At 42.0% G+C, this 115,343-nt stretch carries 103 protein-coding genes, 1 tRNA gene, 1 other RNA gene and 2 pseudogenes (2 of these 107 only partly in view); 26 read left to right on the top strand and 81 right to left on the bottom strand.

Translation table 11 applies throughout. From position 1 onward, the window contains the following. From GGQ95_RS11800 to GGQ95_RS11710, 19 genes are all read right to left on the bottom strand, one after another. On the bottom strand, positions 1-231 hold the start of the coding sequence (locus GGQ95_RS11800) for a DMT family transporter (protein ID WP_183186839.1). 663 nt of this gene lie to the left of the window's left edge; the window shows 231 of its 894 coding nt (coding positions 1-231); the start codon lies at positions 229-231; the stop codon falls past the left edge of the window. Between the two features lie 674 nt (positions 232-905). Continuing rightward, on the bottom strand, positions 906-1,898 hold the full coding sequence (locus GGQ95_RS11795; protein ID WP_183186838.1) for a zinc-dependent alcohol dehydrogenase family protein: 993 nt from the start codon (positions 1,896-1,898) through the stop codon (positions 906-908). Positions 1,899-2,090: 192 nt separating this feature from the next. Beyond that, entirely contained in the window at positions 2,091-2,945 is an 855-nt protein-coding gene (locus GGQ95_RS11790; protein ID WP_183186837.1) for a 5'-nucleotidase, lipoprotein e(P4) family, read from the bottom strand. A 105-nt stretch (positions 2,946-3,050) separates the two neighbouring features. Continuing rightward, a complete protein-coding gene (locus tag GGQ95_RS11785; RefSeq protein WP_044742519.1) occupies positions 3,051-3,872 on the bottom strand; it encodes an ABC transporter ATP-binding protein in 822 nt (273 codons plus the stop codon). A 554-nt stretch (positions 3,873-4,426) separates the two neighbouring features. Then, on the bottom strand, positions 4,427-4,654 hold the full coding sequence (locus GGQ95_RS11780) for an alpha/beta-type small acid-soluble spore protein (protein WP_044742520.1): 228 nt from the start codon (positions 4,652-4,654) through the stop codon (positions 4,427-4,429). 148 nt (positions 4,655-4,802) lie between these two features. Next, positions 4,803-5,606 (bottom strand): DUF2935 domain-containing protein, encoded by an 804-nt coding sequence (locus tag GGQ95_RS11775; protein WP_066149832.1) that lies wholly within the window; start codon positions 5,604-5,606, stop codon positions 4,803-4,805. Positions 5,607-5,712: 106 nt separating this feature from the next. Then, positions 5,713-6,591, bottom strand: coding sequence for a GNAT family N-acetyltransferase (locus GGQ95_RS11770; RefSeq protein ID WP_183186836.1), 879 nt, complete (start codon positions 6,589-6,591; stop codon positions 5,713-5,715). Between the two features lie 431 nt (positions 6,592-7,022). Further along, complete coding sequence (locus GGQ95_RS11765) at positions 7,023-8,756, bottom strand: methyl-accepting chemotaxis protein (protein WP_183186835.1); 1,734 nt, start codon at positions 8,754-8,756, stop codon at positions 7,023-7,025. Positions 8,757-9,107: 351 nt separating this feature from the next. Continuing rightward, entirely contained in the window at positions 9,108-10,343 is a 1,236-nt protein-coding gene (locus GGQ95_RS11760) for an EAL and HDOD domain-containing protein (RefSeq protein ID WP_159719832.1), read from the bottom strand. 748 nt (positions 10,344-11,091) lie between these two features. Next, on the bottom strand, positions 11,092-11,823 hold the full coding sequence (locus GGQ95_RS11755) for an SIS domain-containing protein (protein ID WP_183186834.1): 732 nt from the start codon (positions 11,821-11,823) through the stop codon (positions 11,092-11,094). 77 nt (positions 11,824-11,900) lie between these two features. After that, positions 11,901-13,277 (bottom strand): N-acetylglucosamine-specific PTS transporter subunit IIBC, encoded by a 1,377-nt coding sequence (gene nagE / locus GGQ95_RS11750; RefSeq protein ID WP_159719835.1) that lies wholly within the window; start codon positions 13,275-13,277, stop codon positions 11,901-11,903. Between the two features lie 58 nt (positions 13,278-13,335). After that, the gene (locus tag GGQ95_RS11745; protein ID WP_044742512.1) at positions 13,336-14,058 is read right to left on the bottom strand and encodes a GntR family transcriptional regulator; all 723 of its coding nucleotides are present in this window, start codon (positions 14,056-14,058) and stop codon (positions 13,336-13,338) included. Then, positions 14,055-14,810 (bottom strand): glucosamine-6-phosphate deaminase, encoded by a 756-nt coding sequence (gene nagB, locus GGQ95_RS11740; RefSeq protein WP_183186833.1) that lies wholly within the window; start codon positions 14,808-14,810, stop codon positions 14,055-14,057. Before nagB ends, GGQ95_RS11745 begins: the two co-directional genes overlap by 4 nt. Beyond that, the gene (nagA, locus tag GGQ95_RS11735) at positions 14,797-15,987 is read right to left on the bottom strand and encodes an N-acetylglucosamine-6-phosphate deacetylase (protein WP_159719837.1); all 1,191 of its coding nucleotides are present in this window, start codon (positions 15,985-15,987) and stop codon (positions 14,797-14,799) included. Before nagA ends, nagB begins: the two co-directional genes overlap by 14 nt. 349 nt (positions 15,988-16,336) lie before the next feature. Further along, complete coding sequence (locus tag GGQ95_RS11730; protein WP_159719838.1) at positions 16,337-18,358, bottom strand: ABC transporter ATP-binding protein; 2,022 nt, start codon at positions 18,356-18,358, stop codon at positions 16,337-16,339. Beyond that, positions 18,355-20,115, bottom strand: coding sequence for an ABC transporter ATP-binding protein (locus GGQ95_RS11725; RefSeq protein WP_159719839.1), 1,761 nt, complete (start codon positions 20,113-20,115; stop codon positions 18,355-18,357). The genes GGQ95_RS11730 and GGQ95_RS11725 overlap by 4 nt, the downstream gene beginning before the upstream one ends. Positions 20,116-20,251: 136 nt before the next feature. Beyond that, positions 20,252-20,392 carry a YrzI family small protein gene (locus GGQ95_RS11720; RefSeq protein WP_080861200.1) on the bottom strand — a complete coding sequence of 47 codons (141 nt, stop codon included), beginning with the start codon at positions 20,390-20,392 and terminating at the stop codon, positions 20,252-20,254. Between the two features lie 527 nt (positions 20,393-20,919). Further along, complete coding sequence (locus tag GGQ95_RS11715) at positions 20,920-21,084, bottom strand: hypothetical protein (protein ID WP_183186832.1); 165 nt, start codon at positions 21,082-21,084, stop codon at positions 20,920-20,922. A 125-nt stretch (positions 21,085-21,209) separates the two neighbouring features. Continuing rightward, on the bottom strand, positions 21,210-22,136 hold the full coding sequence (locus GGQ95_RS11710) for a DMT family transporter (RefSeq protein ID WP_244963711.1): 927 nt from the start codon (positions 22,134-22,136) through the stop codon (positions 21,210-21,212). Between the two features lie 128 nt (positions 22,137-22,264). Here GGQ95_RS11710 and GGQ95_RS11705 point away from each other — a divergent pair, with 128 nt between their 5' ends. Then, positions 22,265-23,140: a LysR family transcriptional regulator gene (locus GGQ95_RS11705; RefSeq protein WP_183186830.1), complete on the top strand. Its 876-nt coding sequence runs from the start codon at positions 22,265-22,267 to the stop codon at positions 23,138-23,140. A gap of 215 nt (positions 23,141-23,355) precedes the next feature. On the opposite strand, the gene GGQ95_RS11700 is transcribed toward GGQ95_RS11705, so the two are convergent. Then, the gene (locus GGQ95_RS11700) at positions 23,356-24,090 is read right to left on the bottom strand and encodes an N-acetylmuramoyl-L-alanine amidase (protein ID WP_183186829.1); all 735 of its coding nucleotides are present in this window, start codon (positions 24,088-24,090) and stop codon (positions 23,356-23,358) included. 319 nt (positions 24,091-24,409) lie between these two features. On the opposite strand from GGQ95_RS11700, the gene maa reads away from it, so the two are divergent. Further along, entirely contained in the window at positions 24,410-24,979 is a 570-nt protein-coding gene (maa, locus tag GGQ95_RS11695; protein WP_183186828.1) for a maltose O-acetyltransferase, read from the top strand. Positions 24,980-25,187: 208 nt separating this feature from the next. Here maa and GGQ95_RS11690 read toward each other — a convergent pair whose 3' ends face one another. After that, a complete protein-coding gene (locus GGQ95_RS11690; RefSeq protein ID WP_183186827.1) occupies positions 25,188-25,940 on the bottom strand; it encodes an NAD-dependent protein deacylase in 753 nt (250 codons plus the stop codon). Positions 25,941-26,153: 213 nt separating this feature from the next. On the opposite strand from GGQ95_RS11690, the gene GGQ95_RS11685 reads away from it, so the two are divergent. Next, the gene (locus GGQ95_RS11685; protein WP_183186826.1) at positions 26,154-26,645 is read left to right on the top strand and encodes a QueT transporter family protein; all 492 of its coding nucleotides are present in this window, start codon (positions 26,154-26,156) and stop codon (positions 26,643-26,645) included. A gap of 254 nt (positions 26,646-26,899) precedes the next feature. Beyond that, positions 26,900-28,318: an amino acid permease gene (locus GGQ95_RS11680; RefSeq protein ID WP_183186825.1), complete on the top strand. Its 1,419-nt coding sequence runs from the start codon at positions 26,900-26,902 to the stop codon at positions 28,316-28,318. A gap of 218 nt (positions 28,319-28,536) precedes the next feature. Here GGQ95_RS11680 and GGQ95_RS11675 read toward each other — a convergent pair whose 3' ends face one another. The 6 genes from GGQ95_RS11675 to GGQ95_RS11655 form a co-directional block, all read right to left on the bottom strand. Continuing rightward, positions 28,537-29,139, bottom strand: a complete 603-nt coding sequence (locus GGQ95_RS11675) for a GNAT family N-acetyltransferase (RefSeq protein WP_183186824.1) — start codon at positions 29,137-29,139, stop codon at positions 28,537-28,539. Positions 29,140-29,203: 64 nt separating this feature from the next. Further along, the gene (locus GGQ95_RS18730) at positions 29,204-29,341 is read right to left on the bottom strand and encodes a hypothetical protein (protein ID WP_311975591.1); all 138 of its coding nucleotides are present in this window, start codon (positions 29,339-29,341) and stop codon (positions 29,204-29,206) included. Then, the gene (locus GGQ95_RS11670; protein WP_311975590.1) at positions 29,341-29,889 is read right to left on the bottom strand and encodes a nucleotidyltransferase domain-containing protein; all 549 of its coding nucleotides are present in this window, start codon (positions 29,887-29,889) and stop codon (positions 29,341-29,343) included. Before GGQ95_RS11670 ends, GGQ95_RS18730 begins: the two co-directional genes overlap by 1 nt. 427 nt (positions 29,890-30,316) lie before the next feature. Further along, positions 30,317-31,582, bottom strand: a complete 1,266-nt coding sequence (odhB, locus tag GGQ95_RS11665; protein WP_183186823.1) for a 2-oxoglutarate dehydrogenase complex dihydrolipoyllysine-residue succinyltransferase — start codon at positions 31,580-31,582, stop codon at positions 30,317-30,319. A 43-nt stretch (positions 31,583-31,625) separates the two neighbouring features. Further along, positions 31,626-34,484 carry a 2-oxoglutarate dehydrogenase E1 component gene (locus GGQ95_RS11660; protein WP_183186822.1) on the bottom strand — a complete coding sequence of 953 codons (2,859 nt, stop codon included), beginning with the start codon at positions 34,482-34,484 and terminating at the stop codon, positions 31,626-31,628. Positions 34,485-34,786: 302 nt separating this feature from the next. Continuing rightward, positions 34,787-34,858: transfer RNA gene (locus GGQ95_RS11655), tRNA-Gln, on the bottom strand. Positions 34,859-35,387: 529 nt separating this feature from the next. Between GGQ95_RS11655 and GGQ95_RS11650 the strand changes: the two genes are divergently transcribed. The 5 genes from GGQ95_RS11650 (at position 35,388) to GGQ95_RS11630 (ending at position 40,037) form a co-directional block, all read left to right on the top strand. Next, positions 35,388-36,392, top strand: a complete 1,005-nt coding sequence (locus GGQ95_RS11650; protein ID WP_183186821.1) for an LLM class flavin-dependent oxidoreductase — start codon at positions 35,388-35,390, stop codon at positions 36,390-36,392. Positions 36,393-36,662: 270 nt separating this feature from the next. After that, positions 36,663-37,103: a MerR family transcriptional regulator gene (locus GGQ95_RS11645; RefSeq protein WP_066149766.1), complete on the top strand. Its 441-nt coding sequence runs from the start codon at positions 36,663-36,665 to the stop codon at positions 37,101-37,103. Between the two features lie 24 nt (positions 37,104-37,127). Beyond that, positions 37,128-38,345: an MFS transporter gene (locus tag GGQ95_RS11640; protein ID WP_066149763.1), complete on the top strand. Its 1,218-nt coding sequence runs from the start codon at positions 37,128-37,130 to the stop codon at positions 38,343-38,345. Between the two features lie 109 nt (positions 38,346-38,454). Then, positions 38,455-38,952, top strand: coding sequence for a DinB family protein (locus GGQ95_RS11635; RefSeq protein WP_159719847.1), 498 nt, complete (start codon positions 38,455-38,457; stop codon positions 38,950-38,952). Positions 38,953-39,128: 176 nt separating this feature from the next. Next, positions 39,129-40,037 carry a DMT family transporter gene (locus GGQ95_RS11630; RefSeq protein ID WP_183186876.1) on the top strand — a complete coding sequence of 303 codons (909 nt, stop codon included), beginning with the start codon at positions 39,129-39,131 and terminating at the stop codon, positions 40,035-40,037. Positions 40,038-40,261: 224 nt separating this feature from the next. Here GGQ95_RS11630 and GGQ95_RS11625 read toward each other — a convergent pair whose 3' ends face one another. From GGQ95_RS11625 to GGQ95_RS11590, 8 genes are all read right to left on the bottom strand, one after another. Then, positions 40,262-40,813, bottom strand: a complete 552-nt coding sequence (locus GGQ95_RS11625; RefSeq protein WP_066149757.1) for a DJ-1/PfpI family protein — start codon at positions 40,811-40,813, stop codon at positions 40,262-40,264. Between the two features lie 128 nt (positions 40,814-40,941). Further along, a complete protein-coding gene (gene copZ / locus GGQ95_RS11620; RefSeq protein ID WP_066149004.1) occupies positions 40,942-41,148 on the bottom strand; it encodes a copper chaperone CopZ in 207 nt (68 codons plus the stop codon). Between the two features lie 22 nt (positions 41,149-41,170). Beyond that, on the bottom strand, positions 41,171-43,555 hold the full coding sequence (locus GGQ95_RS11615) for a heavy metal translocating P-type ATPase (RefSeq protein WP_183186820.1): 2,385 nt from the start codon (positions 43,553-43,555) through the stop codon (positions 41,171-41,173). 13 nt (positions 43,556-43,568) lie between these two features. Beyond that, on the bottom strand, positions 43,569-43,871 hold the full coding sequence (locus tag GGQ95_RS11610; RefSeq protein ID WP_066149121.1) for a metal-sensing transcriptional repressor: 303 nt from the start codon (positions 43,869-43,871) through the stop codon (positions 43,569-43,571). Positions 43,872-44,269: 398 nt separating this feature from the next. After that, a complete protein-coding gene (locus tag GGQ95_RS11605) occupies positions 44,270-45,478 on the bottom strand; it encodes a DNA polymerase IV (protein ID WP_183186819.1) in 1,209 nt (402 codons plus the stop codon). Positions 45,479-45,722: 244 nt separating this feature from the next. Further along, positions 45,723-46,058 (bottom strand): ArsR/SmtB family transcription factor, encoded by a 336-nt coding sequence (locus GGQ95_RS11600; RefSeq protein ID WP_066149007.1) that lies wholly within the window; start codon positions 46,056-46,058, stop codon positions 45,723-45,725. A gap of 1 nt (position 46,059) precedes the next feature. After that, positions 46,060-46,485 (bottom strand): SRPBCC family protein, encoded by a 426-nt coding sequence (locus GGQ95_RS11595; protein ID WP_066149008.1) that lies wholly within the window; start codon positions 46,483-46,485, stop codon positions 46,060-46,062. Between the two features lie 83 nt (positions 46,486-46,568). After that, positions 46,569-47,456 carry a LysR family transcriptional regulator gene (locus GGQ95_RS11590; RefSeq protein WP_159719851.1) on the bottom strand — a complete coding sequence of 296 codons (888 nt, stop codon included), beginning with the start codon at positions 47,454-47,456 and terminating at the stop codon, positions 46,569-46,571. 129 nt (positions 47,457-47,585) lie between these two features. Between GGQ95_RS11590 and GGQ95_RS11585 the strand changes: the two genes are divergently transcribed. Beyond that, on the top strand, positions 47,586-48,479 hold the full coding sequence (locus GGQ95_RS11585; protein WP_183186818.1) for a DMT family transporter: 894 nt from the start codon (positions 47,586-47,588) through the stop codon (positions 48,477-48,479). A 42-nt stretch (positions 48,480-48,521) separates the two neighbouring features. Here the strand turns inward: GGQ95_RS11585 and GGQ95_RS11580 are convergent, their stop codons facing one another. The 14 genes from GGQ95_RS11580 to GGQ95_RS11510 form a co-directional block, all read right to left on the bottom strand. Continuing rightward, positions 48,522-49,145 carry an NUDIX hydrolase gene (locus tag GGQ95_RS11580; RefSeq protein WP_369815536.1) on the bottom strand — a complete coding sequence of 208 codons (624 nt, stop codon included), beginning with the start codon at positions 49,143-49,145 and terminating at the stop codon, positions 48,522-48,524. 115 nt (positions 49,146-49,260) lie between these two features. After that, positions 49,261-50,241, bottom strand: coding sequence for an ABC transporter permease (locus tag GGQ95_RS11575; protein ID WP_066149012.1), 981 nt, complete (start codon positions 50,239-50,241; stop codon positions 49,261-49,263). Then, entirely contained in the window at positions 50,234-51,142 is a 909-nt protein-coding gene (locus tag GGQ95_RS11570) for an ABC transporter ATP-binding protein (protein WP_183186817.1), read from the bottom strand. Before GGQ95_RS11570 ends, GGQ95_RS11575 begins: the two co-directional genes overlap by 8 nt. Then, the gene (locus tag GGQ95_RS11565; RefSeq protein WP_183186816.1) at positions 51,139-51,927 is read right to left on the bottom strand and encodes an SGNH/GDSL hydrolase family protein; all 789 of its coding nucleotides are present in this window, start codon (positions 51,925-51,927) and stop codon (positions 51,139-51,141) included. Before GGQ95_RS11565 ends, GGQ95_RS11570 begins: the two co-directional genes overlap by 4 nt. Before the next feature lie 98 nt (positions 51,928-52,025). Next, on the bottom strand, positions 52,026-52,988 hold the full coding sequence (locus tag GGQ95_RS11560) for an MBL fold metallo-hydrolase (protein ID WP_066149015.1): 963 nt from the start codon (positions 52,986-52,988) through the stop codon (positions 52,026-52,028). A gap of 158 nt (positions 52,989-53,146) precedes the next feature. Continuing rightward, entirely contained in the window at positions 53,147-53,698 is a 552-nt protein-coding gene (gene hxlB, locus GGQ95_RS11555; protein WP_066149016.1) for a 6-phospho-3-hexuloisomerase, read from the bottom strand. Continuing rightward, positions 53,695-54,333 carry a 3-hexulose-6-phosphate synthase gene (gene hxlA / locus GGQ95_RS11550; RefSeq protein WP_066149017.1) on the bottom strand — a complete coding sequence of 213 codons (639 nt, stop codon included), beginning with the start codon at positions 54,331-54,333 and terminating at the stop codon, positions 53,695-53,697. Before hxlA ends, hxlB begins: the two co-directional genes overlap by 4 nt. Positions 54,334-54,396: 63 nt before the next feature. Then, entirely contained in the window at positions 54,397-55,410 is a 1,014-nt protein-coding gene (locus GGQ95_RS11545) for a LacI family DNA-binding transcriptional regulator (protein ID WP_159719856.1), read from the bottom strand. Between the two features lie 193 nt (positions 55,411-55,603). Then, positions 55,604-56,902, bottom strand: a complete 1,299-nt coding sequence (locus tag GGQ95_RS11540) for an MFS transporter (protein ID WP_044741615.1) — start codon at positions 56,900-56,902, stop codon at positions 55,604-55,606. Next, positions 56,887-57,852 carry a sugar kinase gene (locus GGQ95_RS11535; RefSeq protein ID WP_066149020.1) on the bottom strand — a complete coding sequence of 322 codons (966 nt, stop codon included), beginning with the start codon at positions 57,850-57,852 and terminating at the stop codon, positions 56,887-56,889. Before GGQ95_RS11535 ends, GGQ95_RS11540 begins: the two co-directional genes overlap by 16 nt. Positions 57,853-58,601: 749 nt before the next feature. Beyond that, positions 58,602-59,966: a type I glutamate--ammonia ligase gene (gene glnA, locus GGQ95_RS11530; protein WP_159719858.1), complete on the bottom strand. Its 1,365-nt coding sequence runs from the start codon at positions 59,964-59,966 to the stop codon at positions 58,602-58,604. A gap of 544 nt (positions 59,967-60,510) precedes the next feature. Next, complete coding sequence (locus tag GGQ95_RS11520; RefSeq protein WP_066149023.1) at positions 60,511-61,395, bottom strand: sulfite exporter TauE/SafE family protein; 885 nt, start codon at positions 61,393-61,395, stop codon at positions 60,511-60,513. A gap of 665 nt (positions 61,396-62,060) precedes the next feature. Beyond that, positions 62,061-62,459, bottom strand: coding sequence for a gamma-glutamylcyclotransferase family protein (locus GGQ95_RS11515; protein WP_183186814.1), 399 nt, complete (start codon positions 62,457-62,459; stop codon positions 62,061-62,063). Positions 62,460-62,528: 69 nt separating this feature from the next. After that, the gene (locus GGQ95_RS11510) at positions 62,529-63,086 is read right to left on the bottom strand and encodes a thioredoxin family protein (protein WP_066149025.1); all 558 of its coding nucleotides are present in this window, start codon (positions 63,084-63,086) and stop codon (positions 62,529-62,531) included. Positions 63,087-63,400: 314 nt separating this feature from the next. On the opposite strand from GGQ95_RS11510, the gene GGQ95_RS11505 reads away from it, so the two are divergent. After that, the gene (locus GGQ95_RS11505; RefSeq protein ID WP_066149026.1) at positions 63,401-64,018 is read left to right on the top strand and encodes a hypothetical protein; all 618 of its coding nucleotides are present in this window, start codon (positions 63,401-63,403) and stop codon (positions 64,016-64,018) included. A 487-nt stretch (positions 64,019-64,505) separates the two neighbouring features. Continuing rightward, entirely contained in the window at positions 64,506-65,141 is a 636-nt protein-coding gene (locus GGQ95_RS11500) for an MOSC domain-containing protein (protein ID WP_183186813.1), read from the top strand. 34 nt (positions 65,142-65,175) lie between these two features. Here GGQ95_RS11500 and GGQ95_RS11495 read toward each other — a convergent pair whose 3' ends face one another. The 8 genes from GGQ95_RS11495 to GGQ95_RS11460 form a co-directional block, all read right to left on the bottom strand. After that, on the bottom strand, positions 65,176-66,948 hold the full coding sequence (locus GGQ95_RS11495; protein WP_244963709.1) for an ABC transporter ATP-binding protein: 1,773 nt from the start codon (positions 66,946-66,948) through the stop codon (positions 65,176-65,178). A gap of 1 nt (position 66,949) precedes the next feature. Continuing rightward, complete coding sequence (locus GGQ95_RS11490; protein WP_183186811.1) at positions 66,950-68,689, bottom strand: ABC transporter ATP-binding protein; 1,740 nt, start codon at positions 68,687-68,689, stop codon at positions 66,950-66,952. 575 nt (positions 68,690-69,264) lie between these two features. Next, positions 69,265-70,725, bottom strand: coding sequence for a SpoIIE family protein phosphatase (locus tag GGQ95_RS11485; protein ID WP_183186810.1), 1,461 nt, complete (start codon positions 70,723-70,725; stop codon positions 69,265-69,267). Positions 70,726-70,932: 207 nt separating this feature from the next. After that, positions 70,933-73,038, bottom strand: a complete 2,106-nt coding sequence (locus GGQ95_RS11480; protein WP_183186809.1) for a heavy metal translocating P-type ATPase — start codon at positions 73,036-73,038, stop codon at positions 70,933-70,935. Then, positions 73,028-73,390, bottom strand: a complete 363-nt coding sequence (locus GGQ95_RS11475) for an ArsR/SmtB family transcription factor (protein WP_183186808.1) — start codon at positions 73,388-73,390, stop codon at positions 73,028-73,030. The genes GGQ95_RS11480 and GGQ95_RS11475 overlap by 11 nt, the downstream gene beginning before the upstream one ends. A 444-nt stretch (positions 73,391-73,834) precedes the next feature. Beyond that, complete coding sequence (locus GGQ95_RS11470) at positions 73,835-75,547, bottom strand: DUF6449 domain-containing protein (RefSeq protein WP_183186807.1); 1,713 nt, start codon at positions 75,545-75,547, stop codon at positions 73,835-73,837. Continuing rightward, entirely contained in the window at positions 75,522-76,421 is a 900-nt protein-coding gene (locus GGQ95_RS11465) for an ABC transporter ATP-binding protein (protein WP_183186806.1), read from the bottom strand. Before GGQ95_RS11465 ends, GGQ95_RS11470 begins: the two co-directional genes overlap by 26 nt. Continuing rightward, positions 76,418-76,804 (bottom strand): GntR family transcriptional regulator, encoded by a 387-nt coding sequence (locus tag GGQ95_RS11460; protein ID WP_183186805.1) that lies wholly within the window; start codon positions 76,802-76,804, stop codon positions 76,418-76,420. Before GGQ95_RS11460 ends, GGQ95_RS11465 begins: the two co-directional genes overlap by 4 nt. Before the next feature lie 813 nt (positions 76,805-77,617). On the opposite strand from GGQ95_RS11460, the gene GGQ95_RS11455 reads away from it, so the two are divergent. After that, on the top strand, positions 77,618-78,868 hold the full coding sequence (locus tag GGQ95_RS11455) for a sensor histidine kinase (protein ID WP_080861107.1): 1,251 nt from the start codon (positions 77,618-77,620) through the stop codon (positions 78,866-78,868). Positions 78,869-79,185: 317 nt separating this feature from the next. Here GGQ95_RS11455 and GGQ95_RS11450 read toward each other — a convergent pair whose 3' ends face one another. Both GGQ95_RS11450 and GGQ95_RS11445 read right to left on the bottom strand, forming a co-directional pair. Beyond that, positions 79,186-80,091, bottom strand: a complete 906-nt coding sequence (locus GGQ95_RS11450) for a DMT family transporter (RefSeq protein ID WP_183186804.1) — start codon at positions 80,089-80,091, stop codon at positions 79,186-79,188. A 25-nt stretch (positions 80,092-80,116) separates the two neighbouring features. Then, positions 80,117-80,992: a DMT family transporter gene (locus tag GGQ95_RS11445; RefSeq protein ID WP_066149034.1), complete on the bottom strand. Its 876-nt coding sequence runs from the start codon at positions 80,990-80,992 to the stop codon at positions 80,117-80,119. Positions 80,993-81,273: 281 nt separating this feature from the next. On the opposite strand from GGQ95_RS11445, the gene GGQ95_RS11440 reads away from it, so the two are divergent. From GGQ95_RS11440 to GGQ95_RS11430, 3 genes are read left to right on the top strand one after another with little or no spacing between them, the layout of a single operon-like run. Then, a complete protein-coding gene (locus GGQ95_RS11440) occupies positions 81,274-82,362 on the top strand; it encodes an endospore germination permease (RefSeq protein ID WP_183186803.1) in 1,089 nt (362 codons plus the stop codon). Then, complete coding sequence (locus tag GGQ95_RS11435) at positions 82,362-83,888, top strand: spore germination protein (protein ID WP_183186802.1); 1,527 nt, start codon at positions 82,362-82,364, stop codon at positions 83,886-83,888. The genes GGQ95_RS11440 and GGQ95_RS11435 overlap by 1 nt, the downstream gene beginning before the upstream one ends. Beyond that, positions 83,888-85,027 carry a Ger(x)C family spore germination protein gene (locus tag GGQ95_RS11430; protein WP_183186801.1) on the top strand — a complete coding sequence of 380 codons (1,140 nt, stop codon included), beginning with the start codon at positions 83,888-83,890 and terminating at the stop codon, positions 85,025-85,027. Before GGQ95_RS11435 ends, GGQ95_RS11430 begins: the two co-directional genes overlap by 1 nt. Before the next feature lie 213 nt (positions 85,028-85,240). On the opposite strand, the gene GGQ95_RS11425 is transcribed toward GGQ95_RS11430, so the two are convergent. The 14 genes from GGQ95_RS11425 to GGQ95_RS11360 all read right to left on the bottom strand — a co-directional run bounded on the left by GGQ95_RS11425 (position 85,241) and on the right by GGQ95_RS11360 (position 97,698). Continuing rightward, entirely contained in the window at positions 85,241-85,447 is a 207-nt protein-coding gene (locus tag GGQ95_RS11425) for a DUF6501 family protein (protein WP_066149038.1), read from the bottom strand. 44 nt (positions 85,448-85,491) lie between these two features. Further along, positions 85,492-85,662, bottom strand: coding sequence for a YflJ family protein (locus GGQ95_RS11420; RefSeq protein WP_183186800.1), 171 nt, complete (start codon positions 85,660-85,662; stop codon positions 85,492-85,494). 173 nt (positions 85,663-85,835) lie between these two features. Next, positions 85,836-87,386 carry a DHA2 family efflux MFS transporter permease subunit gene (locus tag GGQ95_RS11415; protein WP_370514203.1) on the bottom strand — a complete coding sequence of 517 codons (1,551 nt, stop codon included), beginning with the start codon at positions 87,384-87,386 and terminating at the stop codon, positions 85,836-85,838. A 145-nt stretch (positions 87,387-87,531) separates the two neighbouring features. Continuing rightward, positions 87,532-88,170, bottom strand: a complete 639-nt coding sequence (locus GGQ95_RS11410) for an HlyD family secretion protein (RefSeq protein WP_044741643.1) — start codon at positions 88,168-88,170, stop codon at positions 87,532-87,534. Between the two features lie 4 nt (positions 88,171-88,174). Further along, entirely contained in the window at positions 88,175-88,618 is a 444-nt protein-coding gene (locus GGQ95_RS11405; RefSeq protein ID WP_066149040.1) for a MarR family winged helix-turn-helix transcriptional regulator, read from the bottom strand. Between the two features lie 272 nt (positions 88,619-88,890). Next, positions 88,891-89,081, bottom strand: a non-coding RNA gene (gene ssrS / locus GGQ95_RS11400) — 6S RNA. Between the two features lie 56 nt (positions 89,082-89,137). Next, positions 89,138-90,685, bottom strand: coding sequence for an acyl-CoA carboxylase subunit beta (locus GGQ95_RS11395; protein ID WP_183186798.1), 1,548 nt, complete (start codon positions 90,683-90,685; stop codon positions 89,138-89,140). Between the two features lie 14 nt (positions 90,686-90,699). Continuing rightward, complete coding sequence (locus GGQ95_RS11390) at positions 90,700-91,479, bottom strand: enoyl-CoA hydratase (RefSeq protein ID WP_183186797.1); 780 nt, start codon at positions 91,477-91,479, stop codon at positions 90,700-90,702. 17 nt (positions 91,480-91,496) lie between these two features. Then, complete coding sequence (locus GGQ95_RS11385; protein ID WP_066149043.1) at positions 91,497-92,405, bottom strand: hydroxymethylglutaryl-CoA lyase; 909 nt, start codon at positions 92,403-92,405, stop codon at positions 91,497-91,499. Between the two features lie 12 nt (positions 92,406-92,417). Then, positions 92,418-92,630, bottom strand: coding sequence for an acetyl-CoA carboxylase biotin carboxyl carrier protein subunit (locus GGQ95_RS11380; protein WP_066149044.1), 213 nt, complete (start codon positions 92,628-92,630; stop codon positions 92,418-92,420). Between the two features lie 85 nt (positions 92,631-92,715). After that, positions 92,716-94,071 (bottom strand): acetyl-CoA carboxylase biotin carboxylase subunit, encoded by a 1,356-nt coding sequence (locus GGQ95_RS11375; RefSeq protein WP_183186796.1) that lies wholly within the window; start codon positions 94,069-94,071, stop codon positions 92,716-92,718. Between the two features lie 10 nt (positions 94,072-94,081). After that, entirely contained in the window at positions 94,082-95,734 is a 1,653-nt protein-coding gene (locus GGQ95_RS11370) for an AMP-binding protein (protein ID WP_280528793.1), read from the bottom strand. A gap of 54 nt (positions 95,735-95,788) precedes the next feature. Then, complete coding sequence (locus GGQ95_RS11365; RefSeq protein ID WP_044741650.1) at positions 95,789-96,931, bottom strand: acyl-CoA dehydrogenase; 1,143 nt, start codon at positions 96,929-96,931, stop codon at positions 95,789-95,791. 119 nt (positions 96,932-97,050) lie between these two features. Next, positions 97,051-97,698, bottom strand: coding sequence for a TetR/AcrR family transcriptional regulator (locus tag GGQ95_RS11360; protein ID WP_066149047.1), 648 nt, complete (start codon positions 97,696-97,698; stop codon positions 97,051-97,053). A gap of 159 nt (positions 97,699-97,857) precedes the next feature. On the opposite strand from GGQ95_RS11360, the gene GGQ95_RS11355 reads away from it, so the two are divergent. Next, positions 97,858-98,394, top strand: coding sequence for a flavodoxin family protein (locus tag GGQ95_RS11355; protein WP_183186874.1), 537 nt, complete (start codon positions 97,858-97,860; stop codon positions 98,392-98,394). 312 nt (positions 98,395-98,706) lie between these two features. On the opposite strand, the gene GGQ95_RS11350 is transcribed toward GGQ95_RS11355, so the two are convergent. Further along, positions 98,707-99,471, bottom strand: coding sequence for an alpha/beta hydrolase family protein (locus GGQ95_RS11350; RefSeq protein WP_159719880.1), 765 nt, complete (start codon positions 99,469-99,471; stop codon positions 98,707-98,709). Between the two features lie 123 nt (positions 99,472-99,594). Here GGQ95_RS11350 and GGQ95_RS11345 point away from each other — a divergent pair, with 123 nt between their 5' ends. Together GGQ95_RS11345 and GGQ95_RS11340 are read left to right on the top strand one after the other, a co-directional pair. Further along, positions 99,595-99,846, top strand: coding sequence for a hypothetical protein (locus GGQ95_RS11345; protein WP_044745992.1), 252 nt, complete (start codon positions 99,595-99,597; stop codon positions 99,844-99,846). A gap of 148 nt (positions 99,847-99,994) precedes the next feature. Continuing rightward, positions 99,995-100,246, top strand: a complete 252-nt coding sequence (locus tag GGQ95_RS11340; RefSeq protein WP_159719881.1) for a DUF6154 family protein — start codon at positions 99,995-99,997, stop codon at positions 100,244-100,246. A 30-nt stretch (positions 100,247-100,276) separates the two neighbouring features. Here GGQ95_RS11340 and ilvA read toward each other — a convergent pair whose 3' ends face one another. Beyond that, on the bottom strand, positions 100,277-101,485 hold the full coding sequence (ilvA, locus tag GGQ95_RS11335; RefSeq protein WP_066149051.1) for a threonine ammonia-lyase: 1,209 nt from the start codon (positions 101,483-101,485) through the stop codon (positions 100,277-100,279). 483 nt (positions 101,486-101,968) lie between these two features. On the opposite strand from ilvA, the pseudogene GGQ95_RS11330 reads away from it, so the two are divergent. From GGQ95_RS11330 to GGQ95_RS11320, 3 genes and pseudogenes are all read left to right on the top strand, one after another. After that, positions 101,969-102,561 (top strand): annotated as a pseudogene (locus tag GGQ95_RS11330) (IS607 family transposase). 41 nt (positions 102,562-102,602) lie between these two features. Beyond that, positions 102,603-103,587 (top strand): annotated as a pseudogene (locus GGQ95_RS11325) (RNA-guided endonuclease InsQ/TnpB family protein). 156 nt (positions 103,588-103,743) lie between these two features. Then, positions 103,744-104,880 carry an MFS transporter gene (locus GGQ95_RS11320; RefSeq protein ID WP_183186873.1) on the top strand — a complete coding sequence of 379 codons (1,137 nt, stop codon included), beginning with the start codon at positions 103,744-103,746 and terminating at the stop codon, positions 104,878-104,880. 115 nt (positions 104,881-104,995) lie between these two features. On the opposite strand, the gene GGQ95_RS11315 is transcribed toward GGQ95_RS11320, so the two are convergent. Next, complete coding sequence (locus GGQ95_RS11315; protein WP_183186795.1) at positions 104,996-106,198, bottom strand: MFS transporter; 1,203 nt, start codon at positions 106,196-106,198, stop codon at positions 104,996-104,998. Between the two features lie 609 nt (positions 106,199-106,807). Here GGQ95_RS11315 and GGQ95_RS11310 point away from each other — a divergent pair. From GGQ95_RS11310 to GGQ95_RS11300, 3 genes are all read left to right on the top strand, one after another. Then, positions 106,808-107,989, top strand: coding sequence for an alanyl-tRNA editing protein (locus tag GGQ95_RS11310; RefSeq protein WP_183186794.1), 1,182 nt, complete (start codon positions 106,808-106,810; stop codon positions 107,987-107,989). A 154-nt stretch (positions 107,990-108,143) separates the two neighbouring features. Beyond that, complete coding sequence (locus tag GGQ95_RS11305) at positions 108,144-109,409, top strand: two-component system sensor histidine kinase NtrB (protein WP_080861075.1); 1,266 nt, start codon at positions 108,144-108,146, stop codon at positions 109,407-109,409. A 277-nt stretch (positions 109,410-109,686) separates the two neighbouring features. Then, positions 109,687-111,057, top strand: coding sequence for an MATE family efflux transporter (locus GGQ95_RS11300; protein WP_183186793.1), 1,371 nt, complete (start codon positions 109,687-109,689; stop codon positions 111,055-111,057). 52 nt (positions 111,058-111,109) lie between these two features. Here the strand turns inward: GGQ95_RS11300 and GGQ95_RS11295 are convergent, their stop codons facing one another. The 5 genes from GGQ95_RS11295 to GGQ95_RS11275 all read right to left on the bottom strand — a co-directional run bounded on the left by GGQ95_RS11295 (position 111,110) and on the right by GGQ95_RS11275 (position 114,903). Then, positions 111,110-111,265, bottom strand: a complete 156-nt coding sequence (locus GGQ95_RS11295) for a YjcZ family sporulation protein (protein ID WP_063504935.1) — start codon at positions 111,263-111,265, stop codon at positions 111,110-111,112. A gap of 44 nt (positions 111,266-111,309) precedes the next feature. Continuing rightward, positions 111,310-111,408 (bottom strand): YjcZ family sporulation protein, encoded by a 99-nt coding sequence (locus GGQ95_RS11290; protein WP_080861071.1) that lies wholly within the window; start codon positions 111,406-111,408, stop codon positions 111,310-111,312. 330 nt (positions 111,409-111,738) lie between these two features. Continuing rightward, positions 111,739-112,653, bottom strand: a complete 915-nt coding sequence (rarD, locus tag GGQ95_RS11285; protein ID WP_183186792.1) for an EamA family transporter RarD — start codon at positions 112,651-112,653, stop codon at positions 111,739-111,741. Positions 112,654-113,070: 417 nt separating this feature from the next. Next, positions 113,071-113,979: a magnesium/cobalt transporter CorA gene (gene corA, locus GGQ95_RS11280; protein ID WP_080861067.1), complete on the bottom strand. Its 909-nt coding sequence runs from the start codon at positions 113,977-113,979 to the stop codon at positions 113,071-113,073. A 60-nt stretch (positions 113,980-114,039) separates the two neighbouring features. Then, entirely contained in the window at positions 114,040-114,903 is an 864-nt protein-coding gene (locus GGQ95_RS11275) for a cation diffusion facilitator family transporter (protein ID WP_183186791.1), read from the bottom strand. A gap of 198 nt (positions 114,904-115,101) precedes the next feature. Between GGQ95_RS11275 and GGQ95_RS11270 the strand changes: the two genes are divergently transcribed. Beyond that, positions 115,102-115,343 carry the start of a class I SAM-dependent methyltransferase gene (locus tag GGQ95_RS11270; RefSeq protein WP_183186790.1) on the top strand. Its footprint extends 457 nt past the window's final position, so the window shows 242 of its 699 coding nt (coding positions 1-242); its start codon is at positions 115,102-115,104; its stop codon lies off the right edge, out of view.

The raw sequence follows: 115,343 nt of genomic DNA, 5'->3' as shown, positions 1-115,343 counted from the left end.
AGTATAACAAATGCCGCCTAGCAAAAACAGATAAAAAAGATGGGACCATGACACTTTCCAATGCTTTTCTTTGATAAGTAAATACATAAAAAAGAAAAGTGCAGCAAACGCAAAACGCAAAAACAGCAAAGTTGTGACTGTTACACCGCTATCGTATGCATATAATGCAAAGATGGGAATGAAGGCAAATCCCGTTGCTGATAAAAATACGAGCACATATCCTTTCCACATATTGCTTGCACCTCAAATCATTAAAATCTAAAACGAAATGCTGCGATCCTTTAAAACCTCTTCCCCATCTTTACTTTTTTTTGGGTGAACGGGTTATCGCAAAATCATATAGCATCCTAGATACAATTATAATCACTTTGAAATCTTAAACAATCTAATTTTCCGTACACGATTCATTTTTTCGCTTGAAGGAGACGCGGTCCATTTATCCTGTTGCTATCTTTCAGAACGATGAACCTGTTCGTTTTCTTTTTCAACAAAGATAGTTCCTTCATGAAGATGTTGAAGATCGTTGATCGTTCGCTTTTCCAGCTTCATTTTTGCAAAATAAATCGCTTGATGATGTGCCGTATTCTCTTCAAATCACTCGTATTTAGAAAAAGGAGCCATTCGGCCTCGCAAAAACTTTCGGATCCCCATGTATACTAGACGCCCTTCAATCATTCAAGCGTTTGGACGAATCATGTGCGAAAAATACTTATCTCCTTCCTTTTCACTTCTTCTTTTGGATCTTTTCCAGACAATGTTGTCTCATTCATAGAACAGAATATGAAACTAGGCTGATAACGTTCTTGCTAGCGTCGTTTTTCCGCTGATGATATGGATTTTTTGAGAGATTCTTTCGCAATCACCCCAAATTGAGTTTTAAGTAAAAAACACTCCATAAGCCGTTTTTAGGGACTCGTCAAAAAAATTTTTCCTTTGTTAAACGGTGTGGCTTCGACCGCGCGGATCGCTTCCTTTATATCGCCTAATGAATAATAGGCAGCAGGCGTCATCAACTGTAGCTTCTTTTCATGGATAAGTTCGAGCAAATGGTCAAAAGTTTCTTGCCAAGCTTGTACAGACACTTGTTGATTCCAGTGGCGAAGATGAAACAGTTTTATATGAACTTTCGCCTTTTCTGACACTTTCATCCAATTGACAGGAGTTCCTGATAAAAGGCCAATTGTTAGTAACACTCCTTCAGGACGAACGCAAAAGGCTAGCTCAGTCCCGTCCGCTCCGCCGATGGAATCAACAGCCGCAGTCGCACCCAATCCATTCGTAAGTTCCATAACAGTCCGATATAACAAGGTATTTGATGTATTAATCACATAGGAAGCGCCAAGGTCAAGCAGTTCTTTTGTGTGATGATCGTTTCTTGTCACGGCGATTAGGCGAAATCCGAGAATTTTTGAAAGCTGGGCAAAAATTCGGCCAATCGAGGAACCGCAAGCATTGACTAATAAAATCTCATTTGGTCGCAGCTTTAATACTTCGGTGCAGATAACCCACGCGGTAACCGGGTTGATATATAGTTGTGCAGCAGTAACATCATTGATAGAATGAGGGATTACGACCGCAAATTCCGCCGATGTTTTGACAAACTCCTGCCACGTACCTTCCCCCCGCAAAGGAAGGACACGCTTGCCAACCCAATCTCGTGAAACCAAAGGGCCGACATCTTCAACAATTCCTACTCCTTCATATCCGGGAATCGCAGGTAAGGAAATGCGGTGGGAGTAAACTCCTTGGATTGACAGCAGATCAGAAGGATTGATCGGGCGTGCTTTCATACGAACAAGCACTTCTCCGTTTTTAGGTCGATGAATAGGTTTATTTTCCAATTTCAATACATTTTCAGGGTTTCCGAATTCATCAAACCGGATACATCTTGCTTGCAAATGCTCCCCTCCTTTTTCTAGTAGAAATAATCAGACGTTATTTTCAGTATATATATAATAGAGAATTGTTCAAGACTATCTATAAAGTTGGGGGCATCGTGTTACAGAAAAAGGTCGTTCTTGGTGAAAATCACTGCCACCACGAACAACCTTTCGAAGCAAATGAAAAAGGGGAAGATAGCTGATCAACGGCTACTTCAAGGGATATGCGTTCAATGCTTGTTTTCTTACTTTCGCTTTTTCAGCAAACGTTTGGTCAAGGTCGTAGCCATAAATAGCATTCTCCCAGTCGCCGTACATCGGATTCGGGAGAACAATAAATTTGCGGCCGAACTCTTCACGGAAGCGATCCACGTTAGCATTGCGCTCTTCTAATGGCTTTTGGTCAAACTCTTTTGTAAAATCGCTTAAATTATCTCCAAACAATGCTACAATTTCGTGGGTTTGCTGGATTTTTTGCCGGCGAGGTTCTTTGCTATTTTCTTTGGCGCGAAACAGCATATGGTCCGCTGTTGCTTGTGGAAATCCTTTTTCCTTCAAGTTTTTAATCGTTGCCTTTCCCTCGTTTTCATCGCGGTTGGACACGTAGAAAATATCGATTCCTTTTGAATCAACGTATGTAAGGAATTCAACAGCACCTGGAAGAGCTTCTGCTTGTGCTTGCATCACCCATTTATGCCAGTCGGTAAAGTTCGGCACTCCTTTTTGAATAATATAAGCTTCATAGGGGCTATTATTTAAAATGGTTTCATCAATGTCGAGCACGATGGCCAGTTTCTTCCTTGAATGACTATTGCGCTTCTGTTTAAGAGCGTCGTCAACCACCATTTTCCCCAGGTTGTATGCTTGATAATAAAGTGCTTGCATCTCTCCTGATTTCTGATACCAAAGGGTAGCCATCAGCATATGTTCGTTGTTGGATGTGGATGGCACCGTTTGTTCTACTGACTGCGGCGCTATGGCCGTCTCAGCGTTCACTGCAAAGACGGAAAAAGAAAAAATGCTTGCAGCAATCAGACCGCTTAATGTGTTGCTCCATTTGTTCATGCTGTTTACCTCCTAAGCTGCCTTGTGTTTTGAAGCATGTCCTCTTGTATTTTTTACACTTTTTTTGCTGATCATGCATCTTTCTTTTTCAACCGCATCGCACCATCAGCTTTTATCATAGCTGGAATGAAGTGTCTCTGCTTTGTGGTGAATAGAAACCCATGGCCGCTTATTTTCCCAACGAACGCTGATGTCTAGCTGAAAGGCTTCAGATAAATGTTGATCGATCAGCACTTCCTCTTTTTTTCCCGAAGCAATGATTTTCCCTTCCTTTAATACTAAAACATGTGTCATTTCTTCAATAATCTCCTCGATATAGTGAGTGACATAGAGAATATGGCAGCGTTGACTAGCGATAATCTCTTTAATAGACCATAGCAATTCCTCCCGCGTTAAAATGTCTAATCCAACAGAAGGCTCGTCTAATATGAGCAGCTTAGGCTGGGCCATCAAGGCTCTGGCAATCAGCGTCTTCCGCTTTTCTCCCTGCGATAATGTATCATACGCTTTTCCTTGCAGGTGGTTCATTCGAAACATATGCATCAGCTGTTCTGCCTGCTTCCTATCTTCATCCGTCGTTTTTTCATATAAACCAATGCTGGCGAATTTGCCGCTGATAATAATATCCTCTACTGATTCAGAGGCAAGCGTTGATTGAAAAGCGTCTAAAGCGCTGCTCACAAAACCGATTTGCTTTCGAAGATTCGGCAAATTCGTTTTGCCAAATACATTTCCTAAAACCGTTACCTCTCCTTTTGTTGGATATTGATAGCCTGTCACAATATTCAATAAAGAGGTTTTTCCTGAACCGTTCAAACCTAAAATAACCCAATGCTCTTTCTCATTAACTTCCCAGTTCAGCTCTTTCAAAATGACCCGATTTCCTTTAATCAGTGATACATTGTTCATCTGGATAATTGCTTCCATTCTATTGTACACCTCTATTCTAAAATCTTTCCACACCGCAAAACATGCCAACATCGCGACATTTACAAGCCCATCGCTCTAAACATGTATCGGGTTCATAGGGAACGGCGCTGTAAGTTGTATGAATGTTCTTTGGATAACAGCAGTCCGAACAACTCAATTAAAAAATTCTGAATATTACATTTTATTATAATTCCCTTTCTATTTTTTGTAAATGATCGTTTGGAAAATGAACAGAGCAGCATCCGATAAGGAAAGAGATAGATGTTTTTCGAAGGTTCAAGGTAGGTTATAGACTTCTCTTCATCATGTAACCATCGAAAAATAGGAAGAAATCAAAATGTTTATAGAAATGTGGTCCGATGATTTGACCACAGTTAAAAAATAAAAGCATCCTAATCATTCATGATGAAGATTAAGATGCTTTTTTTCCATTACGAAAAGATACGACTTTAGGAATGTCGATGATCCATTTAATACATTTAATAAATGAAACTGTGATTAGGGTCGAATTATAACCCTTCCTGGATGTAAACCTTGTGTCTATATAGCGATTAATGGATCGTTGGACGAAAAGCTGATTGTAATTTTTCTTGAGCCATTAAGACAAGACGTTTTGTAATTTCTCCTCCGACAGAGCCATTTGCTCGAGAGCTTGTATCAGGACCAAGCTCGACACCAAACTCACGAGCGATTTCATATTTCATTTGTTCAATCGCAGCCGCGGCATGAGGAATTAAAATCTCATTTGATTGGCTGCTTCTTCCGTGTTGTTGTGACATTGGCAATATCATCATCTCCTTTAATAGTTTGTTATTAATATTTATTAAAAAAAGTGTTTTATTCATCATTAATTCAGGTAATTTATGGAATGATGAAAATTGCGAATCAAACATTCAAAAAAAGCAGCACGCATACCGCATAAAGAAATTAGGTTCGTTCTTCTATTCGAGGTTTGGCCGGATCGCAATGCGGACTTTCTAAGTCAGCGGATTCAGCCAGTTTCATTAAATAATAACACTCTTCGCGAAACATATGATCCGCCATAAGCGCGGTGAACGTGCCAAGAGCTTGGGCGCTAAGTTCAAGCTCCTCTAATTCTTGAAGAAATTGCTGGAACAGTTTAATCTCTAATGCGGCATCCGAATTCATCTTTTTTAATGCAGGAAAGCTAGATAAATTCGTACGCAAATATCCGGTAAGTTCAACCGCTTTTAAATAAAAAGCTTCAAAGTTCTTTTGATATTTTTTGCTTTTTTTCTTTAATGACTTTTCGACGTCATCTAAATTAGAAGATATGATACCGGCATGCCCCGCAGCGTCTAACAGCCAAATTAAATGATGGTGAAGCTCATGAGAAACAGGCGGCACTTGGTTAGCTTTAAAATAACTCAATAGTCGCAAATATTCCTCCAGCTCATTCACCATATGATTAAGAAAGGTTGGTGAAAGATGTATTTTGATTTGTCCCAATAAATGCTTTCTGATCAGATGCAGCTTAAATTCGCGCAGTCGCAGCGCTTCCGCTTCTGCCGCTAAAGTTAATTGAGACCAATTTTCCGAATCCGTTTTGCCAAGAAGACGGTCAAATGCTTGGATAAACTGGTAGGCAGTCGCAATATCCTCTTTTTCTACTGGAGCCAAAGCCTCATAAATAAATCGGGCATGATCACCTAAAACCTGAAGCCAAAATCGATGTTCAAATCTCGCTTTCTCTTCCAGCGTACTGCTCATGAATGCCCTCTCCTTCTAAAAAAATCGAAACCACTTCAATATGTATTCCCAAATGGCATGGCCTATGCCCCAATCCGTTCATAAAGGAGAGATTCTAATTTTTTCTTTATTTCAGCTCTTTCACCATAAATACTTGCTGGACGATAGTCTGAAACCCAATTTCCTTTAAAATGGAATAGGTTTGTTTAGATTGATTGACAGGCAGATTGGGAATGATCGTAACGACCAAATCGTCAGCGAAGGCGAGCACTTGATCAATCATAAAACGAACGAGATCTCCTGCATCGTTTCTCTCAGGATGAGCCTCACATTGAAATAAGATCGTTTTTTCATGTTTTCCATGTCCATGAAAACTTCTGCGATAATAAGCATATCCGATGGGAAGTCCTTGTTCGTCTTTTACGATGATCGCCTCTCCATCTTTTGCACTTTGCCACTGTGTTTGCCAAGGGTTTAATCCTTTATAAAAGGACAAATCACTCACTTGTTGCGGAATAGTCTTTTCCACTAGATAAGGATAGGAAGCTGACTTTGCATGTAGATAAGCTCCCTTCCATTCCAAATGCTCCAGCTCATCGACCATTTGATATCCCATTTGTTCATAAAGAGAAATTGCTCTTTGATTGGCACGGATCGCCTCTAATGTGGCTAGCTGGACACCTTCTTCTTGATAGATAGAAAGGGCAGCTTCCATCATCGCTTTTCCAATGCCTTTTTTTCTAAATGCAGACGCCACCCCCGTTCCGCCATTCCAAGCAATTTTCATCCCATTGAACAGACGAATGCCATTTTTGATGATGCCAATTGGCTTCTCATCCTGAAAAGCAACGATTGATAGCGTTGGAGATAATCCTTCAAGTACGAGCCTCTCTAAAAATCGTTCAACGGTCATCGTAGCATCAAAATAGTATCCTTCAAAACCCGTATTCCAAGCCGTGACTGCTTCCTCTAACGTGCATTGTGATAATCGTTTAATATGTAGCATACATCTGTCTCCTCTCTGCTTTCTTCTCAATTATTCAATGTTTTGTGGCTTCTGTCACTCTGTTCAGCGAAGAAGAAAGGGCAATTGCTGCTGTCTGAGACCGTGTTGGGTTTTGCCTCTTCTTTTATGATATGAACCGCCATGGAACCGAGATGAGCATTTTTTGCTTATGGATACAGATTGAACGAATAATGTCTGGAAAAAAGCATGGATGGAAAACTTTTAAAAATCGCCCTTTTTTCACCTATCCGCCTTCCATCCATAAGCTCTTTCCGTTCTATTCATTAAAAGCAATAAATAACATGATCATTTTTAATCAAATTTTTCTTCATTCTATATGTATTTTTACACATGAATGTAACTTCACAAATAGTATACGCTATTTAGATAGGAAAAAGTTTTTCAATCAATCTATAAAAAACCCGCTCTGTCTAGAGACGGGTTTCAAAAGTGCGCTCTTGTTCGATTTTATGAATCAGCTCATCGAGCCATTCGATGACTTGAGCAGAGGCTTTCTCCAATCGGCGTAAACTTGCTTCTGCTTGTTCGAGGCGTCCTTGGGCATAAAATTCTGCTGCCTCCTTTGCCGCGATATGAACACGCTGATGAGGCTCATCCAGCTGATCGAAGGCCGGGACTCCCTTTAATTGGGCTTGTATTTCGGGATCAAAATACCATTTTCCAAGACGACAGTGGCGATGAGAGGCCACATCTTCGGCACGAATATGCTCAAAGCCGATCATCATATTATAAATTCGCCATTTCCAAAGAAGGTGATCTGTTTTGGCCAAATAAAGAAGTGCTTTTGAAGAAAGATGAACACCACTATCTTGAACGAGCTGCAATCGAAATTGGTCAATGGCTTTACTTAACTGATGCACCGTTTTTCCTGTTGTTTGGCCAATTTCACGCACAGATTCTGTTAGCGAAGCAATCGAGGACATGCGTTGAGCAATTTCATCGACAGCTGCCGATTGCTCCTCAGCAACAGCTGCATTCGTACTGGTGTGATCTTGAATGTCATTCATTGCCTGCGTGATTTCATTTAACAATGGCATCGCTTCCTGAGCTTGTGTAACAGCTTGGCGAATAACAGAAGAGGTGGAATGAATAGCTGAAGAGACTTCAGCCGAAATATTTCGCAGCTCTCCTACGTTTTTATGTACTTCGCTAAGCGACTGAACGGTGTGATCCGCTAGTTTACGGATCTCTTCAGCTACAACGGCAAACCCTCTGCCATGTTCTCCAGCACGCGCCGCCTCAATGGAGGCATTCAGCGCTAAAAGGTTGGTTTGGTCCGCGATGCCGTTGACAAGCTGCATCACTTTTTCAATAGCACTCAAATGCTGCTGTAAATGCTCAAAGCGCTCTACCATGTTGTTAAACATTTCATCTGTTTCAATGATTTCGTTAAATGCAGAAGTCATCATGTGCTGGCCCTTTTCCGCTCGTTCAACCGATGAGGTAGTTTTTTTAGCAATCGCCATTGCTGCATTAGCCACTTCGGAAACGGATGTGTTTATTTCTTCGGTTGCAGCTGTTACCATTTGGACATCTGCATTTTGTTCATCAAGAGAGCGCAGTAAATCTTTAATAAACATAATTTCTGCGTTTTTCTCCATTAATTGGGCCGTGCCGTCGGCAATTTGCTCAAGCATCGCTTCCGTATAGGCTTCAACCAGCACTTCCAATTCGATATTAAAAGCACGCTGTAGCGACCTCGTTAGTGTTAAATGTCGTTTAGGGGACAAAAACCCTTTTGACAGTAGAAGGGTACCCATATAAAAGTTAAATTGATTAAAAGCGACAATCAATTTGCCAATATTCACTTTTTCTCTGCGCAGCAAATGGAAAAAGGACAGAATTTCATTGACATATGCGCGATTGCGCTCCATCGTAAAAAATGCATGGACGTACTGCGTAATGCGAGCTTGAGTAATGGATTGCGCTGCTTTTGTATGAGTTTGTTGGAGCATTTCATAAAAAAACTGCACAAGTTCATCCTGATGAGAAGCGAGTAGTTGATAAACGTCCTGCAATTGACGGAAATCTTCCTTAGTAAAATGATTAAATGATAGTGTGTCAGCAAAACGACCTTCAAAAGAATAGTCTGTTCCTTGTTCAAGGAGTTCTTGCACATTTGGTTGTAGCCATTTTAACAGCATATAATCCCCCCTTCACCTTTTGTCACAATATATAAGGTAGTTCTATTATACTGCGAATTTAGTCCTTTTTTCTTATTTTTATCATTCGTTTTAAAAAATATGTAAATAAGATCCCAGTCACAACAGTGACAGAGCGCTAAGCAACAAGCCGCCTATCGACAAATCCACTTGTCGATAGGCGGTATTATTCGTCCGACCGCCAAAATCGGGAATCATCTGCCCATTTGATGACAAATCGTGGCGCATCAAGTTGGATGTCGCTTTTTCTATCCGAATCTATATATTCATTGCGCGTAAGATCCAACTAGCGTCAAGAGCTGAAATTAGATTTCTTCAAGATTCCCATCCAAATTACCTTTGCTCACTGTTGACACTGTTTCTTTGCAATTGAACTACCCATTCAATACATTGTTGATACCATAATAATGCTTCTGACAAAGAAAGGCCCAATTCTTCCGCCAATTGTTTCGCTTTCATCAAATCATTGAGCTCAATGGCCAACACAAATTGATATAAACCAAAAAACAAGTGTTTTTCTTTGAATAGTCCATCTTTAATCGCCTCATCTACGTTTAATTCATCTAAAATATCGGCTAAAGGACGTTCAAGCAAAATGTGCAAGGAAGAACAAATCCCCATAAAAAACAAGCTGTCTTTTTCCTCATGCATATTTAAACGAACCGCAACTTGTTCCAACATTTTTGCCCGAATTAAAGAGTTGACAATCACCTCATTTTCAAATGGATTGCTGGCTTCTTGGAACGTTAATATCGTTAGCCAGCTGCGTAAATAGCTGGCACCAAGCAAAATAGCTGCATGACGAATGGATTTAATTTTAGGAGAGGAGTATAAGAAAAATGAGTTCACCACTTTTAGCAAACGATACGCAAGCGCTGGATCATTTTCAATTGTTTTGACAATTTTATCAAAATTGAACTCCGCTTGGTTCATTTGTTTTAGCAACGTTAAACGGGAAGTATTCGTTATTTTTGGTAAAGATTTTTCTTTTAAAACGACTGGTTTATTGAAGAAATATCCTTGAAAATAGGAAAATCCATGATGAGTCGCCAATTGTAATTGATCGTGCGTTTCAATTTTTTCTGCAATAAACTGAATGTTGTATTGCTTGATGATGTTTTGAATATAACGAGCTTGTTCGATATTTAAATCAAAAAAATCAATCTTAATGAAATCGATGTAAGGAAAAAGAGGACGATAATCTGCTTGAAAAACAAAATCATCCAAAGCGATGATATATCCTTTTTCTTTAAGATTTTTACATATATGAAGCAACTTCTCGGAATATGGAATAGTTTCAAGAATTTCAACGACAATCAATTTATTTGGAAAATAGAGAGGAATGTTTTTTTCTAGCAGTTTTTCCGTAAAGTTAATAAAGCAGCGCGCGCCATTTGTCAATTTTTCAATTCCAATATTCATAAAACTATTAATAAGGACGTCTATTGTGGCATGGTCTCCATCAATGGAGTCATAAAAATTTTGCTCGCCGCTTCGATATAACAATTCGTAACCAAACAATTCGTATTTTTTGTTGAGAATAGGCTGCCGTCCCACATAAATGTCCATCACTGATCCCCCATTAACATCATAATGATATAACAATATAAAGTTCGCCATGAGACATATTTGATCTCTACAGATCAAATATGTCGATAATCTAAGAAAAATCTATTGACATTTCTTGATTTCCCCGCTTTTCTGCCACAGTAGGCAAAGCTGGTTGCTCTTAGCATACGCTTTTTTTTTAAGTAAAATAATTAGATCGTCAATAGTGGTATTTACAGATAGATGAATGAAGCTCATTTTATATAATGATGATTTTACAACAGCCAAGTGCCAGAATTGAGGCATGATCTTACTTACATGTGGACAAATGTTGAGGCATTCATCTAGTTGTGCACTATGCTTAACTAGCACCACAGGTTCATAATATAGTCCTATTTTACCATATATCTGTACAAAACACATAAATTTTTACAAAAAATAACCATAGATTGCAGGCAGATGATATCTTTCCATAAAAACTTAAAAAGATTGCTTCATCACGGGGAACTGAGGCTCACTGCTTCCGGCTCAATCGAATGCTTTTCATTGTATGATGGGGGTGTTGATGATCCAATAACACCCCATTGACATGGCTTGATTCCTCACCTTTCTGCCGTAGTCGGCAAACCATTCACTTCGTTTAGACGTGGGAGACTTCTCGATGGATGGTTAAATGATGTAGTGATCGCTACGCCTCCTAGAGAATTAAAAACCCCCTCTCTTTTTATTAGAGATGGGGGCGGGCTGTTCATTGCCGTTGGATTTGTATCTACAAGTGTCTTATACGGGAACGGTATTGCTGAATGTATGATTGATTATATTCAAATCCACCTTCCACATTTCCGCTCACAAAAACCGGTGGGATGATGCCTAAATGAAGCAGCTCTTCGATAACTTCTGCAATGAGCATATTTAAGATAAACGCTCCCACCACAGTAGAACTTGGGGCTATGTTGACTTTTAACTGTGGAATCGCAATCAGCGCATCGCCATAGGGGACATGGGTGTCAATCATAATATGCGCCAATTCATACAGTTTTTGGCCTGAAGAATGGCGGGAAGGTACTTGCGAATAAGCAGACGATGTAATGGCGATGACCTTTAGTCCTTTTTTTACTGCTTCCATCGCCATTTCTATTGGTACAGCATTCACTCCAGAATGGGAAACGATAATCATCACTTCATTAGGCTGGGGCTGATAACGTTCCAGGATCATCGAAGCATAGCCTTCCGTTTTTTCAAGCATCGAGCTTTTAACAGCCCCTTCATGAAGCATGAGACTTGTTTCGAATATGGGATTAACCGGAACAAGCCCTCCAGCACGATAAAAAATCTCCTCTGCCAGCATGTGAGAATGGCCGCAACCAAAAATATGCACAAGTCCTCCTTCTTTAATGGAATGAGCAATAAGCCGCGTTGCTTTCTCCACCTCTTTCCATTGAGTTTCTTCTACAAGCTGAAGCTGTTCTTTGATGCGTTGTGCATATCTTTTGCCAAGCATATTCCCATCTCCCATCTTTACGGTACTTTCCGAACATAACGGACCATTCTTTTGCAGCAATGGTCCGTTCGCTTTCTCTATCCCTGCTTTTTCATTTCATTCGCAATAAACTCTACATCGGTGCCAATGACGACTTGAAGATCGGTTTGATTGAGACGGATGACCCCTTTAGCCCCAAGTTGTTTTAACTGGTTATCTTGTACCTTTGACATATCCTTTACTTTTAGACGCAAGCGCGTCACACAATGATCAATCGTTGTTAAATTCTCTTTTCCGCCAAGCGCTTCCATATATTTCTCTGCTAATGCCTCATATTTGGTGGCTGCGGAGGTGGTTGGTTCATCATGGAATGCTAAATTTTCTTCATCGTCGTCTTCACGTCCTGGTGTTTTTAAATCAAGCTTTTTGATAAGAAAATAGAAGACGATAAAATAAACTCCGCCATAGATCATTCCTTGTAGTAGCAATAAGAGCGGTTTTTGCGCAATTCCCCAGTTTAAGAAAAAGTCGATCGCGCCAGCTGAAAAACCAAAACCGTGATGGATGCCAAGCATCGTTGCAATCGCAAGCGAAAGGCCTGTCAACACAGCGTGAACAACATAAAGCAGCGGAGATAAAAACATAAATAAAAATTCAATAGGTTCCGTCACACCTGTTAAAAAGGAAGTAAACGCAACTCCAAGCAACGCGCCTGCTACCATTTTGCGGCGTTCTTTTTTGGCGGTAGCGATCATAGCCAGCGCTGCCGCCGGAAGACCAAACATCATCACCGGGAAAAACCCGGCCATAAAAATTCCTGCACTTGGATCCCCCGCAAAAAAGCGATTAAGATCGCCCGTTTTTCCAGCAAATTCTCCAAACACAAACCATACTAAACTATTTAAGACGTGATGTAAACCAACCGGGATTAATAGACGGTTTAAAAAGCCGAAAATACCGACTCCAACCGCACCGAGACCAACAATCCATTCGCCGACCGCATTAATGCCGTCTTGGATCGGCGGCCAAACATAGCCAGCAACAAGCGCTGCGATTAGCATTGTCAGCGAAGTGATAATCGGCACAAACCGTTTGCCGCCGAAAAAACCAAGCCAATCCGGTAATTTGATATTATGATAGCGATTATACAGCAAACCGGCTGCAATCCCGGAAATAAACCCGCCTAACACAGACATATCAATATCCTTGTTAATGGAAACGGCTCCTTTGGTTAAGATGAAATATCCGATGGCCCCAGCTAAAGCAGCAGCACCGTTGTTATCTTTTGCTAGTCCTACTGCAATCCCGATCGCAAATAGCAAAGGCAAATTGGCGAACACAGCATTTCCTGTCTCGGCGACAAAAGGAATATCGAGTAAGTCGGGCTGACCTAAACGAAGCAGCAAGGCCGCTGCCGGCAAAACAGCGATCGGCAGCATTAACGCTTTGCCAAGCCTTTGTAAAAAACCTAACATAAGCATCCTCTCTCCTTTTCCCATCTATCATTTCATAACGTACACTTCACGAAATCGATTATCGTTCCATTTCAATCATAAATTTATAGCGGTCGGCTCGATACACCGACTTCACGACCTCAAGCGGCTGACCGTTTTCTAAATAGCTGTTGCGCTGGATCAGTAGCACGGGGGCCCCTTCTTTAATTTGCAAAAGATCGGCCTCAACTTTTCGAGCCACAGATGCTTCTAATATTTGTGTAGCGGATCGAATCGTCAGTAACTGTTTCTGTTCAATAAATTCATAAAAGGAACCGCTTACAATTTCTTCTGTTAAATGAGGAACGAGCGAACATGGAACATAGGCGATCTCCAAGGCAATCGGCAGCTGATCAGCAAGGCGAAGGCGTCTGATTTCGTAGACTTCTTCTCCTTCCGAAACATGAAGCTGTCCTGCTAATGAAGAGCTCGCCGGAATGGTACTAAAGCTTAATACCTTTGTGCCCGGTTCCATTCCTCTTGCCCGCATATCCTCTGAAAAGCTGGTAAGTCCTTTTAGCGGCTGCTCAATTTTTTTCGTCGCCACAAACGTTCCTTTGCCGCGTTGTCTCACTAAATAGCCATCATTCACTAGATTGTTGATTGCCTGCCGAACTGTCATTCGGCTAATGTCATATCGTTCTGACCATTCCCGTTCAGAGGGAATCATTTCTCCTGGTTGCAGTTGTCCTTTTTCAATCATTTCTTTAATTCCCTGTTCAAGCTGATAGTAAATCGGAAGCGGCGAATGTTTATTAATCATTGTGCATACACCTTTCTCTGTTCTTCACTAACTAAAGCGAGCGCTTTTTGATCAGCCATGATGGTGACATTGTCATGTGTTTTCAAAATGGAGGCCGGGATCGCTGGTGTTACTTCTGTTTCTAATAAATGAGATAAGATCGTGGCTTTTTCCTCTCCTGATGCTAATAAAAGAATTTGCTTGCTCTTCATAATGGTCGCTATTCCCATTGTAATCGCATGGGTTGGCACTTCTTCTATGGAAGAGAAAAAGCGCGCATTGGCTTTTCGGGTTGATTCAGCTAGCCTCACTACATGAGTAGTAGAATCAAATGAAGTGCCGGGTTCATTAAAGCCGATATGACCGTTTTGGCCAATCCCCACGATTTGTAAATCTATTCCTCCTACTGCTTGGATCATCTCCTCATAACGCTGGCATTCTGCTTCGACATCCTCCGCAAGCCCATTCGGAATATGCGTCTGCGATGACGGGATGTCAATGAAATGGAAAAAATGATGATTCATATAGTACCGGTAGCTGTTAGGATGATCGCCATCCAGTCCGATATATTCATCTAAATTCACCGTATGAACATGGCGATAGGTTGTTTGGTGATTTCGATAATCTTCCACAAGCGCTGCATAAGTTCCAAGCATCGTTCCTCCAGTGGCTAGTCCGAGCACTGAATGCGGATTGATTCGCACTTGATGGATGATCCACTCCGCTGCTTTTTGGCTCATCTCTTTGTAGTCGCGTACTTCAATGATTTTCACTGCGCAACACCTCCTGTTTGGCATAGGCTAGCCTTCCCCGGCAAAAAGTCAGGATAACCTCCCGTTCTTGATTCAGCACGACTATATCAGCATCTTTACCGGGGAGAATGCTTCCTTTTCGATCAAGAATGCCTAATTGTCTAGCAGGGTTCCAGCTCGCCATGCGGATCGCTTCTTCAAGCGAACACCGGGTAAATTCCATTATATTTTTCACAGCATCCTTTAATTTGAGTATGCTTCCTGCAAGCGTCCCGTCTTTTAATGTAGCTTGTTTTCCCCGAACGGTGACTTGCTGACCTCCCAGATCATACTGCCCTTCACCGAGACATTTGGCGCGCATTGCATCGGTAATCGCAATCAATCCCTCGCTTCCTTTGTTGCGATAAGCAAAGCGAACCATTTCAGGTGCTACATGAATGCCGTCTGCGATAATTTCACATAATACTTCCTCATGCATCAACACCGCGCCGACCACCCCAGGTTCTCGATGATGCAGTCCGCGCATACCGTTAAATAAATGCGTAGCCTGTGTCACCCCGGCTTGAATGGCTTCTTTCACTTCGGCATAAACCGCATCAGAATGGCCAATGGAGGCAATCACTCCTGTCTCCTTTAAATATGCAGTAAGAGACAGCCCGTTTTCTTCCTCTGGCGCCAGTGTGACAAGACGGATATGTCCATTGGCTTCCTTCTGCCATTTTTTGAAGAGTTCAATATCCGGCTTGATGATATTGCGGGGATGCTGGGCACCCGCCCGCTTTGGCGAAAGAAAAGGCCCCTCTAAGTGAATTCCGAGCACCTCTGCTTCTCCGGGCCGATTGTCATGTGCCATATAGTTCGCTACATTTTTCACCGCTTTTTCAATCTCGCTGGAAGCTGCGGTCATCGTGGTTGCTAGAAAGCTAGTGGTTCCCTCCTTTGGCAATACGGAGGCCATTGTTTGTAAAGCTTTTACTGTGGCATCCATCACATCAGCACCAGCAGCACCGTGAATATGAAGATCGATAAAACCAGGAAGCACACAATCATGAATGCTTAATTCAATTTCCTTAGCATTGGATGGCGGAGGGGTTGGGCCGACGTAGGCTATTTTGCCATTTTCAATTAATAAATATCCTCGTTGAATCTGTTCGTTTTCCGCATAGATCGTCGCATTTTTTAGTAAAAACTGATCCATTCTCGCACCCCTTCTTTCCTTAAGGTCATCTTAACATTATATTATATAGTTGTCTATACCAATTTGATATTTTTATAGATATGTATGAGGACATTGATTCGCTATCAACAAACGAATCTGGCCGTCTTCATAGGCATGGAAATAGCGCAAATAAAATAAAAAGGCTAATATGTTAACCATCCTTCATTGTTTGTGATGGGTTTCGCATCAGATGGGCTTAAACTTGGTGAACAAGGAACATAGCCGAGTGCGGACGAGAATCGAACAAGGGACGTTCTGAGCGGACGAACGAGATCCATTGACGTTTGTCAATAATCTAGAAGGAGGCTAATGCTAGCCCCCTTTACCTTTAACCCGCTTTCGTTGTTTCTTTGTTCCCTTGCTGCAGCTGATACATATGATAATAGATTCCCTCTTTTTTCATTAGCTCTTCATGCGTTCCGCGTTCAACAATCATCCCGCGATCTAGCACGAGAATTTGATCCGCATTTTTAATGGTTGACAAACGGTGAGCAATAATAAATGTTGTCCGTCCTTGTTTTAAAACTTCCAGCGCTTTTTGAATCGTCGCCTCCGTTTCTGTATCGATGTTGGCCGTCGCTTCGTCCAGTACTAGAATAGCCGGATCAAACGCCAACGCCCGTGCAAACGAAATCAGCTGTCTCTGTCCCGATGACAAGGTGCTGCCTCTTTCCACGACTGGTTCATCAAATCCATTTGGCAAATTTTCCAATAGTTGATCGGCTCCAATCTCTCGAAGGGCCTGTTCTATTTTCTGTCGGGAAATAGCAGGATCATTTAAACCGACATTTGAAGCAATCGTTCCTGTAAATAAAAACGCATCCTGCAACACGATCGCCATATGTTTTCGAAGCAGCTGTTTCGGGATGGTTTTTATATCCTTCCCATCAATGAAAATCTGTCCCTTTTCGATGTCATAAAAACGGAACAGCAAATTCATGATCGAGCTTTTTCCTGACCCAGTGTGGCCGACAAGTGCAATAGTTTCGCCCGGCTTAGCAGAAAAAGAAATGTCTTTTAGCACATATTCCCCTTCTTTATATCCAAAAAACACATGTTCAAATACGACATTTCCCTGATAGCGAGGCATCTCTCCATCATATACCTCTTCCCCTTCTTCATCAAGAAGCGTAAAAATACGATGAGCTGCTACTCTTGACTGCTCTAGGTTGGCCAATTGATTGACCATTTCTGTAATGGGCTGGAATAAGCGATTCAAATAATCAACAAACGCATAGAGAAGGCCGAGTGAAATCGCTTGGTGATTGAATGAATCGTGGCCAAAATGCCAAATTAATGCGACAAAGGCAAGATTGCGCAGCACCCCTACTAAATTGTGGGAGGTGAGCGAATTTAAGTTTAGAAGCTTGTTTTGATACACAAAATATTCGCGATTGAGTGTTTCAAATTCCCGTTCAGTTTCTTTTTGTCTGCGAAACGCTTGAATAATCGGCATGCCTTGAATAGACTCATTGACCATTGCATTAATGTCACTTAGCCGTGAACGAATAATATGGTTATAGCGAGACGCATATTGGCGGTAAATTTTCATCCAGACGGCTAAAATCGGAATAAGAATGAGGCATAGAAGCGCTAAGCGCACATCTAACAGAAACAAGGCAATAAAAATTCCTGTCATGTAAATAGTGCTTGTAAAAAAAGTAGCCAGCACCGTCACATACAATTCACGAATGGCTTCGGTATCATTCGTGATGCGGGCAACAACTTTTCCGACAGGCAGGCGGTCGAAATAGCGAATTGGCAGGCGTTGGATATGAGCGAACAAATCCTTGCGCATCGTTTGAATAATGCGATTAGCCGCCATTTGCAGACAGTAGCGCTGTCCATACTGAAACACTGTTGCCGCCAATAACAAAGAAAAATAAAGTGCCAAAAGATAAATAATCGACCGAATTTCCGGCTGATAAAAACGGAACAGCTCGCTGTTCGACAGTTTTTCAATCGGATATACGGCTTTTTGCTCACCATGTTGAATCATTAACATCCCATTTTGAATCGATCGTTTGCCATCAAATGTGATCGCGCGGTCTACAAAATAATAATCGCGGCCAATTTGTAGCAAACGCACTTCTTTGCCTTTTGCTTCTCCTTGAGCGAAATCGTCGCTTCGTTTATACCATTTTCCATTATAAAAAACCGCTTGATCGTCATTTTTATCAGCCTCATACCATGGAGATTCAATTCCTAAAATGTGTTGATCAATAATTTTTTTAGCAATCAACGGACCCGTTAATTCGGCGGCCACTGAAATCGCCAGCATGAACAAGGCCGCCACAATGATTTTTTTGTACCGAAACGCATAGGCGATTAGCCGTTTACCTGTATTCATAAAAACACCCCGCTGTTTTCTGGATCCTTTGCTGCTTGCTGACGAATAAATTGTTCTTTATACCAGCCATTTTGTTCTAATAGCTGCTCATGTGTGCCTTCCTCGATGATTCTTCCATTTTCCAAAACAAGAATCCAATCCGCGTGCTGAATGGCTGATAAGCGATGGGTTACAATGATATTTGTTTTGCCGGTGCGCTCGCGCCGAATATTTTCAATAATAGCTGCTTCTGTTTTGGCATCGACGGCTGAAAGTGCATCATCCAAAATTAAAATCTCCGGATTGAGTAACAGCGCACGAGCGATGGAAATCCGCTGCTTTTGTCCTCCAGATAGCGCGATTCCCTTCTCTCCTACTAATGTATCAAGCCCCTGCGGCAGCAGCTGAATATCATTATGGAGTGCAGCCAATTCAATCACACGCTGCAATTCTTCACTGTCCGCATCCTTTCGGCCAAATAAAATATTTTCTTTTACTGTTTTCGAAAATAAAATATGGTCTTGTGGAACATATCCGATCCAGCTTTGAATGACTTCCATTGGAATACGTTCAATCGGCACACCGGAAATCGTTATGCTTCCTGCTCCCAATGGATATTGCCGCAGCAGCTGTTTCATAAGCGTCGTTTTTCCGCTTCCTGTTCGCCCGACGATTCCCAGCGTTTGCCCTCGTTGGAGCGAAAAAGATATATGTTGTAAATGCGGAATGGTTGCTGACGGATAACGGAACGTTACTTGTTGAAATTCAATTGTTTCTGGCTTTTCGAGTAAGACCGGCTGCGGGTGGTTTTGAACATCTGGAAGATAGGCAAGCGTTTCATTGACGCGATCAAGCGAAGCATTGCCTCGCTGCATAATGTTAATGAGTTCGCCAATGGCAAACATCGGCCAAATCAGCATTCCTAGATATACATTAAAGGAAACTAATTCTCCTAACGTCATTTCTTTATGAAAGACTAAATACGATCCATATCCGATGCCGATTAAATAGCTCAGGCCGACCAGCACTTTAATGGTAGGATCAAATAATGAATCAATACGGGCAACCTCCATATTTTTTTGATATACCTCTTCGGTTAGTCGCTTAAATCGTGCCTCATCTTCTTTTTCCTGCACATAAGCGCGAATGACACGAACACCGGAAATGGATTCGAGTACATAGTCGTTCATATCGCCAAAAGCATCTTGAGCTTTTGTAAAGCGTTCGTGGATTTTTTTTCCGTATACGTTCATCGCCACTGCCATCACTGGAAGCGGCAACAAAGCCGCCAAAGTCAGCTTCCAGCTAATGAGCCCCCCCATTGTCAATAAAATAACAAGCATAAATACACTTGAATCCACGAGAGTTAAGATGCCGAATCCGGCTGTCATCGATATCGCTCTTAGATCATTTGTCGCTCTTGCCATTAAGTCTCCTGTACGGTTTTTCTCGTAAAAGGTCGGTGTCATGGAAAGCAAGTGCTTCATAAATCGGGAACGCAAGCTTCTTTCAAGCAAAAACGCACCGCCAAACAGCTGATACATCCATATATAGTTGATGCTGTAAATCACGCCTGCTAACCCTAACAATAAAGCTAGGTACTTGAGCAGCTGGCTTTTATCTAAACCGTTCACATACATATCATCAATCGCGATTCCGATGATCCTGGGCGGAATCATTTCTAACATTCCGCCCACTACTAAAAGCACAATCGCAATCGTGTATCGTTTCCAATGCTGTTTAAAAAACGCTTGAAGTTTCCATAATACTGAAAACACTCCAAATCATCCCCTTTCACTGTTTGTTTACATCTAACCGCTGTTGATCTCTCTCGCTTGTAATGCCAGCATCATCCATTTCATTTCCATTTTTGTATTCCTCCTTTAAGTCACTTAGTTGATGATCAAACAAATATTAAAATCTCGGATATATACCGCATTTACGATCCATCATTTCTTCTTCAATCTTCTTGACTAATTGCTCATGTTCAATCTCTTCGATTGTCCACTTTCTTCGTTGAATCGTAATGGTTACAAACAACAGATGAACCATCATTCTTTCCCACCTCCTTTCATAAAAAAGCCGCATGGAAAAAGAGTATCCAGCGGCTTCAAAAAAGCAAAAAAGCCGCGGGAATAGCGTCATCCCACGGCTTTATATCTACATAAAAAGCCGCAGGAAAAAACGATCTCCTTCCCTGCGGCATTCCTTCTTCAGTTAAAAAATGATAGCCATAACAGAATCGGAAGGTTGAATCGTTCGCACATATTCATTTTTAGATGCTACAGCTTTCATCATGTTAGTCATTGTGTTCATCCTCCTTCCGAAATCATGTTACAAAGTAAATTATATCCAAAGATAACTAAGTTGTAAACCTTTTTCTGCAAAATCATTCGTAAGAAAAATAAGCTCTACGTTTTCTATACATATCCAACCAGCGAAAGATGCCCGCCATACCATGTGCCTGAAGACTGAAACGCTCCCCATGATCCTCTCCCACCCACACTCTGTTAATAGGTGGGAGACGGATCATGTTGAAAACTTTCAATCTATAGCCTTCGTTGTTGATGATTCCGCCCTAACTATTGCTCATTCGGCAGTTTTGACATTTCCGCCAATTTTTCCTCAATTCGATTTAATTGCGCTTTGCGTTTTTTGACGGAATAAACAAACAAAGCCACTCCTGCGATAAGCAAAGCCGGCATCACGATCACGAACAATTGAAAAATGCTATCACCAATATGCATGATTCCCATCCTTTTTTCATTTTTTATCATTATACCTTCATTTGGATGGATAAATAAAGGTAGTCCTCCATTCATTCTACTCTAAAGTAGTTGAAAACGAAGGATGACGCTATCGATCACGCTAGTTACATCACTTTCCCTTCTCTGGATACTAGCACGCTCTTTTTTTCTTTCTTACTATAAATATTAAACAAAATGCCACCAAATACGAATAACGCTCCAATTATATGGGTCCATGTCAAGCGTTCATGGAACACGATTGTTCCCATCACAGCTGCCGATATAGGCATCACGTTAATAAAAATGGAGGCGGTTGACGCGCCTACCTTTTGGATACCGTTATACCACCAAACAAAGCTAATAGCAGAAACAATGACCGCAACATATAACACACTAATCCATACTTCCCAATTGCTCGCTTTTATCGCGGTGAAAGAAGTATAGTACAAAGCGAAAGGAAATAAGAAAAGCGTTCCGAATCCCGTTGCATACGTCGTTGCCGCTAAAGGGCTATATTTTTTCATCACCACCTTCCCGATCACAGAATATATGCTCCAACTGAGACAGGCGCCTACTAAAACAAAATCAATCGGAGAGAGCCCAAGCTTTACAATAACGGATAGCTGCCCGTTTGTGATAATATATAAAGCTCCGATGAGCGCCATAACCATACCTAATATGCTTTTAGCGTTGATTTTTTCCTTTAAAAACAGGCCCGAAAAGAGCGTAATCAACGGAGCATTCACCGCAATAACGAGAGAGCTTTTGACAATCGGCGCATATTTAGTCGCAATAAAAAAACAAACGTTATATAGAAAAATACCTGTAAGGCCAAGCAGTGCAAACATCCCCCAGTCTTTTTTGGTAGGAACCTTTGCTTGCTGTTCCCTCCAACGCATGAGCGGAAAAAGAATCAGGCTGGCCCCAAAAAAGCGGAAAAAAGCAACTGAAACAGGATGCAGGCTGACCGTCGCTATTTTCCCCGCAATGAAAGCGCCTCCCCAAATAGCGGCTGTCAGGAAAAGCAAAATATACGTTTTTATATGATTCATTTGCACAAAAAATCCTCCCATAATCGATAAAATTTCTGATATAATCAATTCTACAAATATTTGGTCATAGGTGTTATTGATAATAATTGATGCTATTCATCAAGATTTTTGATAGGAGTTTGATTGCAATGAATATCAATTATTTGCAAACGTTTCGCGAAGCCGCAAAGTGGAACAGTTTTACCAAAGCTGGGGAAGTGCTAGGTTATGCTCAATCAAGCGTCACCACACAAATCAAAAAATTGGAAGAAGAATTTGGGGTCATTTTGTTTGAACGTTGGAGCGGCAGAATCAAATTGACACCCGCTGGAAAGGAATTGTTAGAATATGCTAATAAAATGATCCATCTGCTTGATGAAGCAAGACAAAGCCTTTCTGAGCAAGCAGAACTGGCTGGAAGCTTATCGATTGGCACTATTGAATCCATTGCAGGCTTTTATCTTCCTCCATATTTGCAAGCATTTAAAAATAAGTATCCGCGAGTGAATTTACTCCTCCAGCAAGGAGTATGCCAATATTTAGTTAAAGGTATAAAAGAAGGAAAATACGATTTAGCTATTATTCTTGATCAAAAACAAGAAGATCCAGATTTACATTTTATTATTATCAAAGAAGAACCATTAGTGCTAGTCGCAAAGCCTGATCATCCTTTCGTCCAACGGGATCATATCTATATGAGAGATTTGGAAAATGAAAAGCTCATTGTGACAGAGCAAGGCTGCAGCTACCGTGAAATGATTGAAAATTTATATCGTCGCCATGCAGTACGGCTTGAATTAACCATTGAATTAGGGAGTATTGAAGCAATTAAACGATGTGTGGCTTATGGGCTTGGAATCGCGTTTTTACCGCTCATGGCGGTAAAGGAAGAAATCGCAAACGGAAAATTAATGCTCCTTCCCCTTTCCGACATAAAGCCTAAACTTTATTTGCAGTTGGTGTATCACCAAAAGAAGTGGCTATCGCAATCAATGAAACAATTAATCCATCTTCTTTTAGAATAGAAGAAAAAATGCCGTGAGATTGATTGGTTCCTTTTTGTGAATTCAATTAGGCATCAGCCCATGCCAGGCTAGTGGCTTCCTTTAGCCAAAGAAATTTCTAGACTGGATCTTTCACACATTCGCCGAGAAGTCGCTTACCGCTAATCGAAGTGGAGGCGGGGAGGTTCATTCACTCACAGAAAAAGTCCCTGCTATTTGGGCAGGGACTACTTTTGCTATTTCTGCAACATATTTTGTGCCAATCGATGCAACATCAAAAAAACTTGTGCTCGTGTCACGGGTTCCTCTCGTCGATCCTGTGTCACCACTCCGTGTTGCTTCAAAAATTCAAACGCTGCATCGACCGCTTTGTCATACGCTGTTTTTTCAGGTGCTGGCTTTGGCTCCTCCTGTTTTTGCTGTGTTGCTTTCCTTTTCAAGCCAAATGCTTTCGCAATCCCTTCGACATGGCCATGTGCCACTTGTAAAAGGAATGGTTCTGATTTCAATTTGGCCGCATCGTTCGCATTATCAATGAACAGGTTTTCTGTGAGCAATGCCGGCATCTTCGTTTCGCGCAGTACCGCGTAGTTCGCTCGCTTTTTACCGCGATCCTGCACGCCGGCGATCGCTTTCATGATCTCGCTGTGGATCGTGTTCTGATACGCAATGGTCGACGGGCTCACATTGCCATTGTAAATGTAGGACTCAAATCCTGTTCCACTGCCGGCATTGATGTGAACGGATAAGAAAAAATCGGCATCCGCCCTGTTCGCGATGGCCGCACGCTCCGACAACTCCACGAAACGGTCATCCGTCCGCGTGTAGATGATGCTGACCCCTTCGTATTCAGCGAGTAAATCCCCGATCTTTTTGACAATATTTAACGTCAGATTTTTTTCCTGTAGACCGTTCCCTACAGCCCCGCTATCCGTTCCACCATGCCCTGCATCAAGTACGATTTTCACCATTATTGATCATCCCCTTTCTCGAGAGTATATGGATCGACACCATTGATGTAACACCGTACCTTATATACTCGATTCTTTGCATGAATACACCTGCATCAAAAATTTCCGTTTCAAAAGTAACATATGCAACACCCAGGACAAGGGCAACGGCGGATATGCATCTATTCGATAATTTGGGTGCTTGCGAAATACAGATCCCCCCATATCACCTAAAATATAATTCCTGTCGATAGAATCGGTCGTGATGCTCATCATTTTATAGTATTATAAATTTAGGTTAAATTAGAAATCATTTTCAGTGTCTATGAGGAGGAGCCATATGAAAACGGAAAAAGAGAAAATGTTAAGCGGTGAATTATATATGGCGGCTGATCCCGAACTAACGGCGGAGCGGGAGCGCGCCCGTCGATTGACCAGATTGTTTAATCAAACATTGGAAACCGAGCATCAAAAACGGACTTCCTTATTGAAAGAACTTTTTGGTTCAACAGGAAAAAATCTCTTCATTGAACCTCCTTTTCGTTGTGATTATGGGTATAACATTCATGTCGGTGAAAATTTTTTCGCCAATTTTGATTGTGTTTTTTTGGATGTATGTGAGATAAAAATTGGCGATAACTGCCTAATCGCTCCAGGTGTCCATATTTATACTGCTACCCATCCGTTAGACCCTTTGGAAAGAAACTCCGGTGCCGAATACGGAAAGCCCGTCAGCATTGGCCATAATGTGTGGATCGGCGGCAGAGCAGTCATTAATCCTGGCGTAACAATAGGAAACAATGTTGTCATCGCTTCTGGAGCCGTCGTCACAAAGGATATCCCGGACAATGTTGTAGTAGGAGGAAATCCGGCTCGAATCATCAAAACAATCAGTCATTTAAAAGCATAAAACAGTCTAATTGATATTTATTGAATGAGACGGCTCTATAGGGGATTGAGCGTTATATCGATCCCCTATTGACGTGCGTCCGTGACAAATGACTGTCGATCAATGCGTTTTTTCGCTTAAAAGGCCAGCTTGATCTTTGGTATCATGCTAGTTTTGAGTATCTGCTTCATGATGGTTCACCCTTCAAAGTTGTATTTTTTGCCATCACTCACCACAGCTCTGCCATATACGCCCGCAATTGTGAAACGGTATCCCCAATAGAATGGTGAATGACAAGATCGAAAAGATGGTCCATTCTCGTTGCTGTTTTATTAATTATAGCCTTATATGTACGAGGAGATTCGGAAGTGACATAAAACGGAATGTGATTGACAGGCGTTACTTCAAGACTTGTGCCCATCGCCAGCAAGACGTCGCTTTCTGCTGCTGCGGCAAATGCTTCATCGATTCTTGGTACGATTCCGCCAAATAGAACCACATCAGGCTTTAGAATTTCACCACATCCCTTTTGTTGGCAACCAGGAACGTCTTGTGAATTTATAAACGATAAATCGTACTTTTGGCTACAGATAGGACATGTGGCCGTTTGCAAGGTTCCGTGCAATTCGATCACATTCGTGCTTCCTGCTTTTGTGTGGAGCCCATCGATGTTCTGCGTTAAAATCGTCACTTTTTTCCCAGCAGCTTCTAACGCTTGAAGAAAGATATGCCCTTTATTAGGCAAGAACGTGCCCATCATTTTTAATGAAAACATTCGTTTAAAGCGATGCCAAAAATCAACAGGGTGGGAAGTGAAATAGTGCTCCGACAAGTAATATTCGACATTGTCTTCTTGCGCATAAATTCCATTTTGGCCGCGAAAATCTGGAATGCCTGACTCCGTGCTCATTCCTGCTCCTGTCAAAACCGCGATTGTTTTCGCGCGTGCTAGTTGTTCAGCTAATTCTTTATATTCCTCCATTGATTTCTCCCCTTTCAACAAAATAGCCCCTCAAAAATCGAGGAGCTTGGATATCTTCATTCTATGCTCTTTCTCGCACGCCCGCAACTCATCATGAGCGGTCAACAAACTTAACGCAAAACCATCATGGCGTTTTCCACCGTTTATGTTAGAATATAAATTGCTGCGTTTTCTTTCAGCTGCACGATATGTTGTAAAAGGAGAAGGAGAGAAATGAATGTACGAACAATGGCCATTAACGGTATTTTAGCTGCCGTGTATATTATCGTTACAATGCTGATTCAGCCATTTGGCTTTACAAATGTGCAATTTCGCGTATCAGAAATCTTAAATCACTTCATTGTGTTTCATAAGAAATATTTCTTTGGAATTATATTAGGTGTCTTTTTGGCGAATTTCTTTTTTTCCCCTTTAGGCATGTATGATCTTGTTTTTGGAGTTGGACAATCGGTCATCGCTTTATTAATAACCATTGTGATCACGCGTTACGTCGAAAATCTATGGGCTCGTATGGCTGTTAATACTCTCATTTTTACGTTGACTATGTTTATCATTGCTTGGGAGCTGAAGCTGGCATTAGACTTACCGTTTCTTTTGACGTGGCTGACAACGGCCGCTGGCGAGCTGGTTACGATGGCGATTGGCGCTCCGATTATGTACGGCATTCATCGCCGAGTTCGATTGGATCGATTAATGGAAAAATGAGGCGGCAATCTTGCCGCTATTTTTTATTTTTTCTTATTTATTATTGATTATTTAGAACATAGTTTTATTTAAATTTAGTTGATGTAAAATGATTAGAAAATGAGCGGTCGAAAATACATACTTTTCAAAATTAAACAACTTTACTTCTTTATCATATTATCACTTTACTAAACTAAAAAGATCGGTTATGATGAAAAATGAAATCCTTTACTTTATTGATTCATCTAGACGTTGCACATAAGGAGGCAATATAAATGGCAGCAAAAAAATGGGGATTATGGGTGTTGACCGCCTTTGTTATCGGAAACATGATCGGCGGCGGTATTTTTATGATCCCAGCGAATCTTGCGCAAGTATCTAGCCCTGTCGGATCCGTATTGGCATGGATCACAACAGGGCTTGGAGTTTGGATGATCACGCTCGTATTTGGCAATTTAATCACAAGAAAACCGGAGCTAAAAGCTGGACCACAGAGCTATGCGCAGGCCTTGTTTTCTTCCCTGCAAATGGGGAAAGTAGCCGGCTACAGCATGGCTTGGGGATATTGGGCAGCAAACTGGGCAGCAACGGCATCCGTCATTATTTCGTTTGCTGGTTATTTGAGCACTTTTTTTCCAATCATGCAAAGCAAGCAAACTTTATTAACCATCGGTTCCTTTTCCTTGGAAACAGGAAAAGGACTTACATTTATGATTTGCACTGGTGTATTGTGGGGAATTCATTGGATTCTCGCAGGAGATTTTCAAAAGGCTGGAAAAATAAACATCTTCACAACCGGAGCGAAAGTGATTGGTTTCCTCCTTTATATTATCGGTACGCTATGGGTGTTTCATGCAGCAAATGTAGACAGCCTTTCTTTTATAAATGAAAAAGGACAGACGGTTTCTGTGCCGTCCCAACTTAATGGAGCGGCTATTACCATGCTTTGGGCTTTTATCGGCATTGAATCAGCCGTTATGCTCTCAAACCGCGCCCAATCTCCAAAGGATGTTAAGAAAGCGACATTCCTTGGCCTGATCATTTCCGTCTTGATTTATATTGGAATTACATTACTAACAATGGGAGTTCTTTCCCAAGAGGAATTAAGAGAATCGCAAAAGCCGCTTGTTGATGCCCTTTATTCCGTTCTTGGAAACAGCGGTGCTTATATGATGGCGATTTTAGCGCTGATTTCCCTTTTCGGATCGACAGTCGGCTGGATTGTAGTAAGTTCAGAAGTTCCATATCAAGCAGCAAAAGAAGCGCTATTCCCTCGCTTTTTTGGGAAAACCAATCAAAACGGAAGCCCTGTGCGTTCGTTGCTCATAACTAATGTAATGACACAAATTTTTCTATTTTCCACTATCTCAGGAACGATGAACGAAGCGTACAATTTTGCGATTGTCGTAGCGACCTTAGCTTATCTCGTTCCGTATCTTGTCTCTGCTTTATATCAATTGAAGCTCATTATCACAGGGGAAACATATCAAAATGAAACAGCACAACGCGTACGTGACGGTTTGATTACATTGGCAGCTCTTTTCTATTCGCTTTGGGTTATTAAAACAGGAACAGCAGACTGGCACACCTTTTTCTTAGGAATCGGTTTATTTGTGGCAGGAATACTTCTATATCCGCTATTGATGAAACCAAAAAACGATCATCAAGAACGGGCAAAATTAAAAGGAGCGTAAAAGAGAATCAATATGAATGGCCCTCTTCGTGTTGTAGACGAAGTCAACATTGACTTTGTTCTACAACCATTTTAACGTCCTTCATTGGTTGTGATGTTCGGCTTGAAAACGCTTGGCAAACAAGGAACGCAGCCGAGTGAAGACGTTAATCGAACAAGAGACATTCATGAGTGGACGAACGAGGCCCGTGATGCCGGATGAAAGCGTTTGTCAATCGTCTAAGGGGGCTCAATATGAATGGCCCCCTTTTTGCTTTCGTTCCACTCTTCCCTCAGGATACCCATGCGGATGGAATCATAATAACGGCCATTATACAAACGGCACTTGCGCAGTCGCCCTTCCATTTTCATTCCTAGCTTTTCTGCACATCGGACCATGCGTTCATTTCCAGACCAAGTGGTCAAGCCGACACGCACAAGAGGCAGGGAAGCAAATAAATAATCAATCCAGATTTTTAGCGCTTCTGTCCCATAGCCACCACCCCAATAATCAGAGTCATAAATAACGATTCCTACTTCAAGCCAAAGCGATTCCCTATGCTCCCAATAGTACGATACAATACCAACGATCTTTTCACGCACTTCAATAACCATTCGTGAAGGGACCTCTTCTTTGCTCGATAGCCATGCTGTCATTCGGTTGATGTATTCTTCCTTCGTTTCAAATGAAAGTGGGAAATACGGCGCATCCCATTTTTTCCACTCGGGGTCTGCTTCACCGTAAATATAGTGCCAAAGAATGGGCAGGTCGTCTGGAAAAACGGAACGAATAACCACTTTATTTCCAGCTAGATAAACCGGAGCTTTTCGCACACCGGACATTCCTTTCCTCCTCTTCATCCTATCGCTTCGTTTCTAGCAATGCATATGATTGGTCAAGATTTTCTCAATCCACTTTGATTTTTCCTATTGAAAACCCTGTGAATAATCTCCCTCCATACGGCTCTAAGACACGATCAACTAATTCAATAACTGCTTCTTTTTGTTCGGTAAAACGCATCGAATGCATTGACAAACGCTTCATCATATTGACGCACCGATCCAATGACCGTTCACGCGCAAAACAAATTCATGAATTAGCTCAGCGAGAGTATTAGCAATGCACAACTCCTCTCCACGTTCATCGGCTCCAATAAAATCCTCCAGCGCATCAGTGATAAAATAGCGCTTTTGTTTGATTATTTCTTCAGACCACGGTTCTGGGCCATTTTGCAGTAGCTTTTGTGCTTCTTCTCTAATGACTGAAATACGGCCTCTATCGATTAGGACCACTCCTTCCGTCACCATCTTCAGTAAGCTGGGCTTCGCGTTTTTTCGATCACTTTCAAAATAATGCTGATAAGACATAAAATTGTAGGCAAATACTTCAATCGGCCATCCAAAAGCGGTGACGGATTCGCGAAAAGCAGCCGGAAGCTTCTCATCAAAGATCACAATATCCAGATCAGACGTATTAGTCGCCTCTCCTCGAACAACACTACCGCTCAAGAGCGCTCCTTGACAATCGGGAAAATATCGATGCACAAATTGCATTGCCGCTTCAAACGGAGGCAAACGTCCTTCATGTTTCATGTAGTCGAATTTCCTCCTTTCCCTATCGATTCAAATAAAATTCAGCGCCATTTTATCCAATTCTTTACGGACGTCAAGATTTCCTTCTTCTATTGCTGGAAAGACCACTCTACTTTCTATCAGCAGAACATTCCCTTGTCATCAAACATCCTTCATTTTTGCAACAAACTAGCTAATGGACATAGATGATAGAGTTCATGGCGTTTTCAGAACTTTATCCAGACGGTAGATTATGTTGCTCCATACAAAACAAACACGGCTATTGCTTTTATCCCTCATCCTTCTTAATGAAAAATCATAAACCTCCTCCGCTTACACTTAAGAGGTGGGAGATTCTCGGCGGACGATGTAAAAAGATGAAAGAAAGGGGGCGCCTATCAGCAGAAAAATCGACTGATTAGACACCCCATCCATCGTGGCTTTTTTCTTATGATTCTAATAAAAGCTGCTCTGGATCTTCAAGAAGTTCTTTCACTTTTACTAGGAAACCGACGGCTTCTTTTCCGTCGATAATGCGATGATCATATGAGAGTGCAACATACATCATCGGACGGTTTTCCATGCGCTCTTCATCAATCGCTACAGGACGAAGTTGGATTTTGTGCATTCCTAAAATACCAACTTGCGGACCATTTAAAATTGGCGTCGACATTAACGAACCGAACACACCGCCATTTGTGATGGTAAACGTGCCGCCTTGTAAGTCTTTAAGACTTAATTTGTTTTCACGCGCTTTTGTCGCTAAATGTAAAATTTCACGTTCAATCTCCGCAAAATTTTTCTTATCGGCATCACGCACCACAGGCACGACTAACCCTTCTTCGGTAGATACCGCTACCCCGATATCATAATACTTTTTCACAATGATGTCATCGCCTTGAATTTCCGCATTGAGCAGCGGATATTTTTTCAATGCGGCCACAACCGCTTTCGTGAAAAATGACATAAAGCCAAGACGCACATCGTGTTCCTGATAAAAAGCATCTTTCCGACGCTTGCGCAAATTCATGACAGCCGTCATGTCAATTTCGTTAAAGGTTGTCAGCATAGCTGCTGTATGCTGAACTTCGACAAGCCGCTTTGCAATCGTTTGGCGGCGGCGAGACATTCTCATTCGCTCGACTGGTTTCTCTGGATCCATTGCCGCACTAGGCTGCGACGGCTTGACAGCTTCAACGGCTGGCGCTGGCTGAATCGTTGGAACCGGCTGGCTTGCGTAAGCTTCTACATCTTGCTTACGTATACGGCCAAGCGGATCAACTGGCGTTACTTGAGTCAAATCGATTCCTTTTTCACGAGCCAGTTTTCTTGCCGCCGGTGAAGCAATTGGACGCTGAACAGATTTTGCTTCTCCTTCCTCAACAGAAGCAGGGGCCGATTGGGCTGCTCCCGGTTGAACAGGCTCTGCCGCTTCTGGCTGCGGCGCTGGTTCCACTGCTTGTGGCGCAGCGGCCTCTGCTCCTTCTGATACAATCGCAATCGTATCTCCTACTCTTACCGTGTCCCCTTCGTTAAACAACAATTGCGTGATGACTCCCGATTCCTCAGACATTAATTCTACGTTCACTTTATCTGTTTCTAATTCGGCAAGCGGTTCTCCTTTTTGAACGAAATCGCCTGGTTTTTTTAACCATTGAAAAATCGTTCCTTCTGTTATTGATTCTGCTAATTCTGGTACTTTGATTTCTGCCACCGTGATTATCTCCTTTCGCCCTTCTCACTTTAATATTTTTAATTTAAATATGATGAACGTATGAACGCACAAAAGCTTGATTGATAATTCTTGCTTGTTCCTTCTTATGAACGACCGGATCCCCTTCTGCTGTGCTTGAACGACGTCTCCGGCCAATATAAGAAACATGTACACCATTTGGAGCTAATGTAAGCAATCTTGGTTCAACAAAGTTCCAAGCGCCCATATTTTTTGGCTCTTCCTGTACCCATACTAGTTCTTTTAAATTCGGGAACTGCTGAATGTAAGAAGCAATTTCCTTCATTGGGAACGGATATAATTCTTCCACTCTTAAAATATGGAACCATTCCCGATCTGCAACTTCCGCCAATTTTTCTTCTAAATCGATTGCGATTTTACCTGAGCATAAAATTAATCGTTCCACTTTCGCTGGATTTTGTCCTAATCCCGGTTGTGGCAACACTGGCTGGAAGCTTCCTTCGCTCAAATCCGCTGCTCCGGATACGACCAATGGATGACGTAACAAACTTTTTGGCGACATAATTACAAGCGGACGCACTTCTTCTTTTTGTAAAACAAGTGCTTGTCGCCGCAAAATATGAAAGTATTGCGATGATTTCGTCATATTGGCAACTGTCCAGTTATTTTCTGCTGCCAATGTAAGGAAACGCTCTAACCGAGCACTTGAATGCTCAGGCCCTTGTCCTTCATACCCGTGCGGAAGAAGCATGACAAGCCCCGATTTTTGTCCCCATTTCGCTCTTCCAGACGAGATAAACTGATCGATAATGACTTGTGCTGAGTTGGAGAAGTCTCCAAATTGAGCCTCCCATATCACTAACGTTTCTGGGGCAATAACGTTATAGCCGTATTCAAAGCCAAGAACGCTCGTCTCAGATAGCGGGCTGTTATGCACCGCAAAAGAGGCCTTGCTTTCAGACAATTGATGCAATGGCGAGAATCTCTCTCCTGTTTTTTCATCATGTAAAATTAAATGGCGTTGGGCAAACGTTCCTCTTTCTGAATCTTGTCCTGATAGTCGAATCGGAATGCCTTCCTGAAGAATGGTTGCAAACGCAAGCGCCTCCGCATGAGCCCAATCGATTTTATTCTCTTGAAAAGCATGAATGCGACGTTGCAAAATCCGTTCAAGCTTATTAAATACACGAAAACCCTTTGGCCATTGTACAAGCTCGCGATTCACTTGTTCCAAAACCTCAGCTGGTACGCTTGTATGAATTTTTGGAATGCCTTTTTCCGCTACTTCCGGCGGATTCATTTCATAGTCCAGCTCTTCTTTCACATTGGCCACTTTTTGATAAGCGGATTGCAGTTTTGTTTCTACTTCTTTTCTAAAACGATTTACTTCTTCTGCCGAACAGATAATTCCAAGCTGTTCCAGACGATCTGCATAAAGCTTGCGAGCCGTCGGGTGCTTGCGAATGATTTGATACATTAATGGATTGGTCGCAGCTGGCTCATCCATCTCGTTATGACCGTGACGGCGATAGCCGATTAAATCAATCAAGAAATCTTTTTTGAATTTTTGCCGATAAATGACGGCTAAATGCGCAGCGGCCAGCACGGCTTCCGGATCATCCGCATTCACATGAACAATCGGAATTTCAAAGCCTTTTGCTAAATCGCTCGCGTATTTGGTAGAGCGAGAATCTTCGCTTTCTGTCGTAAATCCAATCATATTATTAGCGATGATATGAATCGTTCCACCTGTCTTATAGCCTCTTAATCGGCTTAAATTTAACGTTTCTGCGACGACCCCCTGACCTGGGAATGCGGCATCGCCATGAATTAAAATAGCAAGCGCTTTATTTTCATCCTGTTCAGGAAAGCCAGGCTTATTTCGAGTCTCTTGTGCAGCTCTCGTATAACCAGCCACCACTGGATTGACAAACTCTAAATGGCTTGGGTTATTGGCTAAAGTGATAACGGCACGAACCGTATTTTCTTTTTTAATTTTTCGATCAAGCCCTAAATGGTATTTCACATCTCCTGTCCATCCATATGTAATTCCGATCGATCCTTCAGATGGGATCAATTCTTTATTTGGCGCATGCTGGAATTCAGCAAAAATCATCTCATACGGCTTTCCTAGCACATGTGCCAAAACATTTAAACGACCGCGGTGGGCCATTCCAATATTAATCGATTGGATGCCTTTTTGTACAGACTCAGAAATGATTTCATCGAGCAATGGAACAAGCGTATCAACCCCTTCAATGGAGAAACGCTTTTGTCCTACAAATGTCCGATGCAAAAATTGCTCAAAAATTTCCACCTCTGTCAAACGTTTAAGAACTTCGACTCTTTTTTCGTTGGAAACGACCGGACGATACTCCCCTGATTCTACCATCCGCAAAAGCCAGTTCTTCTCTTCCTCATCCTGAACATGGCCAAATTCAAACGTAAGTTTAGATGTGTAAACTTCTTTTAAATATTCAATGGCTTCAAACGCATTTTTTATATGAGTAGGCAAATATGGACTTATAATGGAAGCTGGGATTGATAAAAGATCCTTTTTCGTCAACCCAAACTTTTGCAGATCTATTTGTGCCTTTGAACGTTGCTCTTCCGTTTCTAACGGATTGATTTTTCCATCCAAATGGCCGAAAACGCGAATATGCTCCGCCAGCTTAACAGCCTGGACGCATTTTTCCAATGCACTTGGCGAAACATAAGAGTCAACCGTTATGCTTTTTTGGTTGTCATAACGACCTGCGTCCGCCAACTCAGGCGGTCCCCAACGGTCGAACAGGCTCCTTAGCTCTTCGTCAACCAAGTTAGGATCCTGCACATACTGCTCATACATCTCCATGACGTATCCGAGATTTGGACCGTGAAATTTTTTCCATGGACTTCTGCTACTGTCACTAAGCGTGTTCATTTTTAGATAACCCTCCAGCACTGATTACGAATTCTTCCATCAACAAGCGAGACACAAAACCATTTCTTGAATTCAAATATCTACACACTTGAAATGGAAGATAAACCGATTTCATTTCCATTTTACTACGATTTAGACGAAAATCCAAATAACTTGATTTTTATTACTTTTCTAACTTTTCGTCCGTACTCATTATATAAAAAAAACATAAAAAGAGCCATGCTTATTTCTTCTTTAGAAACAAAATTTACAAACAAAATGTAATGTAAAGAAGAAAATCGCAATGGCTCCAATTGAGATAGCTGGGCTAGCTGGATTCGAACCAGCGCATCACGGAGTCAAAGTCCGTTGCCTTACCGCTTGGCTATAGCCCATTGATATAAAGGAGAACAAATTTTTATGATGATGCTATGTAATGATATGCTGGAGTGCCACTGGCATATCCACCGTGCTCAATTGTAGTATAACCAAGTTAGAATAACCGTATACAATAAAACGGGGAAGTAACAAATTGACTCCTATCGTTTTTGCTAAACTACCTATGAGTGCGCCACTATACAGATTCAGATTGACAAGTCCCTATCAATGAAAAAGCAGCAACATTTCGAGTCATCAGAAGAAATAGGGCACAAATGTTAGAAATCCGTTGTCATTTATAGCGATCAATTGATGCACGAACTTTGTCTCTAAAATGAACAGATCATGACCAATTTGGACGCCATATGGATAATGGAAAAGCCAATCACTCAACTCTCCTCTTCCTTTCGTTTATGAATGTTTGCCACTCCTATTCGTTCATGATATATACAGTAAAGACGTCCGCTTGCTAAGCAGATCAATAGACATATTCTTATAGCCGCTTAATAATAGTAAATACCAGCTTTTAAGGGAGGAAACTATTCGATGCGTTTAAAATTAAGTGTGTTAGATCAATCACCCATTTCACAAGGAATGACAGCAGAAGAGGCTCTTTCGAATACAGCAAAGCTTGCTGAGTTTGTTGAAAAACTGGGTTATGTTCGTTTTTGGGTCTCAGAACATCACGATACACAAAGTTTGGCCGGCTCCTCTCCAGAAGTTTTAATTGCTCACATCGCAGCAAAAACCAATCGCATTCGCGTCGGCTCCGGCGGCGTGATGCTGCCGCATTACAGCGCCTATAAGGTAGCGGAAAATTTTAAGGTATTAGCAGGTCTTTATCCAGACCGCATCGATTTAGGTCTAGGAAGAGCCCCAGGAGGCATGCCCCTGGCTACCATGGCTTTGCATAATGGAAGACCAAGAAATGTCGATCGCTACCCTGAGCAAATTGATGACTTACTCGGCTACTTGCATGATGATCTTGATAGCGCTCACCCCTTTTATGGGTTAAAGGCTACTCCTCATATTCAAGAATCTCCAAGCGTCTGGCTGCTAGGATCCAGTTCTGCAAGTGCCATCTTAGCCGCCCAAAAAGGATTACCGTTTGTCTTTGCACGGTTCATTAATGGAGAAGAAGGAGAGTACTATACCCAGCTTTATCATGAGCGGTTTATTCCCTCCCGCCATTTATCACAGCCATTAAGCATGGTCGCTACTTTTGTGATTTGTGGCGAAACAGAACAAGAAGCGGAACGGATCGCGTCTAGCTTAGACCTTTCTCTTTTAATGATTGAACAAGGCATGAAAGCAACAGGCACTCCAAGCCCAGAAACGGCTGCCGCCTATTCTTATAGCCCGTTCGAAATCAAACGCATAAAAGAAAACCGTAAGCGAATGATTGTTGGAACGCCAAGTCAAGTGAAGCAGCAATTAATCGATTTAAGCAAAGCATATAAGACTGATGAAATTATGCTTGTTACCATTACTTATGATTTTCAAGACAAGCTTCGATCGTTTGAGCTTATCGCCAAAGAAATGATGTCATAGCTTATGCCCGCTATTTTCTAGATGATTCATTCCCCTCGCCTTTGTTCCTGTTAACGGCGAGGGGTTTCTATTCATCATGACGGTTTGTTTGGGCGCAATCATTCACTATGGGCATTCTCTCATACTTCTCATCATACTATATAAAATATAACGTTAACATTATATTTTAATATCTATCCATCTTAATTTATCTATGAATATTTATGTATAAATTTGACGTTAACGTTAAATTTATATATAATGGCTAATTGACAGGAGGTCTATGTTCAAATGGAGGAATTATTAAAAATTGACGAAGTGGCCAAATTAAGCGGGCTTAGCAAACGAACGATTCGCTATTACGAAGAAATTGGGCTGCTGCCCCCTCCTCCCCGCAGCCAAGGAGGTACGAGACTTTATACACAGGATCATGTCGAGTTTTTGAAAAAGATCACGATAGCGAAAGAAGTGCTCGGATTTTCATTGCAGGAGTTGCACCACTTCCTTTCTCTCAGAGACACACTAGAAAATCAGCGAGCGGATTACAAAAAAGTAACCGAGCCGCGAGAGCGAAAAGAAAAATTAATAGAAATTATCCATCTTCTTGACGACCAGCTCCAAATGATCGAGGAGAAAATTCATAAAATCATGTCTGTTCAAACGGAATTAGTTACGCTTCGCGAACGGGCGCGAGCAGCGATCGTAAAGATTGATGAAGAATTATCAAAATAGTCATTTCATAAAGGGGGATCCAGTATGAAATCCGCATCTACGCCAATCGAAACAGAGGTTCAATCCCGAAGCGGCAGACTGCTCGACCAGCCAAAGGCCGTATGGGCTGTCGCCTTTGCCTGTGTCATCTCATTTATGGGATTAGGTCTTGTCGACCCGATTCTACCAGCCATTGCCAGTAAGTTGCATGCTTCTCCCAGCCAGGTTTCATTATTGTTTTCCAGCTATACATTGATTACCGGACTGGCTATGCTGATTACTGGGTTCGTTTCAAGCCGCTTAGGAACAAAATGGACATTGCTATCAGGAACTCTCTTGATTGTCATTTTTGCTGTTTGCGGCGGGCTGTCAAGTACGATTGAACAGCTTGTCGGATTCCGAGCAGGATGGGGACTTGGAAATGCCCTATTTATCGCAACGGCTTTATCAGCGATTGTTGGCTTATCTAGCGGCGGACCAGCTAAAGCCATTATTTTATATGAAGCAGCCCTTGGCCTCGGCATTTCGGTCGGACCGCTATTAGGCGGCGAATTAGGTTCGATCTCATGGAGAGGTCCTTTTTTAGGCGTTGGTGTTTTAATGGCATTGGCATTTCTGTCCATTCTCATCTTATTGCCAAAGTTGCCGAAGCCTAAAACACGCACCTCTCTAGCCGATCCCTTTAAAGCGCTGCGATATCGTTCGTTATTCACATTAGGAATTGCCGCACTCTGCTATAATTTTGGTTTTTTCACTTTAATGGCTTATACACCATTTGTTATGAATTTAAATGAGCATGGTCTCGGCTTCGTCTTCTTTGGCTGGGGACTGCTGCTCGCCATTACTTCTGTCTTCGTTGCCCCAAAGCTCCAAAACCGCTTTGGCACTGTGGGCTCTATGAGTGCGATGCTACTATGTTTCGCGCTGACGCTTTTGGTTATGGGGATTTGGACATCCTCGCAAATGACCGTAATCAGCGCTGTGGTTATCGCAGGTGCGTTTTTAGGTGTCAATAACACGCTGATGACAACGGCCGTTATGCTGGCGGCTCCAGTGGAACGATCTACTGCTTCTGCTGCCTACAGCTTTATTCGCTTTGTCTTTGGCGCAATCGGTCCATGGCTTGCTAGCAAGCTAGCGGAATGGTATAATCCGCACGTTCCTTTTTATGTTGGAGCATTGGCGGTCGCTTGTGGGGTCGCCGCTATTTTGTCAGGGCGCAGACATCTTCAGCATATCGACACAGCATCAGCTGCCCATTAAATCTAACTCCGCTTCCCCATCGCGAAGCGGGGTTTTACATTTTCATAACGAAGTGAAAAAGGAACATCGCTTATGCAAAGAGAATAAAAATAACCAAGGAGGCGAGCCTATGAACGTTGCTCAAGAATATTTGCGAGTAGTTAAGGACCGATTTATGGATATGAAAAAAACAGCTGAGAAAGCGATGGAACAGCTGTCTGACGATCAGCTTTTCCACACCTTTAATGAAGAAACCAATAGTGTAGCTGTCATTGTCAAGCATATGAGCGGAAACATGATTTCCCGCTGGACGAATTTTTTTCATTCTGACGGTGAAAAACCTAATAGAAACCGGGACGACGAATTTATAAATGAGTTCACAACCAGAGATGAGGTTTTAATATGTTGGGAAAAAGGATGGCATACTTTTTTGACTACATTAAACACCATTAGCGAAAGCGATCTGCTGCGCACGGTTACGATTCGCCATGAACCGCATTCAGTGATAGAAGCCATTGAACGGCAAATGTATCATTATTCGTACCATATCGGCCAGATTGTTTATATCGCTAAGCAATTAACATCTACAGAATGGAAAACATTAACGATTCCAAGAAAAAAAGGCTAGCACCAAAATGTCTCACTGAACAAAAAAATCATTGGAATGTGAACAGACGATGATCCCTTTTCCTGACGATCGGTCGACTCTATCTATTAAGTAAGCCATTCTAACTTATATATGCAAACATATGTAAAACAAGAAAAATACAGGATATAAGACAGATAGTAAAGGAGGAAAATCCGCTGAGGGAAAAATTATTTTTGCTGCTTGCTAATTTGTTTTGGGCGGGCAATTATGTCGTCGGAAAACAGGTGATTAAAGAAACGGGACCTTTATGGCTGACATTTATTCGCTGGGGCATTGCCTTGATCTTCCTTCTTCCGCTTACTTATCTGTTGGAGCGTCCACGTTACACCGAGGTGTTGAAACGCTGGTGGCTACCGCTGCTTGTCAACGGCATTCTCGGAATTATTGGCTATAACTTGCTCTTATATGGGGCGCTTAAATACACGTCTCCAATGAATGCGGCCATTGTCAATGCCCTTAATCCAGCCATTATCGTGATGTTCGCCTATTTTTTATTGAAGGAACGAATCACCCTAATGAACATATTTGGTTTTGCTGTTTCACTGATCGGTGTCCTCTTTATTTTAACAAAAGGACATTTACTGTTCATTTTTCAAGCAAACTACAACCTTGGTGATTTAATGATGCTGTTAGCTGGCGTGGTTTGGGCGCTTTATTCGATTATGGGAAGAAAATTAGCTGTACCGCCGATTACAGCCACAGCTTTCTCAGTGTTTTTTAGCATTGTTACGCTTCTTCCTTTTATGTTCTTTCATCCTTTTTCATTACACGAACTAAGCAAGGGCGGCAGCATCGGGATTCTTTATATTAGTCTATTTCCATCCGTCTTGTCATTTTTGTTTTGGAATGTATCGGTGAAAAAAGTAGGACCAAGCTATGCTGGCATCTACTTAAATTTTATTGCCGTTTTTACCGCACTGATCACTTTTTTATTAGGCGATTCACTTTCCATGCCACAGCTTGTCGGCGGCGGGCTTGTGCTAACAGGCGTATATTTAGCAACCGCTATTCCTAAGACAAAAGCTTCTCGTTCAACAGACGCAACCGTCTCATCTGGACATTAACAAAAGGAAAGTTCTCACGCCGCCCGGCATCAAGCTCTGTTTCGCAATCACCATGCAAAGCAGACGAATTGGATGTTACGATATGGGTTTCCCATAACAATCCCCCTTTAAGATAAGGGGGATTCAGACTTCTGACAAACGCTTTTATGCGGGATGCTGAATATGTATAATTGTAGACAAAGCCTGTCTTTTGGCTTTGTCTACAATCTAGAATCCTGCTTTTTCTATTGAAGTAAACGGATAAATTCGCGCATAAAAATTGGTAAGTCTGGCCAAGCATGAGCAGAAACAAGGTTTTGATCAACATGAATCGTACGGTCGGATACATAGGTTGCCCCTAATGCCTCCATCCCTGGCTTGCAGGCAATATAAGCTGTCAAACTGCGACCTTTGACCACATCTGGCATCGTTTCAAAAATAAGCGAAGCGTGACAAATAGCAGCAATGGGCTTGTTTGCTTCAAAAAAGTGGCGAACAATTCGCTGAAGATCCGCATCAAGCCGAATATATTCAGGAGCACGTCCGCCTGGAATCACTAATCCATCATAATCGTTTGGGTCAATATCAGCAAAGGCAGCTTGCGCTTCGATCAAATATCCTTGCTTTTCCACATACGTATCCCAATTAGCAAAATCGTGGACAACGGTGTGCAATTTCTTTTTCTTAGGAGCCGCAATCGTTACTTGATATCCTTCTTCCAGCAACCGGTAGTACGGATAGTATATTTCTAGCGCCTCCACCGCATCACCTGCGACAATTAATACGTTTTTGCTCATGATCCTTCCTCCTTACCATTTTTTTCTTTACATCTCTATCATAATAGAAAAACAAAAAAAGAAAAAGAAAAATGTCCTAATAATAGCATAAAAAAGCATCTTCTCAAATGAGAAGATGCCGCGCAAAATTATGATTCTACATCATATCCTTGTTCTTCAATCACTTCTTTTAACGCTTCAAGCTTCACTGTTGCTTCATCATATTCAACATCCACTGTTCCTTTCTCAAGGTGTACCTCCACGCGCTGCACGCCCTCAAGCTCGCGCAAAGCATTCGTCACAGCGGCTTTGCAATGTGCGCATGTCATTCCCTTTACTTGCAATGTAACGGTCATGATGAATTCCTCCCTTTTATTTTTATATGTTCACACGCTTCAAGCGAAGCGCGTTCGCCACAACTGAAACGGAGCTGAATGCCATGGCGGCGCCGGCAATCCATGGCTCCAATAGACCGGACGCCGCAATCGGAATGCCGATTGAATTGTAGAATAAAGCCCAAAATAAGTTTTGACGAATATTTTTCATTGTTTTGCGGCTCAGCTGGATCATTTTCGGAATATGGCGCAAATCTCCACCAACTAATGTGATATCCGCTGTTTCAATGGCAACATCGGTACCGGTGCCAATCGCTATGCCAATATCCGCTCTCGCCAGAGCCGGCGCATCATTGATGCCGTCACCGACCATCGCCACCTGCTTCCCTTGTTTTTGCAGTTTCGCGACAAGATCCGCCTTCTCTTCTGGAAGCACTTCTGCGTATACATGATCGATCTGCACTTGGTGAGCAATGAATTCTGCTGTCCGTTGATTATCTCCTGTCACCATGCATACTTCCAGACCGAGCTGCTTTAGTGCTTGAATCGCTTCATTTGAGCTTGCTTTTACAGTATCAGCGACGGCAATTACACCAGCCAACTGTCCCTCGATGGCAACCATCACTGTTGTTTTTCCATGCTTTTCAAATTCAACTAGCTTTTCTTCATACATGGAAAACGCAATTCCGTATTCCTTCATCAGTTTGCGCGTTCCGACGATTACCTCTTTCCCCTCGACCAACGCCTTCAGACCATGGGCGACAATAGCGGAAAAAGAGTCCACAGACTTCAGCGGAATCTGTTGCTGCTTCGCATATTCGACAATAGCATGCGCTAATGGATGCTCAGAAACACCTTCAGCAGAAGCGGCATAGCTGAGCATTTCGTTTTGCAGCACAAGGATATCGGTTACCTCCGGTTTTCCCTTTGTCACGGTTCCTGTTTTGTCCAACAAAATGGTATGGATCTTATGAGCCATTTCTAATGATTTTCCCGCTCTAAAAAGAATGCCTTGCTCTGCTCCCTTACCTGTCCCGACCATGATGGACGTCGGAGTAGCAAGACCGAGAGCGCATGGACACGCAATGACAAGTACAGAAATCGCTACTTCAAGCGCTTTTGGCAAATCTCCCGGCATCACCCAAGCATACCAGATGACAAACGCTACTAAAGCAATGCCGACCACAATGGGAACAAAGATTCCCGAAATCACATCCGCAAGGCGCTGGATGGGTGCTTTGGAGCCTTGCGCTTCTTCAACAATTCGTATAATATTGGCAAGTGCCGTATCTTTTCCGACCTTTTCTGCCCGAATCGTTAGTGCCCCTTGTTGATTAATAGTAGCTCCGATGACAACATCTCCTTCTTTTTTATCAACAGGAATCGATTCTCCGGTAATCATTGACTCATCGACAGACGATGATCCAGAAACGACAAGTCCATCCACGGGAATTTTCTCTCCAGGCTTAACAAGGAGAAGATCACCAACCTGCACCTTCTCAATCGGCACTCTCTTTTCTTGACCATCTTGGAGCACAATTGCTTCCTTTGCCTGCAAGCTCAATAGTTTAGTAATCGCTTCTGTCGTTCTTCCTTTTGCCAACGCTTCAAAGTATTTGCCGACAAGTACAAGCGTAATTAATACCGCGCTTGTTTCAAAATAGAGACTTGGCACGTACCCAGGATGTATAAAGGCTTGTACCGCTTCATACAAGCTATAAAAGTAGGCCGCTGACGTGCCGAGAGCGACCAGTACATCCATATTCGCACTCTTGTTGCGCAGCGCCCGATACGCCCCCATATAGAAAGGAGCTCCGATATAAAATTGCACTGGAGTAGCTAAAAAAAGTTGAAACCATGGGTTCATCAATAATGATGGCATCGGCAAGCCTGTGCTGATCGGCAGATGCGCCATCATCGTATAAAGAAGCGGCAACGATAAGGCAATAGAGACAAAAAGCAGCGGTTGTTTTTGGTGCTGCTTTTGCTTAGACTTGTGCTTGCTATCTTGAATTTGCGCTTTATAGCCAAGCTTGTTCATCTTCTCTACGATATGTTCGATTGTCACCATTCCTTCATAATACTCGACAACAGCACGATTCGTCGCCAAGTTGACCGCGACATCAGCGATGCCATCCATTCGCTGCAATCCTTTTTCAATTCTTGCTGCACAAGCGGCACATGTCATTCCTTCAATATCGAATGTCGCTTTTTTGGAAGCAATACCGTATCCAAGCTTCTGAATTTGGCCGGAAATATCTGCAAGGGTTTGCTTGGAGGAATCATATTGAACCGCTGCCGTTTCCATCGCCAAATTCACCGTAGCTTGTACCCCATCCATCTTATTTAGCCTTTTCTCAATTCGATTAGAGCAAGCGGCACATGTCATCCCTGTAATTTTCATTGTTACATGCTTTTGTTGACTCATGGCCCTTCCTCCCTTATTTCGCAAATTGCTTAAAAACATCCATGAGCTCTCGGATTGATTCTTCTCCGTTGCCATCGCGAATCGCTTTGGCCACGCAATGGCTGACATGTCTTTCTAACAGGTTCAATCCCACTTTGTTTAGCGCAGCCGTAATAGCGGAAATTTGCACTAAAATATCCACGCAATAGCGATGGTCTTCAATCATTTTTTGTACCCCGCGCACTTGTCCTTCGATGCGCCTGAGCCGCTTTAGCAAATCGTCTATTTCCTGCTCGGTGCGCATCGTCTTTTTATGATCATGATGCTCCATTGTCATCCCTTCTTTCATATTCAGCAACTTCTTCAATTACATTATACCCGTAATGGGTATAAGATGCAAAAGAAGAGTTCTATTTTTTCTCCAAGGTGAAAATGTGATGACCCCCGCTTCCTTTGCTCGCTCCTTTTAACATCATCCACCGAAAAGCCTCCCCCTCTTATACGGAGGGTAGGTGAGAGAGACTCATCCCATGTGTCTACTTGTTATTCATTAACGAAATAAATGATTATGGCTTGACCCAAAATGAAAGAAGATGCATCTCTGCTCCTCTCATACTTACTTTGATCAATGCCTTCGCCCTGCATGAAAGATGCTGAAAATGATGGTAGACAAAGCCAAAATGGACTTTGCCTACGATGTGAAAGGAGACGCATCTCCTCTTCTCTAACCCGTTTCTATTTGTCAGGCTTATGAAACAGCTCAGAGCCTCGAAGAATAATGTTTTGACCAAACTTCTTCTGAAGATGCTTCACTGTATTCAACAACGCTTCGTCCCTCGCATCCTCTTCAAAATGGAACAAATCCAGCTGCTTAACCGCCTCTTTTTGATCAAATACATCCAACGCCGTAACTCCAAGGAGTCTTACAGCGCTTCCATTCCAATGCTTTTTGAACAGATATGCGGCATATTGAAAAATTTCATCTGCCTCTTGAAACGGGCGTTCCCATGTTTTGCTGCGTGTAATCGTCTGAAAATCGCGGTAACGGACCATAATTTGAACAGTCACAGAAACCACACCTTTTTGCTTCATCCGCTGACTAACCGATTGTGCTAAACGGCGCAGAACATCGCAAAGGACTCGTTCCTCCGTCACATCTTGCGAAAGAGTGGTAGAATTTCCAACTGATTTCCCTTTCGTCCGCGCTTCGGGATCCACCGGACGATCATCGATTCCGTTCGCCCGCTCCTTAAGGCGAATACCGTTTACTCCGAAGGACTGCTGAAGGAGAGGCATCTCTGCTTTTGCCAGCTCGCCAATTGTAAAAATGCCCATTTGGCTCAGTCTTTGCGCCGTTCGTGCACCGATTCCATGCATCGCTTGAACCGGAAGAGGCCAAAGCCTCACCGGGACCTCCCGCTTCCGCAGCACAGTAATTCCCAGTGGCTTTTTCATTTCACTCGCCATTTTAGCTAAAAATTTATTAGGCGCAATCCCAATGCTGACAGGAATTTGCAGCGTCTGCAGCAATCCTTTTTGAATCCGTTCCGCTATTTCGAGCGGCGGCCTAGGCCAGTCACATGCTGTCATATCCAAATAACCTTCATCGATCGAAGCAGGTTCTAGAACGGAAGAAAAAGAGGCTAAAAAGCGAAATACTTCCTGGCTCATTTTGCGATAGAAACTAAAATCAGGGGACAAGACAACCAGCTCCGGACACTTTTTTCTCGCTTCCCAAAGCGTCATTGTCGTATAAATGCCATAACGCTGCTTAGCAACGTAATTAGCAGCCAGAACAATTCCTTTCCGTTCTTTCGGATCTCCAGCCACCACGACTGCTTTTTCTTTTAATGAGGGTTGGCGAGCGATTTCACAACTGGCAAAAAACGAGTTACAGTCAACGTGAAAAATGATCCTTCCTTTTTTCTGATTCATTGAACTCACGTCCTGTCATTTTTCCATGTAAAAAATGATTGAACATATGCACATCAGACGCGCCTTAAACCAGCAGCAGTAAATTCAAAAACCACAAACGTCACGACACCGGATGGATGTCCACCAATTAGTACACTAAATGTGCGGCTAAAAGGTAGCGGTCAGGAAAAAGTCGCCATCGCGAGTTTTTTGCTTTCCTGAAAATAGAGCTAGTGTGGTTCGACTTGGCTCTATTTTCGCTCTTTTTCTACTATTATACATCTGTTTTTCGATCGTGTTCTATATAATGTTGAAGCATTACAAGTTTGTTATCCCAAAATCGTTCGTAAAAAGCAAGCCAGTTCTTCAGTTCAAGAAGCGGAGTCGGTTCTAAACGATACCGCGTTTCCCGCCCGACTTTCCTCTTTTGAACAAGACCTGCTTCCGCCAAAATACGCAAATGCTTCGAAACAGCGGTACGGCTAATCGGAAAATGTTTGCTGATAAGGGTAACAGATAATTCCTCATCCGCCAGCAAGTTTAATAGCTTTCGCCGAGTAGGATCAGCGATGGCTTGGAACACATCATGCTTTTTTGATAAAGCTGACATTTTATACCTCTAAATAGTCCTTTAATGATGCAAGCAGCTTCCCCCAGCCCTGATCCATTCGGTCGCGTACGATGGTGTGACGTTCTCCAAATTCTGTCTCCTTGTCCATATCCCATCCAGAATGGATCAATGTAAGGTCTGTCTGGTTGGCTATCTCCTTTAATTCAAACGTCAAAACCCAGTCCTTTCCCCAGCGAAATGAAAGTCGGTGCGACGGATTTATTTCGGTTACTTCGCACGGTGACATTCCAAACGGACCAGCGTTGAGATGAAATCGATGGCCGACAATCGGTTGAAAATCATTCGGCATAAACCAAGCTGCAAGACCTTCGGAGGTAGCTACCGCTTTCCATGCTTGATCAATAGGGGCATTTAATCTCACTGTTCGGCGAATATCCGTTGACGAAGAACGATTTCCAATGTTCATTTTCATGTCCTCCAGCTTTATTTTTCGAAACCAAATAGTTTCATTTTGATTATACGAAACCATTTAGTTTCATGTCAATTTTTCTAAAAATCTAGCAAGCTTTGTGAACGAAGCCATGATTGAACGCAATGAATGAATGTTTTGGCGGCAGGAGAAAGGTGATAGAAAGATGACGCTGCGATGCCAATCGTCCGGTAATAATCTCCCTCTAAATGGATGGTACAAAGATCATCTGGCATTCGAAAAAGCGCCATTTCTGGCAAAATACTGATGCCAAGCCCATGCTGTACCATAGCTATAATCGCTTGATCCTCTACCACCTCATACTTCACTTTCGGAAACACGCGATTTTCCTTTAATATAGTTCTCACATCATGGTCGTATCCCCATTTTGGCATAATAAACTCCTCTTCTTCGAGCTGCTCGAGTGGAATCGATGTTTTTCCAGATAAATGGTGTTGCCGTGGAACCATGCACACCATTCGATCCTTCTTTAAAGGGATCGTTTCTAAAGATTTCGCAGCTGTTAAAGATAAAAAACCAAAATCTACCTCTCCACTGGAAATCCAATGGCGAATCTCGTCATAATCCCCTTCTAACAGTTTAATCTCGATCAAAGGATGGTGCATATGAAACATGCGAATGACCCCGGGAAGCCATCGCGCTGAAACACTAGTAAAAGTGCCGATTCGCACCATACCAACCTCTAATCCGTTAATAGCAGCGACCTGCTGTTTTAATTTTTCATTCCAGTTTAGTATTTCTCGCACTAATTTCAATACTTGCTCTCCATTGCTTGTTAAACGCACACCCGATCGGTCTCGCTGTAAAAGCAAAAATCCCCACTCCGCTTCCAAGCTCGCGATGGCATGGCTTATGGCCGATTGAGTTAAACGAAGAGCCTCCGCTGCTTTCGAAAGACTGCCAAACTCTACCACTGCATGGAATATTTCAAACTTAGTCAACGACATCCATTTTGCTCCTTTTTCATGAATTTTTTTCATAAAAAATATGATAAAGATTCAATTTTCTTATATTCATTGTACATGTATACTATTCACCAAACAATCCATTCAACAATTTAGGGAGAGGGTCAACCAATGAGTCAAACGAAAGCAAATGTCATGCTATTTTTAATTACGATATTTTGGGGTTCTTCTTACTTATTTATGAAGATGGGACTAAATTCCATTCAACCATTTAGCTTGATTGCTTGGAGATTCGGCATTGCTTTTTGCTTATCGTCCCTTATTTTTTATCGACGGCTGCTTCAGCTTGACCGAAAAATTGTAAAAAGAGCAGCCCTTCTAGGAACCATCTTATTTTTCGTATTTGCGTTCGTTACAGTGGGCGTAAAATCCACCTCTACTTCACATGCGGGCTTTTTAGTAGGATTCACCGTTGTATTAGTTCCGCTGTTTTCTGCTATCTTTTTAAAGAAAAAACCAGAAAAACGAGTCATCATCGGCGCAGGCGCTGCCATGTGCGGAATCGGACTGTTAACATTAAACCACGGCTTCGCGATAAGCCAAGGGGATATATTCTGCCTAATGACAGCTGTATCGTATGCGGCTCATATTATGATGACCGGGCAGCTGACCAAAAACGTTGACTCCATTGCCCTTGGCGTCCTGCAGCTTGGCTTTTGCGGAGGTCTTGGAGCCTTATGCTCGCTTTTGTTTGAATCGCCAAGTATTCCAACTCAAATAGAATCATGGATCGCCATTTTCTCCTTAAGCATATTTTGCAGCGCAATTGGATTTGTCGTACAAACAGTTGCTCAAAAATATACGACAGCCACTTATACTGGCTTAATTTTTTCACTTGAACCTGTTTTTGCTGCTTTATTCGGCTACCTCTTTTTAGGAGAGGTTTTGCCGCTTAAAGGATACTTTGGAGCTGCACTCGTCCTGTTTGGTGTTATTTATGCTCAAGTTCAAAGTGGAAAGCAAAAGCGACAAAGCATAGCGGCAAGAAAAGCGATGGAGATGTAAACAAAAAACGTTTGGGTTTTTGCTGCCCAAACGTTTCTATGGCTATTCCGTTGACCGAAGAAGCTCAATAAAATGATGAACAATTTTTGCCGTCAGTCCCCAAATGACCTTATCTTCATAATAATAAAAGTATTCATCAATTTGCCGCGGACGCCAACGATAGTTTTTCCCTCCTGGAATTTTATCAAAAGGAAAATCGGCATCGGGACACGCTTGAAGCTGCACATGATAAATCTCTGGCTGCGTCTCATAAAAAAACGACAACGGCACTGTGAAGATTTCGTCCACTTCCGATTCATTCGGCTTTATTAAACGAGGAGAAGCAAGAGTAGCGACAAACGGATAAAGGACCATCCCAAATGGGGAAACCATATAATCAAGCGGAAATACATCATGAATAGCATCTTTTTCGATTCCCAGCTCCTCGCACGTTTCACGGATAGCGGCCGCTTGTTCATTCTCATCGTCATGATCGACCTTGCCCCCTGGAAAACAAATTTCCCCAGGCTGTCGCCGAAGCTGAAGTGAGCGAACCTCAAATAACAGATGAGTTTCTTTCTCTTTTTTTATCAGCGGCAGCAGAATGGCAAATTTGGCGAACTGCTCGATGCCGAGCAGTGACGGAGTTCGCTGCTGCAGCTTTTTGATCTTTCCATCCATTCTCATCCCTCCCTTTTATCCTATTATAAATAAAAAATGTTTGGAACTTTCTTTTATTTTTGACAGCCGGCTTGTTTAAGAAGATTCGTTCCATCTCAAGCTGTGTTTATAAAAAAATGGATTAATAAACATCACGCTTAACAAAAACGAAAAAAGCAACAAGCAAGGCAGCGATTCCCCATACCGCTAGAACACTCATCGAAAATCCGAGCGTCATTCCATTAATCGGCGGCGCTGTTCCACTAATATAGTCTGTCAGACGCAAATTGACCATAAAAAAATATTTGGCGGATTCCCAAGAAGAAACCATGTTCGCTAAAATAGCGCCAGAAATCAAGGCTGCCAGCATGACTCCCATCACGGCTGCCGTGCTTCTTATTAATACCGATAACATAAATGTCAATGTTCCTACAACAACAGCTACAAACCAAGCAAGTCCTAGCTCCATCAACAAATATTTCCATTGAGAAATTAAGTGGACATTGGCTGTATTCAATTCTTCTCCTTGAATTGTAAACCCTGTCAACAGCGGCAAATTCCATCCGCCATATCCGAATACAGCGCCGGAAATCAGCCATGAGAGACATACAAGTGATAGGACAATAAAGGAGATCGACAATAACATCGCGATATATTTGCTTAATAGGATTTTCCATCTCTTTATTGGCCTTGTGAGCAATAATTTGATCGTTCCTCCGCTTGCTTCTGAAGAAACTAAATCAGCCACTACGACCATTACCATCAATGGAAGAAACAGATCAATAGCGTTTTCAACAAAGGTACGCATAAAAGTCGGAGCCCCTGGCGCCGACGGATTAATGTTGTGGTCTAAATAATATTGTTGCTGCTGAAGGCGAATTTGTAAAAACTTACGCCATTCTTCATCAATGCCGCTTGAATTCAAGCGATTTTGCGTATCAATAATTTGCTGCTGAAGCTGTGTTCGCCAATCGGCCGTGCCGAGCCGTTTTTGCACATCCTGTACATGCTTAAATTGCGCATATGTAAATAAAGCCACAAGAACAGCGGTAATGGCAGCAATAATAAATAACCGCTTTTTACGGATAATTTTTAACATTTCATTATAGACAAGATCAGTCAATCGTCTCTCCTCCTGTCAGCTCAATGAATAAATCCTCTAGTGTCGGCAACTTCGGTTCCATTTGGCTCACCTTAACACCTGCTTGCACTAATCTTTCATTCCATGCTGCCAATTTCTCTTTTTCATAATATGTAATCAATGTATCAGCCTGTGCTGATAAAATCACCGTTTCGCTTTCTAATTGTTTTTTTGCTTGTTCCAGCGGCTCTACCTTCCAAACGACCCGCGCTTGTTCCTTTAATAAACGGTCTACTGTATCGATGCGAATGATGCTTCCTTTTGACAGAATCGCTACCCGATCACACATCAGCTGAATTTCACTCAATAAATGAGAAGAAACAAGCACACTTAACCCTTCTTTTTCGGCTAAAAAACGAATAAACTCCCTCATCTCGCGAATGCCGATCGGATCCAGTCCATTTGTCGGTTCATCTAAAATCAGCACAGATGGCTTTCCTAACAACGCTTGAGCAATACCTAAACGCTGTCTCATCCCTAATGAATAGGTGCGAACGCGGTCATGAATACGGTTCTGCAATCCTACAAGCTTGACTACTTCCGTTATTCGTTCTTTCGAAATATCCGGTAGCATGCGAGCAAAATGTTCTAAATTTTCCCATCCAGTTAAATAAGGGTAGAGTTCAGGGTTTTCTACAATACAGCCAATATGACGGATGGCCTTCGTAAATTGACGCTGAAGATCATATCCACAAATCGTAATTCGGCCTGCTGACGGTTTAATCAAGCCGACAAGCATACGAATCGTCGTCGTTTTTCCCGCTCCATTAGGACCTAAAAAACCAAACACTTCCCCTTTTTTCAGCGAAAACGAGAGACCTTTAATAATCGTTTTTCTTCCGATCTTTTTTCGTAAATCTTCAACAACGAGCGTCTGCGTCATTTTTTCCCCTCCTTTGTAAATGTAATCAGCGAAGACAGCCGTTCGCCGATCAGCTTGTACCCTTCCTTATTTGGATGAAATTGATCGCTATAAAGATAATCATTGACATGCAATTCAAATAAATCGTACGTTGGAACAGCAATAATATGAGGATAACGTGCCGCTACTTCGGCTGAATCATAATTCCACTGGCGCACAATCGCTGAAGTAGTTTCCGCATGATCTAGCTGGTTAAACGGATTGTAAAGCCCAATATAAAAAACAACCGCGTGTGGATTCACCGATCGAATCGTTCGAAAAATGGCATCTAAATGACGCAAATAAACGCTTTTTATTCGGTTGATGTACTCAGCCGAGAGATTCTGTAGCGTCTCTCCTCCTTGAAACAAATCATTGCCACCGATCGTCATAAATACAAAGTCCGCTTGCTTCAATTGGCGCTGTACTTCATTTTGCTGGAGTTGTTGCAGCAGTTGCTCCGACACCTGTCCTTTGATCGCCAAATTTGTCAGCTGAATCGGTTGCTTCGTTTTCGTCCGCAGCTCGTCCAAAACGTAGCCAACATACCCCTTTCCTGTTTCATCACCTGTTCCCCGGGTTAATGAGTCACCAATCGCCACAATCTGCAAACGGTGGTCCTCATCAGTCGTTTCTTCTGCACGATAATGGGTCGACAGCGAAGCAGTTGGCTGAAAAAATTGGTCGTAAACGGTCAAGCCAAGCCCAAAAAGCCAGCAGCCTCCTGCAATGATAGAAAGAACCGCAATCACTTTTACCATATTCATTTTCCCACGATCATCCTTTCGCAGCACACTGTACTATCATTCATTATAAAATAGAATGCTGCATAATGGAAAAAAAGCGGCGCATCAAGCAGCCGCTTTTATTGACCCAATCGTTTTTGCAAATAATCAATAATTCCCATCGCACAAACACTAGCATCCAGCTCCAGCACAGAGTGTACATGAGCCTGCTGCGGCACATGATGTGCGGCTAAAAGCGGCTGTACAAGCCCCAACAGACCTTGAGTCACCGCCTTCGCTTTTTCTTCAAAATCACGGGTGGACTGTTTCTCCATCACGTGTTCTCCTATTTCAATAAATTTTGGCAGCCAATAGCGCAGCTGCTCAAATACAGCCTTCGGATTTTTAGACATGCCAAAATGACCAAAATAAACATAATCGAGTTCTAAGGCTTCGAGCCGTTCTGCCGAGGCAAGCATCGCATGGGGATCAAACTGGTTTGGTGAAGTGGAAGGCAAATACAACTCCAGTCCGTATTCCAGCAGCTGGTGGTAAAATACCCCTAACGTATCCCCTGTAAAAATTCCCTTGCTCCGAGAATCATAGATGGAAAAATGGTGGTTCGCATGTCCAGGAGTGTTGAAAAACGTTAAAGTGCGATGCTCGCTCAGCTGAAGTGTGTCCCCGTCTTCTTTTACTACAATGCGCTCTTCCGGAATCGGGATGATCGGCTCAAACAATTCGGCAAATTTTTCTCCATACACCGCTCTTGCCCCTTGAATTAATCGCGTAGGATCGGCCAAATGGCGCTTTCCTTTCGGATGAACGATAATGTTTGCATGGGGGCATTTTTCTAGCAACAGTCCCGCACCGCCAGCATGATCCAAATGAATATGCGTCACAATAATATTGCGCACATCAGCGGTATGCAATCCTAAAGCTTCTAGACCTTTTAATAAATGCGGAATCGATGGGCTGGCGCTCGTTTCGATAATCGTCAGCTCTTCTTCATGAAGCACATATGTACCGGTACGCTCAGCCCAGCCGACATCGAATACATCAATTAGCGAAATTCCATTTCCTAAATCCATGATCGTCTGCATACATTCATCTCCCATTCCCTATTGAAGCTTTCTAAATATTTTATCAAAATAAGTGAAGAATCTCTATAAAAAGATATAAAACGGCATTCAATGGCACATTCATCATTCTCTGATCAAGAAATCCCCACCTCTAAGCGAATCAGAGGTGGGGGGAGTGTTCAATCTAGATTGCTATGCTGGCTAAAGGCTTGTTTGTGTTCAACCTGTTTCACTTCTGCATATTGCAGGCAAATGGCATCTAAAATAATATGGATGCACTGGTCAAATAGAGAGCTTAACGGCTGTATGCTTGCTTTTTCATGATCGCGGCGATATTTAGTCGCTGCAGGAACATAAACTATGCAGGAAGCCTTTTGAGCAAGCGGGGAGGCTACATCAGTCGTAAAAGCCATCACTGGACAGCCAAGCTGCCTCGCTTTTTCCGCCATCCAAACGGTACTTTTAGTTACACCTGAACCAGACACTGCGATTAATACATCTCCATTCTGTATCGACGGCGTGATCGTCTCCCCAACTACATAAACATCGGCGCCAAGATGCATAAGGCGCATCGCAAACGCTTTGGCCATCAATCCAGAACGTCCTTCTCCTGCCACAAAAACTCGTGTCGCAGAGGAAAGAATCGTTACCACCCGTTCCATGCTAGTCGTTTGAAAATCACAAAGCACCTGTTCGATCTCTTTCATGATTAATTGAAGGGGATCGTTCATCCATGACTCCTCCTTGCAAAAATCGCTTGTTTCAGTGTTTGGGCCGCCTTCTGTTTATTCTCTGCCTTTGTGATGGCAGAACCGATAATCACGACATAGGGCTGCAGCTGCTTCACCATATCAAGAGAATCAAGGGAAATTCCTCCAGCAATCGCCCATGTCCGTCCTTGCATCTCCTCCAAAAACATAGGGAACCGTGCTGCGTTGAAACCAAAAAGCTCTTGTTCATCCTTGCTTACATGAAGGCAAAAAATCGCTTCCTTATATTCTAGCAATGACGGCAGAAGCGTTTCATGGACATTCAATAAATCAATCATGACTCTTTTCTTTCTCTTTTTTGCTTCATCCAAGCATGTCTTCACGGTAATATTCGGCGCGACTCCCATCGCTGTCATTATGTCAGCTCCCGCTTCAAAGCACATCTGGCATTCATATGCCGCGTTATCCATTGTTTTCATATCCGCCACAAGCAGTTTATTTGGAAATTCTTTTTTCAGCCTTTCAATACTTTGAACACCGTATTCTTTAATTAAAGAGGTGCCAACTTCAATCCAATCAATTTCATGATACACCTCCTCTGTTACATGAATCGCTTCATCCATCGTCATTCGATCAAGCGCAAGCTGAATGTACATCCTCCTTCTCCTTTCCCCATCAAGGCGGCTTTTTCTCCCAGACAATATATGCCAAGTTGTATCCTATATAAGCGCTCTGCTAGAAGATTCACGAATCATCAATGTACACGGGAAAGTGTATAAGTTTGAATCGGGTAATTCCTCGTGATGATGAATTTGCTGCAGCAACAACTCGGCCGCTTTTTTCCCCATCGCATATGCCGGTTGAGCAATCGTGGTCATTGTCGGTTCAGAAAAACTAGCAAAAGGAATATTGTCAAATACAACGACGGCCACATTATTTGGAACGCGAAGACCGTTTTCTTTTAAAAATTTCATGACTTCAAAAAAGGATAAATCATTCCCCGCTACTAATGCAGTTGGTTTGTCCGGCAATGCAAATAAACGGCTTAATTCGGAAATCATTCGCTGGATTTCTGTTGAAATCATATATTCTTGTTTGATGGGAATGCGATAGTCGTTTAGCGCCTGCTTATAACCGTTCATTCTCTCAATGCGCGGATAAATCGTTAGCGGTGGCGTAATTATGGCAATGTCTCGATGCCCCTTTTCAATCAAATGGGCCACCGCCTGATAGGTTGCCTCCTTATTATTCACAACAATGGTACGGATATTGACTTCTGAAATCTTGCGGTCTACAAATACGACTGGATAACGTTCCTGCTCCATTTGTTTGTACAACTCAAGATTGCCGCCAGTCGGAAAAAGGATTAACCCATCCACTTGTCTTGCTCGCAGCATCTCAATATATTTCCGTTCTTTAACCGGATCGTCGTCTGCATTACAAACAATGGCATGCATATCATGCTCATGACAAAAATCTTCGATGGCTCTGCTAATTTCCGTCGAAAAGCTATGCATAATATTAGCAACAATAATTCCGATCATGGCTGTCCGTTTTTGCTTTAAACTTCTGGCAATATAATTCGGATGATAGCCAAGCCGTTCAATGGCCTCACGAATCTTTTCTTTTGTCTCTTCTCCCATATGCTCATATCGTTTATTTAAAAATTGCGATACCGTGCTTTTTGATACCCCTGCCGCTTTGGCTACATCTGCCATTGTTATTCTTTTCATAACCCCTCTTCCTTTTTATAAACTTCGGTAAATTTCGATTATTTCCATTTTAACAAGAATAAACTGGCCTATCCAGCACATGGGAAGAAAAGCAAATTCTCTTTTCCTCGCTAGCCTTTCAACCGTCTATTTCTGGTTATTGTGCCGTCATCGTGCAAATATGCAATTTTTATCGTATAATAATGATAGCCTTTCATTTGTGTGCTTGATGGACCTCCCATTGCTCAGGCACACGTTTCTTTTTTAGGGATTGTTGTCCTTTCACCGCCATCATCGTGAAGATCGCGGCGAAGAACAAAGATCCTGCCATAAAAATATACGAGGCTCCAAATCCTCCCGTGGCCCCATTCAAATAGCCGACAATATAAGAGCCGACGAACGATCCGAGCGCTCCCATACTATTGATTAAGGCCATCGCTCCTCCAGCAACATTGCGAGGCAAGATTTCAGGAATAATCGCAAAAAACGGTCCGTACGGGGCATACATGGCTGCTCCTGCTACTACCAGTAAAAAAAAGGAGATCCAAAAGTGGCTTGTGCCAATCATATAGGAAGCATAAAAGGTAATCGCTCCAACAAGTAGAAACGGCCATACAAATATGGTTCGATTTAACAGTTTGTCAGAGTAGTAGGAAGCGGCGAACATGAAAATAATCGCCAACACATAAGGAACAGATGATAACCAGCCCGTTTTGACAATATCCATATTAGGCGCGGCATGGATAATAGATGGAAGCCACATGACAAATCCGTATACCCCAATGCTCCAAAGCGCATATTGCAAACTCAATAATATGACCGTTTTTGAACGGAATGCCTGACTGTAATTTTTTACAGGCGTTAATTCTTGCTGTTCGCGCTCCAATTGAGCTTGCAGCTGCTGTTTTTCTTCATCCGTCAACCATTTGGCCTCTTTTGGTTCATCATTGACAAGCTTCCACCAAATAAAAGCCCATATGATGGCCGGGACGCCTTCAGCAATAAACATCCAGCGCCAGCCTACTGCTTCAATTAAATACCCTGATAAGATAGACATCCATAGCACTGTTGCAGGATTCCCTAAAATCAAAAAGGTGTTTGCTCGCGAACGCTCCTCCTTCGTAAACCAGTGGCTTAAAAATACAAGCATGGAAGGCATGACAGCGCTTTCTACCACTCCTAATAAAAAGCGAATGATCATAAGCCACTGGATATTACTGACGATGCCAGTGGCACTCGCAAGTCCTCCCCAAAGAATGAGCGACCAAAAAATCAGCTTTTTCGCGCTTTTATTTTCGGCATAATGGGCACCGGGAACCTGAAAGAAAAAATAACCAAGAAAAAATAGCGAGCCGAGCAGTGAAGATGTCGCTGCGGAAATATGCAAATCCTCGGCCAATCCTCCCGCCGCGCCAAATCCATAGTTGGCACGATCCAAATAAGCTAGACTGTACGTAATAAAAACAATCGGAATTAAACGATACCAGCGCGATTTCGCTATTGTACGCTGCATGCCGCATCCTCCCCATTATATTTTTGCATGAAGCTGTCTAACTCTTTTCGATTAGGATAGCCGTCGCTGTCACCTATTGATTGAACAGCTAAAGCTCCGATCGCGTTTCCTCGCATCACCGCTTGGAAAACGGGCATTCCTTCTAAAATCCCGCTGATAAGTCCTACAGCAAAACCATCTCCGGCCCCAACAGTATCTACTACTTTCGATACTCGATATCCCGGAACATATCCCTCCTCATCGCAAGATTTATAAAACGCCCCTTTGCTTCCTAATTTTATAACAACCAGCTTCACTCCTCTTTTTAAATAAAAATCAGCGATATCGCTCGGCTTTGTATAGCCCGTTAGCAATTTTCCCTCTTCGATTCCCGGAAGAACGTAATCACTTTTAAAAGCATATTCATTAACCACTCGAATCATCTCGCCTTTTGTTGTCCATAATGCAGGTCTTAGATTAGGATCGAACGATATCGTTTTTCCTTCTTTTCTCATAAATGATTGCGCGTGCTTGGCAAATTCTCGCATGGAGCTGGAAAGGGCTAAAGGAATCCCTGTCATATGCAGATGTTTAGCGGAACGGAAATAGGCTTCGTCAAAATCAGCCACGCTTAAATGACTGGCGGCTGAATGTTTTCGAAAATATTGTACTTCTGGATCTCCCTCACTTACTTTTGCTTTTAGCTGAAAGCCTGTCGCAAAAGAAGCAGAGATGTGGACCTGCTCAATGTTCACCTGTTCCTGACGTAGCTGCTCGAGAATATAGTTCCCAAACACATCATTTCCGACTTTGCTGACCCACCCGCTTTTTAGTCCTAATCGAGCAAACCCGATGGCCGTATTGACCTCCGCCCCGGCAAGCGCTCGCTGAAAGCGGCTCACCTGCTGAAGCGATCCAGGCTCCTCCGCAACAAACATCACCATCGCTTCTCCAAACGTGACAACATCCATCCTCTCTCCCCTTTCTCATCCTCTTGATTCTGCGATTTTCGTATTTTTGTTAAAGATCCGTCCAAGCCATATAAAGGCAGCTTGAAAATCGAAGAAAAGATCGCTGAAAAATCGATGATCAGTCAGAGACAAATCTTATAAGTTTGCTTTCATCATGCAGACATGTGATAAGAGTCCAAATACTGCTGTTGTTTGAACGCGGGCCATTGAATTCCATATCCATCCCTTATATTTATAGCTCGTGTGTTATCATGAAAGAGAGCCACCCCCCCGAAAAAATTGAAACTTTTCTCGCTTTCAAACGTCTCCTCTTCGTTTAAGGCTTGTAAATCGGTTTTGTAAATCGGTTTACAAGAATTATAACATTTACGTAAGCGTTTTCTCAAGTAATTTTTAAAATTTTTAGACTTTTTATGAAAGACAAGCTAAGATTTCAGCCATTTCCCTGCTCTCTCTTATTCCTTTTTAAAAATAAAAAAGCAGGCAAAAATCGCCTGCTTTTCTCCATAATTTATGCACCCGTGAACTACCCACTATCTACACTTCGCTTAGAGGAGGGCTTCATGTTCGCTGAACGATAAGCCCCACACAAGGACCCTTTACGCTTCCCTTCGTTCTAAAGGGGTCCGTTTGAACGATAAAGTATCCTATCCGTTGGCCATCGCCAACCGAAATTCATTCTCCCCCCTACTCACTGGGCTATCGCCCTTCACGTTCCTTAAAGATGGGAGACTTCTTTTGGAAATTTATTAAAACTTTCCTTGATATTGTTCAAGTTCCCATGCATGCACAGCTGTGCGGTAGCTATTCCATTCCTCATTTTTCATGGCTACATATTCATCAAATACGTGATTACCTAGCGTTTGGCGTCCAATCGTACCATTTACAAATTCAGACACAGCGTCTCCTAAGCTTGCTGGAAGATTTTCAATACCAAGCTCTTCCCGACGCTCTTCTGTCATATGGAAAATGTCCTCATCAATCGGAGCTGGCGCTTTCAGCGCTTTTTCAATACCATCAAGTCCAGCTGCCGCAATCACAGCAAACGCTAAATAAGGGTTGGCCGCTGGATCTGGACAGCGAAGCTCTACACGTGTCGCTACACCGCGTTTAGCCGGGATCCGGATAAGCGCCGAACGGTTGGATGCTGACCACGCAATATAGCATGGTGCCTCATATCCCGGAACAAGACGTTTATAGGAATTGACAAGTGGGTTTGTGACCGCTGCAAAACTTTTCACATTTTTTAATAAACCAGCGATAAATTGATATGCTGTTTCTGAAAGCTGATTTTCATCACTCGGGTCAAAGAATGCATTTTCTCCATCTTTAAATAATGACATATTGACGTGCATTCCTGATCCGTTAATGCCGAAGACAGGCTTTGGCATGAAAGTAGCATGCAATCCATATTTGCTTGCAATCGTTTTCACTACCCATTTATAAGTTGTAGCATTGTCAGCAGAGCCTAATGCATCCGCGTATTTAAAGTTAATTTCATGCTGTCCTTCGGCCACCTCATGATGTGAGGCTTCGATTTTGAAGCCCATCGCTTTTAATGCTCGATAAATCTCAAGACGAACGCGTTCCCCAAGATCTTTTGGCGATGGTTCAAAATAACCGCCATTATCTTGTGTTTGTGTCGTTGGATTTCCGTGTTCATCCGTTTTGAATAAGAAAAATTCTAATTCCGGACCGACAGAAATCGTATACCCTTGCTGCGCCGCACGTTCGACTGTTTTCTTTAATACGTTACGAGGATCTCCTTCAAATCGCGTTGCATCTGGGTTCATTACAGAGCAAAGAAAACGTGCCTCCGAATATCCCTCTTCTACCGTCCAAGGCAAAACAGCAAATGTGTTAAGATCTGGAAGAAGATACAAATCTGATTTGTTTATAGGCGAAAATCCTTTAATGGAGGAGCCGTCAAACATGATTTTTCCATTGACCACATCATCCAATTGCTCAACCGTAACCGTCACATGCTTTAAAATTCCTTCAATATCTACAAATTGCAAATGTAAAAGCTCTACATGTTTTTGTTGAATCGTCTCTTTAATTTGTTCAAGAACTGCCGTATCATTGTTCACTTGCGAAACTAATACCTTATACATGTTACATAACCTCACATTCGTGCGTATAGTTTTCTAACATGATTTTATTATATTGAAACATTCCCGTTTTGACAATCACTTTTTTTATAAATCTTTCTGTATTTTTATAATTTTTTAAGAAAGCGTTTTCTTGATCAGCTGTTTTTATATGCTTGAAAGATTGTAGCCAAGTGCAATAACCTTTCATTTTTTTTGTATATTCATTCATTCTTCCTATTATAAAAGCCAACCTTTTGAGTAAAAGGTTGGCTTTGAAGATAAACAGAAGATCTCCTTTTTTTCGACGATCAGATGTCTCGGTCACACCCAAGCATGACCGAGAATCAAACAATCAACCGTTTTCAGACACATCACTTGGTCTGAAAGACGACTGTTGCAGGGAGTTCCTTGTCCGCTCATATGCGGGGAAATATTGACACATTCCATTGGATTAAGATCGTTACATTAAGTGACGCCGCTAAAATGGGAAGGCACTCCCTTCGATATACATAGGCTTTCCCCAAACAAAGGGATGAATTTATCTCCAACATTTATCCATCACAGGCTACGAAGCCAAATGATCCGATATTAGTCTCTTTTTATGATTGCGGATGGCCCACCAAACCGAAAACACCCAGCCGGCAATAATGATGCTATAAACTACCATATACAAATTTTCCGCTACATTCCAAGAGTGAAGCAATGTGCGTGCATTCGTTAACACAATTAATCCTCCGACAAGCACGCCAAGCAAATGGGAAGGCATGATTCTAACAATCCAAGCAGCAATCGGTGCTGCGATAATTCCTCCTAGCATGAGCGTACCGACCCAAAACCAGTTCACTTCCTCCCATCCTAAAGAAATGAAAAATCCAAGCGTAGCAGACACGGCTACCGCAAACTCTGATGTATCAACAGTTCCCACGACTTTGCGGGCTTCTACTCCTTTTTTCGCTAAAAGGACAGGTGTTGCGATCGGACCCCATCCTCCGCCGCCGGTTGCGTCAAAAAAACCAGCTAACAGTCCGAGCGGAACCAGCTGTTTATTTGACATCTTTTGTACTCGTTCCGTTTCTTGAGACGACTGAAGAAATAAAAAGCGATAGATAATATAAAGTCCAAGAATTAATAAAAAAGTAGAAATGTACGGTTTAATTAAATCTCCAGGCAGATTACTTAAAAAGCAGGCGCCAACAAATGCACCAATCGATCCCGGAATAATCAGTTTTAACACCATATCGCGGTCTACGTTTCCAAATTTTAAATGAGAAGCTCCAGAAGCGGCAGTTGTCACCACCTCAGCTAAATGTACAGATGCCGAAGCAACAGCCGGCGCAATTCCAAAAGCAAGAAGCAGTGTTGTCGAAGTCACCCCATAAGCCATCCCAAGTGAGCCATCAATCAGTTGGGCGATAAACCCAACAATGATAAATACAATCAGCTTTTTCATGATCTTCAACCTCCCCCTAATCTTTGCAAAATCATTTATTTCATGTGTCGATGTCTATCTTTTGCTCAGAAAAGCGTTCTTAAGTTTTCCTGCATCCCTCCCTTTGATAGACAAAAAAAGACACTTTATTGTCGGATATGCATTCCCCAACCATAAAGTGCCTTCAGTTTGTCTGATCAGCATTTACCTATTTGAATTTTTTCATTATTTAATACATTAATACCAAGTATTCCTACTTGTCAAGTGTGTTTTATCATTCATTTTTTATCTTCTCCATACGATTTCGTCTTCCGCTTCATTCGATATGCTCGCTTAATCACTTGCATCTAATGAAATACACCTTAAAGATGGAGCGGCCACCTTTTGAGGAGTGGACAGATCAGGGGACAATCTATGGATTGGCTTTCACCACACATTTGCACGACAAAAAACGAACAACCAGCCATTTTCAGATGATTTTAGTTATCAGGAAGCGGAGTTGTTCGATCACCTTACTGTTGAAATCAGTTATAGTCTAAACAACTGTTGATACATCCAGTTGTATCTATATCGTTTATACGGCACTGCTCCTACGTTTTCCACATTATTCTTAAATGGATGGCCTCGTTTCATGAGCTTACGAATGTTTTAATCACCCGTTGATGTAGCAAGAGCCACTTTTCCCTTTACGCATTCCTCTTTTTTGGACGATACTGGCGCCATGAACCCGATTCAATCAAAGGAAGGTGGAGGGCCTTGTCAGGATGGTAGACATACACATATCCCTCTATCTCCTGAGTACAGTCTCTAATCCATACGCGCTCGTATTCGTTATCATTTCTTCCTTCCTCGTAATCCTCCAGCTCATCCATCCTTCGAATTCCATCTATCGTTATAGTCAGCCATTCACCAACTACTTCCCCCTCCTGATCCAGTACAAGGGCCGGATATGATCCGACATCATACAATTTTCCCTTTACTTTTCCAGGCTTCACGTTTTGCAAATAAGGAGCCGCAATTTCATGATTCACTTCACCTGTTAATAACGTTCCGTATACAAACACTCGAGACGTTTGTTCCGTCATTCCTCTCTCCCTGCCTTATTATCAAAGTAAACGGCTAAAATAAAAAAGAGCTGGCCGCTCGAGCCAGCTTTACTCCTTCCATTTTATGCTGCAGCCGATGCTTGGCTTTTGCTGTTCAGACACGGGCTGATTAGCTAGGAGGGCATCCAAGGCCGCCCGAATAGAAGCACCGGTAACAGGAATGCCATTATTCGGTCTTGAGTCATCCAATTGGCCGCGATACACACATTTTAGTTCTTTATCAAAAATATAAAAATCTGGCGTGCATGCCGCTTGATATGCTTTCGCTACCTCTTGCGTTTCATCAAACAAGTAAGGGAACGGATATCCTAACTCTTCAGCGACTTTTTTCATATTTTCCGGAGAATCATCCGGATATTTCTCGGCGTCATTCGAGTTGATGGCAACAAACGACACCCCTTTTGGCTGATAATCGTGAGCGAGACGGATCAATTCATGCTGCACATGCTTAACAAACGGGCAATGGTTGCAAATAAACATGATGACAGTCGCCACATCAGATTTCACATCCTCCAACCGCACGATCTTGCCATCAATCGCATTGACAAGAGCAAAAGACGGCGCTTGCTTTCCTAATGGAAACATTGCTGATTCAACCGCAGGCATATTTCCACATCCTCTCTGCAATGTCGTATTTTTCTTCGATTATAACAGACTTCTTTTTTCCTTACAAATCCTGTGCCTATAAAAACATCCACAGTTGGAAGAACCATGTGATTTGCCTTTCGGCCATACGGATGCGAAACAAAAAAGGAACACACCCCTTTCAGCCCCATTCCCGATTCTGTGCAGCAACATTGTCCCCCCTATAAACAGCACCAACAAATGCTAACATGTCAAGCGAAATCTCTATAAACGCATAAACAAGCACATGCATATACTATGGATGCACTTCATTTTTATTAGAAAGGAGGAGAAGCATGTCGTTTATTTATTTGCATAAAAAAGCCACGCCGCCTGCTGATCCAAGCAGCTCTGCTACCTTTCCTGTTTTTCATCATCGGCGTCCTCAAACCGAAGAGTTGTTGAATGAACAGCAGCAATTTCATGAGCATTTGTCCGCTTCCATGGAGCAGCTTCAGCACTCTTTTTCCTTGCAACAGCAACAGTATGAACATTTATATGCCCAATGGCAAGAAATGAGCGAAAACGATCAAACCGTAAAGAAAGCGATTCTTGATTCCCTTTCTGTTCAGGAAAACACAATGAAAAGACTGGCTCAACAAATCGCCTTTCAAGACGAGCTGTATCAAGGATTGAGCGCACGCTTGGAGGGACAAGAAAAGCTATATCAAAAGTTAGCAGAAAAGCTGGAGCTTCAAGGTGTGTTTCATGACACGGTCATCAAACGATTAGAAGCCCAAGAAGCATCGCAATATAAAATAATGAGACAGCTCGATACTATCAAAGAGATTATTTTTGAGCGATGCACACATATCGTGGAAACCATTAAGCAGACGATTTCATCCATATTCACGAGAAATTCTCAACAGCCAAGCCAAACCGAGACCTCCGAAAAAGAGCTCATGCACATGTGATCCTTTGCATTCAGCAAAGGATCTTTTTTCATAGAAAAACACCATGCGTTTGTCATCAAAACAAGTAGACTTTCTATCAGCAAACAAGCATAATAGAAAATGCAGAAAACTGAAACAAACGCGGTTAAACATAGAAGTTGTTGATATACATACAGAACAAAGAACGGAGCAGATACAAAATATTTCCAATTGAGAAAGGTAGCGATTCACGCGCTCACGCGACAGAAGAATAGCGAGTTGCTTTACAAATTGGTTTGTTGATCGGAAAGCAGTGCCGTCCAGACAAAACTCAAAAGATAGCACGAACTCTACCGAAAGGCACAAACAATGAACAAGACTCCGTTTCATCTATCCTGAAAAAATTCCTTTCGTCAGCGCAAGTAAAGAAAGCCATTTCAACAAAAGGGGTTTTCGCCCTTCCGATGATGATCTCATTTTTTGTCATGGACGTCTATATCATAGCTTGACAGACAAGGAGGAAAAAATGATGCACATTGTTTCAATTAATATCGGGATGCCGCAAACGGTGACAATTGACGAAAAGCCTCTGACTACCGGAATTTATAAACAGCCAGTGAATGGGCCCATCACTGTCACAAAAACCCATTGCATTGGCGATGGACAAGCGGATCTTATTCACCATGGGGGGCCAGATAAAGCGATTTGTGCTTATGCGTCTGAACATTTTTCGTTTTGGGAGCAAGTCTATCATCGCTCATTCACCCCAGGTGCATTTGGGGAAAATTTGACTCTCTTTGGATTGACGGAAAACCAAGTCTGCATCGGCGATGTATATGAGGTCGGTACAGCGGTCATCCAAGTTTCACAGCCGCGTCAGCCGTGTTTTAAATTAGCTAAACGCCACGGGTTAAAGGATCTGCCGCTCAAAGTTCAAGAAACCGGCTACACAGGCTTTTATTTTCGCGTGCTTCAAGAAGGTTCCATACAGAAAGGTGATCCTCTCACATTAATCGATCGGAGCCCGCTTCCTCTCTCTATTCATGATGTGAATACTATTTATTATATTGATAAAAGGAATGTAGCGGCTATGAAAACCATTGTTGCCGAGCCTGCCTTATCGGAAGATTGGCGCCAATCATTCATCAAACGAATGGAGAGGTGATAAAAGTCTTGCACGGATATGCCGTGCAAGACTTTTATATGGCGTCCTTTTTAAATTGTCGATAATACAGCTCACTGTAAAATCCTTTTTCCTTCAGAAGGGAATCATGCGTTCCTTGTTCCACCACGGTTCCTTCACGCAAAACAAGAATGCGATCAGCTTGTTGAATCGTATTGAGCCGATGGGCGATAACAAAGCAGGTTCGCTTCTCCATCAAACGCTCAAGCGCCTCTTGAATCATCAGTTCCGTCATTGTGTCAATATTGCTTGTCGCTTCATCCAAAACTAAAATAGACGGTTTCGCGATCATTGCCCTAGCAATTGCCAGCAATTGCTTTTGTCCTTGACTAATACCGCTGCCGTCCGGCTGTAAAACGGTATCATAGCCTTTTGGCAATTTTGTAATAAACGAATGCGCATTCGCCCACTTAGCCGCTTCCACCACTTCTTCATCTGTTGCCTCCAGTCTGCCATAACGAATATTCTCGCGAATCGTTCCTTGGAACAAAAAAGGATCTTGCAATACAAACGCCATATGGCTGCGAAGACTGGACCGCTTCACTCGCCGAGTATCTATCCCATCAATCAAAATTTGTCCATGATCCGGATCATAAAATCGCATAAGAAGCTGAATAATCGTGGTTTTTCCGACACCCGTCGGTCCAACAAGCGCTACCGTCTCGCCTTCTGTTACTGAAAAATTGACATTTTGAATCGCTTTTCGTTTTTGATCATATGAAAAAGACACATTGCGAAATTCAACATTTCCGCGCACAGCAGGCAAATCAATCGTTTCTGCTTCATCATCCTCTTCCTTGTCTTGGTCAATAATTTCAAACACCCGCTCAGCACCAGCCAATGCAGATAGAAATGTATTCCATTGATTGGCAAGATCATTGAGCGGACGTGTAAATTGTCTGGCATATTCTGAAAAAATCACAATCGTTCCGATTGAAATCATTCCTTTAAATGCGAAAATTCCTCCGACACCCGCAATTAAGGCAAAACTCATATTATTTAGCACGTTCATAAGTTTGGGAATAAAACCTGAATAGGTTTGCGCCCAAAATCCCGATTGCTTGAGCTGTTCACTTTTTTCTAAAAACTGAGCAATCATCTTTTTTTCTTGGGAAAATAACTTAACGACTTTTTGTCCAGAAATCACTTCTTCAATAAATCCGTTCAACTCTCCTAAATTTCTCTGCTGCTCTTTAAACCTCATTTGTGTTCGATTCGTAATCCATTTCATAGATCCATACATAATCGGCACAATCAACAGCGTTACCGCTGTCAAGAGAGGACTTAACAGGAGCATCACCACCACCGCTCCGATAAGCGTAAGAGTACTTGAAATCACTTGGATAACCGTACTGTTGAACGTTTGGCTCATATTGTCAATATCGTTCGTCAATCGGCTCATTAGCTCCCCCGATTGCCTTTGATTGAAAAAAGAGATAGGAAGCTGATGAAATTGTCCAAATAATTCAGTGCGAATTGCGTAAATCGTCTTTTGCGCAATTCCAATCATCCAGTAGCTTTGTAAAAAGCTTGATAACGACAAAGCGAGATAAATAAGCAAAAGAGCAACAACAACCATCCAAAAGCCATCGGTACGCTTGGCGATAATATATGTATCGACAGCTCTCCCCACGATATATGGGCCAAGAAGGCTGAGACCGGAGCTAATCATCACCATTACGATGACAACTGCTAGGCGCCCCTTTTGATGCTCGAGAAAGCCCCATATGCGCCGCAGCGTTTGAGCATTTTCTTTCACGCTCCGCTTATTTTCTTTTACTCCCATCATTCTATGTGGTGCTCTTAACATCGCTAATTCCCTTCTTTCCAAGCTGTGATTCAACAAGCTTAGAGTATAACTCGTTCGTTCGTAACAAATATTCATGCGTTCCATGCGCCAGCAATTTTCCGTCTTTAAGCAAAATAATCGTATCTGCCTCCATGGCGGTTGATATTTTTTGAGTGACAATGAGAGTTGTGCATGAATAGGATTTTAATGCCTGTAACAACTGAGCTTCTGTTTGAACATCCAATGCGCTTGTACTGTCATCTAACAAAAGAATTTTGGGATGGCGCACAAGTGCTCGAGCGATAGAAATACGCTGTTTTTGTCCTCCCGACAGAGTCACCCCTTTTTGTCCGACCATCGTATCATACCCTTCGGGAAAACTCATAATGGTATTATGAATTTGGGCGTTTTTCGCAGCTTGTATCATCTCTTCTTCTGTCACGTTGTCCATTCCAAAGCAAATGTTATCGCGAATCGTTCCCGAAAATAACAAAATATCCTGCGGTACAAAGCCGATAGCTGTGCGCAAGCGTTCTTGTCTTATTTGCCGAATGTCGATTCCGTCCACTTTAATGGTTCCGTCCATAGCATCATATAGCCGAGGAATCAGCTGCAGCAGCGAAGACTTGCCAGAACCAGTCTCTCCCAAAATCGCTACCGTTTCATGCGCACCGATAGAAAACGAAATGTCTCGCAATACATCGACATCAGTTTCCGGATATCGAAACGAAACGTTCTCAAATTGAATGCTTCCTGCTTCAATAGGCTGTTCGTCTCGTTTGTCCTTATCGAGCATATCAACCGGTGCTGTCAGTATATTGGCAATACGCTGCCCTGATGCCTTGGCACGAGAAAACGCTGTCGTTACAAAAGTAAAGATCGATAAAGCAGCCGTCATACGTGTCGTGTAATTAATCACCGCAACGACTTCCCCTGCTGTTGCACTGCCTGTATGAATTTCCACTCGTCCGATGAGTAAAATGATAACGATTGCCATATTCATCACCAACAGCAAAACAGGAGTGATCGTTTCTATAAGTCGCAAAACGGTCACGGTCCGTGTCATAAGCGCTTGATTCGTTTCGGTAAATCTTGTTTTCTCATAAAGGCTGCGCCCCCATGCCTTAATCAGTCTTATACCAGCGATATTTTCGCCCATAATGCTGTTGACACGGTCCAATATGTGCTGCACCTTTGTAAAGAATTGAGCGGCTTTGTTCATCATAAAAAGTAAAAAAGCGAGCGACGCCGGTACGACAATGAGCAAAATAAGAGCAAGCTTCACATGGACAAACAGCGCCATGACTACACCAAAAATAATCAAGAGTGGCGCCCTAAGCATCACTCGCAAGCTCATAAATACCATATTTTGCATTTGGGATACATCATTCGTCATCCTCGTAATTAAAGAAGCCGTTGGAAATTGGGAAAAATGAAATAGCGAAAACGACTGAACCTTTTGAAAGAGCGCATTTCGCAACGCAAATCCGTACTGTTGTCCAACGTAAGCGGCAACAAACGAATTGGCAATACCAGACAGAAAAGCAAGAAGAGAGGTCGCAACCATCACAGCGCCCCATTTCCAAATGACATGCAAGTCATTTTTCATCACTCCATTATCAATAATTTTTTCCATTAATAACGGATGCCACAGTTCCACAAACAATTCAATCAACATGAGCATCCAGGCTATTATCATCCATTTTCTGTACGATTTTAAATAGGATAATACATAGCGCATTGTTTTTCCCCACCCTTCGTTGTGTCTTTTATTTTAACTTGCATGGTGGAGGTTTTACAATTTTTTTGATACAGTGGTATATACACTAACTGATTATGCATATACAGTAGACATTTCCTCACTCATCCTCTTATACAAAAAACACCCAGATCCGTGATCTCCTCGTAAAAATATATACACTCCTCATTTTTTTAGAAATCACTAACCATAAAACCATTTTTGCGAATATATGTCCCTCATTAATAATCCTATGATGAACATATCAGAAGAGAAGTGAAAAGAAGCAGAGAGAAATAGCGGCAGTAAACGATTTATGAGGCAATGTTCCAGCAGTGAGACGTACAACAATCATCATCCAGTAAATATAATTTAGACAAAAAAAAAGTTTCAACAAAAAGGATGAAACTCATGCAACGCTTATCTAACAGCGCCACAACAATTAAAAAAGCAGCGGCAGCTATTCAAAAAACAAGGAATGGCAACAAAAAACAGGACAAACTGATCATTATGTACTCTTTTTTATCCTTGCTTTTCAGTCACTTCGCCGCGTGCAGCAACATCAACCACAATATTGATCAATCCTTTGAGGCTTCGCCAATCGTCATCGAAAGCATACACACGTCATTTGCCGGGCGGTTCTCGCATATATGCTTATCAACAAGCAGTCGCAAAAATTGTTGATCAGATAAAGAACGATGTTCTTTCAAATCATGAAGAATGTTAATCATACTGGATAATGGGGACTGGTCGATTTCCCCTAGAATTCCATCTGTATATAAAAAAAGCCTTACCTGTTGATTATAATGAATCACTTCTTTTTTAAACGGAACAGAAAATGGACTGCCGATCGCCCATCCTCCTTGATCCATCTCAATAATTTCATTATTAGTTAATAAAAACCCGGAAGGATGGCCTGCATTTATATATTCAATTTGTTGCTTTTTTGTATCGATTACAGCATAAATCATTGAAAACAGTGAGGACATTTCTCTAGAGCTCTCGGGGAATAGGGTTTGTACATATTTTTCAAGCTCCGTCGCTACACAAGCGGGATCAGTAACACGAAGGATGAGCTCTCTTAATTGTGAGCGCAATAACATAATGATTAGAGAAGAGGAAAGTCCGCGGCACATAATGTCGATTATTATAACCCCAAAGCGAACCTCATCAATTCGATAGCAAGCATACATATCCCCAGATAATTCCTCCGATGGAATATAAACCGCATCCATCGTTATATCCTTCGTTTGAATCGGAGAAGTGAATATGCTTTGCTGAATGTTTTTGATCAGCTCTGAATTCTTTTGCTGCTCTCGTTCTTTTTGTTTGACCTTTGTTACATCCCTGATCGTCATAACATATCCTGTCGTTGCTCCAACTGAGTCCGTGACTGGAACGACTGAAAAAACAACATTCATCATCGTTGTATCTTTTTTTCTTGCTTCGCATTCCAAATCTAAAAGCCCCTCACTCCCTGTCTGACGAATCATTTTAGCCAGATCAAACAAATGGTATGAAAATAATGAAAGTAAAGGCCGGCCAATGATCTCTTCTTTTTTCCATCCGAATAATAATTCTGCTGCTTCGCTCCAGTGCTTGATCGTCATATCCTTATACAATGTAACAACAGCCATCATTGGTATTTTATAAATAGCGTTCAGTACGTTCTCGATTTCCAATATGTCAGAAAACTTCCATATAAATAAATTGTTTTGGCCATGATGATCCGCTAAACCATAGACGGTTAAACGTCTTAAAAGGAGCCCGTCTTGCAATTGATACGAATGAACATTTCCGTCCCAATAGCCCTCCTTTAAAACATTCTCCCAAATGAGATGATAGGTAGAAATACTATAACTTTGCGTAAACAATAGATGGACAGGCTGGCCAATCAATTGCTGCTGGCGGTAGCCAATGGAGGCTAGCAGTATTTCATTCACAGCAACAATTCTAGCATCACGATTGGTAATGATGATCCCTTCCTGCCTATGAAAAATTTCTTCACTCTTCGACACATATACATGTTCTTTTTTCATTTAAATTCCGCCCTTTTCTATAATTTTTAGATAAAGCGTTATTTTATTCATTCTACAAATTTCTTGTTGTTTCCTTCTAAAAAAATATAATAAAATTAAAATCATAAAAGGATCATGCGATATAATCTATAGAATTTGGGTGGAAGAAACGGACACTTCATAAGGAAAAAACCCCTCTATCCCCATGAGGGAAAGAGGGCTTGCACGCTATATTCGCATTAAGCGCATTGAATTGAAAAGCACGATGAATGTTGCTCCCATATCTGCAAAAATCGCCATCCACAATGTAAGCCATCCAGGAACGATCAAAATTAAGGCCAAAAGCTTTAAAGATAAAGCTAAAACAATATTTTCTTTAATCATTCGCAGCGCTTTACGACTTAGGCGAATGACATAAGGTAGTTGGCGAAGATCATCTCCCATTAAAACAATATCCGCCGTTTCCAGAGCTACATCGGTTCCCCCTGTTCCCAACGCCACTCCAACATTGGCTGCTGCTAATGCCGGGGCATCATTAACTCCATCACCGATCATCGCCACTCGACCATATTTCTCTCTCATTTCTTTCATCACGCGAAGCTTATCTTCAGGAAGCAATTCTGCTTGTATTTCTGTGAGGCCAATTGAGTGGCTAACATGTTCAGCCGTCACCCGCTGATCTCCTGTGACTACTGTCAGCTGTTTTATTTTTTCTTTGCGAAGCTCTTGAATGATATCCGCTGCATATTCACGAACTTGGTCAGAAACGGCCGCCACTCCTAGCAACTGATGCTCACTTCCCAGCACAACCACCGTATTTCCTGCCTGTTGAAGCTGCTGAATGGTAGCGTGAACCTCCTTCGATAACAGATATTCTGAAAACAAAGCCGGGCTTCCAATATAATAGGTGATTCCGTCGACGGATGCGGAAGCTCCCTTTCCTGTAACCGAATAAAAATTCGTCACTTGACGATCAGTGAGTACAATGCCTCGCTCTTGTGCTTTTCGCACAATGGCTGAAGCAATGGGGTGCTGAGAATATTTTTCGATCGCAGCAGCAATCTGAAGCCATTCTTCTTCCATGACATGATCAGAAAATAAACGGATAGCTGCCACTTCTGGCGTTCCTTTTGTCAAAGTTCCCGTTTTATCAAAAGCGATAGCTGCGATTTTCCCCATTTCTTCCAAATAAATTCCGCCTTTGATAAGAATCCCGCGCCGTGCGGCATGACCGATGGCTGTGACAATAGCGACAGGAGTACTGATGACAAGCGCACATGGACAGCCGACCACCAATACAGCTAATCCACGATAAACCCATGCTTCCCAATTTTCTCCGAACAGAAGAGGAGGCGTCACAGCAACAATAAAAGCGATCATCATAATCAGCGGGGTATAATAGCGGGCGAAGCGATCGACTAATTGTTGAGCAGGAGCCCGCTCGGCTTGAGCTTCTTCGACAAGATCAATCATTTTCGCCAACATAGATTCGCTGCGTTTTTTCGTGACTTGGACCTCTAATGCCCCTTCCTCATTAATAGTTCCGGCATACACCTCATCATTCACACTTTTATAAACAGGCATTGATTCTCCTGTAATGGTCGCTTCATTAACGGCTGAGGCCCCGTGCACAACAATGCCGTCTGCCGCAATTTTTTGTCCTGGCTTGACAATCATAATATCATCAATCTCCAGTTCATCAACATCGACTTCATATTCCTGATTCCCTTTGCGAACCATCGCCTTTTTTGGTGCGGCATCAATCAAGTACTGAATTGAACGACGAGACCGATCCATTGCATAGCGTTCCAGCGCTTCACTGATAGCAAACAAAAGTACAACAACGGCTCCTTCTTTCCACTCTCCGATAAACGCTGCCCCGATGATCGCAATTGTCATCAGTGTTTTCATATCAAAGCGGAAATGCCATAAATTTAGCAATCCCACTCGAAGCAAATCATAACCGCCCACAGCAATTGCTAAGGCAAATGCTCCAACCGCAAGCCATTCGCTTTCTTTCATCCATAAAGAAGCTGCATATCCCACCATAAGAAAGCAGGCAGAAATCAATGCCAATACAGTAGCCCGTGTTTGCCAAAATTCTGGCGCCGATGACTGCGTTTGGGCGTGCTCTGGAATGAGACGAATTCCTTCAAAGGCTCCCGCTTTCTCCAACTCTGCAATCGAGGCCTCGCCAATAACGGTCAGTTTGGCGGCTCCAAAATTCACATGCGCCTCTTTTACCGTCGCAATTGCTTTGACGTTTTGTTCAAATTTTGCTGCACAATTCGCACAGGAAAGTCCTTGAAGACGATATACATGTCTATTTTCCATCTCCTCCCTCCTCTCCTACATGCATAAGAGCCATCGATACGAATTGATAGAGGTGCTCATCCTTTAACGAATAAAACACAAGCTTTCCTTCTTTTCGATGCTTAGCAAGCCCCATATCACGAAGAACGCGCAAATGATGCGAGGCCGTTGCTACGGTCGCGTCAATTATAGGAACAACATCGCAAACACATAATTCTTTTTCCAATGTAAGCGCATAAGCAATTTTTAAACGAGTGGCATCCGATAAAGCTTTAAACAGTTGTTCGACTCCTGCAATCTTATCCATTTTTCCCTTTACAGCTGCTACTTTTTTCTCATCAAAACAAAACACTTCACACATGTCGCGAACCATTTTATCCCCTCATTCAAATGTTCATTTGAATATAGTATATATAATAAGCAAACAATCGGTCCATTCATTTTGCTTTTTATTTCTCTCCCGCTTACATGGCGTTTCAAAGTGGAAAACTTAAACAAAAATCAATAACAAACAAGGCGCTATGGCCTTGTTTGTTTTTGGCTCATTGACCAAAGATAAAGCGCATTCATAGCTAGATGACGCGCTGATCGCTGAAAATCATTGCTTCTGCTTTCCTAAGCGACTATGCGGATAACAAGCCAATCCGCCCATTTGAAAAAAATAAAACGAAGGCCAATCCGCAGGCTTGCCTTCGTTTTACAAACGTGTGACGGAAGTTTGAGCCATGCCGCTTCCAGATCCTTTCATAAACTCGCAACCATCGATCCCCTTTTCTTTGCTCTTTCCTATCTCAGCTTAGCCAATCGCTTTTGTTTGCTATCTGTGATTGGGAAGTAATTTTTGCCGGGACAGCCACTTCTCGATATTAGCATATGTTTTTTTCCACGTAACATAAATAATATCTCCATCGCTTTGGAGTAACTCAATCGTTCCCCATGATTCATGGTTTTTCAGTATGGATTCCGCACTTTCCTGTCTCAGATCGTTTTTTAATCCTTCCATAAATCCGCTTATCTCCTTTGGATCGCTGAGCACGATTTCTTTGAATCTTTCATCTCCCATCATAATAGTTACTTGACGGATTGGCACCACTTCTTTTTCTCGCAAAATAAAATAGTAATTTTGCTTATATTCATTTGATTCAATGATCTGTTTATAAAAAGGCATGTATGGATCGGTAGGCACATCGTATACCCGAATGAGGCGATCCCCATTTTTCAAAACATATCCGATGACGACACGTTTAGTATCGGCAAACGGTGAAGGCAGTGTCGGCTTATTGGCAATGAGTTGTTCGTGAAAAATATATACATTTTGAATATTTTCTTTACTACTTAAAAATTGATTGGGCTGCTCTATCAATGAATGATGTTCCCTTTGCTGCGTATCTATGTCAAATCGAGACACGGAATCACCAAAGTATACCTTTTCAATATCGGCGAGCTTTGGCATTCGTTTTTCATATCCTGTCAGATCAAAATAAAGAACAGTGCCAACAAGCAGCATAGGCAGCAAAAAGTAGACATATCCTTTCCATTTATGAAAGACGCGCCATGTTTTCTCGATCACCATCTCCGCAACCAAAAATCCGATAATGGAGAAGACCATATAACCAAATAGAATCCAGCCGAAGCTGCCATTCATTACTTCTCTAAAGTAGATCCCCCCAACAAGCATGAAGCAGAAAGGGACCCCAAATAAAAACACCGGGCGCAATATCGGAAAAGCAAGCGCCTGATTGGCTGCTTCACTAGGGCGCTTCCTATACATCCATAACGCCATGACGATGCATAATCCTGTTAAAAAGAGGTAGCCTATCGCTTCTTGTAAGCTAAAATCTCGCATGCTCAGCTCTATAAATCGAATAAATGGAACGATTTTCTCTATATTAGCATTTAAATAATAATCAGCAGCAAACCCGGCTAATACATATCTCATATTCGTTAATACGAGAACAAAAATTCCTGCTGGAAATAAAAATAAAATGTAGGCAAATATACCTTGAAGCACCGAAATTCCTGTCAGCATCCCGACAAAAACACTAACAGCAAACACAAACATTTCCATCAAAAATACTTCCGCTATCCATAGTACAATATCAGCCGATGCAATGCGATCAAGTGGCAGCCAATAACATAAAACAGACACTACTAAAGCGGTAAAAATAAGTGGAACAAGCAGGATCATCCCGCCGAGCATCATATGTTGTGTAAATAATGATTCACGACGAAACGGTAAACTATGCATATAGTCAGCCGACTGTTTTACTTGCATATAGCGAAACAAAAAAATCCCTAACAAAACCGGAATCGTAAAAACGAGCATTCCTTGAAACGGCGCGGAAATATCAAATACATTTTTAAGACCTCTGAGATAATCTAATTGATTTTTGCCATTTGTATAGGCCATCATAATCGGAAGTGGAACGATTGCTAATAATAGAAGCAAATGGACAATCGCAATCCAGCCAATATTCCGAAAGTGCTGCAGCCAGATAGAACGGTTAAACCATAACGCTTTCGATAGCATACCCGATCCTCCCCATTTCATAAACAAAAATTTCTTCTAAAGTAAGCGGTAGTACATCAAAAATGACTGGCGCAAATCGCTGAATATACGCATCCACTTCTTCACGATTGCCTCGAACAATGCATAAAAGGACACGGCCTCGCTGCTCTTGATAAACGACTTGCAAACCGGTAAGAAAAGAAGAAGGAATACCGTCGCGAAAAGCAACTTGAATTTTATGAACATCTGCTTTTAAATCATCAATCTCCCTCTCCATAATCATTTCACCATTGTGCAAAATACCGACATGATCACAAAGATCTTCAACCTCTCTCAAGTTATGCGATGAAATGAAAACCGTCATATTCCGCTCCGCCACATCCTGTACAAGTAAGTTTTTCATCTTTTTTCTCATCACGGCATCCAACCCGTCAAAAGGTTCGTCAAGAATCAATACATCCGGCATAACGGAAAAGACGAGCCAAAATGCTGCTTGGCGCTGCATTCCTTTCGACATGCGTTGAATTTTTTGCTGTACATCGATCGAAAACCATTCCTGTAGCTGCCAAAATCGTTCTTCATTCCAGCCAGGATAAACGTCTCTATAAAATTGGGCCATTTGCTGGATTGTAGCATGTGGAAAAAAATAGGGGTTATCAGGTAAAAAAAGCAGTTTCTTCTTTAGCTTAACATTTTCAAAAATCGGTTCTCCCTCAATAAAAATATCGCCGTCGTCCGGTTTATAAATGCCGGCAAGCATCTTTAACAACGTTGTTTTTCCGGCACCATTTGAACCGAGAAGTCCATAAATCGAGCCTTTTTGAACATGCAGACTTACATCTTTGACCGCTTCTACCTGTTCAAATCCTTTATGGACATGATGAATTTCAATCATCGCGGATCTCCTCCTCCTGCTATTTGTTCCGCTTCATCTACTAGAGATAAAATGGCATCTTTCTTCATTCCAATATAGAACGCCTCACATAAAAGCTTCAGCAACTGCTGCTTAGCTGTCTCTAATTTTTCACGACTGACTTCTTCCGGCTGTGTAGCGACAAAATGACCTTTTCCGGGAATGGAGTAAATATAGCCTTGATGCTCAAGTTCACGATACGCTTTTTGAATCGTGTTCGGATTAATCGTTAGCTCCTTCGCTAATAATCTGACAGACGGCAGCTGTTCGTTTGGGCCCCACACTTCACGAATAATGAATTCCTTTATTTTTTCAACTAATTGTTCATAAATTGGCTGACGACTGCGAATATCAAGTTCAAACATCTCCCCTCCTCCTTTCTCACGTCTGTACTAACTGTAATATATATCATAGTACAGTTGAGCTAAAAAAGCAACTTTTCTTAATAAAAAACTTTATTCATCAACTCATATCCCAAAATCAACGGATGTGATAGAATGTTAACAAATTATAAATCGAGCCTGCTTCACTTCATAAAAGCGGCTTGCTTCTTCTACCTTTCTCTCCTATCATCAGGAGGATATTTCCTGTGATATAAGAAAGATGTTTCATCATTCACTCCTCCATATGACCCTCATACGGTCATATAGGAACACTTAAATAATCGACATGCGGCACAAAACGAGCAGAAAGAATAGCAGAGAAGGATTTGCGGATGTTGAAAAACCGTGACTTGCCTCTGCCCGTAAAAAATAGGATTCTACTTTTGACGTCTCATCTTCTCATGGGATCTATAACCCGATATACATAAGCATATAAGTCAACTGAAAAAGATGAAAGGGGTGGGCTTCTACATGGAAGCATCCGTCTGTATTTATATACATACAGCAAATGAAGTAAAATTTTGGCTTTCTCATCCCTCTTCTGGAACGCTTCCCCCAGACCTGCCTTTTATATCAAAGACAATGATGAGTGCTTTGTCTGCCGTTTATTTAAAAAACGAATAGGCTACTGGTGGAATTCGGGAAAATGCAAGAGAAGCCAAACCGCTCATTTGTAAATAAGAGATTCAAAAATTCTTTAAACAATTTCTTTGCTTATTAGGAAAGGCTATTTTCATTCCTTCTTCTTTTCGTATAATTATTATTGTTAGAGTTCATTAGTTAGGGGATCTAATAATGGGGGCATATATCAACCAAAACCTTTTAAACAACTTATTCTACATTTTATCTAGCATTTTTGTCTATTATTTCATCTATGATCACGGTAAGCTTTGGAAAGAAAATTCTCGCCAAAGCCAATGGCTTTTTATAGCTTGTACAGGCTTTTCCCTATTGTTATGTATGAAATTTCCCATTTACATCGCAGATAATTGCATCCACGATTTACGGCAAATTCCTTTCTTAATTGGTACACTGTATGGAGGAGGAATAGCTGGCGGCGCATTGCTTTTTATTTTGCTGATTGTTCGGTCTGTTTTTTATGGATTTCAATTTTTAACTGTCGTCGTTTATGTAACGATGTTTATCGTGGCAGCCCTTGTCTCTCCCGCTTTTCAGCGATTAAACCGGACGAGCAAGCTATATACTTCGGTCTGCCTAACCTTTTTTCTCGCTGTTTTGACAACAGGAATTGCGATAGCCATCTCTGATTTTCAAGTGACTCAATCTTATATTGTCGATTTTATTCTCATCCCTCCGTTCGGAATGTTGTTTGTTGTTTACATTATGGAAACATTGAAGGAAGCAATTATCATGCGGTCGAAGCTCATTAAAGTAGAAAAAATGGAAATCGTCAGCCAGCTTGCTGCAAGCATTTCCCACGAGGTGCGCAATCCATTGACTGTCGTGAAAGGCTTTATTCAATTAATGAAATCACAGTCTGTTCCAAAGGAGACTCAAGACGAATACATGCATATTGCTCTTGAGGAGATTCATCGGGCGGAGACGATTATTAATGATTACTTAACATTTGCCAAGCCATCGACCAATAAAACAGAACCATTAATGGTCGACCAGGAGCTATGCTATGTTATTCATATGCTTCAGCCGATCGCACAAATGAATGGAATCAAAATTGAAGAAAAGCTGCAGCCGGGGTCGATCATCGGCAATGCCCAGCACTTTCGACAATGTTTTCTTAATCTAATGAAAAATAGTATTGAAGCGATGCCGAACGGCGGTATACTCACTGTTTCATCAACGGTTCAAGAGAACGGGATTATTATTACCGTCCAAGATACAGGGATCGGCATGACCAAAGAACAAATCAGCCGTTTTGGTGAACCTTATTTTAGTACAAAGGAAAAAGGAACGGGATTAGGATCCATGGTTGCAGTCAAATTAATTGAGACGATGAACGGAACGTGGCAGATTCAAAGTGAAGTCGGCCACGGAACATTGACCACCATCATGTTTCCTAAAGCTTGATCCGCGTGAATGGATAGATCACGTCAATAGCCTTTTGCTCCTGATTTAACAACTTAAAGATCGAACGGTATGTGTAAAAATCCATGTTCTGATAAGGTCAAAGCCAAAAAACGATACCAACTTCAAGCATCATCACCAATTCTCTTGCTGCTTCATATAGAATTTATATCGAAAAAACATCTTGAACAAAAAAAGAAACATAGGGAGCAACTAAACTCCCTATGCTTCATCTTTCTCCATATACATAGTTATACGAAGCAGCCGAATACATGCGCGCGGCTTCTTTGCTCACGTTTCCGTCCTTAAGCACGCAGATGCTATGAAATGCTTTTTTGCACCCTTTTAACTGAAAGCATCCCTACCGTGCCAATAATGCATAACGCCCCTACCATTTGCCATTCTCCAAAAGAAACATGCAAAAATACAAACGAGGCTGCCACAGCAGACAGCGGCTCTACGCTTGATAACAAGCTTGATTCTGTAGGCGATAAATGACGAATGCTTTCTACAAATAACAAAAAAGCAATCAATGTGCCAAAAACAACAACAAATAGAATTAAAAGCCATGTATCCATTCCAAAAATGATATTCGTCGAAAAAATAGACGGGAGAATAAGGCACATCGCCGCTCCTCCAATCATCATGCCCCAACCCACGACGATCAGCGAATTCCATTTTTTCAATAGCAGCGCAGATGACAATGTATAAAATGCTAGAGCTACGCCAGAAAGCACTCCCCAAATCACGGAAACCAATGAGACGGTTAACTCATTGGCCGCTCCATTCGTCATTAGCAAAAATGTGCCAGCAATTGCAAGCAAAATGGCTGCGCTCGTTGTTTTAGACGGCTTTTGTCGTTCTTTTATGATGGAATATAGCACAATATAAATCGGCGCCAAATATTGCAACAATGTCGCGGTAGCGGCATTACCTGTAGCAATCGAAGCAAAATACGTATACTGCACGCCAAGCATTCCGATTAGGCCAAACCATAATAATGGCTTGGCGCTGCTTCTTTCTTTCCAAATCGACAAAGGATGCAACTTTTTATATGCACTTATAGCAAGCAAAGCGATCCCTGACAGCAGCATCCTTACCGCAACAAGCCATTCCGCCGTTACTTGCTTTTCTTGAAACAATACTTGCGCCGCCGTTCCAGACAATCCCCAAAGCGCCGCACCTGATATAACCATTATTAATCCTTTGGCACGACTCGACACCATTTCTCTCCTCCCATGTCGCCCAGAACTACTTCTTTTCGTCGAGCACAGCAATCACTACTCCGGCAATGATCAAAGCACCGCCATACCAAAATGCTTCACTCAGCCGTTCATGTAAAAATAACCAGCCAAATAGGGAACCGACAAGCGGCTGGAAAAAGAAAAATAAGGAACCGACTCCCGCATCCATCATTTCCATTCCCTTATTCCAAAGGAAAAAGGCTCCTGCTGTAGACACCACACCAAGATACAGAACACCAAAAACGATAGGCGGATGAAGCAAAAAAACAGATTGTCTCACAAGCTCCCATACCATCATTGGAGTGGTGCAAATAAGTGCCACAAAAATCGCGTAAGTTGTGATAACTAACGTTGAAAGTCGAGCGGAAGCGATCTTTACTAACACTGACAGCAGCGCCCAAGTAAGCGCTGCTCCGACCAATATCACACTGCCCCAAATCGATGATTCTTTTCCACCGCTGAGACCAATGACAACAATGACCCCAGCTGTCGCTAACACAAGAGCTGCGATTTTTCTTACAGTGATCGCTTCATGCAGCAGCCAGCGAGCAAATAAAACAATAAAAGCCGGGGTAGCGGATGTAATGAGCGCTCCCGTATGCGCATCCGACAGTTTTGTTCCAATAAATTGCAGGGAGATAGAAATAAAATAGCCGATGACGCCGATCCAGCCAATCCACTTCCAATCATTTGCTTTCACAGAAACTCGCTTTTTTTGCAGCTGTAAGACGCCAAACAAAACGGTAAAAGCGATCACATAGCGCAACCACACCAGTGTAAACGGCGGAACATAGTCGAGCACATATTTACTGACGACATACATTCCTCCCCAAATGCTTGATGCAACCGATAAATACAAAGCCCCCATCAATGTTTTTTTCATCGTTTATCAACCTCCGTCTTTCGTTAAAGATCATTCTCTGCACGCAAGACGGAGCATACCTATACGCCAGCTTGCCCCGTCTTAGAAGCAAGCGGCTGGCTGATCGTTTTCAAACAATGTTCTTTTCATTCCTCTTCCTCCTCTGCCAAATTTATATTTTGTTTCATTGTATCAAATTTTTCTTTCTTTTCCACACCTATTTTTCGCAAAGAATATATTCTCCTTTACCGGGAAAAACTAGTATCCTAAATTCTCTGATTTCCGAAAGAAGGTGGCCGATTGTGAACCATTATCCGTTAAGCATCGTACAGGTGTTATTTATTTTTCTGTTATCCGTCGGATTGATGGACCACGTGATCGTCATCCCACTTTTATTGGATGCCGCCCATCGCGATGCGTGGATTTCAGCCATCTTAACACTTGGACTGTTGCCTGTATGGATGGTCCTCTTGTATTTCATTATGAAACAGTCCAAACAAACCAATTTATTCATCTGGCTTAAAAACGAATTCTCTAGCGTGATCGCATATATTGTGTCATTTTCCGGCACGTTATTATTAGTCATCATCAGTTATGTCACGTTAAAAGACACGGTTACATTCACAACAACAACGTATTTAACTTCAACACCAAGCTGGATCATTATCCTTTTATTAGTAGGACTTTGCTTTTACAACGCCTATCTAGGCATTGATTCCATCGCGAAAACATCCGGCATTGTTTTGCCGTTCGTCGTGATTTTTGGAGTTTTAGTCATGCTTTCTACGGTACCGCACAAAGACTATTCCTTGCTAAAGCCTATTATGGAAAACGGATGGGATCCGGTATTAAAGGGAATGATTTATACAGGGGCAGGCTATGCGGAAATTATCATGATCTTGTTTATGCAGCACCGTTTGCAACCAAAATTTCCGTTTCTTGGACTTCTTTTTATTGGCATTTTCGCAGCCAGCTTAAGCATTGGCCCAACAATCGGCGCCATCATTGAATTTGGTCCAAGAAACGCAAGAATATTGCGTTATCCCGCCTTTGAGCAATGGCGGTTAGTGAACTTAGGAACCTATATTGAACATATTGATTTTCTTTCCATTTATCAATGGCTCTCAGGTGCATTTATTCGCATCTCATTTGCTACAGCGTTAATCCCTGAGTTGTTCGCGGTATCGAACAAACAAACACGGCGCTGGATTTTGATTTTTGTCTATGTGGTCATTTGTACTCTTTCACTTCTGCCTGTAAGTGATCCACAATTTTTATATGTATTAAATCAATTTATTTTACCATTCTCTTTATATTTCATGTTAAGCCTATCTGGCTTGCTCGGGATATTAGCATTCATTTCATACATAAAAACAAGGAGAGGATCATAATGCAAATTCCGTTACGAGCCGCACAATCCGCGCAAAAGAATAATGATCATAGCGGTAAAGAAACAATGTTGGTTACCGAAGAATCGCTTCGCTATTTTTACTCTAACTGTAAAGATGTGGCCATTCTGACATCTAAAATTCAACCAGCCAAAAGCAGCAGCGGATCGCTGACGCTTGTTTTTGTATATTGCGAGGAATTATGCGATACACGGCAGCTTAGGCAAGTGATTTTTCCGATGTTTCGTGAAATGTGCCGCGACTATCCTTGTCAAACGGTAGAGGAAATCGAGGCTAACAAATTGATGCCTATGGAGCTTCTTGGAAAAGAAGTAACGATTGATGATATGAACTATATTTTATTTAACGGTGATTTGCTCGTATATTTTCAAGAAGCGGACGTTTTATATTCGTTAACCCTGGCCAATCCGCCGAACCGAAACCCGGAAGAACCGAATACAGAAGTATCGATCAGAGGGGCAAAGGATGGATTTATCGAAGAAATTTCTAAAAACGTCGCGCTGATCCGCAAACGCGTCAAATCCCATCAACTATCTTATGAATTGTTTATTGTCGGAACAAGAAGCCAAACAAAAGTCGGGTTATTATATGTTAAAGATATCGCCAATACGCAAATCATTGATGAAGCAAGAAGACGAATATTGAATCTCAATATTGATATTATGTCAGGTACAAATCAGCTTGAAGAACTACTTGGGGATCGCCGCTTTTCTTTATTTCCGACATTCAGTTACACCGGCAGAGCCGATTTTGCTGTCAGCTGTTTATTAAACGGACGCTTTGTCCTCCTTGTCGACGGTGCGCCCACAGCAGCGATCGGTCCGGCGAATTTAACCTTTTTATTAAATACATCAGAGGATAACAATACCGCTTTTATCTTTGTTTTTTTCCAACGGATATTACGGCTGCTAGGGATTTCTTTAGCGATTTATCTGCCAGGATTTTGGGTTTGCTTAACGGCATTCCATCCTTATGAGCTGCCGTTTACCATGCTCGCTACCGTCGTTCTTTCCCGACAGGGCGTTCCTCTTCCAGTTACATTGGAAATGTTTTTAATGCTTGGGTTGTTCGAAATTTTTAAGGAAGCCGGGATGCGGCTGCCAATCGCGATCGGGCAAACCTTATCTGTCGTTGGCGGGCTCATTATCGGGCAAGCGGCGATCGATGCCGGGCTGGCCGCACCACCTACACTTGTCGTAACAGCGATTTCCGTCGTCGCTACATTTACGCTTGTCAACCAAAATTTATCTGGTGTCGTTACGTTATTGCGGTTTATCGTTCTTGTTTTTTCAGCGTTCTTCGGCTTGTTCGGATTTATCGTTTCTCTCTTTTTGTTATTAACCTATGTGGCCAATATTACAACATTTGGAATCCCTTATTTAACACCGCTCTCACCTCCTACACGCGATATTTTAAAAGTATTGACGACCATTGTTTGGAAAAGATTTAGAAATAGAGCGGAAGTAGTGCATCCAAGGGACAATACATCAAAAGGGGAGAACAACTAATGCTAAAACGTGCCATCCCCTTGCTGCTTTCTCTTACATTATTAACCGGATGCTGGGGAACAAAGGACATTGACCACGTTGTCTATGTGCATGCGATGGGAGTGGATTATAAAGACCATAAATTTATCGTCTATGTGCAATTCATCAATTTTACCGGGTTGGCTAAAACGAATGCCGGCGGCGGGCAACAAAGAGTAGATACGGCAGTAGGAAAAGCAACAGGAGAAACCTTTAATATTGTCACGGATAATATTTATCCTTCCATTCAACAAATGGTGTCATGGGGGCAAATCAAAGGGATTGTCTTTACGGAGCGTGCTTTAAAGGCAAAACCTGTTAAGGATGTTTTAGATTTGATTGATCGATATAATGAAATTCGCCATACATTATGGGTGTATGCAACAAAAGAACCGTTAGACAAGCTTTTTGCTACCGTTCCATTATTGCAAACATCTGTTTATTTCTCCTTGCTCGGCAACCCAGAGGATATTTTCCAGCAAAGCTCTTTTATCCGGCCCATTCGTTTAAACCGTTTCGAATCCGATCTGAATGAACCAGGAAAAACCGCAAGAGTTCCTTATTTGGGAATTTCGGAGAAAACATGGGAAGAAAATCATCAAAAAAAGCCGATGCTTACCTTATCCGGCATCTGCTTTATGCGCCAGCACGAGGTGCAAAAATGCTTTAACCGTTCTAAAATTATGGGAATCCGCTGGGTAGAAGAAAAAATCTCTCGAACGCCAATTTATATTAAAAAAGGCAAAAGAGTCGTCGCCTCTGTTATTGTACTTGGGCCAAAAGCAAAAATCTCTTACAAAATGAACAAAGGCACACCGGAATTTACCGTTGAACTCAAAGTACAAGGAAGCATTATTGAAGTATTACAACCACTAACCGAAAAAGAGCTTATTGACCTTGCTCAAAAAACGATTGAAAAAGAGATCAAAGATTTATACGAGCTCGGACGAAAATATGATATTGACATGTTAAATTTGTCCGAGATATTGTATCGGGAAAACCCTGCTGCATGGAAAAGAATAACGGTAGACAAAGCCTTGCCGTTAAAGAAAGATACATTAAAAGATGTTAAAGTCAAGCTATCCATCAGTACCTCAGGAGAACGGAAGTTTACCAAATAGCCTGAAATAGCATTTTTGAATCCCTCTTCCTCTTGAACATCTCTTAAACAATGGGCCGCCTTTGCCGCATGAATGACGGCTAAAACAAACATATATTCTCGTTTCTGGCCACTGCTCTTTAGAATCATTCATTCCATCTGTGAAATGCGTTTATACAGATCATTCCCATCAAGCTCAACATGAGATATATTTTGCTAATAAATAAAGAGGCGATTAATTCGCCTCTTTAAAATAATCTTTATAAAATCCTCCTACTTGGCCTGTGTTATCAACAATAAAGTAAAATTCTTCCGTTTCATTTTTTACGTCATACGTCTTTCCCTCAGTTAACACACGATTCACAACATATTTTTCTGCATTTGTATGTACACATGTTACTTTTTTGATCGTTGGGCGATTTAGCCATGTCTGATGAATCATTTCGTATTGCTCTCCTTTATTGTATGGTCATTGTTAGTTCTATTTTAAGCATTTTTTTCTTGTGGATCAACACGTTTGGCAGCATATTTTTGATACAGACCATATAAAACGGAAGCCTTGTACGCTTCTACCTTCTTCTGTCCGATCGGGTGGCGGCGAATGCCCATATCCTTTAATTGTTGAACAAGCCAGCCTTTTGAACCAAAATGGGCCATAAAAACTTCTCCTTTCTTTTTCCGTAACTTTTCCTATACTATATGTTCACCGCACATATGATAGAACAAAAAATGCGGAGAAGCTGTTTACGCTTCTCCGCATTTTTTGTTGTTCACAGCAAGGCAACAGAAGTGGTTTTCCGAAGCAAAGATCGGCTGCACTCCCCTTTTTGTTAAACCGATGAGGCGCGATCTTTGCTTTTCCCTTTTAAGAAAAACGATAAAATCAACGCTAAAAAAGCAAGTCCTGTTGCTACTATGAATGCATCGTTAATTCCTTCAACAGCTGAACGTTGCTGCACCATTCCGTACAACAGTTGAGTGACGGCTTCATCACTTGGGATGAAATGCTTCAATTGAGCAACTAGGTCTGCTATCGTCGGATTATTTAGTGTCATTTCATTTCGATAGCTTTCAGCATGAAACTTGGAACGATTCGACATAACCGTCACAAGAAAAGCAGTTCCCAAGGAAGAAGCAACTTGGCGCAGCGTATTCGCTGTTGCCGTTCCATGGCTATACAAATGACGCGGTAACACATTCAATCCTGCTGTCATAATTGGCATCGATAGCATGGACATGCCAAACATCCGGAAAATGTACAGCCATAAAATATGCGAATATGGTGTGTCCATCGTCAATCGGCTAAATTCCCATGTCGTAACAACTGTAATAACAAGCCCAACAATGGCTAGCCATCTAGCGCCAATCCGGTCAAAGATGGCTCCGGAAATCGGCGACATAATCGCCATGACAATGGCTCCCGGCAGTAAAAGCAAACCGGAGTCCAACGGAGTAAAACCGCGAAGATTTTGCAAATAAACCGGAAGCAGCACCATTGCGGCAAATAAAGCCATATTAATGACACAGCCAATGACAGTTGTTAAGGTGAAAATATTATATTTAAATACCCGCAAATTCAAAATAGGATGCTCCACTGTAAAGCAGCGCCATATAAACAGAACCAAGAAGATAGCACCAATGACAATGGAAACGGCTACCTCTGTATTCCCCCAGCCATTGCTTCCTGCTTCGCTAAAACCGTACAGCACTCCCCCAAAGCCGAGAGTGGAATAAATAGCTCCTCGAACATCCAACGTTGGATTGGCTGTTTTCGGCGTATTTTTCAGCCACATAAACGCTAAAATAATATCCACTATAGCAATTGGCAGAACAATATCGAACAACAGACGCCATGAATAATGCTCGACAATCCATCCTGATAACGTCGGGCCGACCGCTGGGGCAAACATCATTGCAATTCCCACGGTTCCCATTGCCATTCCCCGTTTTTCAGGAGGGAAAATATTCAGCATAATGACCATCATGAGCTGCATAATGATTCCCGCGCCAACCGCTTGAATTAAGCGTCCAGTTAAAATCACGCCAAAGGAAGGCGCCAAGGAGCAAACGAAGGCGCCAATCGCAAAAAAGGCCATTCCTGAGAGAAACAGCTTTTTAGTTGGAAATTTCGCGATTAGAAATGGGCTGATCGGAATCAGGACGCCGTTAACTAGCATATATCCGGTAACAAGCCATTGGATTGTCGATGTTTCTACATTAAAATCATTCATCATGTGCGGCAATGCCACATTGATTAATGTTTGATTTAAAATGGCAACGAACGCGCCAAGCATGATGGTGACGACTACTTTCCCGCGGCTGCCTAACTCTTCTTGATGAGCTGAAACAGAAGGAGGCTGCCGCTGTTCTTCTGCCCCCATCGCCGGAGCTACAGCAACGTCCGTTTCATCGCTAACTGCACGGGTAGCGACGTTCCGTTTTCTCTTTACTACATAGTTCAATGCAGCAAGTACGAAAACAGAAAAAACAATATAGGCTATGAAAAAGCTAGACATGCTTGATCACCTACTTATGAATGCGAACGGTGACATTCATGCCCGGCACTAGTCCCGCTCCGCTGTAGTTATCGATGGAAATCGTAACAGGGACAACTTGTGTCACTTTTGTATAGTTTCCTGTATTATTGGAGCTTGGAAGCAAGCTGAATGTGTTTGCTGTCGCATAGCCAAGCTTTTGGACCGTTCCTGTAAATTTCCGATCTGGATAAGCATCAACGTAAATGTCAACGTCTTGACCAACCTTTACATCCTCTATATCCGTTTCATTTATATTCGCAGTAACCCATAAGTCATCTAAATCATATCCGCGCGCCAACGCTGTCCCGGCAGCCACAAAAGAATTCGCTACAGCACTTTGCTGAACAATCGTAACATTTTGCGGCGCTGTCACAGAGATTGTATGCTCTCCGTCGGATACTTCCCCAACTTTATCATCTTTACGAAAATTTTTTCCGATATCGGCAGACCAATTTGTCAGCTTTCCTGAAACGGGAGACGCAATCACAATTTGCTGCCCGTCAACGTGAGCGTTATCTGTTTTAATATAGTTCGTCGCTTCGTTTACATAATAATAAGCCGCAAAGCCGCCGGCTACAAGTAAAATAAGAACAATGATATTCAATGTAATGAGACGTCTTGTATTCACTCGTTTATTCCTCCCCTAGCAAAATGTCTCGAATAGTGCCATGAAGCGATATGAGATGTTCTAACTCTTCCTTACTGATTACATCTGTCAAGCGTTTTAACTGTCGAAACAGTGCCGAATCCTCGTCATTGAACGCTTCTTTAAGCTTTTTTCGGCCTTTATCGGTTAAGTATAGGGTTACAGCGCGTCTGTCTTCTTTAGATGTTTCGCGCATTACCAAATCCGCACTGACTAATCGGTCCACTGTCCCGCTGACCGTGCTATTGCTCATATTTAACTTCTCCGCCAGATCATTTAAACGGACGTTCTCTTGTTTAAACAGCGTGTAAAGAATAATGAGCTGCAGCTCTGTGATCCCCACTCGCGTTGCATCCTCGCGAACCAGACGATACAACGCTTTTTGAATCCGAAAAACGGAATACATCAAGTCACGCCCTAATGGATTCATTGATTCCCTCCTTTCATTTCAATTTAAATAATTTCAATACGAATTATTCTCATACGAAAATTGATTATAGCATATTTTTATTAAAAATCAACTATCTTGTCTTTATCATTCCAGAGATTAGTATGTCCTTTATCAAACAAGCAAAACTACTGTTATCGTAATAAGATCTCATTCAGACAAATAAAAATTTTGTCAAAAAAGATAAAAATTTACCTATATCAATATAACAAAAAGCCGACCTCTGAAAGAGATCGGCTTTTGTATGATCGAATAAAGATGCCGCGATTTGCCGTTTTCTGAATGGAGTTTCTCAACCACACTCCACTAGGTGGGTGTTCGCAGAAACGTTCTTGTCGTCCTCCGCATCCGATTATCGAGGCATGACATTCCCGTTTCGATATGGAACTCCCTCTTTACAGTCATCGGTTGAAACTTCATTCTGTCACGTACAACGCAGCAGGTGATTATTATCATACATAATCTTTTGCAACTTTGCAAGTATCTATTCCTGATTTTTTATTACACCGGATACACTCCATGCTTTCTTTCCGAAAAGACGATGTATTTCGACATATAGGCATCAAAGCGGCGAGTCAATTCTTCCCGCAGCTGATTTGGCGCGATAATGCCATCGATGACCATCTCTGACGCTAAGCGATAAATATCAATATCGCGGCGATATTCCTCCCGTTTTTGTTCAATAAAGGCTGCTTGTTCTTCTTTAGGAAGTTCAGCAATTTTATTGGCATATACCGCATTAACGGCTGCTTCCGGTCCCATCACGGCAATTTGCGCATTAGGAAATGCTAAGCAGCAATCCGGTTCAAAGGCTGGGCCAGCCATCGCATAAAGACCGGCCCCATACGCTTTCCGCACGATAACAGAAATTTTTGGAACCGTTGCTTCTGACATCGCTGAAATCATTTTCGCCCCATGGCGGATAATTCCTGCTCTTTCCACTTTTGTGCCGATCATAAATCCAGGAATATCGGCTAAAAATAAAAGCGGAATATTGAAGGCATCACATAAAGTAATAAATTTGGCTGCTTTATCAGCCGAATCATGGAATAAGACACCGCCCTTGACGCGCGGTTGGTTAGCGAGGATGCCGATTGGCCGTCCATTCAAGCGAGCAAGTCCTGTAATCAATTCAGGTGCAAACAGCTTTTTGATTTCGCAAAAAGAGTCTTCATCCACAAAACGCTCAATCAAATCATACATATTAAACGGCGCATTTTGATTCAGCGGCAAAATATCCTCGATGGTTTTTTCAAAGCTCTTCGCTGGCTTTGCTTCGACAACCGGCGGTTTTTCGGCGAAGTTGGCCGGGAAATAAGATAAGTACTTGCGTGCAAATTGGATCGCTTCTTCTTCCGTTTTTACAAGTACATCTCCGCACCCCGAAACACTGCAGTGCATACGCGCTCCGCCCATTTCTTCGAGCGTCACTTTTTCGCCAATGACCATTTCGGCCATTCGCGGCGATCCTAAATACATCGAAGCATTCCCTTCAACCATAATGACGATATCACAAAAAGCAGGAATATAAGCGCCACCGGCTGCCGATGGACCAAATAATAAACAGATTTGCGGCACTTTTCCAGACAGCTTCACCTGATTGTAAAAAATGCGCCCTGCCCCACGGCGGCCAGGAAACATTTCCACCTGGTCGGTAATGCGCGCTCCGGCAGAGTCTACTAAATACAGCATCGGGCATCGAAGCTTTTCCGCGGTTTCTTGGATGCGAATGATTTTTTCTACGGTTCGTGATCCCCAAGACCCGGCCTTTACCGTTGAATCATTGGCCATTACACATACGGTTTGCCCATTGATTTTGCCGACCCCCGTTACCACCCCGTCAGCCGGCAGGCCATCAGCAAGACAGTTGGCAAATAAAGCATCCTCAAATTGCATTCCATCATCAAATAACAGCTTTAGACGATCCCGTACAAATAGCTTGCCTTGCTCCGCGTTTTTTTGATGGTACTTTATGGCACCACCTTGTTCAATTTTTTCAATTTGTTCCGCCAATTTCTCAGTCAACGTTTTTGCTTGCTCGTTGATCACTCGCACTTCCTCCTTTACTCTCCTTTATAAACAGGCTTCCGTTTTTCTTTAAAGGCCTGCAACCCTTCTAAACGGTCCTTTGTTGGAATGGTCATCTCGTAAGCCATCTGTTCCAGCTTCAAGCCTGTATATAAATCGACTTCCAGACCTCGATTAATGGCTATTTTAGCTTGGGAAACAGCGATCGGCGCATTTTGGATAATTTGTTCGGCAAGTTCATTCGCCTTTTCCATTAACTGCTCATCAGGAACAACATACTCTACTATTCCAAGCTGGGCCGCTTCCGCCGCTGTTAGCCGCTTGGCCGTAAAAATGAGCTCTTTTGCTTTGCCTTTTCCAATTAAACGCGGAAGCCGCTGAGTTCCGCCGGCTCCCGGAATAATGCCAAGCGATGTCTCGGTTAATCCAAGCTGGACATGATCAGAGGCAATGCGGATGTCACAGGCTAACGCCAATTCCAGGCCACCGCCAAAAGCAACGCCATTCATGGCACAAATCGTCGGTGCTGGAAGCTGTTCAACTTCATTGATCGTATCGCGAATCAGCGCGACCGTTTTTCTCACCTCTGTTTCAGTCATACTGGCGCGTTCCTTTAAGTCAGCACCAGCGCAAAACGCTTTTCTTCCACTTCCTGTTACAATTACACATCGAATCGAGCGATCAAATTTTAATTGCTCAAGCTTTTGCTTCAGCTCGTTTAACATCGCAGTGGACAAAGCGTTGGCTGCTTGCGGGCGATGCAAGGTCAGCACCGCCACTCCATTCGCCGCCTCATAGAGAATAGAAGATTCCATTCAATCACTCTCCTTCATTAGGACAAACACGAATCGATGGTTTGTAACTGATGGCTACTGAGCGCTCGACCGATCTTGTTTTGAATGAATAGCGCCGCTTCTGTTAGCCGCGCGGCGTCAATGCCTGTAGCAATATCCATGCCATGAAGCATATATAATAAATCATCCGTTGCGACATTTCCGGAAGCTCCTGGAGCATATGGGCAGCCGCCCAATCCGCCGAGTGAGCTATCAAAGGTTGTAATGCCCATTTCTAATGAAATCAGTACATTGGCTAAAGCGGTTCCTCTCGTATCGTGAAAATGCATGGCTAGTTTTTCTTTTGGAAATCTCTTTAAAAGTGAGTTGAGTACAGCTTCCACTTGGCGCGGGGTAGCAACACCGATCGTATCGCCTAACGAAAGCTCATCCACTCCCATTTCAAACAACCGCTCTGATATAGCGGCTACCTGTTCAACGGAAACTTCCCCCTCATAAGGGCAACCAAAAACCGTTGAAAGATAGCCGCGAACGGTTTTTTGAGCACGCTTTGCTTCCTGAACAACAGCGGTTAGGACAGGAATGGTGTCGGAGATGGATTTATTAATATTTCTTTGATTGTGTGTCTCACTTGCCGACATAAATACTGAGATTTCATCCACTTGAGCCGCCAAAGCTTTTTCGAGCCCTTTTTGATTCGGAACAAGTGCAGCGTATGTAACACTAGGAACTCTCTCAATTCCTGTTGCAACATCGAAAGCATCAGCGAGCTGCGGAATCCATTTTGGATGAACAAATGATGTGATTTCAATGTACGTCAACCCTGTTTTGGAAAGCTGATTGATCCAAGCAATTTTATCTTCAGTCGCAATGGCTGTCTTTTCGTTTTGCAGTCCATCACGAGGACCTACCTCTTTAATTGTTACGTGTTTCGGCCAGTTGCCCACGCTCCTCACCTCTTATTCCAATTCAAGCAAAATGTCGCCTTCATTGACAAAATCGCCTTCTTGCACATGAATTTCTTTAACGACTCCGCTTGCTTCTGCAGCAATGGGAATTTCCATTTTCATTGATTCTAAAATTACGACATCTTGCCCTTCCTCAATTTTTTCGCCAACAGAAACAACAATTTTCCATACATTTCCCGCCATTGTTGCCACAATTTGATTCATCTTTTTATTCCTCCATTTCCTAATCTTGATGATCGAAGGTCTTCCACTTTCTTAATGAAGAAAAGTGGAAGACTTCATGAGCCTCTTATTTTTTGATCGAAATATTGCTTAAATGACGATTGACAAAATCTGTTGTCGTATGCCCCGCTTGAAATGCCGGGTGTGTTAATACTTCTTTTAACATTGGAATGTTTGTTTTAATTCCTTCAATTTGATAGCTGTCCAGCGCTTGCAACATGCGATCAATTGCTTCCTTTCGGTTTTCGCCTTTCACAATTAATTTCGCAATCATAGGATCATAAAACGGCGTTACCACCATTCCGCTTTGAACAGCTGTTTCGTTGCGAATATGCTCTCCTTCTGGCAATTGAAAGGCCGTAATGGCTCCTGGGGATGGAAAAAAGGTTTTTGGATCTTCCGCGTAAATCCGCACCTCAATGGCATGCCCTCGGCGTTGGATGTGCTCTTGGCTATAGCCAAGCTTTTCTCCGGCGGCGACGCGCAGTTGCTCTTCGACAAGATCCAAACCGGTGATTTCCTCCGTTACTGGATGCTCTACCTGAAGCCGCGTATTCATTTCAAGAAAATAGAAATTTTTCTGTTCGTCAACAAGAAATTCAATCGTTCCTGCATTTGTATAACCGATATATTTGGCAGCTTGAATCGCTGTCTCTCCCATTTTTTTTCTTGTTTGCTCATCTAAAAACAAGGAAGGAGCTTCTTCAATCACCTTTTGATGGCGCCGCTGAATCGAACATTCACGCTCCCATAAATACACATAATTCCCGTGGCGGTCCGCAAGAAGCTGAACTTCAATATGGCGAGGGTTCTGAATATACTTTTCCAAATACATCGCCCCATCGCCAAAGAAAGAAGTCGCCCGCTTTTGGTTGCCTTCAAACGCTTTGCGCAATTCCTCCTCATTATGGACGATTTGCATGCCGATGCCGCCACCACCGGCAGATGCCTTTAACATAATGGGATAACCGATTGTCGCTGCCGTGCTCATTGCTTCTTCAACATTTTGCAGCGGAAACGAAATGCCTGGAACGATCGGCACACCTGCCTCTGCCATCGTTTTCCGCGACTCAATCTTGCTTCCCATTTTCGCAATTACATCCGCATTCGGCCCGATAAATACGATTCCTTCCTCTTCACAACGACGCGCAAACGCCGGATTTTCCGACAATAGACCATATCCTGGATGAATCGCTTCCGCTTTCGTCGTTTTGGCGATTTCAATAATTTTTTCAATATTCAAATAACTTTCGCTGACACGCGGCTTTCCGATTAAATAAGCTTCGTCTGCCCATTTGACATGGAGAGAAGCAGCATCTGCTTCTGAGTATATCGCTACCGTCTGAATTCCTAACCGCCGGCATGTTCGAATGACTCGTGCTGCAATTTCTCCCCGATTCGCCACTAACACTTTTTTAAACATGCAACTCCTCCTATTCATTGGTTGTCTTGGCACGAAGAATTTGTTTAGCCTGTTCACGCAACTTAAACTTTTGGATTTTTCCAGACGCTGTCATCGGATATGAATCCGTAAATTCAATATAACGAGGAATTTTATGACGCGATATTTTTCCGCGGCAAAATTCACGAATTTCCTCAACTGTTGCAGCTTGCCCTGGCTTTAAAATAATCCACGCCATCACTTCTTCCCCATACTTCTCATCAGGCACTCCAACCACTTGAACATCTAGAATTTTCGGATGCCGATATAAAAATTCTTCAATTTCTCGTGGATAAATGTTTTCTCCACCGCGAATAATCATATCCTTTAACCTTCCAGTAATACGGAAATATCCATTTTCATCCATTATCGCTAAGTCACCTGTATGAAGCCATCCTTCGTCATCAATCGCTTCTCTCGTTGCTTCCGGATTGTTATAATATCCTTTCATGACATGATAGCCTCTTGTACATAACTCTCCTTGCACCCCGCGTGGCACTTCCCTGTTTGTGCCCGGTTCGACAATTTTGACTTCAACATTCGGAAGCGCACGCCCCACTGTCTCGACACGCAAATGAATAGGGTCATCCGTTCTTGTCTGAGTAATGACGGGCGAAGATTCAGTTTGTCCATAAGCAATCGTAATTTCCTTGGCTCCCATTTTTTCAATGACCGCCTTCATCACTTCGATTGGGCAGTTTGATCCTGCCATAATTCCTGTTCGCAAGGAAGACAAGTCGTATTTTTCAAAATCAGGGTCGTTCAATTCGGCAATAAACATGGTTGGCACGCCATGTAAAGCTGTGCATTTTTCATCTTGAACCGTTTGAAGCACTTGTTTCGCGTTGAATTCTTGAATTGGCACGATCGTAGCGCCGACAGAGACGCATGCTAAGACGCCAAGCACGCAGCCAAAGCAGTGGAAAAATGGCACAGGAATACATAAACGGTCTTCTTTTGTAAGCTTCATGCATTGAGCGATGTTGTAGGCATTGTTGACAATGTTGTAATGACTGAGCATCACTCCTTTTGGAAAGCCCGTCGTTCCTGAGGTATATTGCATGTTGATGACATCGTGAGGGTCGAGAGCGTTCATTCGTTGATCAAGTTCCTCTTCGGTGATGTCATGGGCCATCGCCAAAATGTCATTCCACGTGTATGTGCCTGGGTAACGTCGGTCCCCCAGAACAATCACATTTTTTAGACGCGGAAGACGTTTCGACTTCAGCTGTCCTGGCTGACATTCGTACAGTTCGGGAGCAATCTCATAAATAGTGTCAATGTAAGAGGAATCGCGATATCGTTCTATTAAAATCAGCGTGGTAGAGTCTGATTGCTTCAATAAGTATTCTAATTCAGCTGTGCGGTAGTTCGTATTGACCGTTACAAGCACAGCCCCCATTTTACCTGTAGCAAACTGGCACGCCAGCCATTCAGGAGTGTTCGTTGCCCAAATGGCAACATTCTCTCCTGTCTCAATGCCCAGCTTCATGAATCCCCGAGCAACAAGACGGCAATATTCATCAAACTGCCTGTATGTCATTCTAAGTCCGCGATCTGCATACACAACAGCCTCATGCTCTGGGTAAGCGTTCGCTTTTTCTTCTAATAGCTTGCCAACTGTAACCTCTAACATCTCCGCCATAACATGCGCCTCCTTTGGTTGAATGAAATTTTCATCCGCGCCATTTTTCTGCCTTTAACATCCAAGCTGACGGGCAATGACGAGCCGCTGAATTTCAGATGTGCCTTCACCAATTTCCATAAGCTTAATATCGCGCAAATGGCGCTCGACCCCATATTCTTTCATGTACCCGTATCCGCCATGGATCTGAATGGCTTGATTACATATGCGGAAGCCAGCTTCAGAAGCGAACAGTTTAGCAAAAGAGGCTTCTTTTGTAAACGGTTTCCCTTGGTCTTTTAGCCAAGCCGCTTTATACACCATATTGCGGGCTAATTCGATTTCCATCGCCATATCGGCAAGCTTAAACTGAATCGCTTGAAATTTAGAAATGGATTGGCCAAATTGTGTGCGTTCTTTCGCATATTGAAGCGCTTTCTCAAACGCAGCTTGAGCGATTCCAACGGCAAGAGCAGCAATTGAAATGCGGCCGCCATCGAGAGTATATAAAAATTGCTTAAAGCCCTTTGCTGGATCCCCTAATACGTTCTCTTTCGGCACACGCACATTTTCTAGCACAAGCTCGCACGTATTGGAAGCACGGACACCCATTTTGTCGTAATTGCATCGAATCGTAAATCCCGGGGTATCTGTTGGAACAATAATAGCAGAGATGATATTTTTTCCTCTCTCATCCTTTCCGGTGACTGCAGTCACAATTACTTGCCTTGCATGCCCCGCATTCGTAATCCAGCATTTTTCTCCATTGATGATATATTCATCTCCGTCCAGCACCGCTCTCGTCCGAGTTCCCCCAGCATCAGAACCAGCATTCGGTTCGGTTAATCCGAACGCTCCCAACGCCTCTCCTCTTGCCATCGGAACAAGCCATTTTTGCTTTTGCTCTTCTGTGCCGAAATAGTAAATAGGGCTTGCACCTAGTGAGACAGCAGCAGCATAGCTAAGACCTGTCCCGCCACAAGCACGGCCAATTTCCTCAACAGCGACGGCATATGAAATCGTATCGCCACCAGCTCCGCCGTATTCTTCTGGAAACGGGATTCCCAATAGCCCTAATTCTCCCATCTTTTTGAATATTCCGACAGAAAAATAGGCTTCTTCATCCCATTTCGCCGCGTTTGGTGCAATTTCCTTCTCGGCAAACTCCCTTACCATTTCTTTAATCATCTGTTGCTCTTTTGTCAGTTCAAAATTCATTCTCTCTCCCCCATTTATAACATATTATTCTAAAACCGACTAGTCGGTTTTGAATTGTTTTAAGACCGACTAGTTGGTTTGTTTCACGAGCAACACTTACATTCAGTAAGCATCATTTTTTAAAACGATCGGAGTGAAGCTTGCTTGTTTTTGATGAAATAAATGATATTTTCCGATTTTTGCTTAGCTTCTTCTGTAAGGACAGCATGCAAAATAAAATCAATAAAATAGTCGGCAATTTGTTCGATTGTCATCGGTCCTTCCGGTTTATACCATTTATACGTCCAGTTCACCATACCAATAATCGTCATGCCTGTAATTTCTACAGAAAGCTCTGGACGAAACTCGCCTGCGGCAATGCCTTCGCGAATGACCCGGAAAATCACCTGCTTAAACTCATCACGTTTTTCATTGATTTTTTGTGAATACTCCGGTTTTAAATAAGTGCTTTCTTGGTAAAACACCGTGATATGCGGCTTGTATAAATGAAATACTTTTACAAATGATTGAATAATGGCACATAAACGCTCTGTAGGCGTTTTATAGTTTTCATAGGCCGCCTGCGCCTTGTTGAGCACGTAAGTAATAAACACATCGTGAATGTGATAAAGAAGTTCATCTTTTGATTTAAAATTATGATAAAAACCGCCTTTTGATGCGTTAATTTCTGTGACAATCCGATCGACGGTAACTCCATGATAGCCATATTGTTCAAAAAGATGTAGAGCCGTATCGATAATTCTTTCTTTTAACGTTTTATTTGCCATTGAAAATCTCCTTTATCGTTTATATTAACATAATTTTTAGAAAAGTTAAATATTTTGTAGTTGCTATCTATAAAATACGTAATAAATGACCCAGATGTCAATAATTGTTTATAATAAGCGTTGATAAAAAAAAAGAAAGAGGTAAGTTCAATGGCTAATATTCTTCTCATGAATGGCAGTTCACGCGAAAACGGGAATACAGCACGATTAGCGCAAATTGTGCTAGAGGGGATCGCTCATCAACAGATCTATATGAAAGATTTTTCGATTACACCGATTATTGATAAACGGCATGATCCAGAAGGATTTACTCCTGTGGCAGATGACTATGAAAAAATCATTCGTCTTGTTCGCGAACATGATATTTTGATTTTTGCCACGCCAATTTATTGGTATGGAATGAGTGGGCAAATGAAACTGTTTATTGATCGGTGGTCACAAAGCTTGCGAGATCCTCATTTTTCCTTCAAGGAGGAAATGAAATCAAAAAAAGCGTTTGTTGTGGCTGTTGGCGGAGATGATCCATATATAAAAGGACTGCCGCTTATCCAGCAATTCCAATACATTTTCCAGTTTGTTGGCTTGACGTATATCGGTTACTTAATCGGTCAAGGAAACGCGCCTGATGAAATTCTTTCCGACCAGCGAGCCCTAAGTGAAGCAAAATATTGGAATAAGATTTTTCGCTCGCTTTAGTTCCGTTGTTTTCTAAAAATAAACTTTTTCACACCTCCGCTGGAGAGCAAGTCGGCGGCTTACCTTGGTCACATCAAAGCGTGACCGCGCGCCGACCTCTCGGCGGTTCACATGAGAGCGAATATGGAAGGAATCAGGATCATCTCCCCAACTAGCACCACGAGTATGAAGATACAATTTGTGATACCATCCGGCATCGATGATGAACATCAAGGCTTTTTCTACGGTAGGAGCAGGCGACGAAACATTCAATAAGTATCCACTGTTTTTGTGGGAAGCTAGACCATCCTGACAAAATAAACAATAAGTTTTTTAATAAATCGAGGCAAATTGTAGTACCTTATCAAGCACTTCGCATTCCCATTCATGCCGATCAAACGTATGATTTGCACCGTTAATCCAGTGAATGGTTGCTTGCTCTCCATAACATCTCTGCTGATACTGGCTGCTTACTTGATAAGGGACCACATCATCATTCGTGCCATGAATCAGTAAGACTGGACCTCTATACGGCTTCGCTCGTTCGAATACATTGATCGTTTTCAAATCTTCTAAAAACGAGCGACCGACTAAATTACCCGCATGGTCATAATAAGGAGCAGTGATATCAATCTTGTTTTGCTTAACCATATACATCATTAGCTCATACATGTTTCCTGCCGGCGCTAGTAAAATAAGCTTATGAATTTCAGCCGCTCTTTCTCCAGCTAAAACACTCGCTACGAGCCCTCCCATACTAAGACCAAGCAAACAAATCTTCGTCGCATCAATGCGCTCATCTTTTTTTACAAAATCAAGAATGGCGTGCGCTTCTGCTATTTCGCTTGATACAGTCATATCTTCAAAATTCCCGTCGCTTTCCCCGCTTCCGAGAAAATCAAAACGAAAGCTCGCTATTCCTTGCTTCTCTAGCGCCCGCGACAACTTAAGAAACAATCGATGCGGCTCAAGCTTCGTCCCTGTAAAACCATGAAATAAAATGACCGCCGGAACTTTTTCACCTTCCTTTCGTGGAGGAATATGTTCCATTCCGCGAAGTGTCATTCCGCGATGCACTAACGTAATGGCCTTTTGCATCTTCTCTTCCCCTTTATCTTTATATTCGTTCCTTGTCAATTTTTTATGTAGATAGGAAAAATGAGTGATTTTATGTATAATATATGCTTTTATTTTAAAAGATAATAAACGGAGGTGAGCCATTTGGAACCAATGTTATGTCCAAATTGCAAAACGAATCGAACACGCTTTAACTTAATTGAACAGCGTCCCGTGGCAGTCAAGCTCCATCCGCAAACAGGTGAAATTGAACAAGAATATACCAATGATTCCCTTGATCCTTTCCATCTGCCTTACCGCGGACCGAGCTATCGTGTTCAATGTGCCGCATGCGGACTCATTGAAAATCAGGAAATGTTCATTAAGCATGCACAGCATTTTTCTGACATGAAGTAAAAAGAAGAGCCCTCCTCTTGATCAGAAATCACTAAAAAACACTGATCAACCATAACGAAATAAGCAAGAAATAGACAATTCCTGATAGGATCATGGGGAGGAGGGGCGCAATAAATGAAGGGCCATTAGCCTTGTGGAGGACTTATTGATGAAATTTGTTGATGAATTGTATGAATATTATAAAGATCGGCTGACTGGAGACGAAGAAGACGCAGAAATCATGACCATGTCTATTTTAGAAGAGTTGAGTCGAAAAGATTTGCTGCAACTGATTGAAGATATGGACGAAACCGAATTAGTCGGCATGGTCGGCCTTTACATTCTTGAATGTCTGAAAGCAAAAATGGCCAATGAAGGAGCCGGACAAACAAAGTGGTCTTCCTCCTCTATTATTCATTAAAAAGGATGGCTGGCCGCCACCCTTTTATTTTTATTGAAAAAACTCTACATCATATCCTTCATTGATCAACACTTGATGGACGCGATGAATGTGGTCTTGATTTTTCGTTTCAAGTGAAAAGTGAATCTCTGCTTGACCCGGCAATACCTTTGCTCCAATGCGCTGATGATGAATGGACATGACATTAGCTTCCAATTCCGCAATAATGCGAAGCAGTTTATTGAGCTGTCCAGGTTTATCGGAAATGATCGTGGTGAATGTGACAAACCGTCCTGACTCCACTAAACCGCGTTCAATGATCCGGGAAATTAATGTAACATCCACATTTCCTCCGCTTAATACCGCGACAACTTTTTTTCCTTTGAATGGGACTTTATGATATAATAACGCCGCAAGCGGACAAGCGCCCGATCCCTCTACAAGCAGCTTGTTCCGTTCAAGTAAATAAAGCATCGTTCTTGAAATTTCTGTTTCTTCTACACAAACCACTCCGTCGACATATTTTTCAATGTATTGGTATGTGATGCCACCTGGCTTTTTGACGGCAATCCCATCAGCAATCGTGTCAGCAGAGACGATCGTCACCGGTTTTTTTTGGCGAAGCGCTTCCGTCATGCCGGGACATGCCGATGATTCCACTCCGTATACTTGAATCGATGGTTTTAGTTGCTTCAATGTAAAGGCTAATCCAGCGAGCAACCCCCCTCCTCCTACTGGACACAGCACCACATCCACATCAGGCAGCTGCTCGATAATTTCCAAACCAATCGTGCCTTGACCAGCAATGACCGCTAAATCATCAAAGGGATGGACAAATGTCGCTTCACGTTCTTTTTGCAATTGTAAAGCATATTCCAGCGACTCATCAAACACATCGCCATGCAAAACGACTTCGGCTCCATATCCTTGTGTCGCCTGTACTTTGCTTAAAGGCGCCCCTTTCGGCATGACAATCGTGCAAGGAATGCCAATCATCGCACTTGAATAGGCGACTCCTTGAGCATGATTTCCCGCCGATGCCGCCACCACTCCTCGTTTCCGTTCCTCTTCACTTAATGTCATAATCTTGTTGAATGACCCCCGCACTTTAAAAGATCCCGTTTTTTGCAAATTCTCCAATTTCATATACACTTCGTTTTGAGAAAATTGACTGAATGTTTGGGAATGCTCCAACGGAGTGTGATGAACAGTCCCTTTCATTTTTTCCCTTGCCTGTAAAACATCTTGAAGTGTTAGCATCCTTTCATCACCTAACTATTTATCGTTTAATCCACGCATTGTCATTATATCGAATCTCTAAGCGATATGCTATCATGAGTGATGAAAAGCCCGTACTTTTACCTGTTTGCATCTGCTTTTCTTCTTTCGCCTTTACTTGGCAAATAACCATTCATTCCTTTATGATGAAAGAGGCAAATCAATCATGACTCGTCCTTTCGTTGTTGTTCGCTGAGAAAAAATCAAGCCCTCATGCTTTAAGAAAAGAGACTAACCTCTGCGGCATTTCATCATTGGAGACGACAGGTTGATGTCAACATCCGTGATCTTGCTGCGACATGAGACATGCCAAGAGCTGGCTCTTCGTTTTTACAAATAGCTCGATGATGATAAGGAGGGCGTAAACAATTAAAATATTTCTATAATTTTTTATAAAACTATATACATTTTATTCACTTTTGGTAAGTTGTATATAGAGGTGATTTTTATGGCGCGTATTATAGCATAGGAAAATTTGCGGAGTTAATCGAAAAAAGCGAACGGACATTAAGGAATTGGGATAAAAAAAGAGTATTAAAACCTGCATATATTGCTCCGTCTGGATTTAGATACTATTCCGACGAGCAATTGAATCAAGTATTAGGAAACAAAAAGTGCAGAAAAAAGGAATTGGGTATTGCAGAGTCCCTAGCAAAAAGCAAAAAGACGACCTAGAGCGTCAAGTTGAAGCTGTTCGAACATATATGATGGCAAAAGGTTATTCTTTTGAAATCATCGAGGACATCGGTAGCGGGATGAACTATTCGAAACAAGGGTTAAAGAAATGAATTGATTTAATATGTAGCAATAGGGTGGAAAAAATCGTTGTTCTTTATAAAGACAGGTTGGTTCGATTTGGTTTTGAATTGATGGAGCATATATGTGCTTGCTATAGCGTAGAGATTGAAATTATTGACAACACCGAAAAGACAGAAGAACAAGAGTTAGTAGAGGATTTAGTACAAATGATCACCGTTTTTAGTTGTAAGCTTCAAGGGAAACGAGCAAACAGAGCCAAGAAAATAATAAAAGAGTTGCTTCACGATGATACGAACTAGGAAAATTTAGATTAGAACCAAATAATAAACAGCGCACCAAGCTGTTTGGTTGCGCTGGTGTTGCTCGATGGGCGTACAATTGGGCATTAGAACAGCAAGAAAATAACGATAAAAACGGCGGGAATTTCATCAAAGATGGAGATGTGCGCAAACAGCTAACGGCATTAAAACAGACAAATCCTGATTACAAATAGTTGTATGATTATAGCAACAATATTGCCAAGCAAGCGATTAAAGATTTATGTGATGCATATAAGAAGTTTTTTAATGGAAAAGCAAATAAGCCAAAGTTTAAAAAACAAGAAACAAAACAAACCATCGTTCTATCAAGATACAGCCAAAATTAAATTCAGCGATACACATGTGTATATTGAAAAAGTCCGATGGATCCCCTTCTGTCAGAAAAAGGAGAAATTCCTGTTCAATCGTTGTTTGTTCAAATGGTACAATATACCCCCATGTAACCCAATCAAAACGATTAAAGCGGTTAGAGAAGCGTTTCCGTCGGTTGCAACGGAAATGTTCGAGAAAGTATGAAAGGAACAAAATCCAAGAAGAAGGAGGTGTAATCCGTTACGTCAAAACACGCAACATGACAAAACTTGAAATGCAGAAATTGCGCATTCAGATGAAACATATCCGCGAGGATTATGAAAATAAAAGGGTCAAATGAGCTGGTGAGAACCAAGCCCACTCGAATCATAATGGAAGATCTAAACATTAAAGGGATAAGAAAAACCGCCATTGATCAAAAGCGATACAACAACAACGCCTGTATGCTTTTTTAAGCAAAAGCTAAAACATAAGTGCGAGGCATATGGCATTGAGTTTATCGAAGCAAGCCAATGGTATCCATCCTCAAAAATGTGTAGTTCATGCGGATATTTAAAGAAATCATTGAAATGATCTGAACGAGCATTTAGATGTGATGCTTGTGGAATAAGTATCGACAGAGATTTGAATGCGAGCATAAATTTATCGAAATATACTGCATTTGTTTCGTACCGCGAGTTACGCGGGAAGTGAAGCCTCTGGAGCGTTACACCAAACGAGAGTAGCCTTGGCTAAATCGGGCGCGATGAATGAAGCAAACAGAAACTTTCACAAGGCTTTTGTCGAGTTTTGTAAGTTTTGCGTAACGGAAGCTTATTGAAAACATCATTAGCACTTTTATTTTCTGTTATGTTTTTAGTCATGTGCGGATTTGGCATTATCATCCCGGTTCTTCCGTTTTTTGCCGAAAGCATTGGCGCCACCCCAACGGAACTTGGACTGCTTATGTCTATCTATTCTTTGATGCAATTTCTGTTCGCTCCCATCTGGGGACGCATTTCGGACCAATATGGCCGCAAACCGATTTTACTTGTAGGAATTATAGGTTTATCTCTTTCCTTTTTTTTATTCGCTGTGGCGAAAACTCTTTCCCTGCTGTTTATAGCCCGCATCGTCGGCGGGATTCTTTCTTCCGCTACGATGCCAACCGCAATGGCTTATGTGGCTGATATTACTTCCCCTGAGGAGAGAGGGAAAGGAATGGGAATGATCGGTGCAGCCATTGGACTTGGATTTATTTTTGGACCAGCCATCGGGGGAATTTTTTCAAAAATAAGCTTACATACGCCGTTTTTCATAGCTGGAACCCTGTCTTTGCTTACTTCATTATTCGTGTTTTTGTTTTTAAAAGAATCGCTTACGAAGGAGCAAGCACAAGCAAATCGAGTGGCCCCATCGGCTTCCATTTGGCAAGATCTTAACCGTCCGATCCTACTCTTATATATTCTACAATGGTTTATTTCTTTTTCATTATCAGGTCTTGAAGCCACTTTTGCTTACTTCGCAGCAAAACGGGCCCATCTTCACTCGACGGAGCTTGGATATATTTTTATGATCATGGGACTTGCCAGCGCTCTTATTCAAGGAGGACTCATCGGCAAGCTGATTCGCGCCTTTGGAGAGGGAAGAGTCATTCAAGCAGGCATTGTGATTTCGGCAGCTGGCTTTGCCCTGATTTTACTGATTCATGACTTTTGGACAGCCGCTCTATATTTATCCATTTTTGGTGTCGGAAATGGCATGATTCGCCCTTGTCTTTCCTCCCTTATTACGAAACAGACAAACGGAGGTCAAGGGAGCGCAACAGGATTTCTCTCCTCTTTCGACTCGTTAGGACGCATTATCGGTCCTCCAGTGGCAGGATGGTTATTTACAATTACCATCACCCTTCCTTATATATCTGGAGTGATCCTGTCTGTTTTGGCCCTCTCTTGCTACTATTTATTTGTGTATAAGCAAAAAGAGAAGCACCAAACCGCTTCATAAAAAAACGTCCCAAAACATTTGGTTTTGGGACATCTTTCTTTATTAATAAGAGCTGGCTATTCCAACATAGCCATTTGTCAGCAAAACTCGCCTCTAGATCTAAAAAGAACAAGCTTTACAGAGATGAATCGTGGCCTTGAACAGTGACCGATTGTCGCGATTCTTTTGCAAAAAAATAAATGACTAATATGAAAGAAACCGCACCGAATACAACCATCATATTTTTCAATCCGATCATATCAAGCAAAAATCCTGTTCCAAGAAGAACAATTTGAAACATGATACGATCCAGCATATTCTTTAATGAGAAAAAACGGCCATGATATTCTTTCGGAATCGTTTTTTGAAAAATGGTAGCGACTGTTGGAAAAAAGCAGCCGACACTAAATCCAAACAAAGCAAAAGAAAGAAGCGATGTTATTTTGATATCGGCAAAATATAAGGACACATGCGCAAAAGCAATCAATAAAGAGAAGGCGTATAGCATTTTTTGCATATCATACTTTGCGGCAATCCGTTTTAAAACGAACGTCCCTACCATGAACGAAATTCCTTCTACTGTATATAGCAAGCCTTTGATCGTGCTATCATGTTGCAATTCACTTATATTAATGACCGTTAAATTAAATCCTCCTAGGAATAAGGTCGGGATAATCGTCAGCAATAAGGAAATTTTGACGAGCGGATATTGCTTTAATATAGGGATCATCTCGCTAAAATTGGCCTTTTTGCCTTGCTGACGGCCAGTGAGGCTTTTTTCTTCGCTCACTTGTAAAAAGCAGGTCGCTACAAGAAGCAAGCCATATGCGATAAAACTGGCAATATATAAAAAATAAAGACTAACGACCGCTAACAGCAGGCCGCCTAAAGCTGTACCGAGAATACGAGAAATGGTCGATACATTCATATGAACGCCATTCATAGATAGAAGCTGTCTCTCCTCCACCACGAGCGGTATGGTTGATTGAAGCGCTGGAAAATAAAAAGCGGCGGCGATTTGAATGACAATGGTAAACATAATCATCCAGCCAATGGAAGAAAAATGAAGGGCGAGCATCATAAAAATAACGCTAATCATCCGCAATAACCCTGAATATAATAAAACGGTTTTTTTAGGAAAACGGTCGCACATTTTCCCGGCCATCGGGCTGACTAAAACACCGGCTAACAGCCCTATAAATAAAATAAGCGATTTGAAAAAATCAGAAGAAACGTGCCTCTGTAAAAACTCTAAATTTCCGATAATGCCGACCCATAGCCCAAGCCCTGCTATGAATTCTCCTGACAAAATGATCCATACATTTCTGTTTCTCCACATGTCCATATCTCCCTTTCTTTTCCATTGACATTTTATCATAATTTTCTCAACTAGCAAACTACTTCTTAATGATCCTTTTTTCATAAATTTATATTGATTATTTAGAACATAGTTTAATTAAATTGAATAAACTTCTGTATTATTGTTTGTGATATGGTAGAATAGAAAGATTGTTATGGATAAGAGTTGAAGCGAACCATATAAAAGGACCAGCCGCCTTTAGAACTTATCGTGCTAGCACTTGTATCGATCTGGAATTTACACTTTTTTTCACCGTTGACAGTCGGAAGCGAACAACGCTGCTTCATAGAACTAAGAATAGGCCTGAAGAAAACAACGGGTTCCTACCTTTGTCAGCCGATATGTAACGAAAAGGCAAGCTTGAGGAGCTGCCTTCTGACCGTGATTTTTTACGGATTCTGTTCTCTCAATCTTTAAGTCGTGTTTAGCAACGGGCTTTTTTCTATCCGCTGCTCTTTTTTGAATTGATTTTTAGGTTAAAGGCAGGAAACTTCTCGATGAATATGTTAGAATTGGAAATATCTTTGTTGAAACTCCCATCTTATATGGTTAAGATGAGAAAGAAATAAGAGAGAAAGGGTGATCTATATGACAATCAAGCTCTATTATACTTCCCCTTCTATAACAAGCTGGAAAACAACGATTACAAGCAGCCAAAAGGACGGAGATACATACATTGTGACTCTAGCAGAAACAGCTTTTTATCCTGAAGGAGGCGGACAGCCTTCTGATTGTGGAACCATTGAAGCGATTCCTGTCATGGATGTGTTTGAGGAAAACGGTGAAGTATATCATCGCTTATCGTCGCTCCCGGCCTCATCATCTGTTCACTGTGAAATAGATGCACAGCGCCGGTGGGATCACACGCAACAGCATAGCGGCCAGCATCTACTTTCGGCCGTCTGCATAGAGCTACTAGATGCGCATACCAAAAGCTTTCATCTTGGCCGTGATATCGTATCGATTGATTTAGATACCCCTACTTTATCAGAGCAGCAACTACTCGCTATTGAAGATCAGGCCAATATGTTGATTTATAACAACATCCCTATTAAAACCTATTACGTATCACAGGAAGAAGCAAAAAAGCTGCCATTCCGCAAGCTGCCAGAGCTGGACGGAGATATTCGGGTCGTAGAAATTCAAGGAATTGACATTTCCGCTTGCTGCGGCACCCATGTCTCAAGAACAGGAGAAATTGGCATCATTAAACTGCTTAAAACGGAAAAGCATCGCGGGATGACGCGCCTATTCTTTAAATGTGGAAGGCGAGCGCTTGACGATTATCAAACATCCCATCGCCTCTTAACATCATTAAGCCAGCATTTCGGCGCTCATCGAGAGATGCTTGCCAATGTTCTATACAAGCTAGAAGCAGAAAATAAGGAATACCAAAAGCAGCTGCAGCACATGAAACAAATGATGGCCCGCATAGAAGCAGAAGGAATCGTTCAAGAAGCGAATGATTCTTCCATTGTTTTTCGCATCTATGAGGATCTTCCAAGCAAAGACTTGCAAATCATTGCCAGCGAAGTGGTTACTCATTATCAAAAAACGGCCATCTTAGCAACAAAAGCCGAATCTCGTTTGATTATTGTCAAATCCCCTAGCCATTCTTTTCATGCTGGAAATGTGCTAAAACAACAGCTTGAAGCCACAAATGGCAAAGGAGGCGGCAATGACCGACAAGCGCAGGCTGTCTTTCCGACTAACGATGAGTTAATTTCCTTTATCCAGCAGCTGCAAAATGGGTTATCGACCCATACATGATCACCATCATTCATTGGGCCAGATCTTTTTGTCGTACAACTAAATATTATATTACAAAATTGTTACAAAATTTATGATTTCCTCTGGCGAAAACAAAAAATTTTCTGTACACTACTTAACGAAGGCTGTTTTCATTAAGGAGTAGTGGCTAATTATGCTAAATACATCTCATCAACAATTAAATAAACGGATTGCTCAATTAGAAAAAGAATTGCAATTCTATAAAAATTTTATCAAAGAATTAACGTTTCCTTTTGAATTTACTGACTATACATTAGGGATGACGATGGAAAAAAAACGAGGTCAAAAAGAGCCCATCATCGGCTTCCTCCCTGTTCAACATGAAAATGGCGCTCATCTGCAGTTGGATGTTGATTTAAGCAATGACTTGCCATTTGAGCAAATTGAGGCGTTTTTGTCGCCGATCCTTGATCTTGTTCCGCATCATATCGTTTTTGTGGACGGTAACGGTATGATCACACTTTGTAATTTACAGGCGGCCAACGATACAGGAGTGAACCGCGACTCAGTCATCGGCAAACATATACGCGAATTGCTGCAATTGCCTGATGAACTCATTGTGACGCTTAAATCCATCGAAAAAAATGAACCTATTTATAATCAGGAAGTGCTTGACCGCTATTACGGCATTATAAATACGCGTTTGATTCATAACGCCGATGGATCGATTAAACGGGTTATCAGCATGTTTCAGTCGCTTAACTTGATGAAGGAAACAGAAAAACTGGCCGTAGCAGGACGCATTGCAGCTGGAATTGCTCATGAGATTCGCAACCCGCTTACGACTGTACGGGGATATTTGCAATTTTTTAAAAACGATCTTCCAGATAAAATTATTGCGCTGATTGATAAGCTGCTGATTCCCGAACTGGATCGGGCAAACGGCATTATCACCGACTTTCTAAACATCGCTAAACCAGCGGAAGTAAAAACAAATAACATCAACATTAATCAGTTTATCACTGAAGATTTAGGCATTCTACTGCAAAGCGAAGCGCTGCTTCACAATATTAAAGTTCATTTTGATTTAGATGAACGATTGGGTATGTACGATGTCGAAGCCGATAAAAATCAATTGCTGCAGGTATTTCTCAATTTATTTCGCAACGCGATTGAAGCAAAGACAGAAAGAACATTATGCATTGCTATTTCGAGCAAGCTGCACAATAATATTGTGCAAATTTATTTTCAAGATAACGGTCCAGGAATTCCGCCGACGATTATTGAGCATATTTTTGATCCATTTTTCTCAACAAAAGAAGCGGGAACAGGACTTGGTCTTTCTCTCTCAAGAAAAATTGTGGAATTGCATAAAGGCACAATGAAAGTGCAAAGCGGCGAAGACGGAACATGCTTTATCATTGAATTGCCGATCAATCAACGGGAAGCTGCCTCTTAACATGGGGGGTAGTTTCTTATTTTGTTTATTTTTCATGATTTTTCGGCCGCTTTTTATCGGCCAATGAAACAACAGCTACTCCATAGATTCGCGAATCTGTCGGAAAGCGATGTTGTTCGCCCGTTGACTTTCTCAAAAATCCTTTAATCTGCAAGGTCTATTTCCAGCAATTTCATTGAAGCATTGATATTGCAACCATCACACTAACGAAGCAGCCCATCAAGTAAAGGCCCCTGTGCGATTGATACCGCTTCGTCACTAAGAGGGAGGGACTTTTATGGAACAAACTTTTACTCTCAAGCAAAAAATGATTCAATTTTTTCATCTTCTCTTTCCAGTTTTCGTCACTCAAATCGGCCTTTATGCCATGAATTTTGCTGATGTGACCATGTCGGGGCATGCCAGCGCCCAAGATTTAGCTGGAGTAGCCATCGGTTCAAATATTTGGGTCCCTGTCTTTACTGGAATTAGTGGAATCCTATTAGCCCTAACCCCCATTATCTCTCAACATCTTGGCGCCCAACGGCATGAGCAAATTCCCTATTATGTCATTCAAGCGGTTTATTTAGCTGCTACCATCGCTGTCTTCGTGCTTTTGATCGGCGCACTAGGAGTGGAGAGACTCTTGACAAGCATGAAACTAGAAAGCAGCGTGCAAGCCATTGCTTCCCGCTATTTATTCGCTCTTGCTTGGGGAATTGTGCCGCTGTTCATTTATTATGTTCTTCGCTGCTTTATGGACGCGCTCGGTCAAACGAAAATCACCATGTTGATTACGTTATCCGCTTTGCCCGTTAATATTGTGTTTAACTATTTGCTGATCTACGGACGCTTAGGTTTTCCAAAATTAGGTGGTGTCGGAGCGGGATACGCTACAGCCATTACATATTGGTTTTGCTGTTGTCTTTCTTTTTTTATGGTTTACAAATTAAAACGCTTTTCGCGATATCACATTTTTCAGAGATTATATCGGCTGTCCCTTTTGGCATGGAAGGAACTACTGAAAATAGGAATTCCCATCGGATTTTCGATTTTTTTTGAAACCAGTATCTTTTCCGCTGTAACTTTACTAATGAGCGAATTCGGTACAATGACCATTGCTGCGCACCAAAGTGCCATCAATTTTGCATCACTCCTTTATATGATTCCCCTAAGCGTTTCTATGGCTTTAACCATTGCCGTGGGTTTTGAAGTCGGGGCAAAGCGGCAGCGCGATGCTAAGCAATATAGCGCACTTGGTGTTGGAATGGCGGTCGCCATTGCTGTCATTACTTCTTTGCTGCTTTATTTCTTCCGCGGCGAAGTGGCCGCTTTATATACAAGTGAACAAGAAGTGCTGCTGTTAACCAAACAATTTTTACTTTATGCAATCTTTTTCCAGTTTTCTGATGCAGTAGCTGCCCCTATCCAAGGAGCACTACGGGGATATAAGGATGTAAATGCCACGTTTATTGCTGCTTTCTTATCATACTGGGCTATCGGATTGCCAGTCGGATATATTCTCGCCAATTTTACCGCTGCCCGAGCGTTCGGATACTGGATCGGATTAATTACTGGATTGGCTGCTGGCGCAATCTTTCTTTCATGCCGGCTCGTACTGATCCAAAAAAAATACAATCATCATGAAAAAGCAACGGAAGAAGCTTAGTCGGCTTCTTCCGTTTTATCTTTTTTTATTTTTTATTTTTAGCTGGCTTTCGTTAGCACCAAGCTGCACCAACGATAATTAACAGGATAAACAAGACGACGATAAGCACAAAGCCACGTCCATATCCGTAGCCACCGTAGCCGCCGTAGCCACCATAGCCGCCGCAACCACCGAAGCCGCCATAGCCCCATCCGTATCCAAATGACATGCTACACCCCTCCTTTTATTGCCATGTTATGATGGCAGGGTGAATTAGTACACCCAGCCACCAACAAATGCTGCACCTACAATAATCAACAGAATAAACAATACAACGATTAACGCAAAACCGCCGCCATAAGCTGCACCCATCTTTGAGCACCTCCTTCGCTTTTGTACTAGTAGACTATTCACTTTAGGTGAAAATGGTTAGACTTTTTTATAAAAATGGGTATTTGTATATCATTCCATGAACCCGTAACGCTCGTTCATCATTACATGCAACGCTGATCGATATCACTTTCTATGTGAGTGGGGGATGATCCGCCTTTGACGGTTAGGCGACCGACCGTCATTTTTTACATATACTGTTCATTCATCATATGTATCGAGGATCATCAGTGAATCGATTGGATCTGAGTATTATGAGCTTTCATAAATAAAAAATAGTCCTCGCATGGCGAAGACTATTTTTTATTTCGTTTATATTTTCATTGAATTTCGCTTTGGCAGTTGCAGCTGCTTCACATTTGCAAACGAAAAAATAAGCAGGGCACACCAAATACAACTAAATGCATAGACATGCGTCTTAGTGAATGCTTCGTGAAACAGAAAAACCCCAAATAATAAGCTTAACGTTGGCGAGATATATTGAAGAAAACCGAGCATTGTCAATGAAATGCGTTTGGCACCTTTCGCAAAATACAACAGCGGCAACGCTGTAACTGGACCTGCACCGATTAACAAAAGCGTTTGCCACCATGAAAAGGAAGGCAAATCTTGAGACTGGGCATATAAAAAAATGAGATAAATAAAGGACAACGGTGTCACCATCATCGTTTCAATCGTCAAACCGATGGCGGAATCAAACGATGTCAACTTTTTCGCCAATCCATAAAATCCAAACGACAACGCAAGCGATAACGCAACCCAAGGAAACTTTCCATATTGAAGAGTAATGAGACAAACACCGATAGACGCGAGTAAAAAAGAGAGCCACTGCCATGTGTTTAAACGCTCTTTCAGCACAATCATGCCTAAAACAACGCTAATGAGCGGATTGATATAGTAGCCAAGACTTGCTTCCACAATATGTCCGTGATTCACCGCCCATATGTAGATAAACCAGTTGCCGCTAATTAAGCATGAAGACGCAATGATCCCCCATGCTTGTTTTGGCTGCTTTACCATCTCAAAAAATTGCTTCCAGCATGAACGCATTTGTTTTGTTAACGTCAACAACGCAATCATAAAAACGAATGACCAAACAATGCGATGCGCTAAAATTTCACTCGCTTGACGCTCATCGAGCAATTTCCAATAAAGAGGTAAAACTCCCCACATCAAATAGGCTGCAGCCGTATACAGGATACCTACTTTTTCATTGTGTTGCTTCATTTTGCTTATCCCCTTTTTATGCTTCCGCTTTCGTAGGCTCAGAATCAGCTATCCACTCTCTGTCTGTTTCAAAGTATCTACTAAGAACCACCGAAGAGCAGGCAAATCTGACCTCCCTTCAAAAAACAATACCCTCTTTGTCTTGCCTGACAGCTTCCAGACCAAACAGCTATCATAATGCTACTATTATAAATCGTTTTACATAGCTTTCCAAGCAAAAGATCTTTTACAGAAAATTTCTCTGTCTTCTTCTCTTAGGGCGGAGACTGTTATTGGATCAAAATCACCACGGTCATCGGCAGATTTGCCTTCGTCATGGAACCAGCATAGCTCCATATTCATACAACTATCGAGTTATATCATCTATCGATGCAGCCCCCGTCCTTCCTTTTCTTTTTACACTAATGGTCCTTTTGCTTATATAGAGCCGTCCTTCTTTTTTCCCCACCAGCCTTTTTTCTTAAAATAAAATGCAATCGCTATTCCTAATCCTCCCATTAATCCCAATGCATAAATGTACCCATATGTCCATGTTAACTCTGGCATCCATTTAAAATTCATCCCATACACACCAGCAACAAAGGTCATTGGCATAAAAATCACACTAACTAATGTTAACGTCTTCATAATCGTATTCATATGGTCTGATTTCAATGAAAGCTGTAAATTAAAAATGTCTGATAACGTTTCCTTAAACGCATCAAGTGCGGCTGTACTCCTTGAGAAACGGCTTGACACATCCTGAAGGTAAGGACGGATTTTTTCGTTTATATGCGGAATTTCTGGATGGTTTAACGTTTTCATCATTTCTTCTTGAGCTTCAATCGTTTGGCGGAGCTCGTGAATTTTTACTTTCCAGCGATATACGCTATGGCCAATCTCATTTTCAAAAGGGGTTTTAAATACTTGTTTTTCAAGCGCTTGAATTTTATTGGCTATTTCATCAATCACATGTAAAAAATGAAACGTAGCTACATCTAACATCCGATAAAAAACAAAGCACGGATCAACCGCTTCTTCAGGATGATGAAGCAGCTTTTTTTCTACTTGCTCAATCATTGGCTCATTATTCTTTGTATAGCTAATCACATATTGCTTGGTGATAATAAGCTGTAAGCGGCTCACACGCCATTCCTCCTGGATCCAAGCCAGCGAAATAAAAAGACTGTCATCATATACGTCAATTTTCGGTAAATGGCTCTCGCTCAAAAGAGATTGCGTTGCGAGTGGATGAAGCTTCAATTGTTCCGCCAGCAATTTCAACTCGTGTTTTGTTCTCTCGGTAAAATGAATCCAGCATTTCTCTGCTATTCCATCGTGTCGCATCGATACAATCCTTTCTTCATTACGGCATTTATTCTATAGTATGAAAAAAACCTTAATCATTTATGAACGATTAAGGTTGAAGGCTGGCTCAATATGAACATGAGTCATTTCAATTTGATGCTTGTTCCTCATCATCCGTTCCACTTCATCAGCGATTTCATGGCTTTTCGCCACTGTCAGCGCTGCATCAACATGAATGGTCACATCCAAAATGATTTGATTGCCCACCATTCGCGCTTTTACATCTGAAACATGCTTAACCCCTTCAATCTCAGCAATTTCTTGCTCATACACAGCTAAAGTCTGTTCATCAAATCCGTCCGTCAACAAATGAGAGGCTTCAGCAAAAATGTGCCAAGCCGTTTTACAAATCATGATCCCAATCATAAAGGCCGCTAATGGATCAAGCCAAAAAAGATGAAACTGTGCACCAATAATTCCAACGACCGTCCCGATGCTGACGAACGCATCCGATAAATGATCCTTTGCCGCTGCTGCCAATGCCGAGCTATTGACACGCTGAGAAAGACGATGATTAAATCGATACACTAGCATCATCACCAAAGCTGAAACGATTCCTACCCACGCAGCCAGCCATTGCGGCGATTCATTTTGTTCTTGATGAAAAAGCGACAAGGCCCCCTTCAGAGCAACATCGATTCCAATAGACATCATAATAAAGGCGGCAATCAGCGATGAAATGTTTTCTGCCCGCGAATGTCCATATGGATGATTGTGGTCTCTCGGTTTCTGCGCAATTTTTATTCCCACTAAAACGGCAACAGAAGCAACAATATCCGTAAAATTGTTCCATCCATCGGCCATCACCCCATCCGAATGAGCAATATAACCGATAGCAAGCTTCGCTGCCGCTAAGATTAGATAGCTCCCTATACTCACCCAAGCCCCAACTTCTGCTTTCATGCATTTCACCTTTCTTTTTCTATTTGCATGTAATAGTTTATCAGCATAACACCATGTGGGTCTACAACAACAAAATTGGTGTACAGAAGGACTATAGAGTAAGACAAACTTTTTCCTATTGAGGGAACTTTATTGCATAAAGGCAAAATTCACTCATTGCGCATAAATTATAAAAAAGAATCATTGGAGGACGAAAAATTGAAAACATATCTTGATGTTTTAGCAGAGTTAGGAATCGATAGTGCACATCCCGGCGGACCTTTGTTAACCCACAAAATATTACGTAAACTTAACATACAACCAACAACCCGAATTCTTGATGTCGGATGCGGAACCGGACAAACGGCTGCTTACATTTCTGAAACATACGGCGCTCACGTAACCGCTATTGATATTCATCCTAAAATGCTTGAAAAAGCCAAGAGCCGCTTTTCTTCCCT

Source organism: Anoxybacteroides rupiense (assembly GCF_014196195.1).
GTDB lineage: Bacteria > Bacillota > Bacilli > Bacillales > Anoxybacillaceae > Anoxybacteroides > Anoxybacteroides rupiense.
Note: the sequence above shows the minus strand (reverse complement) of the source record. Positions and strands in the feature narration are given on the sequence as shown.

Coding starts and splice junctions, on each gene's coding strand:
- GGQ95_RS11790 (WP_183186837.1), bottom strand. CDS start 2,945: ATGAACAAATGGAGCAACACATTAAGCGGTCTGATTGCTGCAAGCATT.
- GGQ95_RS11785 (WP_044742519.1), bottom strand. CDS start 3,872: ATGGAAGCAATTATCCAGATGAACAATGTATCACTGATTAAAGGAAAT.
- GGQ95_RS11780 (WP_044742520.1), bottom strand. CDS start 4,654: ATGTCACAACAACACGGAAGAAGCAGCCAATCAAATGAGATTTTAATT.
- GGQ95_RS11775 (WP_066149832.1), bottom strand. CDS start 5,606: ATGAGCAGTACGCTGGAAGAGAAAGCGAGATTTGAACATCGATTTTGG.
- GGQ95_RS11770 (WP_183186836.1), bottom strand. CDS start 6,591: ATGCTACATATTAAACGATTATCACAATGCACGTTAGAGGAAGCAGTC.
- GGQ95_RS11765 (WP_183186835.1), bottom strand. CDS start 8,756: ATGCTGTTAAAATGGCTACAACCAAATGTGCAAGAACTCCTTGAACAA.
- GGQ95_RS11760 (WP_159719832.1), bottom strand. CDS start 10,343: ATGGACATTTATGTGGGACGGCAGCCTATTCTCAACAAAAAATACGAA.
- GGQ95_RS11755 (WP_183186834.1), bottom strand. CDS start 11,823: ATGCTTGGCAAAAGATATGCACAACGCATCAAAGAACAGCTTCAGCTT.
- nagE (WP_159719835.1), bottom strand. CDS start 13,277: ATGTTAGGTTTTTTACAAAGGCTTGGCAAAGCGTTAATGCTGCCGATC.
- GGQ95_RS11745 (WP_044742512.1), bottom strand. CDS start 14,058: ATGATTAATAAACATTCGCCGCTTCCGATTTACTATCAGCTTGAACAG.
- nagA (WP_159719837.1), bottom strand. CDS start 15,987: ATGGATCAGTTTTTACTAAAAAATGCGACGATCTATGCGGAAAACGAA.
- GGQ95_RS11730 (WP_159719838.1), bottom strand. CDS start 18,358: ATGAATACAGGTAAACGGCTAATCGCCTATGCGTTTCGGTACAAAAAA.
- GGQ95_RS11720 (WP_080861200.1), bottom strand. CDS start 20,392: ATGATGGTTCATCTGTTGTTTGTAACCATTACGATTCAACGAAGAAAG.
- GGQ95_RS11715 (WP_183186832.1), bottom strand. CDS start 21,084: ATGCATATTGGTGATAGCATTTTTCAATTGTTCGTGATCGTGATGCCG.
- GGQ95_RS11710 (WP_244963711.1), bottom strand. CDS start 22,136: ATGAATCATATAAAAACGTATATTTTGCTTTTCCTGACAGCCGCTATT.
- GGQ95_RS11705 (WP_183186830.1), top strand. CDS start 22,265: ATGAATATCAATTATTTGCAAACGTTTCGCGAAGCCGCAAAGTGGAAC.
- GGQ95_RS11700 (WP_183186829.1), bottom strand. CDS start 24,090: ATGGTGAAAATCGTACTTGATGCAGGGCATGGTGGAACGGATAGCGGG.
- maa (WP_183186828.1), top strand. CDS start 24,410: ATGAAAACGGAAAAAGAGAAAATGTTAAGCGGTGAATTATATATGGCG.
- GGQ95_RS11690 (WP_183186827.1), bottom strand. CDS start 25,940: ATGGAGGAATATAAAGAATTAGCTGAACAACTAGCACGCGCGAAAACA.
- GGQ95_RS11685 (WP_183186826.1), top strand. CDS start 26,154: ATGAATGTACGAACAATGGCCATTAACGGTATTTTAGCTGCCGTGTAT.
- GGQ95_RS11680 (WP_183186825.1), top strand. CDS start 26,900: ATGGCAGCAAAAAAATGGGGATTATGGGTGTTGACCGCCTTTGTTATC.
- GGQ95_RS11675 (WP_183186824.1), bottom strand. CDS start 29,139: ATGTCCGGTGTGCGAAAAGCTCCGGTTTATCTAGCTGGAAATAAAGTG.
- GGQ95_RS18730 (WP_311975591.1), bottom strand. CDS start 29,341: ATGAAGCGTTTGTCAATGCATTCGATGCGTTTTACCGAACAAAAAGAA.
- GGQ95_RS11670 (WP_311975590.1), bottom strand. CDS start 29,889: ATGAAACATGAAGGACGTTTGCCTCCGTTTGAAGCGGCAATGCAATTT.
- GGQ95_RS11660 (WP_183186822.1), bottom strand. CDS start 34,484: ATGAACACGCTTAGTGACAGTAGCAGAAGTCCATGGAAAAAATTTCAC.
- GGQ95_RS11650 (WP_183186821.1), top strand. CDS start 35,388: ATGCGTTTAAAATTAAGTGTGTTAGATCAATCACCCATTTCACAAGGA.
- GGQ95_RS11645 (WP_066149766.1), top strand. CDS start 36,663: ATGGAGGAATTATTAAAAATTGACGAAGTGGCCAAATTAAGCGGGCTT.
- GGQ95_RS11640 (WP_066149763.1), top strand. CDS start 37,128: ATGAAATCCGCATCTACGCCAATCGAAACAGAGGTTCAATCCCGAAGC.
- GGQ95_RS11635 (WP_159719847.1), top strand. CDS start 38,455: ATGAACGTTGCTCAAGAATATTTGCGAGTAGTTAAGGACCGATTTATG.
- GGQ95_RS11625 (WP_066149757.1), bottom strand. CDS start 40,813: ATGAGCAAAAACGTATTAATTGTCGCAGGTGATGCGGTGGAGGCGCTA.
- copZ (WP_066149004.1), bottom strand. CDS start 41,148: ATGACCGTTACATTGCAAGTAAAGGGAATGACATGCGCACATTGCAAA.
- GGQ95_RS11615 (WP_183186820.1), bottom strand. CDS start 43,555: ATGAGTCAACAAAAGCATGTAACAATGAAAATTACAGGGATGACATGT.
- GGQ95_RS11610 (WP_066149121.1), bottom strand. CDS start 43,871: ATGACAATGGAGCATCATGATCATAAAAAGACGATGCGCACCGAGCAG.
- GGQ95_RS11600 (WP_066149007.1), bottom strand. CDS start 46,058: ATGTCAGCTTTATCAAAAAAGCATGATGTGTTCCAAGCCATCGCTGAT.
- GGQ95_RS11595 (WP_066149008.1), bottom strand. CDS start 46,485: ATGAACATTGGAAATCGTTCTTCGTCAACGGATATTCGCCGAACAGTG.
- GGQ95_RS11590 (WP_159719851.1), bottom strand. CDS start 47,456: ATGTCGTTGACTAAGTTTGAAATATTCCATGCAGTGGTAGAGTTTGGC.
- GGQ95_RS11585 (WP_183186818.1), top strand. CDS start 47,586: ATGAGTCAAACGAAAGCAAATGTCATGCTATTTTTAATTACGATATTT.
- GGQ95_RS11580 (WP_369815536.1), bottom strand. CDS start 49,145: ATGAGAATGGATGGAAAGATCAAAAAGCTGCAGCAGCGAACTCCGTCA.
- GGQ95_RS11570 (WP_183186817.1), bottom strand. CDS start 51,142: ATGACGCAGACGCTCGTTGTTGAAGATTTACGAAAAAAGATCGGAAGA.
- GGQ95_RS11565 (WP_183186816.1), bottom strand. CDS start 51,927: ATGAATATGGTAAAAGTGATTGCGGTTCTTTCTATCATTGCAGGAGGC.
- GGQ95_RS11560 (WP_066149015.1), bottom strand. CDS start 52,988: ATGCAGACGATCATGGATTTAGGAAATGGAATTTCGCTAATTGATGTA.
- hxlB (WP_066149016.1), bottom strand. CDS start 53,698: ATGAACGATCCCCTTCAATTAATCATGAAAGAGATCGAACAGGTGCTT.
- hxlA (WP_066149017.1), bottom strand. CDS start 54,333: ATGTACATTCAGCTTGCGCTTGATCGAATGACGATGGATGAAGCGATT.
- GGQ95_RS11545 (WP_159719856.1), bottom strand. CDS start 55,410: ATGAAAAGAATAACAATGGCAGATGTAGCCAAAGCGGCAGGGGTATCA.
- GGQ95_RS11540 (WP_044741615.1), bottom strand. CDS start 56,902: ATGCAGCGTACAATAGCGAAATCGCGCTGGTATCGTTTAATTCCGATT.
- GGQ95_RS11535 (WP_066149020.1), bottom strand. CDS start 57,852: ATGGATGTTGTCACGTTTGGAGAAGCGATGGTGATGTTTGTTGCGGAG.
- glnA (WP_159719858.1), bottom strand. CDS start 59,966: ATGTATAAGGTATTAGTTTCGCAAGTGAACAATGATACGGCAGTTCTT.
- GGQ95_RS11520 (WP_066149023.1), bottom strand. CDS start 61,395: ATGAAAAAGCTGATTGTATTTATCATTGTTGGGTTTATCGCCCAACTG.
- GGQ95_RS11515 (WP_183186814.1), bottom strand. CDS start 62,459: ATGACGGAACAAACGTCTCGAGTGTTTGTATACGGAACGTTATTAACA.
- GGQ95_RS11510 (WP_066149025.1), bottom strand. CDS start 63,086: ATGCCTGCGGTTGAATCAGCAATGTTTCCATTAGGAAAGCAAGCGCCG.
- GGQ95_RS11505 (WP_066149026.1), top strand. CDS start 63,401: ATGTCGTTTATTTATTTGCATAAAAAAGCCACGCCGCCTGCTGATCCA.
- GGQ95_RS11500 (WP_183186813.1), top strand. CDS start 64,506: ATGCACATTGTTTCAATTAATATCGGGATGCCGCAAACGGTGACAATT.
- GGQ95_RS11495 (WP_244963709.1), bottom strand. CDS start 66,948: ATGATGGGAGTAAAAGAAAATAAGCGGAGCGTGAAAGAAAATGCTCAA.
- GGQ95_RS11490 (WP_183186811.1), bottom strand. CDS start 68,689: ATGCGCTATGTATTATCCTATTTAAAATCGTACAGAAAATGGATGATA.
- GGQ95_RS11485 (WP_183186810.1), bottom strand. CDS start 70,725: ATGAAAAAAGAACATGTATATGTGTCGAAGAGTGAAGAAATTTTTCAT.
- GGQ95_RS11480 (WP_183186809.1), bottom strand. CDS start 73,038: ATGGAAAATAGACATGTATATCGTCTTCAAGGACTTTCCTGTGCGAAT.
- GGQ95_RS11475 (WP_183186808.1), bottom strand. CDS start 73,390: ATGGTTCGCGACATGTGTGAAGTGTTTTGTTTTGATGAGAAAAAAGTA.
- GGQ95_RS11470 (WP_183186807.1), bottom strand. CDS start 75,547: ATGCTATCGAAAGCGTTATGGTTTAACCGTTCTATCTGGCTGCAGCAC.
- GGQ95_RS11465 (WP_183186806.1), bottom strand. CDS start 76,421: ATGATTGAAATTCATCATGTCCATAAAGGATTTGAACAGGTAGAAGCG.
- GGQ95_RS11460 (WP_183186805.1), bottom strand. CDS start 76,804: ATGTTTGAACTTGATATTCGCAGTCGTCAGCCAATTTATGAACAATTA.
- GGQ95_RS11455 (WP_080861107.1), top strand. CDS start 77,618: ATGGGGGCATATATCAACCAAAACCTTTTAAACAACTTATTCTACATT.
- GGQ95_RS11450 (WP_183186804.1), bottom strand. CDS start 80,091: ATGGTGTCGAGTCGTGCCAAAGGATTAATAATGGTTATATCAGGTGCG.
- GGQ95_RS11445 (WP_066149034.1), bottom strand. CDS start 80,992: ATGAAAAAAACATTGATGGGGGCTTTGTATTTATCGGTTGCATCAAGC.
- GGQ95_RS11435 (WP_183186802.1), top strand. CDS start 82,362: ATGCAAATTCCGTTACGAGCCGCACAATCCGCGCAAAAGAATAATGAT.
- GGQ95_RS11430 (WP_183186801.1), top strand. CDS start 83,888: ATGCTAAAACGTGCCATCCCCTTGCTGCTTTCTCTTACATTATTAACC.
- GGQ95_RS11425 (WP_066149038.1), bottom strand. CDS start 85,447: ATGATTCATCAGACATGGCTAAATCGCCCAACGATCAAAAAAGTAACA.
- GGQ95_RS11420 (WP_183186800.1), bottom strand. CDS start 85,662: ATGGCCCATTTTGGTTCAAAAGGCTGGCTTGTTCAACAATTAAAGGAT.
- GGQ95_RS11415 (WP_370514203.1), bottom strand. CDS start 87,386: ATGGGGGCAGAAGAACAGCGGCAGCCTCCTTCTGTTTCAGCTCATCAA.
- GGQ95_RS11405 (WP_066149040.1), bottom strand. CDS start 88,618: ATGAATCCATTAGGGCGTGACTTGATGTATTCCGTTTTTCGGATTCAA.
- GGQ95_RS11390 (WP_183186797.1), bottom strand. CDS start 91,479: ATGGAATCTTCTATTCTCTATGAGGCGGCGAATGGAGTGGCGGTGCTG.
- GGQ95_RS11380 (WP_066149044.1), bottom strand. CDS start 92,630: ATGAATCAAATTGTGGCAACAATGGCGGGAAATGTATGGAAAATTGTT.
- GGQ95_RS11375 (WP_183186796.1), bottom strand. CDS start 94,071: ATGTTTAAAAAAGTGTTAGTGGCGAATCGGGGAGAAATTGCAGCACGA.
- GGQ95_RS11370 (WP_280528793.1), bottom strand. CDS start 95,734: ATGGCGGAGATGTTAGAGGTTACAGTTGGCAAGCTATTAGAAGAAAAA.
- GGQ95_RS11365 (WP_044741650.1), bottom strand. CDS start 96,931: ATGAATTTTGAACTGACAAAAGAGCAACAGATGATTAAAGAAATGGTA.
- GGQ95_RS11360 (WP_066149047.1), bottom strand. CDS start 97,698: ATGGCAAATAAAACGTTAAAAGAAAGAATTATCGATACGGCTCTACAT.
- GGQ95_RS11350 (WP_159719880.1), bottom strand. CDS start 99,471: ATGCAAAAGGCCATTACGTTAGTGCATCGCGGAATGACACTTCGCGGA.
- GGQ95_RS11340 (WP_159719881.1), top strand. CDS start 99,995: ATGAAATTTGTTGATGAATTGTATGAATATTATAAAGATCGGCTGACT.
- ilvA (WP_066149051.1), bottom strand. CDS start 101,485: ATGCTAACACTTCAAGATGTTTTACAGGCAAGGGAAAAAATGAAAGGG.
- GGQ95_RS11320 (WP_183186873.1), top strand. CDS start 103,744: ATGTTTTTAGTCATGTGCGGATTTGGCATTATCATCCCGGTTCTTCCG.
- GGQ95_RS11315 (WP_183186795.1), bottom strand. CDS start 106,198: ATGTGGAGAAACAGAAATGTATGGATCATTTTGTCAGGAGAATTCATA.
- GGQ95_RS11310 (WP_183186794.1), top strand. CDS start 106,808: ATGACAATCAAGCTCTATTATACTTCCCCTTCTATAACAAGCTGGAAA.
- GGQ95_RS11305 (WP_080861075.1), top strand. CDS start 108,144: ATGCTAAATACATCTCATCAACAATTAAATAAACGGATTGCTCAATTA.
- GGQ95_RS11300 (WP_183186793.1), top strand. CDS start 109,687: ATGGAACAAACTTTTACTCTCAAGCAAAAAATGATTCAATTTTTTCAT.
- GGQ95_RS11295 (WP_063504935.1), bottom strand. CDS start 111,265: ATGTCATTTGGATACGGATGGGGCTATGGCGGCTTCGGTGGTTGCGGC.
- GGQ95_RS11290 (WP_080861071.1), bottom strand. CDS start 111,408: ATGGGTGCAGCTTATGGCGGCGGTTTTGCGTTAATCGTTGTATTGTTT.
- rarD (WP_183186792.1), bottom strand. CDS start 112,653: ATGAAGCAACACAATGAAAAAGTAGGTATCCTGTATACGGCTGCAGCC.
- corA (WP_080861067.1), bottom strand. CDS start 113,979: ATGCGACACGATGGAATAGCAGAGAAATGCTGGATTCATTTTACCGAG.
- GGQ95_RS11275 (WP_183186791.1), bottom strand. CDS start 114,903: ATGAAAGCAGAAGTTGGGGCTTGGGTGAGTATAGGGAGCTATCTAATC.